Genomic DNA, 115,343 nt, shown 5'->3' on the forward strand with positions numbered 1-115,343 from the left:
ACTTTCGACTGCTCCCAAACCGGCAAGCGTCAATCCCTTCAGCATGTGATATTCCTCCTCACTGTTGTTTGAAAAAAATCTCCATCCCATTGCAATCTGCCTGAGCAGCCCGGCGCTCTATGAACCACTCGTTCCCTGGACCGGCGTCAGCCCAAGCTTCGGATTGGCCAAGTCGAGCTTATACATGACCTGATTGTAGTTATAACGCGGCGTCGGGACATGATTGGTGAACGTATTCGTATACGTGCCCTCGAAGTAGATGATCCGGCCGCCCTCCTTATTGAAAAACTTATGCTGGGCCACATTATAAAAAGTATAGTTGTTATGCGTGACGATCTTTTTAGCCGTGGTCCAAGGACCTTGAGGCGCGGGCGCTTCCGCGTACCAGATTTCTCCGAGCACGGAGGACTTGCCTTGCATCTGCTGCCCGATCATCACGTAACGCTGCCGGTAATCGTTCCATTCGATTGAGCTTGAAGCCATTTGGACCTCTTCGCCGGTATCGGCGTCTTTTAATTGAAAGTAGGTTGGATCGTCCGCCTGGATCAGTCCGGCATCGATCAATTCCTTCTCTTGAACCTGGGTGAGCGGCGGGGTGTTCTTTTTCCAGCCCCATACGAGCTTGCCGTCCGCGCCGCGTTCAAGGGATGTTTGGGCCCCGTTGTAAGTCGTTCCCGGCGTCAGGCACGTAAACGACTCATATTGGGTATAGTCGGTGATGGCATCATAGCTTGCCGCTACGCGCAGGTTCGGCATCCGGTGTTCGGTAAAGAGCCAGTAGCCCTTGCCGTCCTCCTCGTAATAAGCCGCCTGGCCCCCCGGATGGCGCCAATCGTCTTTGGAAGGGAACTGAACGACCTGCTCGAACTCCTTCTTCTCGTCGTTAAAGGCAAGAATGCCGAAGGCGCTGAGCTCGGGATTGTGCGTGCTGTAACCGGCGAGCAGGCGTTCCTGCCCGCTGCCGTCCTTGGCGGTCATCAAGCCGAACACCCAGGCGATGCCGGCACCGTCAGACAGCTGGGGAACCAGGCTTTTAACGAAACCGTCCTCTTTCGTAAAGTAATCCAAATCGATGCCGGTATCGGGATCGAGACCGCCTTTTTCCGGCAGCTTCGATGTGGCACCCGTCACACGGAAGTTCCCGAGGGGATAAGCGGGTCTGTCCGTATCACCCCAGAACCAGTACAGCCGATTGCGGTACTTTATCGTTTGGACGGAGTCCTGACCCATCACGAGCCCATTCAGGAGCGGCTCCTTGACCGGCGGCTTCTGGCCAAGCAGGACGCTGTCCCGGTAGATACCCTGACCGGTGACCCGGTATAACCGCTCAGCAATGTTGACCCTTTCCATTTTCAGCGTTACGCTTCCGCCGGGCGTCACTTCAACAGCCTGGCCGCGGTAACCGAACATGTCTGTCGGCACCTCATAGCCGTCGCTCGACATATGGAAAAAGACCGTTTGATCCATCAAGCCCGGCTCATTGAAAGCCACAACACCGGCGCTGTCCGTATAGTACAAAATATTGTTCGTCGTCTTCAGCTCGACCAGCGGAATCCCCCGACCCGTCTCGGCATCCACGACTTTGATCATAAACGGCTTCTGAACCACTTTCTTAGCGCTGCTTACATCCGGCATGGCGCTATTCCCTTCCGCCTGAGCCGCCATCGCGGCGCCCGGCGCCGTCATGACCGTCAGCATGACACAGGTCCAGATGCCCGCGCTTTTCCAAGGCTTCCATTTCATTTCGTTTACCTCCTGGGCGGAGTGCTCTATTGGGATCGGCGAATAATGTCCGCTTCCGCATCAGCCGTCACTTGCGGTTCTGAACTGGCTCAAGACCAAGCCGCGGATCGTCAAGATTCAGCTTGTACATGACCTGGTTGTAGTTGTAGCGCGGTGTTGGAGTATGGTCTGTATACGTATTGGTATAGGTCGCCTCGAAGTAAATGACGCGTCCGCCGTCTTTGAAGAAGAACTTGTGCTGGGCCGGGTTATAGAAGGTATAGTTGTTATGCGTAATGATCTTCTTCGCCGTCGTCCAGGGGCCTTGGGGCGAGTCTGCTTCCGCGTACCACATTTCCCCGAGAACCGACGTTTTGCCCATCACCTGCTGTCCGATCATCACGTAGCGCTGCCGGTAATCATTCCATTCGACGGAGCTTTGGGCCAGCGATACTTCTTCGCCGGTATCGGCATCTTTCAGCTGATAGTAGCGCGGGTCGTCCGCCTTGATCAGGCCTAACCCGATTAATTCTTTTTCTTGATCCTGGGTCAGCACCGGGGTGTTCTTCTTCCAGCCCCATACCAGCTTACCGTTCTGGTCGCGCTCGAGGGACGTATTCGCGCCGTCGTAAGCCGCTCCCGGCGTCAGGCACGTAAACGACTCGTATTGGGTATAGTCGGTGATGGCATCATAGCTGGCGGCCACACGTAAGTTCGGAATCCGGTGCTCGGTAAACAGCCAGTAGCCCTTGCCGTTCTCCTCGTAATAGGTTGCCTGACCGCCCGGATGGCGCCAATCGTCCTTGGAAGGGAACTGTACGGCCTGTTCGAACTGCTCCGTCTGATCGTTGAAGACCAGGATGCCGCGCGCAACGATGTCAGGATTTAGCGTCGTGTAACCTGTAAGCAGACGCTCTTTTCCCGTGCTGTCCTTTGCCGTCATCAGACCGAAAATCCAAGCCATATTCCCCCCGTCGGGAAGCGTCGGCACCATGCTTTTGGCAAATCCGTCCTGTTTGGTAAAATACTTCAGGTTCACGCCGACATCCGGATCAAGTCCGCCGTTTTGCGGCAGCTCCGACGTCGCACCCGTCGTGCGGAAATTTCCCAGCGGGTAGGCCGGTCTGTCCGTATCTCCCCAGAACCAGTACAGTTTCCCGTTGTATTCGATCGTCTGCACGGAATCCTGGCCCATAATCAGACCGTTGATGACCGGCTGTTGAATCGGCGTATTCAAACCGAGCAGCAGACTGTCACGGTAAATGCCCTGGCCGGTCACCCGGTACAGCCGCTCGGCGATGTTGACCCGGTTCATCTGCAGCGTAACGCTGCCGCCAGGCGTAACCTCGACTGCCTGCCCGCGGTTGCCGAACATGTCGGCGGGAATTTCGTAGCCGTCGCTGGCCATATGGAAGAAGACCGTCGTATCCATCAACCCCGGTTCGTCGAATGCCACGACGCCCGCGCTGTCCGTATAATACAAAATGTTATTCGTCGTCTTCAGCTCCACCAGCGGAATGCCCCGGCCCGTCGCGGCATCCACGACCTTGATCATGAACGGCTCCTGTACCTTTTTTAACGCACTGCCTGCTTTTTGCTCGGCGCTACTTCCTGCAGCCTGGACCGGCGTAACGCCCGGTGCCATCGTGACTAACAGCAGCGCGGCGCAGGTCCATGCACCCGCCTGCTTCCACATTTTCATCTTCAATACCATCTCGGCTTCCTCCCGACTTCTTGTCGATTTGTCATTGGTGGAATGGTCTCGATGCTGTTGGTTAAGGCGTTTTGGACAGGACTCTTTGGGCCGCATCGTTGTAAATCTTCAACACTTTGTCGATATCGCCCATTTTTTTAACCTGATCGATAAATTTCGGCCAGTTGTCAAAGCTCTGCTTCCCGGCGACAAACTTCGCCTGCTCTTCCGTAACGAACGTTTTGATCGGGTTCATGATCTCGGATATTTCCTGGCTTTCGTCCGGTGTGAACTGGATGGCCGGTTCGCTGTACCACGACGGAACATAATCGTTGTTCGGCATTGGCAGACTTGTCAGATAAGGCGACTTTTCAAGCGGGACTTCCTCATACTTGCCGTTAAATACGGTATAATCCGTTGCGGCAAAATCTACGAATGCTCTGGCATCGTTGACCATTTGCAAACCCGGGTTATAATTTTTGCTTGCCCGGATCCCGTACTTATCCCCTTCCAGCCATGGATCCTTCGCCGTTTTAAACGAATCCATAAAGGTCGGATTGCCGTCTTCTCCGATTTTGTAGGTCGTTCCTTCGATTCCCCAAGTCACGAGCCTGATGTTTTCGTCGGAATATTGTAAATCGATCAGCTTGATTAATTCTTCCGGATTTTTGGCTTTGGAGCTGATGCAGAACGTGGCCCAGCCCAGGTCCGGGGTATTTCCGTTCGTCGCTTCCTGCCATGCCTTTCCGTACTTCGGATTGTCCGGGTACAGCGAAACCGCAAATATTTTGCCGTCATCCGCGTTTCTTGTGTAATCTCCCGGCTCCGTAAACCACTGGGTCAGCCACATGAAAGTATCGCCATTCATCGCCTTCTTCCGGATCGTGTCGTCCGTATCGATCGTGTACTCGGGATCCAGCAGCTGTTCCGAATACAGCTTGTTCGCGAACTGAAGGGCGTCTTTATATCCTTCATTAAAAATGCCGTACACGTATTTGCTGCCATCCCAGTAAATGTCGTCCTTGATGTGATTCGCCGAGAAGAGCGATCTTAAACTGTTCCACTTCGTGTCCACCGGGTACTTATCGGGATACAGCTGTTTCAGCTTTTTGGCCGCGTCATAAAATTCATCCAGCGTTTCCGGAATTTTGATGTTGTTCGCTTTGAATACATCGTATCTGTAAGCGGATACGTTTTGAATCAGCAAGCCTTTATCCTCCGGAAATCTGGGCGTCGAGGTTTCTTTGAATGAGTACATTTTCCCTTCGGGATTGGTCACACGCGCCATGCCGTTCTTCACCTTGCTGAGATAGTTCATATAGTTGGGCATTAAATCCTTATATTGGCTGAGCTCAAGAATTTGGCCTTGTTCAGCCATGTCCGTGATGTCGTAAAATAATGGCGTGACGAAAAAATCCGTTAAATCGTCGCTCGCAATCATGAGCTTTACTTTTTCGTCATATTCCGAAGACGGAATATAATTAAACTTAATATTCAGTTTTTTGCCCAGCTTGGCTTCCATCTGCTTTTTCCATTCCTTGCCGATCATGCTGTTCTCGTTGTCCACCCCGCTCGAGGGAAGCGTTACGGAAAAAGATAACGTGTCGCCATCCGCAGAATCCTTGGAAGTCTCGTCGGACTTGGAGCAGGCCGTTACGGAAAAGGCCAGCATGCAAGCCAGGATCAGGCTGAGCATTTTTGCTTTTTTAACCATCCCAATTCCTCCTTGAAATTTGATTATTTTAATATGGCGTAAAAGAATTTTCTCTCTTACATCCATGTTGAACATATGTTGTCAGCCCTTAATCGCTCCCACCAATACGCCCTTCGTAAAGTGCTTTTGAAAGAATGGGTAAATCGCCATAATAGGGAACATCGTAATAATGATGACGCTCATTCGGATCGCCTTCGGATCAAGTGAGGATCCCGATGAATTGATGGCCACGTTACCGGCTCCTACCCTGCCTTGGATCGCGTTGGTATCCAGCGCAAACAAATAGTTTCGCAGAATCATCTGCAGCGGATACTTATCTTGATCCTTAAGATAGATTAGCGCTTCAAACCAGCTGTTCCAGCTTCCTACCAAACCAAACAAGGCAAATGTCGCAAGTAATGCCTTCGACAACGGCAGGACGATCCGGAACAGGACGACGACATCGTTGGCTCCATCCATGACCGCCGATTCTTTCAGCTCTGCCGGCACATTCGAAAAGAAGGTCCGGAACAAAAACACATTGTAAGCTCCAACCGCGCCGGGAAGGATCATGACCCAAACGGTGTCAAGCAGATGCAGACTGCGCATGAGCAGGTAAGTAGGAATTAAGCCCCCGCTGAAAAACATCGTGATCATCAGAAAGATGGTGATAAATTTCTTTCCCGCAAATCCGGGAATGGTCAGCGGATAAGCCAGCAGCGAGGTAAACAGCAGCATAATACCGGTAGAACCTACCGCGTAAAGGATGGAATTCAGATACCCCTTATAAATGAGCGAGTCTTTAAATACGTCTGCGTAAGCCTGTACGGTAAAGCCTTTCGGCCAAATCGTAACGCTTCCCGAGGCGATGTACTTCCCGCTGCTGAAGGAGGTAGCGATAATATTCAGAATGGGGTACAACACAACGACAAGGATCAACAGCATGATGAAAATATTAAAGGCGTCAAACACTCTGGAACCGAAGCTGATTTTTCTCAAGATTCTCCCCCCTAAAACAAACTCGTCTCCGAGACTTTGCGGCTGACCCAATTGGAAATGTACAAAATGACAAAGGAGATGACCGACATAAATAATCCGATGGCCGTTGTGTACTCGTATCTTGCGCCGAGGATCCCCTGACGGTATACATACGATCCAATGACGTCAGCCACGCTGTAAGTTTCAGGCGAATACAGCAGAATAATTTTCTGAAAATCGGATCCCAGAATTCCGCCCAAGGCGAAAATAAGCAGGATGATCGTTGTTGGTTTGATCGAGGGCCAGGTAATGTGCACGATTTTTTTCCACCGGCTCGCTCCGTCCACTTCCGCCACATCGTAATAGGTCGGGTCGATCCCGCTCAAAGCGGCAAGGTAGATGATCGTTCCAAAGCCAACCCCCTGCCATATGCCGGAAGAGATGAAGATCGTTCGGAAATAACCCGGCTCCAGCAGAAACATGATCGGGGTGCCGCCGAAGTATGTAATGATTTGGTTGAAAAGGCCGTCTCTCGCCGTAAAGTCCTTCAGCATCCCCGCAACGATAACCACCGAAATAAAATGAGGAAAGTACGAAACCGTCTGGACGAATTTTTTAAAATGCTTGTTTCTCAGCTCGTTAAATAACAAGGCGAGGATAATCGGAGCAGGAAATGACCACAGCAGCGTATACAGACCAAGAAGCAGCGTGTTTTTTAACACACGGAAAGCCATCGGGTCATGAAAAAACGTGGTGAAATATTTAAAGCCGACCCAAGGGCTTCCCATGATCCCCTTTGATGCGTTGTAATCCTTGAAGGCGATGGTGATTCCATACATCGGAAAGTAGCTGAAGACCAGTATTGTGATCATACCGGGCAACACCATCAGGTACAGATATCGGTGTTTCCACAGTTTGGACCATCGCTTTTTATTGGTTGCCGCCAACATAAACACCCCTTTTCTAGTTACTTCAAGTCATCGTTTGAACTCCGGCCGTTCTTCACCGAAAAACCACATCGGATACATTCGCCTTTGAAAGCGCATTCAATTCATGCTGTTAAATACCTTCTCCCCGAGATCGAAACGCTTTCAAACAGGCGTGCAAGCTTGAATCTCTGCAATGGTTAAGACGGTTAGACAAAACTTAAACGTAAACATCACGCAGGTAAAACCGTATGCATTTTCCCCGGAGTTGTTATGCTAAGCGAAGGATAACACATACTAATTTGGCCGTCAATATATAGATTTATGATTTTAATACAACGTCGTTAGTATACTATCCATACGCACCAGTACAAATCTGATATTTCCGGATAAAATCAACAATTTTCAAGATATATCGCATAGACAACCTATCTGCTCAACCAGGATTTATACAATAAAGTTGAGTTAGTCCGAACCACTTGGTATACTATTTAACAAACAACGCGTTATAAGTAAGTATATGTCCATATAAGAGGTGACCCTGCATGTGCAAGAACGATACAACATTGCCCAAGTACCAGCTGGTGAAAGATTATGTACTGTCGCAAATCGAGAATAACGAGCTTGGCAAGGATGACCGGATTCCGAGCGAATCGGAGTTCTCCAAGCTGCTGGACGTCAGCTCCATTACGGTAAGGAAAGCATTAGCGGAGCTCGTCAATGAAGGCGTTATCTACCGGATCAGGGGAAAAGGCAGCTTTGTCGCCAATCCGGCGGAACCAGTCAACCAAACGTCCAATTACGTGACCTTTATCATTTCCGGCAATGATATGTACGACAGTTCGTATATGAAAATTATCAAAGGCGTGCAATCCTTTCTGAACCAGCAGGGATGCAAACTTATCATTGAATTTGTGGAAAATGATGTCGAACAGGAGCGGGAGCTGATCCTGAAGCTGATTCAGTCCGAGAACCGCGGGCTGCTGATTTATTCCGCCAATCCTGACGCGGCAAGGGAGTACCTCAACGAAATCCGGAAGAAGTCGATCCCGTTCGTCATGCTCGACCGCTTTCCTGCCGGTTATCCAGTCAACTGCATTACATGCAATAATCATGACGGCGCTTATGAGGCTGTTGCGTATTTAATCGCCCAGGGCCACCGGAAGATCGGTTTCGCCGCATATGATTTTCATCTGAGCACCGAGGTCGAACGGTACAACGGATACCGCCATGCCATGGCAGACACCTCGCTCGGGCCGGATGACGATGTCTTGTTTCTTCAGCGGGAATTAGATTATGCGAAGCTGCTGCGGCAAATTCAAAGAGGCGAGCTCACCGCCCTGTTTTGCGTCAACGACAGACGCGCGCTCGAAGTGATCGGGCAGCTTACGCAGCAAGGGGTCAGCATTCCGGAGCAAATATCGATCATGGGATTCGATGACGTAGAAAGCTCGAAATATGCCAAAGTATCTTTGAGCACCGTCAATCAGCCTTTCGAGATGCTGGGCTACGAAGGGGCAAAACTGCTGTTTGAGAGCAGCAAAGACACCTCCGGCGGATCCAAAAAAATATTGCTGTCCACGGAGCTCGTCATCCGCGAGTCGATCCGGTCCAACGTAGAGCCCTGACGCTCTGCTTTTCTATTATGAATTTTTCACATAATGAATTGAGCTAACTACAAATCAAAAAGGGAACGGCCGCCTAAGGCCGTTCCCTTTTCCCTTTCAGGAGATGATGTTCCTGCTCTATATGATAAGTTCATGTCATGCTGCTCTTTCTTGCAGGAATTAACTTTGTTCGCTTTAACCCAGCTTTGCCTGATCCGCCAGCGTAACGGACGGCTGCCGCGTACCGTGCAGCTCGAACAGTATGATTTCGTTCCGGCCTTCGCGCAGCAGCGGTGCCGGGATATACAGCGTGGACTGCGGTCCAACCTCCCAGTACCGGCCGAGGTTAAACCCGTTGATATAAGCGACGCCTTTTGTCCAGCCTGTGACGTCCAAGAAGGTATCGGCGGTTCCGCTTACCTCAAAAGCCCCTCTGTAAAATGTCGGGGTATTCTGGCTCGCAGCATCCAAGCCGGCGGCATCTTCTTGCTTCAGATGCGGAACAAACGCCAGCTGGTCCAGGTTGTTCAGCGGAAGCGTGTGGATCGTCCATCCGAACAAAAACTGGTTGCCTAACCGGACCCCTTCGGTAATCCCTTTCGGGTCGTGCATGTACGGCCCGTAATTAACTCTTCCAAGGTTCTCCACCAAAATTTGCAGCTTCGCGCCGCCGGCCGGAATCGTCAGCTTCAGGCTGCGCTGCTCATCCCAGCGCTGCACGACGCCCCGGTACTCCCCGTCGACAAAAATGAGTGCACGGTCCCGCACCTCCTGCAGGATCAGGTCGGCTTCGCCGCGCGGCCCAGAGACGAAGGTCGTGTACAGGATAAAGCCGTAGTCCTGATCCAGCTGCTCCATCGTTTCCGACACAGCCCGCTCCACCGCGTCAGACAGGTCAGACAGCGAGTCGAATAAGCCGACCCGGTCGGTCAGGCGGACCTCGCCGTAGCTCTTTCGCTCAATCGGATCGGGAAGCTGCAGTTCCGGCAGGTCCACGTATTTGGCCAGAACGTCCCGGACCGCATAAAACTTCTCTGTCGGCTCTCCCCATTCATTCAGCGGGGAATCGTAATCATAGCTGGTGACGGTCGGCGCGTACCCTTCTTCCCCGCAGTTCGCCCCGTTGTAAAAGCCGAAGTTCGTCCCGCCGTGAAACATATAGAAGTTGACCGAAGCGCCGGCCGCCAGCATGTCCTCGAACACGCGCGCAGCATCCGCCGCATCGCGGGTATGATGCGGCTTGCCCCAATGGTCAAACCATCCGTTCCAGAACTCCATGCACATATCCGGCTTGTCCGGCTGATAGACTTCCAGTTCCTGAAAGGCTTCAACCGCACGGGACCCGAAGTTGACCGTCTCCAGCACGCCCTCCACCATGCCGCCCTGCAGCATAAAATCTCCCGGCCCGTCTGAGGTGAACAGCAGCACGTCCACGCCGCGGGATGTAAGCCCTTTCTTCAAATGGTTCAGGTACGCCTTGTCATTGCCATAGCTGCCGTATTCGTTCTCGATCTGCATCGCGATGATCGGCCCGCCGTTCGTGCTGAGCAGCGGAACCAGCTTCGGAATCAGCACGTCATAATAAGCATCGACGTGGCCCAAATACCGGTGGTCATTGCAGCGCAGCCGGATGCCCGGTTCCTTGAGCAGCCAGGCGGGCAGACCGCCGAATTCCCATTCGGCGCAAATATACGGGCTGGGTCTTACGATGACATGCAGGCCGAGTTCACCGGCCGTTTCGACGAAGCGGACGAGATCCGCCCCGTGATCGAACACGAACTCCCCTTTTCTGGGCTCATGGATATTCCAGGCCACATAGGTCTCCACCGTGTTAAAGCCGCAAGCCTTCAGCTTCGTTAACCGGTCCCGCCAATACTCGGGAACGACCCGAAAATAATGGATCGCCCCGGAAACCAGGCGGATGGGCTCGCCGTCCCACACAAACTGCTTGCCTTGAACGCTTAGTACACTCATCGTTTCGCCTCTCTCATGAATGGGATTTGGAGGTTACTTTCTTTCCATTTTTTTATGATAAGCCTCTGTCATCTCATCCGCAACCTGTTTCAGCGTCGGATCGCTGCGGAGCTGCTCGATGAGCCTGTCGTAGTTTTCAATCGTATCCTTGCCGATGATCACTTTGGTTCGCATATCGCTCACTTTTTTCGAAATTTCCGGATAGTATTTATTGTAAGCTTCGGAGTACAGCTCGTTGCCAGGGTTCGGTGTCTTGATTTGTTTGCGCTCATTGACGATTTCCACATTACGGTTGTATACGTCGTCCGGCATGCCGACCGCTCCGATCGACATATCGTCGCTGATGAGATGGATCAGGTTGTTCATGTTGCCGTCGCCCACCTGGTCCTTGGCTGCCTGCGGCGTCGGGATTTTGCGGCCGTTCTCGACCGTGTAGTCGACGCCCTCAATGCCGTAAGTTGCCAGCTCATTGCCTTCCTTGTCGTACGCGTAATCGAAAAATTCAAGGATTTTCTTCACCTTGGCTTCCGGCACTTTTTTCGGGATCAGGTACACGCCGTAATACGGCGATCCGGATGGCGTATATTTCTCCCCTTCCGCGTTTTGCAGGTAGGTAATCGGCATGTAATCGGCCGTCGGCACCACTTCCCTGATTTTGGAGCCCGTCACCCAGGCGTGGTTCATCGACTGTGATGTGCCGCCCGATTTGCCGCCCCGGATCAGGTCGACCGTCTGGGAGTACTTCAGGATCGCGAAATCTTTCGGGAACAGTCCGGCGTCATACGCTTTTTTGATCCAGAGGAGCGCATCCCGCGACGCGTCTTCCGTAATCGTCGGCACCAGCTTGTCGTCCTTCAGCTTCCAGGCACCCTGCACGCCGTTGAACACTCCATACACAAAGCCCATCGTATCGCTGTTGGCGGCATACGGAATTTCGTCCGCCTGGCCGTTTCCGTTCGGGTCTTTCTCCTTGAACGCCTTCAGCACGTCGAAAAATTGGTCCATGGTGGTCGGGGTCTGCAGTCCCAGCTTGTCCATCCAGTCCTTGCGCAGAATCGGGAACGCCCCTCCTCCATAGCTCGGGTAATAGCGGGGAATGCTGTAATTTTTGCCGTCGACCTTCGAATCCGTCCACATTTCGGCGAGCGCGGGCTGGCTCAGATTCGGGTAATCCTTGATGAACGGGGTCAGATCCCAGAACACGCCTTGGCCAATCATTTTTTGCAGCTGTGGATTCAGCAGCGATTCCACGAACGTCACCTCCGGCAGATCGCCGGATGCCAGCATGACATTGATCTTCTCCTCGGACGTTGTCGGTGACAGCCAGGTAATATCCAGCTGCGTGTTCGTGCGCTTCTCAAATTCCTTCCAGATCGGATTCGTATTGTCGATAAACTCCGTCGCGTAATTCAGCGTTTGCATCTGTATCTTGGTCGGGGCCGAAGAATCCGCCGAGCCGCTTTTACCCCCGCCGCCGCAGGCGGACAGCAGCAGACTGGTGCCCACCGCCACAACGAACGTTTTGATGAACCATTGCCTTGCACTTTGTTCTGCTTGTTTTTTCATAGAGAATAACCTCCCTTGGATTTACCCTGTTATATATCTTCATTCCTTGACCGAGCCCACCATCGCCCCTTTGGCGAAGTGCTTCTGGAGGAACGGATATACGAGCATAATCGGAACCGTCGCAATGACCACCGCGGCCATTTTGAGCGTCTCCGTCGGCATCTGCCGGTTCATGGTAACGCTGATATTGGCGTTCTCGCCGCCGCCCATCGTCGTCGGATCGACGAGCATATTTTGCAGGAGCACCTGCAGCGGCCATTTGTTCTGCTCATTAATGAACATGATCGCGTTGAAATAGGTATTCCAGTACCCCACCGCAAAAAACAGCCCGAAAGCGACCACCGCCGGCAGCGACAACGGAATGATAATCCGCCAGAACACGCTGATTTCGGTGCAGCCGTCGATCCGCGCGGCCTCTTCCAGGCTGTCCGGGATGCTGTCGAAAAAGCCTTTCATCAGCAGCACGTACCAGCCGCTCGTCAGCGACGGCAAAATCAGCGACCAGACGCTGTCGATCAGGCCGAGGTTTCGGACTACCATGTACAGCGGCACAAGTCCCGGCGTAAACAAAAACGTAATCAGGATCATGACCATCATCGTCTTGCGGAACCGGAGCCGGCGGACCGAGATGGCATAGGCCAGTCCCCCGGTCACCAGCAAGCTCAGCAGCGTGCCCACAGTCGCCAGAAACAGGCTGATCAGCACCGAATTGACGAACAAGCCGTTGCCGAGCAGATATCGGTACGCGTCCAGCGACCAGTGATGCGGCCACAAAATCAAATCCCTCGTATAATACTCTGTCGGATCCGTAAACGAAAGCACAATCGTATAATAAATCGGAAACACCATGGCCAGGCTGAACAGGATCAGCAGCCCTCCGTTGGACAGGCTGAACAGGCGGTCTTTCCAGGTCAGGGACAGTTCCATCCGCTGCAACTCTCCTTTCGAAGTTTTACCTTAATACAAGCTGTCTTGACCCAGGCGTTTAGCCGCCTTGTTCGCAAGGACGACCAGGACGACGCCGACGACCGATTTGAACAGGCCGATGGCCGTGCTGTAGCTGAACTCGCCTTGGCGAATGCCGACCCGGTATACATAGGTATCGAACACTTCAGCCACCTCCGTTACCGCCGCGTTCATCATCAGATACACCTGCTCGAAGCCGGTGTCCATTATCGTGCCGAGGCGCAAAATGAACAGGATCATAATGACATTGCGCATCGCGGGCAGCGTAATATGCCACATCCGGCGGAACCGCCCGGCACCGTCCATGACAGCTGCTTCATACTGCTGGGGATCGACGCCCGCGATCGCCGCGAGGAAGATGATCGTACCCCACCCTACTTCCTTCCAAATGGACTGAACCGTCAGCATGCCCCAGAAATAATGCGGATTCGATAAAATATCGACGGTGCTCTTCCCGCTTGCCTCCAGCAGCTTGTTGATCAGCCCTTCTGACTGGGAGAACATCAAATACGTCAGCCCGTAGATCAGCACCCAGGACAGAAAATGCGGAATATAGATCAGCGACTGAACCGACCGCTTCATGATCTGATTTCTCACTTCGTTCATCATCAGCGCCAAAATAATCGGAGCCGGGAAGAAGAACACCAGATTCATCAGACTGATGCCCAGCGTATTGCGGAGCAGCATCCAGAAATCGGGGTTGGAGAAAAAGCGGACAAAGTGCTCGAATCCGACCCACTTGCTGCCCATGATCCCCAGGTAAGGGGAATAATCCTGGAAGCCAATGACCAGATTCGTAATGGGGATGTACTTAAAAATAATGAAAAACAGCAGCCCCGGCATGGCCAGTAAATACAAATACTTGTCGCGCCGAAGATCAGGCCACAGCCTCCGCTTCTTCAGCGTGATCTCCCTTAGCGGGGCAGATTTCCCCGGGGCGGATCGCTGCTCGGACTGCCCGCCCATCGATGTTTCGCTCATCGCGCTCCCTCTCTTTCGTCAAAAATGTCGGTTCCCAGCTTGCCGGTCCGCGGCAATCGGGATGGCTGGCTGCTGCCCGGGTTGATATCCATCCGGAGGTTGTGAGCCTGCCGCCCCTGTGGCCGCTTATGTGAATCATGTTAGAGAGCGGCCGGATTTCCGGCAATTCGATTTTCTTTCCCGCTAGAACAGGCGCCACCACCCATGGTCATGCCCTATTCTTTAATCGAAGCGGCCGAGGCCACTTTCGATCAATCATTTCCGCGTGTCCGTTTCTGGGGATTGCACTTTTTTGACTGGCGGAAATTCATGGGTTACAGGTCTATTCAACCCCGCTGCCGTTCGTTATGATAGACATACTATCGTCATAATCAAGATTCAGGGCGGAAGCAAACGAGCGGGAGTGGATACCATGTTGAGAGACTACTTGGCGAAAAGGTTCGCATCGAAAGGGACCGTATACTGGAGAAGCATCGCGCTTGCGATCCTGCTGACCTGTATTCCGATCACGATCGTCAGCTGCATTGGCGGGTATGTCGGCAACCGGTACCTGATCCAACAGTATCAGCAAAATAACGAGATCATGCTGCGGGAATCGGTGCGCAGAATCGACGGCCAGTTCGCCCAGCTGGTACAGTACGCCCTGCACATGATGGCCAACCCCATCTTTAAGCCTGCGATCGCTGACATGAACTATGTCGATGAGTTCGAAAAGACCCAGGAGCTGCTGGACACGATGTCGCTGATCGAAAACGGGGAATCGCTGATCGATCAGGCTTATTTGTACATACCGAAGCAGAATGTGCTGCTGCAGCCCGTCCTCGGCCTGCGCACGCTGGACGATCCGGCGGATCGTGCCGTTTGGAACAGTCTCATGAACGGGGATAAGGGCATTTTCTGGACGAATCATCTCACCCGGCCGTTTGGGCGCAGCGGCTCCAAGCATGCAATCGTCATGAAGCTGCCTTTTAACGGCCAAACCTCTTACGGGGCGCTCGTCCTCTACGTCAACCCGGCCATGCTCCAATTGAACGTGACCCCCGACCAGGCCGCCTATGTTCTCGATGGTAGCGACGTGGTCATTGGACAGTCGGATGCCGCCAAATCGTATCCCGAGCTGCTGCCGCGGATCATGGAACAGCTCGGCTCGACCAAGCGCACGTATGACAGCCAGTCGCGCTTTCAAATCCGTGCGGATCATGAGCAGTTCCTCATGAATGCGGTTTCTTTTGAAAAAATGAACCGGATCTGGACCTTTGTGACGGGTACCCCGTCATCCAAAGTCACCGCGCCCAACAGTGCCTATACGCATGTGGTGGTCGTCTATTGGATCGTGTCTCTCATCGCCGCGCTCGGGCTGAGCTGGTTTGCGTCCAACCGCTTCTACCAGCCGTTCCGTAAAGTCATGGATCTGTTCAGGGACGGCAAAGCGGATGAAGATGCCGATCCGTCCGACGAAATGGCTTACATTGAGACAAAATGGCAGCAGTACCGGTTTGCCAACGAGACGCTGCAGAGCCGGCTGGATCAATCCACTCCCAAAGTCAGGGAAGCGCTGATCAACCAGTTTGTGCTGGGACAAGCCGCCCATTTATCGGAGACGGAAATGACCGAAAAGCTTCGCGCCCTGCAGCTCGACGTGACAGGCTGCCTGTTTTCGGTCGCGGTCTGCCAGCTGCACGGACTTGACGGTCACAAGGCACCCCTGACGGAAAAGGACAGCCAGCTCATCACCTACGCGGCCATCAACATCGTCGGCGAAATGTCGGAGGCGTCGGCCGCCTATGTGCATACGCTCGATTTGCTCGACGGTTCGATTGCCGCGGTGCTGATATTTCCGGAAACCTCCACCATGGACGATGCGCGGGATGAACTGCTCCGGCTTGGCGGGGATATGCTCCGCACGCTAGAGCACGTGCTGCGCATGCCGTCGACGATCGTCGTGAACGGCCCGGCGTCGCTGTGGATGGACATTCCTTACCTGCTGGAACAGTCGCGCAAAGCGCTCAGCTACCGCACGTTTACGTCGGAGAGCCAGCTGCTGGATGCAACCGCCGTGTTGGAGCAGGCGAATCCCGAGGTCGATTTTCCGTACGATCTGGAGCAGGAATTTACGCACACGCTGAACCTCGGGCTGGAACGCGAGGCGGCCGACATCCTGGAGCGGTTCGTGACCGCTCTGAAAAATGAAGGCGCACCGGAATGGGTCGTCCACCAGGGACTGATGCGCCTGAAGAGCAGCCTGTACCGGTCCATGCTGCAGTCGGGACATAACCCGTACGCCCTCTTTGACGGCGTCCAGCTGGAAGAGGAGCTGAGGACGCTAAGGGACTCCGAGGCATGTATCCAGTGGTTCGGCAAACGGGTAATTCGTCCGTACATCGACATGCTGTCCAAGAGCTACCAACATGCCATGAAGGATATCGTGGACCAGGTGCTGGCAACCATTCACGACAATTACATGTGCGATATCTCCCTCGAGACGTTCGCCATGGAAGCCGGAGTCAGCGTGTCGCATCTCAGCAAGGCGTTCCGCCAAATGACCGGCTCGAATTACATTGATTATTTAACGGCGCTCAAAATCGGCCGCTGCAAAAAGCTCCTGCTGACGACCGACCTCAAAATGAACGAAATCGCTAAATCGGTAGGCTATCAGCCGCCATATTTCAACCGGATGTTTAAAAAGCTTGAGGGAATGACGCCAGGGCAGTACCGTCTTCAATTTAGCGAAACGAAGCTGGGAAAGGCTGAATAAGAGTGGTTGACCTGGTCTCCGGGCATGCAAAAAGGCTCCCTTCCGGAACTTGAAGTGTTCCAGAGGGAGCCTTCTCTATCGGGCAAATGATTCCAGTTCGTAGTGCTTTTTCATGAGTCCATTCAACTTGATCGCCTTACGTCAGGCTGGTCTACTTACGTCAGACCCACCCAGTCCCGCGGGGCCACTTCCTTCCAGCGCGCCCGGATCTCCTGGTACTTATCATGGCTCAGGCTCGTGCTTGCAAGCATCTCAGCGTTCTGCGACCAGCGCCCGGGCTTGTTCGTTCCCACGATCGCGGTATCCACCCCGGGCGTATCCAGCGTAAAATGAAGGGCATCCGCCACCGCCTGCTCGTTGTCCCGCAGAAAGTCATACTGCAGCTCCTTCAGCCGCTGCCAGTATTTATACGGGTAGGCGTTCTCGGGAAGCTTGTCGTAAGTCCAGGCTACGTTGGCGATCGGCCGCTTGGCGATGATCCCCATTCCCCGCTTGCGCGCTTCGGGCAGCGTCAGGTCGATCACTTCCTGGTCGGCGATGTTGAGCGACACCATCAAGCTGTCAAACACGCCGGTTTGCACCGCATACAATGCGTCAATCGAATCGCCGCTGTATCCGATAAACCGCGCCTTTCCCTGCTGCTTGGCCTTTTGCAGCACCTCGATCACCGCACCCTGTCTCAGCACATCCTCCGAGCAGCTGTGCAGATGGATGCAGTCGACATAATCGGTCTGCAGCCGCTTCAGGCTGCGGTCGATGCTTTTCTCCAGCAGCTCAGGGTCCCAATCTTTATAATCAAAGCCGGAGGCATGTCCGCACTTGGTGAATAAATAATATTCGCTGCGGCGGTTCGCCATCGTTTTGCCGATCAGCTCCTCGCTGTCGCCGTAGCACTCCGCCGTATCGATCATGTTCAGTCCCGCATCAAGCGCGCTGCCAAGCAGCTGCTCGACTTTGGAAAGGTCCGTTTCCTTGCCGATCTCCGCGCCGCCAAAGCCCAAAATACTCACTTCCATGCCTGTATTGCCGAATGCCCGTCTTTCCATAATGAAATCCTCCCTGGTTTCATAATTGGATGCGTTCATAGATACGAAGTGACTTTTACGCAGTATATGAGATGTTTACCCGAAGCGGAGGATTGCTAAACCGCTGGCATTGACGATTCTTCCTCCCCGGCCCGTTCCGGTTCAAGAAATGCTCGATTTCCCTGCCAACGTGAGCCTATGTATTTAGCTCCATCTATAAACTGCTAAAATATTGGCTGATATTGCCATACTGCGGGTGAACCTTCTCCGAATACCGCTCGTTCGTGTAGCTGCCGATCACTTTCCGCCAGAAGGCCTGGGCCGGCAGATTGTTTTTGATCTGGGTCACTTTCCATCTGCCCTTGAACCGATCGAACAGCGCCTGCGCTGCCCAGGTTCCCATGCCGGTGCGGCGGTATTTTTGCATAATAAAAAACTCCGTCATGTAAAAGTCGCCTTCGATCGGGTCGTACAACCGGTCCACCAGCGCAAAACCGGCCGGCACTTTGTCGTAAGAAATCAAAAAAGCATGCTTGCCGGTTCCCCTGCGCCAGTACTCGTCGATTCCCGGGTATTCGGGAAATTTGCCGTTATCATCCACCACGATATCCTGGTAGCGGGAAAAATCGTACATATACAGCTGCATCAAATTGTAGATCACTTGCCTGCGCTTGTGCGGAACCAGGTCCAGCCTGAACTCCATAACTTCACCTTCCTATTTTCCTGTTCACGATCCTGACTTCATTTCCACTATATAACTTTGTCAAAGGACGGGCAAGGTTATACGCGGACGGATTCCCTGACATATACATAATTGAAGCGGACATCTGTTCGCCCATTGTGTTAATATAAAAAGATACGAAGAAAAGGAAAGATGAGGGATGACGATGAACGTTCAAAAGGAACAAGACCGGAAAAAGCTCGACGACAAAGTGCTGACCATGCCTTGGTACGTCCAGCAATTTATCGATTACAAGCTGCCTGATCTGTCGCCGTCCACTTTGCTTGAATATATCCGGGATTACGAAACGTTCTTCAACTGGCTTCGGGCCGAAGGATTGTCCGCTGCGCCGGACAACGGCAAGGTAACGCTGGAAGAGCTGGAGGTGCTGCGGATGGAAGACGTGGTCAGCTACCGCTTGTATTTAACGACCCGCCGGGAGAGCGCCAACTCCAAAATTACCGTCTCCCGCAAGCTTTCTTCCATGCGCTCCCTGTTTCATTACTTAAGCCAAATTGCCGAGGATGACAACTTTTATCCGCTTCTGAAGCGCAACATTATGGCGAAGGTGGAGATCAAACGGATCCACAAACCGAAAGACACGGCCGCCAAGCTGAAAGGGAAGATCCTCGAGGAAGACGAGCTGCTGGAGTTTATCGGCTATATTATGGACGGCTACGCAAAAGATGTCGTCAATAACAAGCAGGCGCTCCACGCCCATGAGCTGAATAAGGAACGCGACGCCTGCATTGCCAGCCTGATTTTGAATTCGGGGCTTCGGGTGTCCGAGGTCGTTAACCTGGATGTCGATGATCTGGACATGAACAACAAGATGCTGTATGTGTACCGGAAGGGCAATAACGACGAGACGTTCAAGACCCCGGTCTATTTCCGTGAGCAGGCCAAGGATGATTTGGCCCAGTACCTTACCCTTCGTCAGTCCAGATACAAGGTACCAAAGCGGGAAAAAGCGCTGTTTGCAGCGCTTCCGAACGGGCATCAGGAAGGCGGACGCATGACCAAACGGGCGATCCAGGCGATGATCATCAAGTATGCCAAGCGCTTCGGCAAGCCTTATCTCACCGTACATAAGCTCCGGCATTCCTTCGCCACCGACTATTATTTGCAGAACGATATTTACAAAACGAAGGAGCAGCTCGGCCACGCCTCAACCGAAACGACGGAGGTTTACGCCCATCTCACGGACAAAACGATGTCCGAGGCGATTGAGCGGAGGCTGGAACCGTAACGGCTTTAGGTGCGGTCACAATAAAAAACAGCCTGCGGCATCCGGTACATCAGGATGGGCATGCTGTTTTTTTATTGCAAACGGTTAGTTTCCGTTCATTCCTTTGTACCGTGCTTACTATGGTGAAGCAGCCATTCTGTGATCCGGCCGGTGTCATTGACGCCAAATACCGGAACGGAACCCGGATGCACTTCCATGTTCCCCTTCACCTTGTCATCGGTAAGCCAGGAGACGATCGCATTCACGGATGTTAATTCGGAAACGAGCGAATGATCTTCCTGGCTGCGGACCATCACGAGTTTGGGGTACTCCGCCTGCTTGAAGCCCTCCACCAATATCATATCGTATGCGGAAAACCGCCCGATGAGCTCGTCCAGCCCGGTTTCCGCTTCCTCGATCACGGCCGTACGCCGCGAGGACACTAGGGCGACTGCACCTGCCCCCGATTTCCGGTGCCGGTACGAGTCTGTTCCCGGATGATCGATGTCGAAATCGTGAGCGTCATGCTTAATCACTGCTGTCCGTATGCCTTTGGCTGCAAGCCTCTCGACGAGACTGCAGACGAGCGTCGTCTTGCCGCTGTTCTTATATCCGACGATTTGCCAGACGGGCGGTTTCACATCTTGCCGGCTCATCTCGATCCCTCTTTAAGCAGCAAAATTTGCACCTTGAATCCGGCCGGTGTGACTGCCTTGGCGGGCGGAATGACAATCAGGCAGTCGCTGTCCTTGATCGTCACCATGACGCTCGATTCGTCCACCGCTGCCGGAACGGCATACACCAATCCATCGCGGACTTCCATTCTTCCGCGAACGTAACGGGTGAAGGCGTTCACCTTCGTATAGTCGACGTCCAGGACGGCTGTCCACTCCTTAAGGTAGGCATTCTTTCTTCCCATCATGCCCTGAATGGTCGGCCGGACGAACAGCTCAAAGCCGACGAAGCAGGCGCCGGGATTGCCGGACAGCGCAAAGAGCAGCTTGCCGTCCTTCACGGCCGCCGTCGTGACGCTGCCGGGACGCATGGCGATTTTGTTATACAGCATCTCCACTCCGCCGCTGCGGACGAGATCGCCCATAATGTCATAGTCGCCGACCGACACACCGCCGCTGGTCACGACTGCATCGTATTTCTGCAGCGCCTCCTCGACCCGTGCTTGTGCCAGCTGCAAATCGTCCATAATGGCTTCCAGAATCAAGGGCTCGCCCCCCGCTTCCCGCACCTGGGCCGCGAGCATGTACGTGTTGCTGTTGCGGATTTTACCCGGCTGCAGCGGCTCTTCGACGGACAGCAGCTCCGACCCCGTCGAGAAAATCGCGATCCGCGGCTTGCGGTACACCGGGACACGGTGAATGCCGAACGTCGCCAGCACCGAGATTTCCCCGGCCGAAATCCGGGTCCCCGGGCTAAGCAGCAGCTGTCCTTCCTGAACCTCCAGGCCGATCGGGGTTATGTTTTGCCCCTCCTGGATTTTTCGCTTCAGTCCAACCCGGGCACGCCCGTCCTTTTCCTGCTGCTCCGTCATCTCCAGCATGACGACAGCGTCCGCGCCGTCTGGCACTTCCGCGCCTGTCATAATCCGCGCAGCCGTCCCCGGCCGGATCACTTGACTGGACACGCTGCCGCAAGGAATCTCGTCGATGACTTCCAGCCAGACCGGATCGTCCGAGCTGCAAGAAGCGGTGTCGGCGGAACATATCGCGTACCCGTCCATTCCGGAGCGGCGGAACCGCGGAAAAGGATGCGGGGCGGTAACGGGCTCGGCCAAAAAGCGCCCGACGCTCTCCGCCAGCGGTACCGTTTCTACAGCGCCTGCCTCGACATACCCGGCGATCAACCTTTGGGCATCCTTGACCTGCATCGGTTTCCGGTGAAATTTATCGTAATCGGTTCGTGTCTGAGCCATTATGTATCATCCTTCCGTAGCTGAATATCTCCACTGTCTATCATGACACAAAAAAACGCACGAATCCATGCTTCGTGCGTTTTCGTCTGCCGTGAACACGGCATCAGGATATTCGCTTGCGGCCAGCCGTCACCTGCGCCTTGTGATCTTGCCTGACCCGACGCGGGTTTTCGGCTTCGTATACGACCGCTTCGGTGCATCAAACAGGCCGGAGCCGCTGCTGCCGCCCCTTGAAATGCTGCCCCTGCTCGGAGTCTTGGTATCTTTCTTCCGGTCAAAAATGCTGCCTCCGGAACCGACGCTCGGATTCGTGTCGCTGTTTTTGCCGCGGCGGAGAATCGAGCCCTTCTTCTCAACCGTCAGCGGCGGCGCCACTTTTTTATCGTTGGTCGTCGGCTTGTGGTACGTTCCCTGCTTCGGCTGATAAATGTCTCTGCTCGTATACCCCCGGTAAGAGCCTCCTCCGCCGAACGAATCAAAGAGTTGTCCGATGAGCGCGGCCGTCAGATATCCCTGAAGAAAGCTTGAATCGTAATTCCGCTGCACGTATTGCTGCGAGTCGATTTCGATCAGCGTATCGCTTGGCTTGGCGGTATCTTTCTGCAGATGGTACCACTCGTTACCGTACACCAGGAACATCCGGTCGGCATCTTCCGGCGACATCTGGTCGGGCTTCTTCTCGTCCGTCAGCTCCTTCGCAACCTCGGGAACCGTCTTGTCCGCGGCCCGGTACACATACGACGTAGCGTTACCGTCGCGGTTCACCGACTCCAGCGGATATGTCTCCTTGACGTTTGGCGAGCCGATGCCGCATCCGGTCAGCAGAGACAGCACAAGGCTGGCGACAAGCAGAAGCTTCAGGCCGAGAAACCTGCTTCTCTTCTTACCCATCATGTGCCCCACCTCTAATTGGCCCGGATGACTTTCACATCACCTGGGATTACTTTCTCTCCTTCATACAGCATAAAGCGTCCGTTCTGCCACTCGATCCGCAGCAGATGATAATCGTCGGATTGGTACTGCCATACGTGCTGCTCTCCCCCTTGCGTAAACGGGGTTTTGCCTTGAATCAACACATGACCGATGTATTCTTCTTCCATATAGTAAACCCGGTCGTCCAGTTCGATTTCGGTTGGTACTTCGGCAGGGTTGTCAAGCCGGCCGTCGATGGGAGCGTACAATTCATACTCCAAAGTCTCGCGCTCTTCAATATTAAGGTAAGCGATCGTGTTCCCGTCCCGGAGTGTGAGCAGAACGGCGTTTCTTCCGCGGTTGTGCACGCGTCCGATGACTTCGTATGTGACCAGCGATACCTCGCAAATATCTCCCGGCATCAGCGCCAGCATGCTTTTCTCCGGTTTCGGCGGTTCCGGCTTGGCAAACAGGTTGCCGATTCTTTTAAATACACTCATATGCTATAACTCCTTAGGTAATCAAACTTTAATATATATTGGGGTCGTGCTACAGGCAGGCGGTAATGATGAGGGCGCCCACCAAATGGATCGTACCGGCAAACAGGCCATAACCCACTTTGCCTTGCTGTGTACCTGTATCCAGGTCAAGCTTTGCCCACCATCTCATCAAGACGCGCACGATCGCTTCCAGCACGAGTAAGATCAAGAAGGAGACGATCGATACGACAAGCGCTTCCAGCAGGTTATTCGAAGTCCGAATCGAAACGGACAGAATGTAACCCTGGGACAGCAGCTTGATGACCAGGCGCGAGGTGACCGCCATGTTGCCCGCCTTCACTTCTTCAAAATCTTTGTACTTGGTAAACAGCGAATCCACAAACATCAAAATAAAGAGCAGGATCGCCCCGGAACCTGTCCATACCAGAATCCCTTTAATGATATTAAAATCCATCCACCTTAGCCTCCACATCTTATCAACGTCTCACTCATACATAATAAAAGCGAAGGAGAAATATGACAAATGTTCCCCTTCGCTATTCATCATACCCGGTTTATGGCAGATTATTTGTTATCGTACTGCTTCATGAGCGCTGCCAGCTCATCTTCAACCTCTTTATCCTTGCCGAGCTGTTCGAACTCGTCGTCGAGCGATTTGCCTTTGGCGGACATTTCGTTGCTGGCTTCGGCTTGCGCCTCCATCTGCAGCATCTTCTCTTCCATCCGCTTCATGCCGTTCGTCGCAGAATCGGTGCTGAAGCCGTTCATCGCCTTGTTGATTTCGGTTTGCGCTTTGGCCGCATTATAGCGGGCTACCAGCGTCTCTCTTTTGTTCTTCATTTCGGTGAGCTGCTTGCGCATTTCCTCAAGCTTGGCACGGAGATTGTCGGCGGAAGCCTTGTTCTGGTCGTAGCTTGCTTTGTATTCGTTCATTTTCTGCTCAGCCGATTTTTTCTCTTCCAGCGCACGGCGGGCCAGCTCAACGTTCTGTGCCTGGGCTGCGGTGTGTGCCTGCTGGGTACGCTTCTCAACGAGCGCCTGCTGCTCTTCGTACAGCTGCTTGAATTTTTTCTCGATAGCGATTTGAGCGGCTACAGCCTTTTCCGCGTCTTCCAAATCTTCGGTCATATCGCGGATATATTGGTCCGTCATCTTGATCGGGTCTTCTGCCTTATCGATAATCGCATTAATATTGGACATTGTTAAATCGCGCAGTCTTTTGAAAATAGCCATGGTTTCTTGTTCCTCCTGAAAGGTTAATGTGTTCTTCTTGATACTCTTTTACGCAGCAGTTTTAGGACCGTTTCAAAAATCGCCAAAATTTTTTTCGGGTTTGTTCATCTTCCATAATATAGCAGCAATGAGCATTCATTCAAGGCTATGTTTACCGTTTAAAAAAACGCTGGAGCCGATCCAACCGATCTGACTCCAGCGTTTTGTTGTGAATGCTTGATTAGCTTTATCTCCGTAGTGTCTCGTTAAAATGCGCGCAAGTACTGTTTCGGGATCTTCTGTTCTGCATTCAGCTCTTGAGCCGCATGGAGCGCCCAGTAAGGCTCCTTCAGCATGCCTCTGCCGACTGCGACCAGATCTGCCTTTCCTTCCAGCACCACCTGCTGCGCTTCCTCGTAATTTTCCAAGCGGCCGACAGCGATTACCGGCACATTTAGCTTTGCCTTCATTTGTTCCGCCAATTCCACCTGGTACCCCGAGCCAGCCTTCGGTCCGCCGTTCGATCCGATATGACCTTCACCGCCAGAGGAAATATGAAATACGTCCACGCCCGCATCCCGGTATCGTTGGCAGATTTCCGCGCAGTAATCGACGTCATAACCGCCGTCTACGTACTCCTTGGCTGACACTCTCATCAGAACAGGCATGTCTTCAGGGACCGCCTTCTTGACGGCTTTAACAACTTCTTCTCCGAACAAAGCCAGGTCTTTTCCATACGCATCGTCTCTTCGGTTGGTCAGCGGAGAATGGAACTGATGAATTAAATAGCCGTGAGCGCCGTGTATCTCCACCGTATCAAAGCCGGCCTCCACCGCGCGCCGGGCCGCTTCCCCATAGGCGGTAACCAGACTCTGGACCTCTTCGGTGGACAAAGCTCTCGGAATTTTATATTTCTCGTCAAAACGGATAGCCGATGGGGCTACGGGCGGGTTCGCGTCCTCCGCCTTGCGGCCGGCATGACCCAGCTGGATGCCGATCCTTGCGCCATGGGCGTGCACTTCGTCGACGATTTTGCGGTAAGCAGGGATCTGCCCGTCATCCCATATTCCCGTATCCCGGTTCGTAATCCGTCCGTCGGGATGAACCCCCGTCATCTCTACGATAATTAATCCGGCTCCGCCGACTGCGCGGGATACATAATGGACATAATGCCAATTGTTAGGGATCCCGTCCTCAGCCTGTACCGAATATTGGCACATCGGAGGCATAACAATCCGGTTTTTCAGAGATAATCCTTTAAGTACATAAGGTGTAAATAGATCTGCCATTGCTTCGTGTCTCCTTTATGTTGTATGTGATTAAACCTATATGACAACAGGGTTATATGATTGCAGCGCCGCCGTTCATCGTCCATACCTCGCGGTTACGGCCAACGTGCAGCGACCATAATCCATCAGTTCTATTATACACGCTTTGCCGAACGATATGAAAATGTGGCCCAGCATCTGATTTAAAGCAACATAATTGCATCAACTTATGGACATAACAAGGATAATCATGTTTTCGCTGTTTGTCCGCGGTGGAAAGGAGTCGAGACGGATGAAAAAGAAGCTGTTATGCACATTGCTGTCTTCCCTGCTGATCTTGTTGTTGATCTGTCCTTGGCAGTCCGGGTGGCCGGCAGCCGCCGCTCAAGGCGGTGAACCCCCGGAACATCCGTCAGGTTCCGAACCTGCACGGGAAACCAGCAGCCGGGAGGCGAAAGAAAAGCGGAAGGAACAGCAGATCCTTACGCTCGGCCAGCTGATCAAAAAATATCCCGAAACGTTCAAAATTCACGGTCCGCGCGTCAAAGAGGTGGCCCTAACCTTTGATGACGTGCCGGATCCCAGGTTTACTCCTCAGATCCTGGATGTTCTCAAAGCCCATCATATTAAAGCCACCTTTTTTGTGATGGGCAGCCGGGCGAAGAAGCATCCCGAGCTGGTCGAGCGCATCGTCCGTGAAGGACATGTGATCGGAAACCACTCCTATAATCATCCCGTGTTTCACAAATTGGAGATGGAGGAATATGTAGCCGAGATTAAGCGGACGGAGAACACGCTTTACGGCATCGTCGGCTATAAGCCCAAGCTGATCAGGCCGCCTTATGGAGACATCACGGAACGCCAACTTCGCTGGGCCAAGCAGCAGGGCTACAAAATCGTAAACTGGAACGTCGATTCGCTGGATTGGAAAGGAATCGGCAAGGAGGCGGTCAAGCGCAACGTGCTGTCCACCGTTGGGCAAGGCTCGATCATTCTTCAGCATGCGGGAGGCGGAACCACGTCCAATCTCAGCGGTACAATCGATGCCCTTCCGGACATTATTCGGACCTTGAAAAATAAAGGCTATTCATTCGTCACGCTGCCGAGGTTACTTCACGTTCCAAAAGACAAGTAATGCGCTGAGCGTACAAAAAAACCGGCTTGAGTACAAAAGCCGGTTTTTCCGTGTTGTTATGAATAGCATTGACTATTTAATGAAGTACAGCTCAACGTCCTGGAACCCGAAGGCACTGACGCTTTCCGGGCTGCCCGGCACGAAAATGTCGATGCGTTTCCCCTTAATCGCGCTGCCGGTATCCTTAGCTGTCGCTACGAAGGCTTTCTTCGGAAGGCCCGGGAAGCTGTGACCGGTAACCAGCACTTTCGTTCCCAATGGAATAACGGACGGGTCAACCGCGATCGTTCCCAGCTTCAGCGGATTGCCGAAGTAATCCACTGCGCCCCACTTGCCGTTTTCGCTAGCTGCGGAAGAGTATGCCGTAGCTTGGACGTCCAGCGTTTTGGAGTAATCGAAGGTTTTACCCCATGCTTCCACGACTTTGTCATCGCCGTTGACGTTCAGGGAAGCAGCCGTGATGATGGAGCCGCTGTCCTCTGCGGCAAATGCCTTGGCTGTGCTTGCTCCGGGAACGTTTAATTTCAGGCCCGGATAAATATTGGTTGCTTGTACATTCGGATTTGCATTCATCAGTTGATTCAAATTAACGCCATATTGTTTAGATAGTGTATAGAAGGTGTCTCCATCCTTCGCTACATGGACCGAGTCCGCAAACGTGGGTACCGTCTGTACCGCCAGAGAAATGCCGATGATGGCTGCAAGTGTCTTGATTCCTTTAAATCTTTTCATGGTTCCTCCTTAAGTCGTGATGCCTGCGAAGTTAGCTGTCGGATTCGGATTGAGGAGACAACCCTACGCCCTGTTGGTGCGATTCACCCCAAGCGTACTATGTACACAAATTACATCCCCCGCACTTTACCTTAAAAGTTTCGGCTCAACAAATATATCACAATTTTGTAACCTGTGCGCATGAAAATGTTACCAATACAAAAGCCTCGAAATATCAGGCTTTATATAGAGTTGTTAGCTGACTTAAGCAAGAGAGCAACGGCTCAATTCCTTTCAAAAAAGTTACAACATCTTCATTCATTTTAACGATTTATTCATGAAAAGGTACAAAAAAAGCCCTGGATGAGTAATATTCTCGTCCATGGCTTTATCATTTTTAGATGAGGTTCTTTGTCAAAGGACCTTGCTCAGAAAATCTTTCGTGCGGCTGTTTTGCGGGTTACCGAACACTTCTGCAGGCGTCCCCTGCTCGACAATTTGTCCGCCGTCCATAAAGACGATCCGGTCGCCGACTTCCCGGGCAAATCCCATTTCATGGGTTACGATGACCATCGTCATGCCGCCCTCTGCGAGCTTCTTCATGACCTCCAGCACTTCGCCGACCATTTCCGGGTCCAGCGCCGAAGTCGGCTCGTCAAAGAGCATGACGTGAGGCTGCATGGCCAGCGCCCGCGCGATGGCGATCCGCTGCTTCTGCCCGCCTGACAGCTGGGACGGATACGCATCCTTCTTGTCGGATAATCCGACCGTGCGCAGCAGGTCGAGGGCAATGCGTTCCGCCTCGGCCGGCGGCTGCTTTTTCACCTTAACCGGGGCCAGCATGAGGTTCTGCAGCACCGATTTATGCGGGAACAGGTTGAAATGCTGGAACACCATGCCCATTTTTTCGCGTGTGGCATTGATGTTGTGGCGTTTGTCCGTAATCGGCTCACCTTCAAACGTAATCTGCCCCCCAGAAGGCGTTTCGAGCAGATTCAAACAGCGGAGAAAGGTACTTTTCCCCGAGCCGCTGGGGCCGATCACGACGACGACCTCGCCTTTGGCGATGTCGATGTCGATCCCTTTCAGAATCTCCAGCTTGCCGAACGATTTGCGCAAATCTTTAACGCTGATCATCGGTATTCAGCCTCCTTTCAAATGCCCCCAGCAGCTTGGACAAGGTAAACGTCATAATAAAGTAGATGGCTGCAATGACCAGCAGCGGACTGAGGTAATCATACGTAATCCCTTGGATAGCCCCCGACTGGTACATCAAGTCGGTGACGCCGATAAACGATACGATGGATGATTCCTTGATAATCGTAATAAACTCGTTACCGATGGCCGGCAGCACGCTTTTTACAGCTTGGGGCAGCACGATGTACCGCATCGTCATGCTGCGCGTCATTCCCAGGGAACGGGCCGCTTCCGACTGGCCTCGGTCCACCCCCTGGATTCCGGCACGGAACACTTCCGCAAGGTATGCGGAGCTGTTAATGGACAACGTAATTGCACCGGACTCGATCGGCGTAAATTTGACCCCGAAGGCCACGAGGCCGTAGTGAATAATAAACAGCTGAACAACCATCGGGGTACCGCGGAGAACTTCCACCCACACCGAACCGATCATCTTCGGCAGCCAAAAGCGGGACATCCGCATCAAGGATATAATAATGCCCAGCACGAAGCCGCATATGACGCCGATGGCCGCCAGGAGCAGTGTATACTGGATACCTGTCGCAAAATACGTCCGGTAATCCCAAAAAACGGAGAACATATTCATAAAGACCCAAGAACCTCCTTTGTCATCATACCTGCCTGTCCCATCCTTTCCCTGTATACAACAGATCGGGACATATTTGAAACAAGGTACCCATCATTGAACAGAAAAAATAGCGAATTCGCTTCGCTATTTTTTCCGATGTATAAAATGAGAACAGACAGCTTAACCTCTATTTCTGTGCAGCCAAATCGCTCGCTTCGGCAACGTACTTCTCAATCTTGTTTTCGGATTTCAGACGGTCCAGCGTTTTGTTGATTTGGTTCACGAGCTCAGTGTTACCTTTTTTGATCCCGATCGCGTAGCCGTCTTCCTTATAATCAGGAACCGCATCCGCAATTACCAGACCTTTGACGTTCTTGATGTATGCTTCGGCTACCGGCTTCTCCATGATGGAGGCATCCACGCGGCTCGAATTCAGCTGCAGCACGATGTCGGAAATTTTGCCCAGACCGGTGATCTTCGCGCCCGGAATCGTCTTGGCGATGTCCTCCTGGATCGAACCCTTCTGAATGCCGAGCGAAGCTCCTTCCAGAGCTTTCATCGTGCTGTATTTGTCTTTGTCAGCCTCTCTGACGACAACGGCCTGCTCCGCCTTATAGTAGTTGTTCGAAAAATCGATTTGTTTCTTGCGTTCTTCGTTTGGTGTAAGGCCCGAAATGACAAAATCTACGCGGCCGGTGGACAGCTCGCCGAGAAGCGCATCAAAGCTCATGTCCTTGACTTCAAGCTGCGCCCCCATGTCTTTGGCGATTTCCTTGGCGATTTCGATATCGAAGCCGACGATTTGGTCCTTGCCGTTCACCATTTTATGAAATTCGTACGGCGGGAAGTCCGCGCTTGTTCCAAGCACGATTGTCTTGCCGCTGGCCGGCTGTTCGCCCGCTGCCGTGCCGCCTTCAGTCGAAGGTTTGCTACCACATCCGGCAAGCAGGGAGCCTGCCAGCAGAATGCATGCCGTTAGAATACCCCATTTTTTCATATCTATCTCTCCTGTCCATTTCAATGATACTTATTGTTGTTCAAAGGCATGATCCGTATCCGGCGAAAAACCACGGTTCTAATCATACAATAAAAATGCATGATTATGCAATGACATTTTCATACAGTGGTCAATACATTTCAAAATAGCCAGGATAAGGCGAATTATAGCTTTTTAATTCCATTTATTCCTAGTTCTATTGTTTCTTTTAGTCACCTCCCCTCTTTTTCGGAATAAATATGTATTTACCGTTTCAAAGCCCGTCTCCTTCCTAATATCGATGCATAAATCCCTTCAAAAACCTGCACCCTTTGAAAGAAAAACTTCTTATTATGTAATTACACGCAATGGGGACTCCTACGCAAAAAGTTCACCGAAACGTCAGATTAAGGCGGCAGCCATGGTTCATCATTCCGGGAATGAGGTATTAAATAGCTAGATATTTAGTGGAGGTGTAGTCATGCTGCTGGAAGCTTTATACCATGTCCCCCGGGACAAATGGGCCTATGCATACGATCCGAAGACGATACATCTGCGTGTCCGCACCAAACGAAACGACGTGGATACGGTGGTTGCGATGACCGGAGACAAATACGACTGGGATTCGACCTATTTTGAAATTACGATGGAAAAAGCCGCGACCGACGATATGTTCGATTATTGGGAAGCTGCCGTGCTGCCTAAATACAAGCGTCTTAGCTATGCGTTCCGGATCACTTCCGGCAAGGAAACGATTTACATGCTCGACAACGGGCTGTACCGAAATTGTCCGGCGCCGACGGGCGGCTATTACGAATTTTCTTACATACATGAGATCGACGTGTTTAAGGTGCCGGATTGGGCAAAAGATGCTATTTTTTACCAAATTATGCCCGAACGTTTTGCGAACGGGGATCCAAGCAATGATCCGAAAGGGACACAGCCTTGGGGAGGACAGCCGACAACGGACAATTTCTTCGGCGGCGACCTGCAGGGCGTCCTGGATCATCTGGACGACCTACTCGATCTGGGCATTAATGCGATATATTTCACACCTTTGTTCACGTCGCCGTCGAACCATAAATACGACATCGTCGATTATAAGCAGGTTGATCCGCATTTTGGGGATAACGAGCTGCTCAAGCAGGTCGTGGAAGCCTGTCACAGCAAAGGGATCCGGGTCATGCTCGATGCCGTGTTCAACCACTGCAGCGAACAGTTTCCACCGTTCCAGGACGTCCTCAAGCATGGGGAAAAGTCCAAATACGCCGATTGGTTTCATATCAACCAGTTTCCGGCTCGGGTTGAGAACGGGATCGCCACGTATGACACGTTCGGCTTCTTCGGCAATATGCCGAAGTTCAACACGGCCAATCCCGAGGTGAAGCAGTATTTGCTGGACGTTGCCGAGTACTGGATCAAGGAAATCAAGCTGGACGGCTGGAGGCTGGACGTGGCGAACGAGGTCGACCACCATTTTTGGCGGGACTTCCGCATGGTCGTCAAAAACGCCAATCCGGACGCATATATCGTCGGAGAAGTGTGGAGCGATTCCCTGGCCTGGCTGGTGGGCGACCAGTTCGACTCTGTCATGAACTACCCTTTTGCCGACAAGGTGCTGGAGTTTTTCAACGGAGGCATGGACGGATTGACGTTCGCCAACAAAATGGGCACCATCCTAATGCGCTATCCGCAGCAGACGAACGAAGTGGTGTTCAACATGCTGTGCAGCCATGATACGCCGCGGCTCTTGACGCGAGTCGGCAACGACAAGCGCCGGATGAAGCTGGCGGTCGTCTTCCTGTTCACGTTCATGGGGACGCCATGCATCTTCTACGGCGACGAGGTGGGCCTCACCGGAGGCGGCGATCCGGACTGCCGTAAATGCATGGAGTGGGATCCGAAGAAGCAGGACCGCGAGCTGTACGATTTCTACAAGCTGCTCATCGGTCTGCGCAAAAAAAACAAAGCGCTTCGCGAAGGCCGCTTCCGCTTTTTGAAGGCGGAACCGGGCAATCCCAACATTATTTACGAGCGCATGGACAGCCGGGTTCATTTCACGATCTGGATGAACAACACCGACAATCCGCAAGTGCTGTCCCACCCGATGGTTACGAACGACTGGAAGGACGCCTTATCGGGCGACAAGGTGCCTACCCAGAACGGAACGATGAACGTCAGTCTGGACCCTTACGGGTACCGGATTTTGTACCGAAATCTCACCAAATAAATCGGTTTCTTCATAACGAAAAGCCTTCCGGAGTTCCGGAAGGCTTTTTCCAAATGGATTCTTAGCCGCTGTGGATATTACCACGGAGCCGGCCTGGACCAGCTCCGTTTGCTCAAACGGTGACGCGATCATAAATGTCCATATATTCCTTGGCGGACATGCTCCAGCTGTAATCCCCGGCAAAGGCGTTCTTCACGATTTTGCTCCAATGCTCCGGCTGTTGATAAAACGAAGCCGCACGGTGGATCGTATGCATCATGTCGTGGGCGTTGAACGCCGTGAAGCTGAAACCGTTACCCTCGCCCGTAAACTCGTTGTAAGACTGCACGGTGTCGTTCAGCCCCCCGGTCTCGCGAACGATCGGGATGCTGCCGTACCGCAGCGCCAGCAGCTGGCTGATGCCGCATGGCTCGAACTTCGACGGCATGAGGAACATGTCGCTGCCTGCATATATTTTGCGTGACAAGGCGTCGCTGAACGTAATCTGCGCCGACATGTTGTCCGGATGCCGCCCTGCCGCTTCGCGGAACCAATGCTCGTAGGCGGAGTCGCCCGTGCCGAGCAAGACGAACTGGAAGTCGTCGTGATCCAGCATTTCGTCCAGCACCCGCGTCACGAGATCCAGTCCCTTGGACTCCACCAGCCGGGTCACCATTGCGATGAGCGGCACGTCCGGGTTAACCGGCAGACCAAGCTCCTGCTGGAGTCCCGCTTTGTTTTCCCTCTTTTTTGCCAGGTTCGACCGGTATTTTACGTAGAGGCTCGCATCGTTAGCGGGATTGTAGCTCTTCGTATCCACTCCGTTTACGATCCCGCTAAGCCGGTCACCGAGCGAATACAACAGCCCTTCCAACCCGTATCCGTAGTGGGCCGTCTGAATCTCCCTGGCGTAGGTCGGACTCACCGTCGTCACGTGATCGGCGTAGACGATCCCGCCTTTCATAAAGTTGACGTTTCCGTAAAACTCAAGGCCTTCTGGTGTAAAATATTGGTGTCCCAGCTCCAGCAGTTCGCCAAGTACCTCGTAAGGATAAATTCCCTGGTACAGCAAATTATGTATCGTAAACACGGTACGGATGTGCTGGTAGTACTCGTTATGGCGGTAGTGTGCCTGCAGCAACACCGGAATAAGCGCCGTATGCCAGTCATGGCAGTGGAGCACGTCCGGCTCGGAACCGATCAGCGGAAGCACTTCAAGCACGGCCCGGTTAAAAAAGGCGAAGCGTTCGCCGTCGTCCATGTATCCGTACACGCTGTCCCGTCCGAAATAGTATTCGTTATCGAGAAAATATACCGGAATGCCGTCGTACACGAGCTTTTCGATGCCGCAGTATTGATTTCTCCAGCCGACCGGCACTTTTATTTCCGTGAGATGCTGCATTTCATCCCTAAATTGCTGTGGTATCCCTTTATGTTTGGGCATAATGACCTGCACATCCGCGCCGCTTCGTTTGAGCGCTTTGGGCAGGGCGCCGATGACATCGGCAAGTCCCCCTGTTTTAATAAACGGTGTCGATTCCGCTGCTGCAAATATGACTTTCATCTCTCCTGCCTCCTATTCATTGATCCGCGGACCGTCTTCCGTCACCGGTTTCCTTCCGGTGCCTCTGCCCGATCTTTTCTTTGTCTCTGCAGTAGGCATTTCTAACCCTTCCTTGGCTTTGGACGCCGACACCCGAGTGGTTTCACCGGATTTGCCGGGCTTTGCCGCAGCACTCCGCTTGCTTGGTTTACTCTCATTACCCGGGACCGCCTTTTTCGTACGGGGCTGCTCCCTTTTATATATCAGCATACTGAGCGGCGGCAGCGTTAATTCCAGACTGCACGTTTGTTCATGCCAAGGGATCTTCTCCGTCTGCACGGGTTCGGCGCTAAACTCGCCGCTTCCGCCATATTGGGAATCCTCGCTGAAGAACACGGGCACGTACGTGCCGGCCTTGGCAATCCCGATCCGGTAATGCTCGCGCCGCACCGGTTGAAAATTAATAATGACGACAAGGGTGTCACCAGCTTTCTTCCCTTTTCTGAGGTACGAAATGACGCTTTGCGTGTTGTCATGCGGCGTGATCCATTGGTATCCTTCAAGCTCATGATCCCGCTCCCACAGCGCCGGTTCGTTCAGATACAGCCGGTTTAATTCCGCGGTATACCGCTGCAAACTGCGGTGGCTCTCATAATCCAGCAGCAGCCAGTCGAGCTGCTCCTGGTCTTTCCATTCGATAAACTGGCCAAACTCCCCGCCCATGAACAACAGCTTTTTCCCTGGATGGGTCATCTGGTACCCAAGCAGCAGCCGAAGCCCGGCGAACTTCTGCCCGTAATCCCCAGGCATTTTGCTGAGCAGCGATTTTTTGCCGTGAACAACTTCATCATGGGATAAAGGCAACGCATAATTCTCAGAATAAGCATAAGCAATCGGGAATGTCAGCAGATGATGCCGCCCGGGCCGCTGTTCAAACGGCGTTTCCACATAATCCAGCGTGTCGTTCATCCAGCCCATGTTCCATTTGTAATTAAAGCCAAGCCCGCCTTCGTGTACGGGTGCGGTAACCCCGGGCCAAGCGCTGGATTCTTCGGCCATCATCAGCGTATTTGGGAAATAGCTGAACACCACGGTGTTCAGCTGCTGCAGGAAAGCGATCGCCTCGGTGTTCTCGAGGCCACCGTTCTCGTTGCGCTGGAACTGTCCTTCCTGCTTCTCGAAATCAAGCCGCAGCATGCTGGTGACCGCGTCAACCCGGAGCCCGTCAATGTGGAACACATCCAGCCAGAACAACGCGTTGGAAATCAGAAACGAGCGGACCTCCGGTTTGCCGAAGTCGAAGCTGAGCGTACCCCAGCCGGGTTTTTCAGCCTTATACGCATCGCTGTATTCAAACAGCGGCGTCCCGTCAAACCGGCGGAGTCCGTGGGCGTCCTTAGCGAAATGGGATGGCACCCAGTCCAGGATGACGCCGATATCGGCCTGGTGCAGGGCGTCCACCAAATACATAAAGTCATGCGGCGTCCCATAGCGGCTCGTCACGGCGAAATAGCCGGTTCCCTGATATCCCCAAGATAAATCGTATGGATGCTCTGCAAGCGGCATAAACTCGACATGGGTATAGTGCATTTCCTTCAAATAAGGAATAAGAAGATCAGCCATTTCCCGGTATGTATAAAAAGTCCCGTCCTCTTTCTGCCGCCACGTGCCGAAATGGATCTCATATATATTCAGCGGCTTGCGGTAAGGTGCTTTTCTCTTTCTACGCCAGGGGCCGTCATTCCATACATATCCGCCAAGATCCGTGACCACCGATGCGGTGGCCGGGCGAAGCTCCGACTGAAATGCATAAGGATCGGCCTTCAGGAACCGTTCTCCGCCAGGTCCGGTCATGTCATATTTGTAAAAAGTACCTGAACGGATTCCGGGGAAAAAGCGAGTCCAAAAACCTGAATCGGGTATCTTATATAACGAATCCTTTTCTCCGTTCCAGTTGTTCCAGTCTGCCGCCAAGCCTACAGCCTGGGCATGGGGCGCCCAGACGGTGAACCGGACGCCTTCCTCGCCTTCTTCCACAGCAGGATGAGCGCCCAACATCCTGTGACTGTGATAGGAGGTCCCTTCATGAAACAAATAGATGTCTTCCGCAGACAGCGGCTGACCCGGCGCCTTATTCATGTTCTCCAAATGATCACCTGCTTTAGGAATATAGTGCATGTAAACCATTACCCCATTGTAGCCAAAATGAAAATAAAAATGACCGCTGAAAAATAAAATTGTAATTTTTCAGTGATATTTCAATATAATCGTTTCAGATGGGCGATAGTCGTTTATTTATGTACTACATTGACAATTTTGAATGGGAGGAAACGACATGAAGAGAAAAGAATGCATCGCCATGTTGCTTGCCGGAGGTGAAGGGCGCAGATTATCACCTCTGACATCGAAACTGGCAAAGCCCGCTGTTCCGTTCGGCGGTCGTTACCGTATTATCGATTTTCCTCTCAGTAACTGCGTAAACTCAGGCATTGACACCATCGGTGTGCTGACGCAGTACGAGGCAGAATCGCTTCATCTGCATATCGGGGAAGGCGAACCATGGGGCCTCCAAAAAAATGGAGAGGACGGAATCACCCTGCTGCCTTCTTACAACACTGGATCCTCGGAATACTTGGGAACTGCTGATGCCATTTATAAAAATATCGAATATATTGACCGTCACCAGCCGGAGCATGTACTGGTTTTGTCCGGTGACCATATTTACCACATGGATTATAATCAAATGCTTCAATTTCATCAAAAGAACGGCGCCAAAGCCACCATCTCTGTCATGGAGGTGCCTTGGGAGGAAGCCAGCCGTTTCGGGGTCATGAGCGTGGACGAATCGCTGCGCATCTCGGACTTTGCCGAGAAACCGGCCGAACCCGAAAGTAACCTGGCATCCATGGGCATCTATTTGTTTGAATGGGAGTACCTCCGCAGACATTTGATGGAGGACGCCGCGAATGATGCCTCAAGCCATGACTTCGGCAAGGATATTATTCCGAAGATGCTGGCGGATCAAGATGAACTGTTCGCCTATCGCTTTGACGGGTATTGGAGAGATGTCGGCACTGTTGCCAGCCTTTGGGAAGCACACATGGACCTCTTGTCCGACGATATGGACTGGAAGCTGCATAACAGTGAATGGCCAATGTACACCCGTCCATGGCGTACGAAGCTCGGATCGACACGGAACCGCAGCGTGATGGCGACCAACTGCCTGATCTCGGAAACGTGCACGTTGGACGGCATAGCACATCAATCCGTGATGTTCTGTGGTGTCGAAGTCGGAAAAATGTCCGAGATTAAGGACAGCGTCGTGATGCCGAACGTCCGGATCGGACGCAACGTGCAGATCGAGCATGCCATTATTGGCGAAGGAGCGATCATTAAAGACGGCGCGGTCATCAAAGGAACGCCGGGTCAGGTAACGGTAGTCGGCCCTTACGAAACCGTTATGCCGAAACCAAGCATTCGTACCCAGCCTTCCCGACTCCTGCAGGATGTATACGAGAAAACCGGACGCCTGCGTGCCGAAGGCTTATCCTCTTAATACAATATGTGTGAATATACAAAGAGCGAACTCCTTTTTTCCGGGAGTTCGCTCTTTGATGTGTATGAACTTCATGAAAGCTTCTCGTCTGCGGGAGGCAGCTCGGGTGCACCGTCCGTTTGAGCGGTATTCTCCGGCAGCCGAGGCAGGGACACGACGATCGTCGTCCCCTCCCCCAACGTGCTCTGAATGAGCAAAATTCCTTTATGAAGCTCAACCAGCTGCTGGGAGATGGCAAGCCCAAGACCAGTGCCGCCGTTGAGCGGATCCACCTGAAAGAACCGGTCGCGCACTTTGACCAAGTGATCCTCGCTGATCCCAATACCCGTATCCCTTACTTCGGTTACGACATTGTCGCCTTCATAGTACACGACCAGATCGATTGCCGAATGCTCATGCGAAAATTTGATCGCATTGTCCACCAGATTCAGGAACACCTGCTTCAAGCGGTTCGCGTCCCCGGCCACGAGCGGTCTGTCCTCGGACTTCAGCCGGAGCTCGATTTGCCTGCTCTCCGCCTTCGTCCACAGGTTCAGCATGATTTCCTGGAGCAGCTCTTTGATGTCGACCCGGCCAATCGCAATCTTCATCTCATTCTGCTGCAGCTTGGAGAAGTCGAGGATTTCCTCAACGAGGCCGATCAGGCGCTCGGTCTCCTTCGTAATGATCTCCATGCCGATCCGGGTCTCTTCGGGGTCATAGCCTCCCGAATTGATCGTTTCGCTCCACCCTTTAATGCTCGTCAGCGGCGTCCGCAGCTCGTGCGAAATCGACGAAATGAAATCGTCCTTGACCTGATTGCTCCGGACGATCTCCTGGGCCATATAGTTCAGCGTGGATGCCAGCTCGCCAAGCTCGTACTTGTAGTCGCCCTTGATCCGCTGGTTGAACTTGCCGCGGGCCATCTCGGCGGAGACGGCCGTAATCGTGTTCAGCGGCTGCACGATTGAGTTGGCAAGGCCCATACTGAATACGAGCACGATGGCAAGTACAGCCGCTCCTACGCCCGTGGCCAGCATGGTTAGATTAAACAATTTATCGTTGACCGTTTCCAGCGAGGTGACATAACGGACGATATAGCCATCCTGCCCGCTGCTCTGCTCCAGCTTCGACACGGCCATGACATTCTCGCCGGTGCTGGCCTGACGCCCGACCCAACGGCCGACGTTGCCGGACAGCGCCTGGGAAATATCGGCCGTCTTCACAGACATATCGGGCTGAAACTCGGAAGAGTTGATCAGCACGTTACCCTGGGTATCCAGAATTTGCACGTTGGCAGAGTTCAGATCGTAGTAGGTCAGCATGGAAGCCAGGTCGCGGTTCCCGTCAAGTCCCGGGTTGATCCGCTGGTAATAATAATCCTCCACATTGTCGATATGGTTTTTAATATGACTATAAATGCTGTCATAGTAATACGTTCTTATGGCTAATAAAAAAATGACTTCCGCCAGCAGAAGCGCCGAGAACACTACGATAAAGTAGTGCAGGACAATCTGCCTGCGTATGCCTTTCTTGATCATTGTCCCTGACCCTTCCATTTATAACCGTGGCCCCATACGGTCTGTAAAAATTCGGGGTCCGACGGATTCTCCTCGATTTTTTGGCGGAGACGGCGGATATTCACGTCCACGATCTTAGGATCACCCATATATTCTTTGCCCCATACATGATCGAGCAGTACGTCCCTGCTGAGAGGCGTATTTTCTTTTTCGAGGAAAAATTGGATCAGCGAAAATTCCGTCGGCGTCAGTTCGATCGCATGCCCGTTCTTCTTGAACTGCTTGGAGATCAGGTCCAGGCTGAACGGACCGGAGTGAAAGCTGACCTTCGCCGTCGTTTCGCGGTGAACGTTCACCCGGCGCAGCAGCGATTGAATCCGAGCGATTAATTCGGTCGGACTGAACGGCTTGCTCACATGGTCGTCCGCGCCGACGGACAGAGCGTACACCTTGTCCTGCTCCTGCACTTTCGCTGTCAAAAAGATAATACCGATCCGTTCATTCGTTTCCCGGATACGGCGGCATACCTCAAAACCGTCGATCCCCGGAACCATAACGTCCAGCAGTGCGATATCGATATCGGGATTAGACGTCAGTTTATCGAGCGCCTCGTTCCCGTTTGCCGCCTCCAGCACATCGAAGCCGTTGCGTTTCAAGTTGATTACAATAAAACTGCGGATGGAATCCTCGTCTTCCAAAATTAAAACTTTACTCACTGATCTTTTCCTTCCTTTCAATCGGGGGTACCTCGTTCTTCAGCTGCTTTCGGCTGTTATCGATATCAAAGTCCCCGTATTTCTTGTAGCCGATCACCTTGTCGTTCGTCCGGTACAGGTACTTCCATTCATCATGCTGTTTATCCCACTCGGCCAGGGTGAAAAATTTGATCTCGGCCACCGTTTTGCCGGTATCGACCATCACAAATCGCAAATACTGGTTCTTTATGGACTTGGTGTCCACCGTCACCTTGTTATGCCACTCCGGCGGGAAGAAGCCCAGCTCGAAGCCGTTCTGTAAATCACGATATTGCTCGGCGACGAATTTTAGTCCTTGTTTGCCGTCCCACTGCGAATATACGAAGAAGTTCGGAATTTCATCCGGCTTGAAATAGTTCCAGCCGATCGGCGGCTCTACGGATCCGATTTCGATGATCCCGTCATTGTTCACGTCGCCGCTCTTGACCGGCAGATCCTTGAATGTGGTGTCCTGATTGCCTCCGAACACGGACTTCAGCTTCCCGTCCTCCATCACGATGATGTTGGAATAAGAGGCGTCTCCTCCGCCGATCGAGGTGTCGATCACAATGCCTTCCTTGGATCTACCTTCTGGATCCTTATAGACATTACCTGCGACAATATTGTAATAATTCGAAACGTATGGATCCATATCCAACTTGTCAATTTCGACATAGCTGCCTTCTTCATACTGGTATGTTGCCACAAACGCCTGATCATTCTGCTTCAGGCTAATAATCGTCAGGTCGTTCTTTTTGTCCCCGTTCAGGTCCATAATGACGAAATTGGTGTAATCCTGCATCAGGTCTTTCTTGATGCTGCCCTCCGTGTACGTATAGACGTACAAACGGTTCACAGGGTTTTCGTCCCTTCTGGAATATCCGGCGATAATATCCGGTTTGCCGTCATTGTTCAGGTCCTTGAACTGAAGAGATTCCAGTACCCTGCCCTCTCCGTCGAAAGATGTTACCTTCGTCCACGTTCCGTTGACCAGCTTGAAAATCATGCAGTGGATGACCACCTGCTGATCCGGTGTTTCGTAGAATACGACCGCTTCGTTGACCTTGTCTCCGTCCAGATCGACGAAATGGATCAGGTTGGTGTCGGTTTCTTCCCTCGAGCGGATGAGATCCGCTCCATCAGGAAGCTGCGCGTGGATGATCGAGCTCAGCGTCTCTTTATCCGCAGACAGCATCGGCGTCTTCATCAAGCTGACCGGGTCGCTGATAAACGTGCAGCCGCCCAGCACAAACGTCAGCAGGACCGCAGCTGCAGCACGTATCCAGTTTGTCTTCAACAAATGCATTGCATCACTCTTTTCTATACCAAGCCCGCAAGCGGGCGCAAAGTCTAAATCATATTCTTTTCCCTCATCGTCAGACGGCGGCCGCGGATGTCGAATGCAACCTCCCCGCCAGACAGCCCGACGATTCGGGTGGCAAATTTCTCGGCGAGCTCAATCGGAAGCACGGAAATAACGGTGACGCGCTCCTCCTCGCACAGATTTTTCAGCGTTTCCATTACGCTTTCCGCCGATTTCGGGTCCAGCCCGACCACCGGCTCATCGGCGAGAATAACCTTGGCCCCATGAACCAAAGCTCTTGCGATGGCGATGCGCTGCTTTTCACCGCCGCTCAGCGTGCCCGCCTTCATACGGGCTTTATCCAAGAGACCCATCTGCTCGATGACGTCCATCGCGCCCATATAATCGTCCGAGCTGACCATCCCCGTCACCATGCGCCAAAGCGGCGTCTGACTGGCTTGGCCGATCAGCACGTTCTTCAGTCCGGTCCGGTTCGGATAGAGCTGGGGATTCTGCTCTAAGTATGCCCATTCGCGTCTAATTTTTCGTTTTCCGCCGAGAGGTTCCTTCAGCACATCCTGGCCGTCGATGACAAACGTCCCTCCGTCCCATTTTTCCTTCAGCGCCAGGCACCGCAGCAGCATGCTCTTGCCGCTTCCACTGGCACCGACAACGGCGATAAGCTCGCCCTTCTGGATATCGAGGGATACCCCTTTGAGTATCGGAATTCTGTCCACACCGACTGACTTGGTTAAATGCTGAATTCGTATCATGACATTTCTCCTCTTGTCCTGTGATCTCTATCTCTTCTTGGGTTTGAACAATACGTTTCTATTATATCGATTATATAGAGTTTTCGCACATTATTGAACCTTTTGGGAAAAACTATTCTATAGCGGCTCCTGACTGCGTCCACCCGAAGTCCGAAAGGCGGTGCCGACGGCGCCGAATAAGGCGAAGGCGAGGCCCATCACGACGAACACGCCTCCGTTCCACCCATACTGCATCAGGGTCCCCCCGATGTTCGGCCCGGCGATGCTGCCTATATTAAAATGAAAGGATGCGACGACATTCGCTGCGGGAAGCAGCGCCTTCGGGAGAATATCCGCCGCGTAGGCCAGGCCCAGCGAAAAAAACGAGCCGACCATGCCTCCCGCCAAGCACAGGAGCAGAACGAGCCAGCCTGTTGCTGTTCCTGCCAGCGGCACGGCCATAAAAGCTGCGCCGCCGATGAGGCCGCAGGCGATAAGCACGTTTTTGCGGCCGAAGCGGTCGCTCAGCATGCCGAGCGGCAGCTGCAGAATCAATCCGCCGATGCCGATGAACGGAAGCAGGAACGCGATCTGGGACTCGCCAATCCCTGTTCTTAGCCCGTAGACCGGAAAGTTGCTGTTAATCCCGGCTTCCATGTACCCGTAAAGCAATGCGGGTAGAAGGGCGTACCAGGCGAGTGCATAGCTTCGGCGGAAGCGCCGCGGAGGCTGCGCCTCCCCTTCCGTCCGCTCCGGGCGGAAATCGGGCAGCTTCGCCCAGACCAGCACAAGCACGAGCAGCATCAGCAGCGCCAGCACGATGAAGGGCACTGCATTTCCATACTTCAGGAGCTGGATACCCAGCGGCCCGAAGCTGAAGCCCAGGCCATACGACATGCCGTACAGCGAAAGGTTTCGGCCCCGGTATTCGGCCGGCGTGACCATCAGCACCCATAATTGGGCAGCATAATGAACGGCACTGTCTCCGATGCCGACGAGCAGCCTTAAGACAAACCACACTTTCACGCTCGGCACAAGCGGAAACAATATGACGGAGACGAGCACGAGCACGAGGCCGGCGCTCACCAGCTTCTTAAAGCCAAGCGCACCCAGCGTCCGCTCGGCGACAAGCGTCATGGCGAACGATCCGACGTACAGGGCGGCTGCGTTTAATCCGTTGACGGAAGACGATACGCCCATTTGCTCCAAAAATATGGACAGGACCGGCAGCAGCAGCCCTTGACTGAGACCTGCCGCAACGATCACGGTGATCAGAATGAGGTAATGAATAGATAATCCGCGATTGCTGTCGTTCTGTGTTGACAATGAAAATATCCTCCTTGAGTGCAAATCCGTTCAAACTCCCTGAACATTATAGTGGACAACCCTGCTATCAACAAGCCATAATGGAATGAGCGCACAGATTTCATAGGAGGTTATTGGTTTCATGAACTATGAAGTAAAGGTTGACGTTTCACCGATTTACGAGCTGCTCAGCAGCTTTATGGTGTACATTTCGAAGAAATGGATTCGCAACCTCGACATCGGGCCCGAATGGATCGGTGAAGTGAGCGGCAAGCTTCCACCTGAAGTGACGTCCGCCCTAGGCCCGGCCGCAGCTTGGCCATTCGACGATTACGACGTGCTGTATGCCTGGGCGATTCACCGCGCAAACGGCGATACCGTCCGCGCCTTTTTGGATTGTCTGCATGAAACGCCGGCAGAGGTGCTGTACGAAGCCGCCTCCCCTTACCTGCCTTCTTTAACCGTAAAGGAAGCTGAACGAATTCGTGATTCATATACACCGCTGCTCGAGTTATGGTATGAGCATTATTTCAAGCATGAGGAACCCGCCATTATCCCGCTGATCGAAGAGGATGCGGAGGAGAAGTGCATGCTGCTGACCAAGATGGAGCCCCATAGCCTGGTGGAGTACGCTTCCGGCGGGCTCGTGGTTGAAGACGTTCCCGGGCTGGAAACCATCGTGTTATTCCCGACCGTGCACAACCGCCCGATCAACGTTTACTGCTTTTACCGGAAAATGATGCTGATCCAGTATCCTGTCGACGTCCCTGAAGAACAGGAGGATGAGCCGCCGACCTGCCTGCTGCGCATGACGCATGCGCTGGCTGATCCGCAGCGGCTGCGCCTTCTGCGGTATGCGGCGGAGAAGCCGCGTTCCCTTGACGATATGATGCGGGATCTGAACCAGACCCAGGAGCTGCTTAAGCACCATTTGATGATCCTCAGGGTAGCCGGTCTGCTGCGCATCCATTTGGGTTCCTACAACACCGAGAAATTCAGCATTCGTCCGGACGGAGCGGCGGAGCTTCAGATGTTTCTGGAGTCCTACATCCGTCTTTAAGGAGTGACCTAACGTGAAAGCACCTGAGCAGCATATTCTGTTCGATTTGGATGACACGCTGATCCACTGCAACAAGTATTTCGGCATCGTCCTCGGGGAGTTTTTTGAATGGGTACAACAATGGTTTAAGCCCCACCAGATCAAGACAGAAGAGATTCGCAGCAAGCAAATCGAAATCGACGTCGCGGCCGTCAGCCAAGCTGGCTTCAGCAGCGGCATCTTCCCCAAATCGCTGATCGAGACATACCGCTTCTTCAGCCGCAAGTTTAACCGCCCCGTTCAGCCGGACGAAGAACAACAGCTGATGGAGCTCGGCTTGAGCGTGTACGAGCAGGAAGTGGAGCCCTATCCGGGCATGGTGGAGACGCTGGAGTCGCTGAAATCGAAGGGACATCACCTGTACTTGTATACCGGCGGGGAAACGGCGATACAACAGCGGAAGATTGACCAGATGAAGCTGAGCCAGTACTTCGACGACCGGATCTACATTACGCAGCACAAAAACGAAGCGACGCTGGAGAACATCCTGAAGCAGGGCGGCTTCTACCGCCCTTCCACCTGGATGATCGGCAACTCCCTGCGCACCGATGTGATGCCGGCATTATCGGCAGGAATCCACAGCATCTATATCAAACAGCAGAACGAATGGATTTATAACATGGTGGAGCTGCAGAAGAAGCCGGACAGCTCCCTGTACACGGTCACAAGCATCGAGGAAGTTCCCGAGGTTATTCACAGCAAGAGCATCGTAACTTCCGCGAACGCCTTGAGACAGTGAATGTGCCGCCTCTATAAAAAAGGCAAAAAAAGAGCGGGCCCGCCAGGGTCCGTTCTTTTTGGTTTGATTTATGTCGAACGCTCGAGGCTCAGCTTACCGGAACTTCGATCCTGCAGCACGATCCGCGCTTTATACGATTCGCCGTTTCCGCTGAAGGACAGCAGCTGCGTACGGCCGGAAGCCAGCAGCGATTTCAGCATGTTGGCGCTGATTTTTTTGCCAGAGAACTCCTTCCAGATCACAAAGCCGCAGCCGTCTTTGAACGCGGTACAGCCGTAACCCTTTTTGCCTTCGATAATCTGGCCGTGGCAGCCCGGCCGCGGACATGGACCGTGTGTCAGCCGTTCCCCCGGCGGTGCGGGGGCCGCGGCAGCAGCGGCCGTTTCCGTGCGGGCCGTTCGCGAAGCGGTCCCTGTACCCCGCCTGCCCTTCCCTGCTGCCGACCTTGAGCGCGACTTCCCCCGACCTTGTTCCTGATCCGTACCGAAGAGCGAAGATGGCGCCGCCTGCTGGACACCAACCTTCTCGATGATGGAGACCGTAAATTTGCGGACATTGTCCATAAATTTAACCGAGGCTGCCTCGCCCTTGGATATTTGATGCAGACGCCGCTCCCACTGCCCGGTCATCTCGGGAGAAGTCAATAGCTCAACGCCTGCCTGGCGAATGAGCTCGACCGCCGTCCGGCCCTTCTGGGTAATCGTGATCTTTTTGCCCTGCATAGCGATATACCCGACCTTCTTCAGCCGTTCGATCGTCGCCGCCCGGGTGGCCGGCGTGCCGAGACCGCTGTCCTTCATCGCGTCACGCAGCTCGTCGTTTTCAATCGTCCGGCCCGCGCTTTCCATCGCCTTCAGAAGGGTGCCCTCCGTATAGCTCTTTGGCGGCTGCGTGGCTTTCTCTTTGGCTTCGCTCTTGCCGCATTTCACCGGCTTCTCGGGATCCAGATCGAAAGCCCGGTCATTCCACTCCAGATTTTCTTCCTCTTCCTCCTGCTTTGCGGATTTCGTTTTCTTCCCGCTCTTATCGGTGCTCGGCATCAGCACCTTCCATCCCAGCGACAGCAGCTCCTTCACGTTCGTTTTGAACAGGTCCCCCTCGACTTCGGTCAGGACGGTATGCTGCTTGTACAAGGCGGGCGGATAGAACTGGGACAAAAACCGCAGGATGATCAGGTCGTACAGCTGCTGTTCCTCCTTGCCCAGCTGGCCGGGCCGCTTAAGCGTCGGCAGGATGGCATGGTGATCCTCAACCTTCTCCGGATTGCAGATCGCCTTGTTGTTCTTGTGCACCAGGGATGCGTTGGCCCCTTCAGCCTGTTCCTGATATGAAGTGGATTTCAGCATATGCAGCGCCTTATGCATCCCTTCAATATTTTGCTCATTGACGTAATTCGAGTTGGTCCGCGGATATGAAATCACCTTATGCCGTTCATACAATGCCTGCGCGATGTCCAGCGTCTTCTTGGCGGAGAAACCGAACTTGGCGTTTGCGTCCCGCTGCAGCAGCGTCAGGTCGTACAGCTTAAAAGGATACTCCTTCGTATCTTTCACTTCGTATTTGGCGATTTTGCCTTCCTTCCCTTTGACCCTCGCGGCAATCGCCTCAGCCTTCTCCTTGGAGGTCAGCCGGTCTCCCTGCCACGTTCCCGTGTACTCCAGCGCCTCTTGGCGAAAATGAGCCTTAACCTCGTAATACGTCAGAGATTCAAACGACTCGATTTCCTTCTGCCGGTCATAAATGAGCGCCAGCACGGGCGTCTGAACCCGCCCGACGGACAGCAGGGTGTTATGCTTGGTTGTAAACGCCCGGGTCGCGTTCATGCCGATAAGCCAGTCGGCCTCGCTGCGGGCCCTGGCGGCCTGCGTCAAATTTTCGAACTCCTCGGCGGCGCGCAGCTCCCTGAAGCCCTGGGCGATGCTCTCCGCGGTCAGGTCCGAAATCCACAGCCGCCGGACGGGCTGCTTCAGCTTCAGCTGCTGCTGAATCAGTGCAAAGATGTACTGCCCCTCCCGTCCCGCATCGCAGGCATTCACGATCCGGTCGCAGCGTTTTGCCAGCTCCCCGATCGTTTTCAGCTGGTCTTTCGTTTTATAATGCGGCACGATTTTGAATTGGTCGGGCATGATCGGCAGATCACGAAAGTTCCATTTCTTGTACCGGTCATCATAGGCATCCGGCTCTGCCAAACCGACGAGATGTCCGATGGCCCAGGTAATAATATACTGCTCCCCCTCCAGATAGGAACGGGCATTCTTCGCCCTCGGCTCAATGACTGCGGCAATGTTGCGCCCCATATCCGGTTTTTCTGCTATGACTAGAGTTTTCAACAATCATTCGCTCCCCGCATGGAAAAAGGCCGAGAATAGCTGCTCCCGGCCGGTTTATTCATGGATAACTTCCACGTTCTGATAGAATTGACTCTAAATTATGATAGCATACGAGAGGCCCGTTTTTCAATGCAAGCGGGAAAGCCTTTAGAGAGTCATCTCTTGGCGGCGGGGCCTCCCGCTCCATAGATCGGGGAGGGTTACAATCAAAGCAGTGCCAGTCCCTGACGAAGTTTTCTTTGGTTTCGGTCACTTGCTTTTTTTGCGGTAAAGCTGAAATGCAAGCGGCATAAACACGGCAATGATACATCCCAAGCTTATCAGCGTGGTTGTCATGGCAGCCGTACCCGCCGTACCGTGTATCAATGCCCGGGCGGATGCGGAAGCCAGGCTGACGGGATTGTAAGCAACGACCGGACCCAGCCAATCCGGCATGGTGGACGTATCGGCAAACACGTTGCTCGTAAACATGAGCGGATACAGCACGAGATAGGACATCGTCGTGAGCGATTCGGTTTTCCGCACGGTCAACCCCAGGCAAGCAAAAATCCAGCTGAAACTGAAAGCATAAAGCATGACGAGCAGCATGGACAACAGCACTCCAGACCATCCCGCTTCCGGACGGAATCCTAGCAGCATTCCGAGCCCTAACGTCGTAATGAGCCCCACGGCGAAGGAAACGAGGTTGATGGCCATCGTGCCGATGATCGCAGCGGGCTGCCATAACGGCAGCGTTCGAAATCGGTTGAAGACACCGCGTTCGATATCTGTTTTGAGATTGATGCCGATGTACACCGTCATGGTGGTGACGGTATACACCATCATGCCCGGCAGCAGATACTGCAGGTAATTTCCCGTTGATCCGGAGATGGCGCCGCCGAACAAATACGTAAAGATCAGCAGAAAGACCGCCGGGAAAATAATCGAATCGATCGCTAAATAAGCCGCGTTGCCGCTCGTTTTCCGCCATGATCGCCAAATAAAGGTCAATACCGCCTGCGGCGCACTCGGCCGCGGCGGGCGCTCCCTCAAGTTCAGGGCGGCCAGCATTTTGGACTGTGGTTCGCTCATTGGTTCTCCTCCTTCAAAGTTTCTGCTCGAGCGCTCCTGCCGGTCAGCGTGAGAAAAACCTCATCAAGACTAGGCTCTCCAAGCGAATATTGGTGCGTATAAATGCCTGCCTCACTGAGTTCCGTCAGCGCCAGCGCAGCCTGCCGCGGATCGGAGACTTGAGCCGATAGTTCGGCGGGGTTCGCATGAAGCCTGGCTTCTGTTCGAAGCACGCGCCGCAGGACCTGCTCGGCTTCCCCCCGCTGCTTCGGATCGGCCAGCCGGATTTGAATCGAGCCTGAACCGATGGAAGCCTTTAGTTCGGCGGGCGTTCCTTCGGCGATGACGGAGCCCCCGCCGATCACTGCCACGCGGTCCGCAAGCTGGTCCGCTTCCTCCAGATACTGGGTCGTCAACACCACGGTTGTGCCATGGTCTACCAAAGCGCGCACGATATCCCACACTTCGCTGCGGCTCCGCGGATCTAGACCGGTCGTCGGTTCGTCCAAAAACAGAAGGTCCGGGGCGACGAGCATCGCCGCCGCAATATCCAGCCTCCTCCGCATGCCCCCGGAATACTTTCCGGCCGAACGCCCGGCCGCATCGGTCAGGCCAAATGCATCCAACAGCTGTTCGGCCCGCACTTTGGCTGTTTTGGCGGAATAACCCGCCAGCCTGCCGAAGAGGACCAGATTATCGCGGCCGCTCATCCCCTCGTCCACCGCGGCGAATTGCCCGGTGAGCCCGATCCTTCGGCGCACGGCATCGGCATCCCGCACGACGTCGAGTCCAAAGATCCGGACCGAACCGGAATCCGGTGCGAGCAGCGTGGACAAAATGCCGATCAGCGTCGTCTTACCTGCCCCGTTGGGGCCGAGTACGCCGTACACGGTTCCCTGCTCAACCCGCAGGTCCAATCCCTTCAGAACATCCTCCTTGCCGTAAGCTTTTCTTAACCCGCGCACGTCAACGGCTGCTTCTTGTTTCATGTTCTACCTCCTACCTAGCGCTTGAAATTCAACTTACACCCAAATTTTATAACACTCATGCAAATGGGAAAGCTGGCTTAAATTTTCACTGGAATTCACAGTAACCCTGTAACGGAACATTATCATTTCACTTAAAGCTTTTTGTGCAGTGTTTTCCGGCATGTTATCCTTGGGGGGAGTGAAAATCGTCCAAGCGCAAAAGGAGGAAAGGGAAATGCGTTATTATAAGCCGATCGAAATCGCCAGGGAATTGTATATCAGCACAAGCGCCCTGCGCCACTATGAATCTTGGGGGGTAGTCCCCGAGCCGGAGCGGTCGGATAACGGCTACCGCCTGTACACCCAGCTGCACCTGGCTTATTTCCGCTGCCTGCGGGCTATGTTTTCAGGATTCGGCGTCGGGATTACCTCTGAAGTGCTTCGCTTGATTCAACAGCGTGACATGGACGGAGCCTTCTGGCTCGTCAATCAGGAGCAGGCTCGTCTGCAGCATGAAAAAACGGTTGCCGAACAGACCCTGGCTTTGCTCCAGAATCCCGAACTGCCGCTTGTCTCGGGCAAACGATTGAAGGGCCGCATGACGATCGGCGAAGCAGCTGAGCTTACGGATGTGCAGCCCTCGGCGATCCGGCATTGGGAAAAAGAAGGGCTGATCCAGCCGGAACGGGATCCCGAAAACGGGTACAGGCTGTTTACCCCCACGCATGTCCGGCAAATTTTGCTGATTCGTACATTAAGGAAGACGGTTTATGTGCTGGAAAACATGAAAGAAATTGTGCATGGCGTCGAGCAGCACAGCGTTGAGAAAGCGAAGAAAGTGACGTTGGAGGCGTTATCGAGTATCCATGACCGAAACCGGCGGCAGTTCTTCGGGGTTCACTTGCTGGTCGAGCTGTGCATCGAAGAAGGACTGATCGATCCGGTAGAATACATTAAAGGCTTGTGGTTTGATTATTTCCAGAAAGCCAAAGCGGAAAAAGCACCCGGCGAAGCTCCATGAAAAGGGAGCCCTCGCTTCGGATGCATTTTTTAACTTAACTCTGTATCAGCAGCTCCCCATTGGATAATCCCAGACCTTGGGAGAGCATGATGTTTTTAAAGAGGCAGGTTGATAGCCTGCCCATTTCACCGTTTCAGCTCCAAATGCAGGAGCGGGAACGGCCGTCCGGAGCCATCCAGCTCGGACCTTCCCGTCCGTACAAATCCATACCGCTGATAAAATGCGTATGCCCCGTCGTTCTGCTCGTTGACGTCGACCCGCAGCCGGCTTCCCTTCAGCTGCTCCGCATACCGGAGTAAACGGGTGCCGATGCCTTGTCCATGCCGGTCGGGATCGACGAACAGCATTTCCACCATACTGCCGTCCAGCCCGATGAAGCCCAAGGGGACGCCGCTGTCATCCTTTTCCACCCACACCTCCACATGCTTCAGCGCCTGCTCGTCTACAATCCGGCGGTAAAACGCGATATCTGTCTCGGTTAAAAAGGCATGTGTCTCACGAACCGCCCGGTACCACAACTCTACCAAATAATCATGATCCTCTTCCCGATAAGCCGTTATTTGTCCCATCGATTTCTGCCTCCTTACATGGTATTTGACCTGATACAGAAAAAACAGCAGCCCCGCCAACAATGCGGAGCTGCTGTCCTATCAAACCCGGGTCATGAGCCGACGATCTTATACCAGCACTGTCGAGCCCATCAAATATTTGTCCACTTCACGGGCAGCTTCGCGGCCTTCGTTGATGGCCCATACGACCAAGCTTTGGCCGCGGCGCATGTCGCCGGCTGCGAAAACTTTGTCCACGTTTGTGTTGTATTTACCCTTCCGCGCTTTTACATTCGAGCGGCGGTCCGTTTCAAGGCCGAGCTGTTCGGTAATCGTCTGCTCCGGTCCGTCGAAGCCGATGGCGATCAGCGCCATTTGCGCTTTGAATACCCGCTCCGTTCCCGGAATCGGCTGGTAGATTTTACGCCCGGTTTCGTCCACCATCCGCTGAATTTGAACGGTGTGCAGCTCTTGGAGGTTTCCTTCGTCATCACCCACAAATTTGGTGGTCATGATGGAAAATTCGCGCGGATCGCTGCCGAAGACCGCTTTCGCCTCTTCCTGGGCGTAATCCAGCGTGTATACGTTCGGGAACTGCGGCCAAGGGTTGTTGATCGGATCGCGCTCCAGCGGCGCCTTCTCATGCGTACCAAACTGCGTTATGCTTGCACAGCCATGACGGAGTGCTGTTGCAACGCAGTCCGAACCGGTGTCGCCGCCGCCGATCACGATGACGTCTTTCCCTTCTGCGGAGATGTAGTTCCCGTCGGCAAGACCCGAGTCCAGAAAGCTCTTGATCGTACCGTTCAAGTACGTCATGGCATAATGAACCCCGTTCAGATCGCTGCCTTCAATGTTGAATTCGCGCGGTTTGGTGGCTCCGCCGCACAACACGACTGCATCATAGTCGTCAACGAGCTGCTGTGCAGGAATGTCCTTGCCGATTTCGGTATTCGTAATAAACTGGATGCCTTCTGCTGCGAGCAGGTCCACACGGCGCTGAACAACGGATTTGTCGAGCTTCATCGACGGGATGCCGTACATCAGCAGGCCGCCGATGCGGTCCGCACGCTCGTACACCGTCACGCTGTGGCCCGCTTTGTTCAGCTGTGCCGCCGCGGCCAGTCCTGCCGGGCCCGAGCCCACGACCGCCACGCGTTTGCCTGTACGTTTCTCCGGTGGGTTTGGCACAACCCATCCTTCTTCAAATCCTTTATCAATAATGGCCTGCTCGATCGTCTTGATCGTTACCGGCTGGCCGATCAGGCCGACGGTACAAGAGCCTTCGCATGGAGCAGGACAAATCCGGCCGGTGAACTCCGGAAAGTTGTTCGTTTTATGCAGGCGCTCCAGCGCTTCTCTCCACAAGCCGCGGTAGATGAGGTTGTTCCATTCCGGAATCAAATTGTTGACCGGGCAGCCCGAGGTGCCTCCAGCCATATCGATTCCCGTATGACAGTAAGGTGTTCCGCAATCCATACAGCGTGCGCCCTGGGTGCGCAGTTCTTCTTCGGACATATGTTTATGGAACTCTTCCCAATCCTTAATCCGCTCTGCAGGATCGCGATCCGCCGGAAGCTGGCGGCTGTACTCCATAAAGCCTGTTGGTGTTGACATGACGCATTTTCCCCCATCCGTTCTTTTCTATCTTGTTGAAAGTTACTTCCTATCTATCACATTAACGACACGTAGATAGATTGAACCCGAGCCTGTGCATGTATTATCCCCTTACCACGGCGCAGCTTTCGTGTTAGAGCATGATACGCTCAAGTTCATTCTACATAGATATTTCAATTATAGTATCATTTGAAACTTTGAATATTAAATGGATTATCCGCATAATTATTTGTACTATTTCACATCGAGATCACATGTCATGATAACATGAATTTCGGTTAACTTTTGCGGATATAGGTGCAGAAACGGTAGGAATACGGGTTTTTCTCATCCGTGATCCCTTCGATCTCTTCTTGCAGAATCCAGTCCCCGAAGTCAACTTCAGGGAAGTAGGTGTCGCCTTCAAACGTCTCGTCGATCCGGGTGACGATCAGGCAGTCCGCTACCGGAAGAAGCTTATAGTAAATCTCCGCTCCTCCGATCACCATGATCTCTTTATTCTTGCCGAGCGCAACCGCTTCTTCTATCGTATGAATGATCTGGGCTCCCGGTGCCTCGTAATCCGGATCGCGGGTCAGGACAACATTATCGCGTCCAGGCAGCGGCTTACCGCCGAAGGATTCCCACGTTTTGCGGCCCATGAGCACCGTTTTGCCCATCGTCTTTTCCTTGAAAAAAGCCATATCCCGCGGAAGCCGCCAAGGAAGCTTGTTGTCCCGCCCTATTACTCCGTTTGAGCCCATGGCCCAGATAAACGTCATTGTCATGGTCAAAAAGCTCCCTTCAACATAAAATGAAAGCCGGCTAGATGGCGACCGGCGCCTTAATGCCTGGATGATGCAGATAATTCACGAACTCGAAATCCTCGAACTTATAGTCGAAAATCGATTCCGGCTTCCGTTTGATCACAAGCTGAGGCAGCTCAAATGGCTCGCGCTCCAGCTGGGTTTTGACCTGTTCCAAATGGTTTGAATAAATATGCACATCGCCGCCGGACCAAATGAATTCGCCGACTTCGAGCCCGCATTGCTGGGCTACCATGTGCGTTAGCAGCGCGTAGCTGGCAATATTAAACGGCAGTCCGAGGAACGTGTCGACCGAACGCATCGTCAGCATGCAGGACAATTTGCCCCCGGCCACATAGAATTGGAATACGAAATGGCAAGGAGGAAGCTTCATGTTCTCAATCTCCGCCACGTTCCATGCGCTCACGATATGTCTGCGGGAATCCGGATTCCGCTTGATCGATTCGATCACATTCGCAATCTGGTCGATATGGGTGCCGTCCGGTGCTTCCCAGTTCCGCCACTGAGAGCCGTACACCGGTCCCAAATCCCCGTTCTCGTCAGCCCACTCGTCCCATATGGAAACGCCGTTTTCTTTCAGGTACCGGATATTTGTATCGCCGCTCAAAAACCACAGCAGCTCATGGACGACCGATTTCAAATGGATGCGCTTCGTCGTCACGAGCGGGAAGCCCTGGGACAGATCGAACCGCAGCTGTCGTCCGAAGACGGAAATCGTGCCGGTTCCGGTCCGGTCCTCCTTGGGGGTACCGTGTTCCAGTATGTCCTGCAGCAGCTCCAAATAGTTTCGCACTTTGTATCCATCCTCTCAATGCCGAATGTCTATATATCTGTTGATTGTGTATATTCTAGTTTACCATGTGGGGGCATGGTTGATAAACACCTAAAAAAGTCCATCCCAAGGGACCAGAATCCGCCCGCTTGCCGCATACCGGGAACTAACTGCAAAAAAACGGTTCCGGGGTCTTCCCCCAAGAACCGTCCCATGCCAAAGCCTTGTTGCCGTTACATCATCTCGAGATTTTTCATATGACAGACGCAGCGTTACCCTTTAACGGCTCCAATCGCCACGCTCCCGATGATCTGCTTGGAAAAGACCGCAAACACGATGATGATCGGCACGATGGAAATCGCCACACCCAGGTACAACAGGCCGTAGTCCATCCCGTAATAACCCTGCACGAGCGCGACCAGAACCGGCAGCGGATATTTGCTCTGCGAGAAGAACAGAACGAGCGGGCCGAGGAAGTTGTTCCAGGAGCCGATGAACGTAAAGATGCCGAGTGCGGAAACTGCAGGACCCAGAATCGGCAGGATGATCTGGTTGAACGTCCGGAACTCGCCGGCACCGTCGACCCGCGACGATTCGATGATTTCGTCCGGAATGCTTCCGTCGATAAACTGCTTGATGAAAAAGACGTTAAAGGCGTTCGCCGCCGCCGGCAGAATGATAGCCGCGTAGCTGTCGAGCAGGCCGAATGTGCTGAACAGCCGGTATACCCCGATCAGGGCCAGCTGCCCGGGCACCATCATCGTGGCCAGCAGGGCGAAGAACAGCTGCTTGTTGCCTTTAAACCGGAATTTGGCGAAGCCGTAGGCCGTCAGCGCCCCGATGTACAGTGACAGCACCGTCGTGGACCCAGCAATGAAGAAGCTGTTCATGAATCCCCGCCAAATGTTGATTTTTGCAGCCATGTTGCTGTAATTCGCCCACAGATCCTTCCCCGGCAGAAAAATGAACGATGAGGCGATGTCGGCATTGCTGTGGCTGGAGTAGATCAGCATGAGATAAAACGGGATGATACAGATGATGGCAAACCCGATCAGAAAAATATACAGCAGCACCATGCCGGCGGACAGGCGGCGTTTGGGCTTGGCGGCAACGGGAAGTTCCCGCCGGATCGGTCTAATCGCTTCCATGTTATCGACTCCTTCCTCAAGCCTTCTTCCGGTTCGTCAGCACAAACGAAAGGACGGAGAACAGAATGATAATGATGAACAGGCAAAACGCGATGGCGGCTCCGTAGCCAAACCGCGTGCTCTGAAACGCGACGTTGTACAGGTACATGATGCTGGTCATGGATGCGCGGTCCGGCGCTCCCGTGCCATTGGTGAGGGTAAAGGGCTGATCGAAGATCTGCATCCCGCCGATGATCGAGGTGATGACCTGGAACAAAATGATCGGTTTCAGCATCGGAACCGTGATGTGCAGGAAAATGTGCTTTTTCGTAGCCCCGTCGATTTGGGCGGCCTCGGTCAGCGAAGGATCGATTCCCTGCAGTCCGGCCAAATAAATGATCATGGAGTAGCCGAAGTATTGAAAGAACAAAATCGAGGACACGATCAGTCGCATGAACCAGGCGTTGTTCTTCCAGTTGATCGGATCGTGGATGAAACCGCTCTCGACGAGAAAGTGGTTCAGCCCGCCCGACTGCCAGTCGAAGATCAGACTTACTAGCAGCCCCAGCGAAGCGGCGGTGACGATATGCGGGAAGAAGTAGACGGCACGGAATATGTTTCTTCCCTTGACGAACTTCTCGTTTAAAATAAAGGCAAGCACAAGCGAAACGGTCAGCTGAGGGATGACGGACACGCCCCAAATAAACAGCGTGTTGAGAAAAGTTTTGTAAAATATCGGGTCGTGGAATACCGCAATGTAGTTACCCAGCCCCACGAATTCCGGCGTCCGGATCCCGTCCCAGTTCGTAAAGCTGATATACAGCGAGTATAAAATCGGATACAATCCGAACAGCAGAAAGATGATAAAGAACGGTGCAATGAAAAAATAACCGTAATGGTCCTTCCGTATCGATTTGGCAAACATGGACGCACCTCCTGGTATAGGTTGTTCCAACGTTGTCGCAGCCGAATAATCAACCGCTAAGCGTCAATCCACCTCCAGCTCGGGGTACCTGAGCTTGACGTCCCGTTTAATTCTTTGGATGGCTTCTTCTTTCGTCTTCATCTTGTTGTTCAGGTACAGCTGCAGCACGTTTTTGTAAATGTCATTGTTGATCACCGTATCAAAAGGCGTCCGCTGATAGCTCGGCACGTTTTTCGCTTCCTCGGAAAAGAACTCGAAGTGCTTCTGGTTCCCCAGGTAAGCGGAAGTCAGCGTCGGAGCCAACTGGTCGTCCACGACCCGATTGCTCGTAAAGTAGTCCTGGTCATGGGCCAGCTCGGTCAAAAACTCGTGGTCGAAGTTGTAGAAGTGGATAAATTTCCACGCCAGATCCTTGTTTTTGCTTTTGCTGTACATAGCGATATACGTTCCACCGGAGCTGAATGAGGCCGGACCGTGCGCAAGTCCCCATTTACCCGACGTATCCGGTGCATTCGCCTTGAACGTGTACTGCAGCGCCCAGCTTGCGCCCGGATAGAACATCACCTCGCCCTTTTGCATGGAAGCGGCATATCCGGCGCTCCCGTCGTCAAATTCGGCCAGCACATGCCGCTGCCGCGCTTCCCTCACCATATCGAGCACCTTCAGGTAAGCGTCGTTAATGACAAGCTTGTTGTCCTTGACCCATGGAATGCCTTCGTATGAGACGGAAATGGCGTTCCAATTCGCCAGGGCGTGCACTTTGCCCCCGCTTTCTTTGGCAACCCTTTCGCCGATGTCGAAAATTTTGTCCCAAGAGTCAATCTGCTTGCTGACTTCTTCCGGATCGTCTGTGCCCAAATATTGTTTAGCCAGGTCCCGGCGGTAATAAATGCCTCCAGGTGTCGCCTGGTAACCCAGCGCTTTGACGTTCCCTTCAGAGTCCTTTTCGTTGGCTTGCACGAAGGGATACTGCTCAGGAATGAGCTTGTTTGCATCGTACGGAGCCGCAGAGAGGTTCTCCAGGTAGGGAACGTCAATCAGCTCACGGATGTTCCCGTTTTCGAGCATGAACACGTCCGGTGCCTTGGAAGCCGTCTGCAAGGCGGATTTCAGCTTGGTGATGTAAAAGTTGCCGGGGATGTTGACGAAGTTCACCTTGACCCCGGGGTACTTCTTCTCAAACTTATCAATGGCGTAATTCGCCTCATCGGTAAAGCTCCATACGGTAATTTCCTGGCTTGAGCCCGTTCCTTTGCCCGAGACCGTACACCCGGCCAGCAGGATGGACAAGCCCAGCAGACTCAGCATAAAGGTATATCCCCAATGATTTCTTCTCATGAGCACCCGTCCTTTGCTTTTCGCTTGATGTTGGTCAATCCCAGGATAACAACTAGTCCCCCCTCATCCACGATTAAAAAGGAAACGCTTACATATAAGTTTGTTATCATTTTATGGGATTTTTGCCGGCCGGGCTCATCGGATATTGGCCTGGATTGTTCATTTATTGCGCAGTCCTGCCGCTTCGCTTGCGAAATTCGGAAGGCGTGCAGCCATTGTACTTTTTAAAAATGCGGTTAAACGAGTTCAGATTGTTAAATCCGTTCCGCACAGCGATCTGCAGAATGGATTCAGAACCGCCAAGCAGCTCCCATTTCGCCTGTGCAATCCGGTATTGATTCAAGTAATCCATTACCGTCATGCCGCGGGCTTCCTTAAACAGCTTGCATAAATAAAATTTGTTAAAGTTCGTATGGTCGGCAATGTCATCCAGCTTCAGCGGCTGGTCGTAGTGCCTTTCCAGGTACTCGCACACCGCCTCAATAAAGGCGAATTTCTTGCTCTCGGAGCAGGCGCCCCCTGGACAATCATCCTCCATTTGCCCCGGCTTGAGCCGGATCAAGCGAACGATCAGGTCGTACAGCCTTGCTTTCATGGACCATTTATAGCCGGGCTGCCTACCCGATTCTTCTTCAGCAATCGCTTTCATCATCAGCGCCAAATTGGCCTTCTGCACTTGATGTGCCGGAATGACGGTATTGTGCGAAACGAGCGACTTTAAGCTTTGCTCATCCGGGCCGCATGGGTTCGTTCCTGTTAAAAAGTGCATGCGAAATACGATAATCAGCAGCTTGCCGGTGCCGGGCAGAAAAGAATGGACTTCACCCGGCTTGATCATCAAAATCTCCCCTTTCTTCAGCTCACATAAGTGATGGTTCAGTTCGATGCGCGCATTGCTTTCGGCCACATATACAATTTCGACTTCTTCATGCCAATGCGGCGCAAAAAGAAACGTTTCTTCTGTCTGAACCACACGAATCGGAAAATCTTCGTCCATCAGTCCTCTTTCCAGAAATGAGGTCATCGTTCCCATAACTTCCCCCACCTTCCCTAGAATGAAACGTTCTGCTCTTTCCATTGTAGCAAAATCCTCAACCGGTCAGCATCATCACCCAAATCATCCCAATAATTAGAAAAACAACATCCCCTCTTATTATGATATGGGTGGATTGCAAAACAGCCCCTTCTAGGATGGTTATTTCAGCCGTTAATGGATCCGGCTCTTTTGACGCTAACGCCTGAAATGACGAAGTCCCTTCAACAACAAAAAAAGAAAGAGCCGCATGAGGCGGCTCTTTCTTTGAGTTTCTTCTATATATGATGATAACTTAGCGGCGTGGTGCGATCACGTGAATCGGATTGCCCAGCGCAAGCTCGGCGGTTTCCATCACGATTTCGCCCAGCGTTGGATGCGCATGGATCGTCAAAGCGATATCTTCCAGCGTAGCGCCCATTTCGATAGCGAGGCCCAGCTCAGCGATCAGGTTGGAAGCTTCCACCCCGGCGATGTGGCATCCCAGCACGAGCTGAGTTTCCTCGTCAAACACCAGCTTCACGAAGCCGTCCGCAGCATTGAGGGACAAGGCGCGTCCGTTGCCCGCAAACGGGAACTTCGCTGCTTTTGCTTTGTAGCCTTTTTCTTTTGCTTCTTTTTCGGTGTAGCCTACGCTCGCGCATTCAGGATCGACAAATGCTACGGCAGGGACGACTTTATAGTCAACGACGGAAGGATGTCCGGCGATGGCTTCAGCCGCTACTTTACCTTCGTAGGAAGCTTTGTGTGCCAGCGCAGGGCCTTTAACGATGTCGCCGATTGCAAAGATATGCGGCTTGTTCGTACGTCCTTGATGATCGACTTTGATCAGACCGCGGTCATCCAATTCGATACCGATCAGGTCGAGTCCGAGCTCTCCGTCGGTGTTTGGACGGCGGCCAACCGTAACGAGCAGGTAGTCGGCAGTCACTTCTTTCGTTTCGCCGTTCACGGAGTATTTCACCGTAACTTCGCTGTCGGTTTGAGTCGCGCTTTCCGCTTTGGCGTTTGTGATGATTTCCACGCCGGTTTTGGTCATGCTCTTCACAACGAGCTTCGTCATGTCCGGATCGAAACCGTTCAGGATGGAATCCAGTCCTTCGATGATCGTTACTTTTGTTCCGAATTTGGAGTACATTTGGCCAAGCTCGGCACCGATGTATCCGCCGCCGATGACAACCATGCTCTTCGGAATTTCAGGCAGGCTCAGCGCTTCTGTCGAAGACAGGATGCGGCCGCCGAACGGGAACGCTTTGAGCTCGATCGGACGGGAGCCGGTAGCAATGATGCAGTTTTTGAAACGGTAGCGAGGGGACTCGTGTTCGTTGAACACGCGCGCCTCGTTTTCGTTGATGAACATGCACTCGCCGTTGAAAATTTCAACCTTGTTGCCTTTGAGCAGGCCGGCAACGCCGCCGGTCAGCTTTTTCACAACGCCGTTTTTGAATTCCTGGGTTTTGCCAAAGTCCACTTTTACATTTTCAGCAGTTACGCCGAAAGATTCGCCGTGAACGGCAGACTCATATTGATGAGCCGCCGCAATCAGGGCTTTGGAAGGGATACATCCGCGGTTCAAGCACACGCCGCCCACTTCGGATTTATCCACAATCAGAACCTTTTGTCCTAGCTGTGCAGCACGGATGGCTGCCACGTAACCGCCGGGACCAGCACCAATCACTAATGTATCGATATCGAGAGAAGCGTCACCTACTACCATATCTTACACCTCCATAACCAGCAGCTCAGGGTTGCTGAGCAGTGATTTAATATAGTTCATAAAGTTTTGGGCTGTAGCACCATCGATGATGCGGTGGTCAAAGCTCAGGGACAGGGCCATAACTGGAGCTGCCACGATTTCGCCGTTCTTCACGACAGGTTTTTCAGTAATGCGTCCGGTACCCAGGATCGCCACTTCAGGGAAGTTGATGATTGGAGTAAAGAACATTCCGCCGGCGGAACCGATATTGGTGATGGAGATCGTGCTGCCTTTCATTTCTGCCGGAGCCAGTTTGCCGTCACGGCCGCGTGCTGCGAGGTCGCGGATCGCGTCAGCGATCATCCAGATGCTCTTACGGTCGGCATCTTTGATGACCGGTACGATCAGACCGTTATCCGTATCGGTTGCGATACCGATGTTATAGTACTTCTTGTAGACGATTTCGTTGTTTTCTTCGTCGATCGTCGCGTTCAAAGCAGGGAATTGACGGCTGGCCGCCACAAGCGCTTTGACGATGAACGGCAGATAAGTGACCTTCGTGCCTTTCTTCTCCGCGATCGGTTTCATGCGGGTACGGAATGCCACCAGCTCGGTTACGTCCACTTCGTCCATGATCGTAACGTGCGGAGCTGTATACGCCGATTTCACCATGGCGTTAGCGATCGCTTTACGGATTCCTTTGAACGGTACGCGCTCTTCTTCAGCACGCGGATCCGCAGCTGCTGCTGCCGCTGCAGGTGCTGCTGCCTTGTCTTCAGCCTTAGCTGCTGCAGGTGCTGCTGCTTGACCGCCGCCGTTCTTGAAGGCTTCAACGTCTTCTTTAGTCACTTTACCGTTGTTGCCCGTTCCGCTCACTTGCGTAATGTCAACGCCTTGCTCACGCGCAAACTTGCGCACGCTTGGCGTAGCCAGCACTTCTTTGTTCGGAGCTGCAGGAGCCGGAGCTTGGTCAGCGCCGCCTTCTTTGGCATCAGCAGGGCTGCTTGCCGCAGGGGAAGAAGTTGTATCCGCACTGCCTTTCGCTGCGTCTGCTTCTTGGGCGCCGTGATCACCGGCAGGAGCTTCCTGCTCAGGCACTTCGCCTTCCGCATCGATAATGGCGACTACTTCGCCCACACGGCACACCTGTCCGTCCTTCGTGAATACTTCCTGTACTGTGCCGTTAACCGGACAAGGCACTTCTACAACCGCCTTGTCGTTCTGCACTTCCATAATGATGTCGTCGTCTGTTACTTTATCGCCGGGCTTGATATGCATTTTGATAATTTCGCCTTCATGCAAGCCCTCTCCCAGTTCGGGGAACCGATATTCAAATTTTGCCACGTTACTACCTCCCTATTGAATGACTGCGATTCTTAGAATTCCATGACTTTGTTGACTGCAGCGATGATTCGAGCCGGTGTAGGAAGCCATGTATCTTCGATTTGGGCAAAAGGATATACCGTGTCAGGTCCAGTTACGCGCAGTACTGGAGCTTCCAGGTGAAGAATCGCTTTTTCGTTGATTTGAGCAATGACCTCAGCCGCAACGCCGGAAGTTTTTTGAGCTTCCTGTACGACGATGGCACGGTTAGTTTTCTTGATCGATGTAACGATCGTATCGATATCCAAAGGATTCAGCGTACGCAGGTCGATAATTTCGGCTTTGATGCCTTTCGTTTTCTCAAGCTCTTCCGCTGCTTTCGTAGCGGTATGAACCATCATGCCGTAGGCGATGATCGTCACGTCGGAACCTTCGCGGACCACGTTAGCCTTACCCAGCTCAACGACGTAATCCTCTTCAGGAACTTCGGCGCGGAACGCGTGGTACAGGTTCAAGTGCTCCATGAAGAACACCGGATCGTTGTCGCGGATCGCCGCAATCATCAGGCCTTTGGCGTCGTAAGGGTTCGACGGCACTACCACTTTAATACCCGGTGTTTGAACGGCCAAACCTTCCAGGGAATCGGTGTGAAGCTCAGCCGCTTTAACCCCGCCGCCAAACGGTGTGCGGAATACGATCGGCGCGTTGTAGCGTCCGCCGGAACGGAAACGCATGCGGGCAGCCTGTACAAACATTTGGTCGAGCGCTTCAAAGATAAAGCCGACAAACTGGATTTCGGCTACCGGACGGAAGCCTTGGATCCCGAGGCCTACAGCTAGGCCGCCGATCGCGGATTCAGCCAGAGGCGTGTCAAAGACGCGTTCCTCTCCGAATTCTTTTTGCAGCCCTTCCGTCGCACGGAATACGCCGCCGACATTACCTACGTCTTCACCAAACACAATCACGTTCGGGTCACGCTTGAGTTCCACGCGCAGCGCATCGCGGATTGCTTCCTTCATATTCATTTGTGCCATTGCTTCATTTCCTCCTTAAACATTCGTTAAACTACGCAAAACGGATCAAACGATTTATTGGAAATCGGCCTTTTGTTCTTCCAAATGTTTCGGTGTTTGTTCGAACATGCTGTCGATCAGGCCGGGAACGGTCATTTTTTGCGTCTGTTCCGCTTTTTTGATCTCTTCGTTTACTTTCGCTTTGGCTTCCTCTTTCACGCGGGCCGTGTCTTCATCCGACCACAGGCCTTTCTTCTCCAGGTACTTGCCGAGGCGCGTAATCGGATCCTTCGCGTTCCATTCGCCTTCTTCGTCCTTCGTGCGGTATTTGGTTGCATCGTCAGACAAGGAGTGCGGACGGTACCGGTAAGTTACGCCTTCAATCAAAGTTGCGCCTTCGCTGTTTCGAGCGAGCTCAGCAGCTTCTTGAACAGCACTAATAACGGCAAGCACGTCCATACCGTCGACTTTTACGCCGCGGATACCGGCTGCAACCGCTTTGTGCGCGATCGACAAGGATGCCGTTTGTTTTGCGAAAGGAGTCGTAATGGCGTAGCCGTTGTTTTGTACGAAGAAAATGACAGGAAGTTTGAAGCGTCCGGCATAGTTCAGGCCTTCGTAGAAGTCGCCCTCGGAAGATCCGCCGTCACCTGTGTACGTAATGACCACTTGCTTCTGCTTCTTCAGCTTGTAGCCCATGGCAATACCCATCGCGTGCAAAATTTGCGCACCGATAATAATTTGTGGCATCAAGACGTTAACGCCCTCAGGAATGCGGCCGCCTTCTTGATGTCCGCGGGAGTACAGGAATGCTTGGTATAGCGGAAGTCCATGCCATACGATCTGCGGCATGTCGCGGTAGCCCGGGCAGATAAAGTCATCTTTCTCCAGCGCGAATTCACTGCCGACCATCGTCGCTTCCTGGCCGGAAACCGGTGCGTAGAAGCCGAGACGGCCCTGACGTCCAAGGTTAACAGCACGGTCATCCCAAGTACGTGTAAATACCATACGGTACATAATTTCTTTTAACTGATCATCAGTAAGTTTAGGCATTTTCGCTTCATTAACAATTTCACCGTCCGGAGAAAGCACGGAAAGCGCTTCGACTTCCTCGGTGTACACTTCATAAGGAACCTTGCTCATTCTCTTCACCTCAACAAAAAAATTTGAATATCAAGTTCCGCTGTTATAGAATTATTATACACCTGTTTTATTCGTTTCGTCAAAGCTATTGCGGATTAAATTTCAAAATATTTGCGCTTTGTATGTATAACAGGCGAATGCGTTTTGTATAACAGACAGACTGCTTTGACTGAAACAGGTACAAAATCGGCAAACATGGGTTATAGTAACTTATTGTTTTCCCGATTGCAAAAATTAACCGCACGAAAGGTGATCATGAATGACGGATTCAAAATACTTGAAACGAACCATTCACAAGGAACAACTGGAGAGCCGCTTTTTGAATGAAAGCCGTAACCTGCGCGTATATCTGCCGCCCGGCTACCACGAGGTCGTCAGCTATCCGGTCGTCTACTGCCAGGATGGCGAGGAATTTTTTAATTTCGGCCGGATCGCGACCATCGCCAATCAGCTGATTCTGGACGATCTCGCCGAACCCTTCATCGTCGTAGGCGTCGAGGTCGACACCTCCGTGCGAACCGAAGAATATGCGCCGTTCGGCAGCCGGTTCGAGGCCTACACCCGGTGCTTTGCCGAAGAAATTATTCCCTTCATCGAGCAAAAATATCCCGTGCGGCAAGACCCCGGGCAGCGCGTGCTGGCCGGCGACTCGCTGGGAGGATGCGTTTCGCTCCACCTGGCTATGAACTATCCGGAGATGTTTCACCGGATTATCAGCTTGTCCGGCGCTTACTATACGGACACCCAGGAAATCGTAGCCGAAAACGATGACTTGTCCTGGCTCGATGTCTACATGATCGTCGGCCTGCAGGAAACCCATTTTGAGAGCGACCTTGGAGTCTACAACTTCGTCGAGATTAACCGAAGCATGAAAGAACTGCTGTTGGACCGCGGTGCAACCGTTCGGTATACCGAGAAAGACGGCAAGCATATTTGGGGCTTCTGGCAAAAAGAACTGCCGGATGCACTGCTCTATTTTCTTCGCGCCTGACCCATTACCCTCTATTGAACAGCACAAAGGTGAACATGTTCCGGTATGAATGCTAATGCAGCAGCCACAGCTCAGCCGACGTTCACCTTTTTTTATCCCCGCAAGTGGTTACGCTTTCAATTCCAGCCTGAAAAAACGGCAGAGCGCCTGCCGCTTTCCTTTTTTGATCATTGCCTCGTTCGGGCGTGTCTTTTCTATTATAGCTTTTCTTGGCATATTTTGTCCAAAAGTACCTGGCAGCCCGCGTCCATCAATTCGTAAACCTGCTCGAAATTCCCCGTATAATAAGGGTCCGGCACTTCGCGAAGCTCATGATCCGGCAGCAGATCCATGAACTTCAGGACGGTCGCCTGTTCTCCCCCCGGAAGCTTGCGCAGGTTCGCCGCGTTGCTGTCATCCATGCAGACGATGTAGTCGAAGGTTTCGAAATCGCTGCTCGCGACCTGCCTCGCCTTCATTCCCGCATAACTGATCTTGTACTGATCCAGCATCCGCCGGGTTCCTTCATGCGGAATCTTGCCGAGGTGCCAGTCTCCCGTGCCTGCGGAATCCACGTTGATCTTTCCTTCCAGCCCTGCCTCGCCCACTTTATGTCTCAAGATCGCCTCAGCCATCGGTGAGCGGCAAATGTTGCCCAAACAAACAAATAAAACGGAAATCATGTAAGTCTCGTCCTCCTAGCTTTATGCTGATTCCTTGTGCCGCTCGTCGCGGATGACGGGCTGTATGGCAGATGGCTGCAGCGAACGCCGCGGGAGCTTCCATTTATAAAAAACAGACAGCATCCGGAACACCACCACCGCCGCAAACAAAACGATCACTTCCAGTGTAGTCTGGATCCAATGCAGTCCGATGGCTACCCCGGCCAGCATCGCCCACACGGCATATATTTCATCTCGAAGGACAAGCGGCTTCCTTCCGGCGAGCAGGTCCCGGATAATTCCTCCCCCAATGCCCGTCAACACGGCGGCAACAACGACCGCGCTGAGCGGATGATGCATGTTGGCTGCATACAATGCGCCTTGGATCGCGAAGGCTGACAATCCCACCGCATCCAGCAGCGCCTCCGCCCTCTTCCAATGCCTGATCCAGTTTACAGGCAGCAGGAAAGCGACGATCACCGCCACGATCGCCAATTTGATCAGCAGTCCCTGGCTCCAGAGCGTCGTCACCGGCACACCGATCAGCACATTGCGGATGACCCCGCCCCCGAAGGCAGTCACCAGGCCGAGAACCAAAATTCCCAAAATGTCGTACTCTTCCTCCATGGCTACGAGCGCACCGGACATGGCGAAAGCGATGGTGCCGATCATGCTGAATAGTTCAAAAACGTGCATGTCCACTTTATTTCTGACCTCTCCCTAACATATGCTGTCATCCATTGTAGCCGCTGCCGGCCGAATTGTGCAACCATCTATTCTGATTTATACTAGAATAACTTCCAAGCCCTTTCGATAAACAGCGAATTAAAGGGCTTGCCAAGAGCCGTCAATGCGACAATCGGAGGTAAATAGGATGGAACAGAAACGGGTATTGATCTTTTCCGGAGGCGATCTGCACAAGCAGTACTTGAAGGAAATCAGGCCTTCCGACTTTTTGATCGGTGCCGACCGGGGAGCGTTATTTTTAATAGAAAACAATTATAAGCCTGATCTGGCTGTGGGCGATTTTGACTCCATATCTCCGGCCGATTTGCAAAAGGTTAGAAGCGGCAGCAAGCAGCTCATCGATTGCGATCCCATCGACAAGGATTTGACCGATACAGAGCTTGCGCTGGACCTCGCCATCAAAGAACAGCCGGATATCATTCTGCTGATGGGGGTGACAGGATCCAGGCTCGACCACACGTTAGCCAATATTCAGATGATGAACCGGGTATTGCAGCACCACATCTCCTGCGCCCTGCTGGACCGTAACAATTATATGACACTCACCGGCTCTTCCATTGAGGTCCAGGACAGAGGGTACAAGTATGTTTCCCTGCTGCCCATGACCCCCGAAGTGACCGGAATTACATTAACAGGATTCCAATACCCCTTGGACAACGCCACGCTTAAAATGGGAGAATCCCTCGGCATCAGCAACCAATTAACCGATTCCCAAGGCACAATCACCGTGGAAGGCGGACTCCTGCTGGTCATCCAAAGCAATGATTAAATTAGCAGCAGCTTTTGTTTGACAACAATTTTGTAACCTAAATGAAATGTTGCAAAAAACAATGAAAACCCTTGATTTATCAAGGGTTTTTTTATTTGCTTCAAGGATGGATAAATGTATTTCTTAATTTTTTGTAACTTTTAATCGTTTTTTAATAAAAGCCCATTTCTCTTACAGCCACAACGTTTTGTTACACATCATCCAGAATTTAGGTTGTTTCAAAGCTGTTATACTCGGAGACGAGCTTGAGAGAAAACGAAATTTGGAGGTAATACAACATGAACAAACAACTGATCCAAAAAGTAGTAACCGTAGGGTTATGTGCATCTATAGGTTTTGGTGGAATGATCGCAACGAGCGCACAGGTAACGGAAGCCTCTGCAGCTAATACTCAAGTTGCAACGACATCGACAACGACTGGACAAAAAGTCGTAAATTACGGAAAACAATATATGGGTACTCCATACAAGTTCGGCGCTTCGACCAGCACAACAAGAAATTTTGACTGCTCTTCTTTTATGAAGCATATCTTTAAGAAGTACGGCGTAAACTTGCCGCGTACTTCTGTGGCGCAATCCAAAGTCGGAAAAGCCGTATCGAAAGCAAACCTGAAGCCCGGAGATCTTGTGTTCTTCTCCAGCGGCAGCAGAGCCAACGGACATAACGTAACTCACGTAGCGGTGTATGCCGGCAACGGTAAAATTCTGCACACGTACGGTTCTCCCGGCGTAACGATTTCCGATCTGAACTCCGGCAACTGGAAGAGAACTTATCTGAAAGCACGCCGCGTACTGTAGGTTATAATAGACATCAACATGGAAGGCCGGTAGTCCTGTAGGACTATTGGCCTTCTTTTATTATATAACCCACTCCGCGCACGGTGTGAATCAGTTTTTGCTTAAATCCGCGGTCAACCTTTTTCCTCAAATGCCGGATATATACATCCACGACATTGGTCACCATATGAAATTCGAATTCCCATACATACTTCAAGATGTCCTCACGGCTGCACACTTGGTTCACGTGCCTGGCCAGGTACAGCAGCAGGTCATATTCTTTTGCGGTCAGTTCAATGGGGATACCACCGCGCGCTACCGTTCGGCTCTTTGGTTCGATGTCCAGGTCGGCAATCGTGACCGTCTGTCCGTACTGTTCTTCGATCAGCCCGAACAGCGACAGCAAATTGCGGATCCGGGCCAGCAGTTCGTCGGTGTCGGCAGGCTTTTTCAGCACGTCGTTTGCGCCTGCACGGAAAAGCCTGGACACAGGCAGGTCCATATCGGACGGCGTCAAAACGACGGCGGGGAAGCGCCGGCCCTTCTGCTCACGCTGGACGGTGCGAATGAGCCGGGTCAAAGGCACAGCGGAATCGGTCAAATCCATGAGCAGCAGGTCGACCGGATGGCTGCGCGAGTATTGAGCAGCTTCTTCTTCGTCCACAGCAATATATAGTTCGAACCGCTCTTCCAAAAGAGCGTCTACGACCTCACTGTCCCTCGCCAGTCCCATAGCCAGGATGCTTTCGTGCATGTCAGCCCACCGACTTTTTTAGTATTGATAATGTGCGGTCAGAACCGCTTGCTCCGGCGAGCACGCCGGTTGTTTCCCTTTAGGGTGGCCACAAAATAAAAAACCATTCCGGAGTACGGAATGGTCTGATTTTGAAAATGATGCCTTTTACCCAAAATACCGATGATACAGCGACCTGGCCTCGGGAATATCCTTCGTACCGTGCACCAGCACCCTCCCGTCGGCAAAGATGACCATCCGCTTCGATTCCAATTGAAACGAGACCAGAAAAGGGTTGGCGTCGACGATACCCTCTCCGAGCTTGGCCAGCCGGTCGGCCGTTTCCGCCAAATCGAGGGACCGCTTGCTTCCTGGACGGATCTGAACGGTATCGCGCCCGCAGAGCACGTCGGTTTTCTCCAGATTTGAGGCTGACAGGTAGGGGTATGTCCGCCGATGACCACAGGTCGGGCAATCCTCCATTTTTGCATGGTCTACGCCGATTGTGATCCACTCGTTGCGCCATAGGTCAAAGGACACGAGTTTGTTCGATAGCGCCTCGGGATGCCCGCTTAATAGCTTCATAGCCTCCGTAGTCTGGTGGGCTGTCACCATCTGCACGGCCTGTGGAATGATGCCCGCTGTGTCGCAGGTGTCTCCACCGAGCGGGACTGTGCCCAGCAAGCAGTTCAGACAGGGCGTCTTGCCCGGAAGAATGGTATAGGTGATGCCATAGCTGCCGACGCAGCCCCCATATATCCAGGGAAGGTCATGCTTGTGGGCGAGATCGTTGATCAGTAGACGGGTATCGAAATTATCGGTACCGTCCATGATCAGATCCACTCCGCGGACCAGCTCCTCCAGCTCATCGACGCGCACGTCCATAATGTGGCTGTCGATGACAATTTCCGAATTGATCGCCTCGAGGCGCTGCTTGGCCGCTACCGCCTTCGGCAGCCGCCGCTGGGCGTCTTCCTCGGAAAACAGCTGCTGCCGCTGAAGATTGCTCCATTCCACGTAATCCCTGTCGGCGATCGTGAGATGGCCCACCCCGGAACGGGCTAGCGTCTCGGCAATCGAAGTGCCAAGCGCCCCCGCGCCGATAATGAGAACGTGGCTGCCCGCCAGCCTCTGCTGGCCTTCCCTGCCCAAGGGGGCAAACCGCTCCTGCCGGGAGTAACGGTCTCCTGTATGTTGCATCGCTCATCGTTCCTTTCATAAAAAGCCGCCATCCCGAAGGAAAGCGGCTATGATATGCTTTTGGTTATTGTTTGTTGCGAGTGCTCGATATTTACAAGGCAGTTAAGCCCGCTGTGCGGACCACTCTTCTACGTTCCAAATTTTGGTGACCCAATCCTCATAAAAATCCGGTTCGTGGGAAACGAGCAGCACCGTCCCCTTAAATTCCTGCAGGGCGCGCTTCAGCTCGGCTTTGGCCACGACGTCAAGATGGTTTGTCGGCTCGTCAAAAAGGATCCAGTTCGCTTCACGCATCATCAGCTTGCACAACCGGACCTTTGCCTGCTCGCCGCCGCTGAGCATATTGAGCGGACGCGTAATGTGCTCGTTCTTCAGGCCGCAGCGGGCCAAGTGAGCACGCACTTCGTGCTGGTTCAAAGACGAGAACTCATTCCATACGTCGTCAATCGGCGTGATGTTGCCGGGGCGGACCTCCTGCTCAAAGTAGGCCGGATACAGAAAATCACCAAGGTACGTTTTGCCGCTGATCGGCGGGATTTTACCCATGATCGTCTTCAGGAGCGTCGATTTGCCGACGCCGTTGCAGCCGACGATAGCGATTTTTTCTCCGCGTTCAATCGTCATGCTCATTTTTGGAAGCAGGGCGTGGGTATAACCGATCTCGAAATCGATCCCTTCAAACACCGTCTTGCCGCTGGCCCGTGCCTCTTTAAAGTTAAACACCGGCTTGGCCGCTTCTTCAGGACGATCGATCCGCTCAATGCGCTCCAGCTGCTTCTCACGGCTCTTCGCCCGGCCGGAGGTCGAATAACGCGCCTTATTCCGCTGGATAAAGTCTTCCTGCTTCTTGATAAATTCCTGCTGCTTCTCATAGGCGTCGATATGCTGATTCTTTGAAATATCCGCCATTTCCAAAAACTTCTCGTAATTGGCCGAATACCGGGTCAGTTTAGCGAATTCCAGATGATAAATGACATCGACGACCTGGTTCATGAATTCCGTATCATGGGAGATCAAGATAAAGGCATGCGGATAATCTTTCAGATACTGGGTCAGCCACTCGATATGCTCCACGTCCAAATAGTTGGTTGGCTCGTCGAGAAGAAGAACGGTCGGTTTCTCGAGCAGCAGCTTGGCCAGCAGCACCTTGGTGCGCTGACCACCGCTGAGGGCGGCCACGTCCCGGTCCAGCCCAATCGCATTAAGGCCAAGACCGTTTGCCATCTCTTCCACTTTGACGTCGAGCATGTAGAAATCGCCGATATCCAACTGTTCCTGAATATCGCCCATCTGCTCAAGCAGCAGCTCCAGCTCTTCGGGAGACGCATCGGCCATTTTCTCGGTGATCTCCATCATCTCTTTTTCCAGCTCCAGCAGCGGCAGGAAGGCATCCTTAAGCACATCACGGATCGTCTTGCCCGGCGTCAGCTTCGTATGCTGGTCCAGATAGCCGTAGCGGACCTTAGGCGTCCATTCCACCTTGCCGTTGTCCTTCAGCAGTTGTCCCGTCAAAATATTCATCAATGTTGACTTTCCGACACCGTTGGCACCGACGAGTCCTACATGTTCGCCGGCCAGGAGGCGGAAGGATACGTTTTTAAACAACGTGCGATCCCCGAAATTGTGGGAGACGTTTTCGACTGTCAATAAGCTCATAGCTGAATTTTGCGCTCCTATCTATGATAAAAATTCATTTTTAGTATCAAGTCATTGAAATGACATTCAAGTCATCATTTTATCATAAGAAGGAGCAGGCCGTAAAACAGAAATCCACGAAATCTTTGTTTCTTAATTGAAGAAATCATTGCGACTCGAAAGCCCGTGTGCACGGTTTCTCAAAATAGCCGTTTGCAGCCGCTTCTTTGGCGCTCGTGAAGGTCTCCGCTGCGTCCAAATCATCGGCACAATCACCTCTGGAATAATAACGGATACCTGTTCGGTGATCCACCCCCGCCTTGATAACGGTGGACTTGACCAATCTCCCGCTGCCCAGCGCGTAATTGTTCAATGCTTGCTCGCCGATAGGGATGCCTTGGATAAACGCCAAGATGCCAATATCGTCGATCGAGTTATTCCACTCCTCCTGTGAAATGAGCGGAAGCGTAAACACGTAGGACGCGCCGTTTCGGGCTGCCTTTTCATTATGCCTGTTAATGACATTGGCCAGGTCGTCCTCGACCGCCTGAACGATGGTCGTTCTTCTTACCTGCTCATACCGGACCCCATCTTGCAGCAAAGGAATGGAAGAAGTCGGTCCGAGCTCCCTTTGAAGTCCCCTGATCCAAGTGCCCGAGCCGGCTTGATAAGCTTCTACGACATTATCGAGCGTAAAATGGACCAGATTGCCTGCCCGGTCGCTGTAACTATACGGCTTTTTCGGAAGCCATAGATGCTTGGCATATGCCATGCCGTCAGCTCCCTTATATTCCTCCTCCGCGTACACCCAGTATCCGTCGTAATCGATCACAACTACGGCCGGAATGTAACGGTCCAGCACCTGCTGGGCAGCCGCGTCTTCTTCGATCCCCAAATTGGCATACAGTGTGTAGTAAAACGTATCAAGGGCCAGCTCCTTATCCGCTTTAAAAAATTTCGCCGAGCCGTAGCCTGACTCAAACTCCTGCCGCTCATTGACGTTCAGCATGCTCCCCGCGTCCTGAACGGCTGTTCTCAAGGCTGTAACGTACTTCAGCTCGGTAAAACGAACATTCCGCTGATCCTGAACATGGTAACCCACGATCAAAAAGACCGGAAAGAATATGACGATGAATACGAGGCAAAAATCAGTAATCTTCATTAAGTACCATGCCTCCATACGGAAAAGCGATCACTGCGGCCTCACCGGTCAATGCCCCTGTAACGAAATCGAACATCACCGTTCCTGCCGTCCGGTTCACATTTTTGACCGTAACTTTAAAAAAGTCTCCGGCCGTGAGCTTGTAGACTCTCGATTCATCGTCTTTGGGAACCGTAGTGTTGGGAAATATATGATCCATAATGTCAGAGGTATAATATCCGTCATAAACGGTGCTGAACTTGTTTTGAAACGTACCCGGGTTAGCCGCGTCAGTATATTCCGGTTGATATTTCTTGTGAAGATGCTCCATCTGCACGTCGAACTCGTTGCCCGTCGCCTGAATTTCTTCGAGAAATTGCTCATACATCACTGGACTGATATAGCCCTTGTTCCTTACGGCATCCACGAACTGCGTCACTGCATTATAGACGACGATGCGGGACAGGTCGTCCTGCCTCTGCGAAGCTTCCGCTGCCGGATAAATATACATGACGACCACGGCCAGCAGCACCGCCGCAAACTTCGAGATGGCGTTACTCATGGCTTGTCTTCTCCCTATTCTCCGACTTCGCAAAATGGATGCCGGTCAAGACGCCGGAGTCGCCCCACTCATAAGCAACGGAGTACAGCGCGCCGGTCTCGATCATTGAGAAATCAAACCCATCCTCCCTTGGACCTCCGGGAACAATTGCACCGTCTACCGAAATCCGGACACCCGGATCGTTAAGCCCCATCATACTGAACACAACTTGAGATCCGCTTACCCAATCCTCATGCGATGCTTCCAAAACGGGCTGTACGCTTCTCAACTGTCCCTGGGCGGCGCTCCCTGCCCCGTTCACGGCACGGTTCAGTTCCCCGGTTAAGCCTAGAGCGAAGATGCAGGCGCTGATAAACAAAATGAAGGCTATACTGACGGAAATCATGCTTTCTGCATGCTGATTCATAACCTAAGTCACTCCTTCACCGTCCCTGCCTACTGCTCAAATATAAGTCCCCGTACTACATTGGAGCTGTCCTTCACGATGCTTGCCTTAAACTTTCCGCTTGGATTGACATACTCATTGCTGGACTCGTTGGCGGTTTCCGTCAAGTTTCCTACACGCTGCCCTGTATTGATCACCGAACCGTAATTGTCGCTCGCAATATCGGCGCTGATGTTGAGCTGATTGCCGTACCACTGCCCCTGTCTGTTTTTGCCCGTTTTCACCAAAATGCCGAATTGGTCCTTATCCTTGAACTTTCGCAGTGCATTCGTCACCTGGGAACCGCTGATGCTTGTTCCGTCATAAACCGTAAACGAAGCCTGGGACAGCTCGGTCTGGATGTCCGAGAAATTGTTCTGCGCGGTTTTTGTAGCTTCCTGCGCCGATATAAACAGAATGACAACAATCGTAATGAGGGCGATCGTGAGAAAAATGCCTGCGGCTACTTTTAATGCACTGGACGCGTTGTTCATAAGTTTACATCTCCTTATATTTTTTGAATTTGCTCGTAATAGATGTTCATCTGCATGAAGCTCATCGCAATCAGCGGGATGACTAAATAGATGAAAATCAAGGAGTACATGGGCGCAAAGCCGATCAGCCTGCCAAGACCCGCTTTTGTATCAATGATCCGCTCATAATCCTGTTTTCGCTGCTCAAAATAAAAGGACATTTCGCCTTCCAAATCGTCGAAAGCCTGGCTGATCGGTATTTTTTCCACGGAAAGGAGCAGCTTGTCCACGATTCTTTGAAACTCGGTGAACCGCACCTCCTCCTTCAATTGCTGGAGAGCCATTTCCCCTCCGTGGTCATAATGGATGAGACACTTCTGAATCGGAATTTTGAATATGACGGCAAAACGGTCCATCCACTCCAAAATTTCCTCCACCGAAATCCGGTCCATCTCCCTCAGCATCGAAATGACGGTCTGGTACTGATAGACTTCATGCCGCATGTCCATATAGCGGAGCTTTCTCTGGAACAGAAGCAGCCAGAAAGGCCATTCGTATCCAAGCATGCCGGCGAAGAGGCACAGCACAAGCTCCCACCATTTAAAATACTCGTTGTGATAAGCCTGAAGCTTGCCGAGGATCCGGTTAGCCGAGTCTACAAGCTCGTCTTTGCCGAGACCTTTGCTTTCAGCCTGCTGCAGCTGTTCGGCAATCTCCGCATAGGTAGCTTCCGCCGACATGTTCACCCTTCTCATGACCTCTAGATCCCGGCTGCTGAGACGCTTGCCTTCCTCTTGCTGGGTGATGGTCGTCTGCCCGAAGAAGCTGTCCTGAACCACCGGATCGTACATGATGTGATGCCTGGACATCTGATGAAGATACAATGTCATCGTCAGCGTAACCGCAAACACAATGAGGCTGTAGACGACTCGCCGGATGTAAAACCATTCATAGGTCAGCTCGGTTCCGGTTTCCTTCATCAAGCGGACCACTTTGGAATAATCAGCGCTTCCCGGATGGGGGGCGGCCCATGCGGCCATTACCCGGAATAACGGAACACGCGATATTGCTTTCTCCCATGGGCGGCTGTTCCTTCCCGCCCGGTATGTAGTTTCATCATTCTGTTGAAGCTTTTGCAGCAAAACAAACGACAGGATAATCACGATATAAATGAGAATTTTGGCCGCATACCCAAGCTTGCTCATATAAAACTCATCCATCGCCGGAAAGCTGCTTCTGGCCCATCGCTCGATCGGCTTGGTAAAAAACAGGGGAACTAACGCGATCACGTTGAGGCCTTTTAACAGATAATCGAGCTTGCTTCGCCGCAAAATTTCCAGATGGATTTCCTTCGTCAGCCCGCTAAGCCCCTGCAAATAAATGGAGCCCTGCTCCTTCACCTTGTCGCCAAACTCCATGATCATGTAAGAAATACCGGCAAATGCTTTTAAAAAACGGTTGGGTGCAGCTTCATAGTACTTCTCCAATTCTTCGGAAGGGTTGCTGCTGATCAGCGCCTCGGCAATTTTTCGGGTATGAAGGCCTGCCTCGTCCTCTACCGATTCAGCCGCCTCCTGCAGCGCTTCATCCACCATCCCGTGCTGATGATACCGGTGGCGGATATCCGAAAACAGATCGAGCATTTGGACGAGCAGCCGCCGCTCCAGCCGGTTAACCACCATGTCGATCAACAGGCTGTTGATCACCACCGCAGTAAGCAGAACCAGCAGAAGGAAACTTAAGCTGGGGTTCAGCAGAAACAGCACCGCAACTGAAATGCCCAGTGTCCCCAGTATGGAAAGTGTAACCTTCATGACCTCTTGGCGGAGATAAAATTCCTCATACGCATGAACGCCGCTTACCCGTTTCCTTACTTTTCGGATATAGGCTGAAAGGAGCGGAACAGAACAACCTACGATATAAGCGGTTTGAAGAAATTGCTGCCATCGTTTGCGCAGCATCAATTCATCCTTCGGACGCGCAGGATCGCTCAGCAGCTCCAGCCGTTTCCGCCGCGACCTGTTATTCAGCCACATCATGACGGCATAGACTACCGCAAACAACGCCAGAGAAATGATCAGGATCAGGAACAGCAGACGCCTAACTCCCATATCCATTCCCCCAGTTCGTCTGAGCAAAATCCTTGAACATGACAGCATCTTCCACGCTCATCTGCTCGGCCATTTCCCTGAAATTCCTCTCGGAAATGGGTTCTGCGGCCACATATCCTCCATCGCGAAACTCGATGATGTTCCGGGAGGAAAAGGAGCTCTGGTCATGAACGCGGCGGTAATATTCCGCCTGCAGTTGCATGAAGTGGCCTAGCATCTTCCTGACACTCGCGTGGGTGCCCCCTTCAATCATGCCCAGCGGCTCCTTCTCCTTGGGGATGCATTCGGTAATCCGTTCGATGTACCGTTTGCCGGCAGCATCCCGTTTCAAATGAATGTCAAAGTTGATGACTTGAACCACCTGCTGTTCAGCAACGGCTTCATGGTGAAACACGCCGCTCTTCAGCAGAGAATTCCGCAGGGAGAAGATCAAATCGCGAAACGTCTTGGCGTGATGCGTAAATACGGTAAACAAGCTGGCGACCTGGGACATTTGGATCATCCAGGAGGAAACCCCGTCGCTGGCCACCTCGCCCAATATATTGACCGTGCCGTCCGTCTTTTTCTGAAGGTCCAATCCTTCCTGTCCGGTAATGCGATCTGTCTCCCGGAACGATAAAATGTTTCTGCGGCTGTAGATCTTCCGGAGGTGGAGCTCGAACGCCATTTCCTGCACCCGCAGTGTATAGGTCGGGTAGATATGCTCGATCATCGCCATCAGAAGCGTCGTTTTACCCGAGCCCTGGGCCCCCGTGATGGCTGTAATTCGGCTCCCTTTCATGAGATAGCGCAGCATTTGGATCGGAAGCTGGGCGTTGTCCCCGGTGACCAGCTGCTCCAGCGTCGCGCTGCGGATGTCAAACTTACGGACGAAAAAAGCCCATGACTCCGAAAACGGCGGCCTGACCACCACGACGCGCGACCCGTCCTTCATTTCGTTTACTTTGTAGCCGTTAGCTTCCGACAGCTGACCGGGGTGATTGTATTTATAAATGTTCTGGCAGACACGCTTCAGCTCAAGCTCGGTCCCGAAAGACAGACAGGCCATATGAATCGTTTTGCCCCTGTAAAATATCCACACGCTTTCGGTCATTCTGGCTTTACGATCTGGCTGAACCGAAGCTTGCAGCATACGCAGCGGGTCCAGTCCATAGGAGGCGGCGAATGACTCGTCAGCCAAAATACCGCTCACACCGCCGCTGACCCCGTCAATCCGCTGATCCCTGAGCTCATCGATGACCGAAAACCCTTTAAACTGCTGGTAAATACGCTGAACGACAATCTCCAGCTTCTCCGAAAACGTCAGGCTTCGGGATTCATTGGCATACATTTGTTCCACATCGCTGGCGGTTACAGCATAAACTGGCTCATCGCCATAACCAGGAAGCACGCGCAGTTCGGCTAAACCGTTCAGTTCGAGCATCATCGACAGCGCGTCCTGGCCATACTGCAGTTTGTATAAATAAAAGATGATTTCGAATTGATCCTGTACGTTCAAAAGCCGTGGATCCGCAAACGGAATCGCCTGGTCTATGTTGCCCTCCGTCACGCCATAACTTTTGACCAGCAAATCGGCCATAAACTGCTTCACGTATTGCTTTTCATGAACATCTCCGGAAATGCAGTTCTTAAGCGCTTTGCGCAGCTCACTGCGCTGATTCAGCCTGCGTTTGTATTCTTCTTCATGCAGTCCCAGGTCGGTTAGTTGACTGTGGGTCAGCTCATGAAGGGTCTGTTTGACGAAGGCTGTCATCGCTTCGATCGTAAATTCAACGCCGGTTGTCCTGGATACAGGGGGCCGTTTGCGCAGATCAAGCCATCTCAAGTAAATGAAAAGAGCTGCAAATAATAGAATGATTGCCATAAACAAAATGTTGAACAGCGGTCCGGAAAACATTCAAGCTCCCCTTCCCACCATCTTCAAAGCGGGTATTTCAAGCATATTCATCAGGTCTTTGGCCAGCTGCCTTATGCTGCCGTAGAAGTGTGCCGATGGGTGCCGCTCATTTAGATTGCGGCTGCGCTGCATATAGTTCATGACACCATGCATGTTCCACGCATCCATGAAATCCGTATTGTAAGGAACACCATGAAGAATGCCCTTATACCCGAATCTGCGTTTAATGTTGTGAAGCGTGCAGTGGGATTTTTTGTCGTAGCGCCCAAGGACAAGGATAACCGGCTTATCCTTTAACTGGTCGGGATAGTGTATCCCGCTGAAAAAGTGTTCCAATCCCTGAACACTCTGCGTCAGGCTGACGACGATCAAATCCGCCTGCTCCAGCATCGCCCCGTCCCCCGGATCCCCGGCTGCCCCCATCCCGGACCCGGCATCCAGCAGCACCAGATCATAACATTGGTTGGCGATCGTTACGATGGACTGCACCGATTGCGCGCGATAACCCGGCAGCGTTCCTCCCCGACGGTCATTTCCCTGGACGAAGTCGAGACGCTCAGGCAGCACAGGGATCGTGTAATCCCGGAAATTGTCCCTGAATAAACGCCGGTTAACCGCAAGCCTTTCCAGCGCGTCCATACCGTGATCGTGAAACGACACGAGGGAATGGTCGAGCACCAGCCTGCTGCTTCGGAACGCCCCTTCCACACGTTCCCCCGCCGTACCACCGTGACCGAGAAGGATGCGCAGGCGATATTCCAAACCGAGGCAAGCCGCAGCCGCTGCTGCGTGCGCCGAACTTCCGCTCCCTCCCTCTAACGGGCTCCAAAATGCTACTGTACTCATACTTTGCTCCTTTCTGCGCTCCGTAAGGCGCGATGGATTGTTTTCGGTTCCATATCTGTCAGAAGTCTCATCAGCAGGCATAGATTTTTTTTATATATTCGGCTTAGGCGTCTGATCCGTACCTTCCGGGTATGATCGTTCTGCAGCTTCAAGGCATAATCCGTCTCGACCCACGGGATGACGACAGATGCTTCCTTCCATAGCACAGGGAGGCTGCCGAAATATCCTTCCGCGTACCCTTCGTCAAAAAAATCATCCACTGCCCGGACGTACACTTTATAGAATTCCTGCTGCGTACTGCCGAGATGCCCGTGTAACAGGTCTTCCAACCAATCCCTTCCCTGCTCCAGCGTCCAAATCTCATAATCGCTGACCCATACCAACGCAGCGGCGCTTTCCCAGGAATCACGGGGACAAAATTCCGCCTGCTCCATATCAAACACAACTACGTCGTATTGCTCTATCGATGTCCCGACTAAGGCTAGATGTTCCCTCAGTTCGGATTCATCCGCAAAACCCGAAGCGACATCAAAGCCGGAAAATTCCGTTACAGACAGTGGTTTGTCCAGCTGTCCGATATACAGCGGATATTTGTGCTTCTCGGTCGCATCCACCAGCAATACCTTTTGCCCTGCCGCACGAAGCAGCATGCACACATAGAGCAGAAGCTCGCTCTTGTCGCATATTCCGGCAAAGATCCACGTCTTCACCTCATCACCCCTGGCTTGTCGATTTCTTCAAAGATCCACGCATCGTGTTGCTTTGCATACATACAGCTCCGGCTATCTTAACTATGGTTGATCCGTTGAACTCCCACCCTCTTTCACTGCCTGTTCCAGCAGCTTGTTCTGCTGCGGTTGGTCCAACGTAAACGAGTCCTCTGACTCCCCGGCAGGGGTTGAACCGTCCGTCTGGAACGAGCTTGGCGTGCTAGAGGAAGATCCTGAGGCCTGACCATACCCTGAAGAATATTCCGACGCCGAAAATGAGCCGTTCCCTGGAGATTGTGCATCCGCGCGGGCAAGGTCGCTCTCCAGCGCTGTGCGCACGGCCTCAGCCAGCGTCTGCTCCGCTTTGTTTACGATGTTAGGGTCGCTCGCAATCAGTTTCATCACGGCTTTATTTACCGGATAGGTCGGGACCGCCCTGCTCTGCATTTCCGGTTCAACGTAAGTGAGCGCATATAATGCGGCATCATGCAAATAGGCATCCACCATGGCGCTCGACAAAGACAAGATCTCCTGCTCGTTCATCTTGATCCACATCGTTGGCGAAGCAAGCTTATCTATCTTTTTCTTGGACAGCACGATGTAGTCCTGACCGGAAGGAAACTGGATCCGTACGTCGACGGAATCTCCTTGCCTCAGGTTGGAGGGCAGTGAGACCGCCTTCATCTCCCGGTTTCTTAAATCCGGCGCTGTCGGCTGGCCATCATACAGCATCGCTTCGGTTAGCGGCGTACCTTTGCCAAGCTCGATCTTGGCAGTCCTTCCCGCAGCTCCGTCCTTGTCCGTGATCAGGTTGCCAGGGGCAGCCTCGAGCGGAAGCTTGATCTGAATCAGATCGCCCTGCTTGATCGTCTCTCCGGGAGCAACATCGCGGGAGATGGTCCACCCGGATGCCATCGACTTCTGCGACTGGAGCTGAGCCTTCTCCAAATCGGCGATTTGCCGCTGGTAGTGGCGCTCTATCACTCCCTCCCGTTTGTTGTGCTCCATCGCGTTCCAGACCGCATAGCCTGCAAACAGCAGCCCCATCGCCGAAGCGCCTGCCAGGCCTGCATAAATCAAGTGTTTCGTTCGCTGCCTTAACTTTGACATACTTCCCGATTACTCCCTCCTTCATAGTCGCATCTCAGCTTAAGCCAAACCTGAACTTTCGTCTGCGCTCCGCGACCGGCAGCAGCCCTTGGAATATCCGGACAAATGCCCGGTCCATCTCATCACATTGGTCAAAAGGATCCACCTGTAGCGGGATGGAAAATACCCGGGACGTGCCCAGCGTACGCCGCAGCCGGTGTACAGCGTCCTGCGGTGCGAGCGGAAGAAAGTACATCCACTTATGCTGCGGATGACTGGACAATTGCTGGACCAGCCCGACCAAATCCTGGTGCTTCCACTCCGCTCCCGATCCGACAATAATGGGAATATCCGCACGCAGAAATTCCTCCAGCCGGTCATTACCGAAATAAGCTCCCAGATCCATCACCACAAAGCTGTAGCTTCCACCAAGCAGGGAGATCACGTCTGCCCTCCCGGTTTGCCGCCAGTAATCCACGCCCTGCACCTCAAACTTGCGCTCACCCGTTTGCGCGCTATCTGTCCTGCCGGCAGCGATTCTCTGAATCCGGCCGAACGCCGGCGATTGCAGATTCATCTCGACAAGGGCTACTTTGCCGTAGCTTCGGGCTAAATAATGCGCGACGGCAATCGCCGTATGGGTTGTCCCCGTGCCGCTGCCGGCCCCCATGACCGCGATCACCAGCGTTCCCGGAAATCCCGGCTTCCTCCCCGCTTTCAGTCCCACCGGTCCTGTACCCAGCATCCCGATGGAATCCAGGACCGAGCGTACCTCCTTGGCCGATTGGTACCTGTCTTCGGGTTCAATGCTCAGCAAGCGGCGGATAATAGGGATCATGCCTTTCGGAATATCAGGGCGGATCAGTTCCTGTACCCCTTCCTTCCATTCGCTGCATTTGCCGCCTGTGGACAAATACAGCATCAAGGCGCCCAAGCCGTACAAGTCCGACCTTGCGTCGCTTTGCCCCAATCCATACTGCTCCGGGGCCGCAAATCCGACCGTACCGAGCTTAACGGTGTCCTGATATTGATCCTGCTTGTAATTTCTGGCGATCCCAAAATCGATCAATCGGACTTCCAGCTGGCGGGCAAGCATGATGTTGGATGGCTTCAGGTCGCGAAAAATGACCGCGGGTTCATGCTCATGCAGATACTCCAGCACTTCCAGCAGCTGATTCGCGATCTGCAGAATAGTTCCAGCCGGGAGCCTGTATTGGTTCTCCTTAAAATACTTCTCGAGCGTGACACCCTGAATGAAGTCCATGACCAAATAAGTGAACCCTTCTTCATCCGATGCAAAAAAATCGACGATTCGAGGGAGACGGGGATGGTTCAATGAGATGAGAAGCTCAGCCTCATCCTGCAAGCCCTGAAGCAGCTCGGGCCTCGACGGTGTCTCCTTGACGGCCCACTGCTTGCCTGGAAGCTTCAGGTCCGCTGCCAGGTATACCCGGCTCATACCCCCTTCCCCAATGCTGGCGATTACTTCATACCTCCCTCCAATCCTTTGTCCGGGACGCAGCCTGGAAGGATGACTCATCGTATACACAACCTTTCTGAACGACAAAAAAGGAAAGCACCCTCTGGATGACGACGTGGCTTGGGCCACGATCGTACTCCGGGATGCTTTCCCTATATTATCGTTTGGTTAATTTTGGTACTAGTATAAAATAAATTGTCGGATCTCGCAAGAAATATTTTCCAAACCCATTCACTTCGTCAATTCAGGCAAATGGGCACAAAATTTTAATGGACTTAATATTTAATCATATAAAGTGTGATCTCGTCCCGATTGTGAAACAGCTGCTTGGCTCTCTGAACCTGCATCTCAGCCTGCTCAAACGACGAAATGACATCATCAATTAATGCCATCGGTTTCTTATGCATCAGCTTCACCGTTACAACCGCCGTTCCTCCCGCAGCCAGGCTTGGCAGCAGCTCCTTCACCAGCTTCACCATCTGTTTCGGACTCCAGCTCATATCACATACAAGAAGATCAAATTCCTCATCCTTGAATTGTACCTCTGAGGCATTTTTCCGGAGGATCCGCAGCGCGGGATGCCCTTGCAGCGACTCATGCATGACCGCCGGGTCCACGGCCGTAACCTGTAAACCGCGCTCCAGCAAAAAGGACGTCCAGCCTCCAGGCGCCGCTCCGATGTCAAGCGCCTTATGAAAAGCGGTGAAATCGATGCCAAAGCTGTGCTCGGCTTCGAGCAGCTTGAATTTGGCCCTGGAGATCTGTCCTTCCTCACGCTGAAAGCGGATTGCTCCGCCGCTCCAGTCCGACAAGTTGTCGGATGGCCGTGAAACCCCGGCGTACAGCATGCTTCCGGCGGCAAAAATAGAAATGATCCACTCCGGATCCTGCACGACGAAATCCGCCCCGAGGTCGCTCAGCATCTCGGCCAGCGTTTCGCGCAGTTTGCCCGCGCTGTCCTGCCATAGGCTGTCGTCGGATTTCCGAACCTGAAGCGACACGGCTGCGCCATGAAGCTCCCTTCGGTTCCGAAGGAAGGCGCTGACCTCACGGACCGCCTGATCCATGTCGTCTGCATTTTGCTCCAGCTGCACAGGCTGGATGTGACGCAGAAAGATCGGCGGGCTGCTGATAATCATGTCTACGGCCCGGCCGGCTTCTTCATTTAGCGTTAACAGGAACACCTCTCCCGACACGAGCACGCGGCTTTTCAGGCTGCCGAATTTGCGGCGCAGCTCTTCCTGGGCATAAGGAGCGAAGCCATGGTTTGCCGTGCATATAAATCTTGAGATGGAATCTGCCGATTCCTCGCTGTTTTCATTATTCGATAAGTTATGATCAGTCAAAATGGGTTTACCCTCCAGAAATCACTTTAATCCATGGACGTCCTTCATCCCATTCCAGTTTGGCAGGAATGTCGTAAGTCCGCTTGATCAATTCGTTAGTCAGCACCTCTTGCTTTGGACCGGAACCGGCGATTTTGCCGTCACGGATGAGCGCCACATGGGTGAATAGAGGCACGATCTCTTCCACATGGTGGGTCACATACACCACGGTCATATTCCGCTGGCGAAGCCGGTCGACTTCGGCCAGCATCTTTTCCCGCTCATATAAGTCCAGGCCCGCACATGGCTCGTCCATGATCAGCAGCTTGGGGTCTGCCATCAAGCAGCGTGCCAACAGTACCTTTTTCCGTTCGCCCTGAGAGAGCGTGCCGAAGGGATGCTCCGCATGTCCTCCCAAGTGCATATCCTTCAGCAGACTATAAGCCTTCTCTTTTACGTCCGCCGGAATCTCCTGATAAAACCGCAAAAAAGCGTACGCTCCTGTCGCCACTACTTCCCAAACCGGGTCGCTGAGCGACAGCCTTTCGATCAGCGAAGGGCTGATATAGCCGATTTCTTTGCGCACTTCCCGGACATCGCACTCGCCATATACATTACCCAGTACTTCAATTGTACCCGAGCTGGGAAAAAGATAACCCGTCATCATTTCCAGCATCGTCGTTTTACCCGAGCCGTTTCTCCCGAGAATCGCCCAATGCTCCCCCGGTTTTATTTCGAGAGACACATGGTCAAGAATGAGGTTGTCCTCTCTTCTCAGCGTCACGTCCTTCATCGAAATCATGAAATCACTCCCCTAATTTCCTGCAGCAGGTCCTCCACGGAGCCCATGCTGTACCGGATAGACGGCTTGGCGCTGCGGTTCGCGTCGGTGACGAGGAGCGCAGGCACGCTGCGGATCTGATACTGCTGAACGACCTGCGGCAGCATGTTCACGTCCGCATCCGCCACAATGCCCTCCGGCAGCAAATGCTCCGCCACTTCAAGCATTCGTCTGGCTGCTTTACACGTGCCGCAGAAAGGAGTATACAAAAAGACGGCCAGCGGCTGCCCCTTGGTCCAAAGCTCCTTCAGCAGCTCCTGCTCGCTTAGATGCCTCATTGCGTTTCCCCTCCCGCAACCCGCTCAAGCACATCCGGAGGCATTGGGCCATTATGAAGCACGACATGCTCTGGCTTATGATGATAGAGCAGCTCATACATTTCCTTTTTCCCCCACATACTCGACGTATGCAAATAAATCTCCTGCGGGAATAAGGCGTCCGTAATCATATGCTTGACCACGTCCTTGCCGGTCATTTCACCGGGTCCCAAGTCAAAATCTAGCGATAATATGCCAACCTCGCACTCCTTAAGTATCAGAAGGCATTCCTCCGCATTGCGAGCGAGGGTAAAGCCTTGTGGACAGCGGCGATAGTCATCCAAAAACAGATGGATCACGCTCGGGTCCCTCCTTCCCTAAAAAAACAAAACGAAACGGCTAATCGATCGGCCAGCTTTTCACCTTGGCGATATCGCCGCGGTGCGTACCGTCTTCGCCTGCATCCGTCTCCAGTACGAGCGCCTTGCCATGGAATTCCGGATATGACAGCAGCGCCTTAAAGGCTTCCTCGCCAATATACCCCTGACCGATCCGCTCATGGCGGTCTTTTCCCGACCCGAGCGGGTATTTCGAATCGTTCAGGTGGACTGCGGCCAGATCGCTCCAGTATCCAAGCTCTCTGCCCCGCTCAACGAGGGCATCGGTCGTACGCGGATCCCACACGCCTGATGCGTATGCATGGCAAGTATCCAGGCAAAAGCCGATTTTCTCCGGGTAATCGCTCAGCCGCCTGATGTTTACCAGCTCATCAAGCGTAATGCCCATTGAGCCCGGGGTGCCGGCCTGGTTTTCCAGCAAAATCTTCGCGCTGCCCTGCCAGCCTGACAGCGTCTCGTTTAAACATTGTATTATATTTTTGTAGCCTTGTAATGCATCGCGTCCTTTGAAATGTCCGAAGTGGACCACGATGCCGACCGTGCCGCAAGCTTCGGCGATGATCAGATCGTTCTGCAGCGACTTGACGGTCAGCTCGTACAGCTCCCGGCCCCGGCTGTCGCCGATTGCGATGTTGATCGGATACGGAGTGTGGGCGATGCTTGGCATGCCGTGCTCCCGGCAAAAGGTAAGGCAGTCCGCCGCAGCAGATGCATCCAGCGTTTTGATCGACATGCTGCGGGGATTTTTCGGAAAATATTGAAACGATCTCGCTCCGATCTCCCATGCCCGCCGGGCAGCTCTCCCATAACCGCCGCGCGTGCTGACATGGCAGCCGATGAGCAGCTGGTTACTGCTCATGCTGGCAGGACGGACAATAAAAAACCTTCCGCCCGTTTAATTCGGATTTGTTGATGGTACCGCCGCAGCGGTAGCATGCTTCCCCTTCACGGTCATACACTTTGCACTGATCGTCATAGCCGCCGGTTAACTGGTCTCCCACCATAAACGGAGTATCCATATAGCCCCCGCCTTCAAGGGCTTCCCGCAGCACTTTCTGCATGGCATCATACAGCCTCGCAACCGATGCTTCCGTCAAGTCCTGAACCTTCACCGAAGGCAGAAGACCGGCTTCATACGCGATTTCATCCGCATAGCAGTTCCCGATGCCGGCAATGACATGCTGGTTGACCAGCAGCGATTTTAAAGATCCACGCCGCCCCTGCAATATTCCTGCAAACTTTTCCGGGGTCATCCGGCGGTCCAGCGGTTCCGGTCCAAGGGGAGCGAACAGCTCATCGACTTCTTTTGCCGAATGCAGATGAAGATGGCCTAGCCGAAGGCCGATAAAATACAGCGTCCGGTCTCCAAACGAAATTTCAATCTGGGTTGAACGTTTCGGGCGATCCTCTTCGGTTCCGTAATATATCAAGCCGCCCAGCATCAGATGCAGAAGCAGCCTGCGGCCGTTGTTCAGGTGGAAAATAAGATGCTTTCCGCGCCGCTCCACAAAAATCGTTCTCGTGCCAAGCAGCTCCTCCTTGAAGCTTTCAACGGGAACATTAATGGATTTCTCCCGGTTGACGACCACGTTCGTAATCGGAGCATTGATAATCAGTTCTGACAGCAATCTTCGGTAATTTCCCATTTCCGGCAGTTCCGGCATCTTGTTCATCTATCCTTTCAAAATCCATCACGGATGTTCATGTAAATGTATATAAAACGGTCCCTGAAGGTGTCAAGGACACAACAGCTGAGTCAGCTCGGTCAGATCACGGCAAATGATGTCCGGAGAGATGCCGGCTGCATCGACGTGCATCTGCAAGTTGCTCTCCGTCGTCAGCCCCGTCAGGACCAAAATCGTCTGACATCCCGCGGCAGCACCAGCCGCAATGTCCGTACGCATATTATCACCGATCACAGTGGCTTCGGTCGGGGACAGCTGCAGCCGATCCGTAGCATATTTCATCAAGTGGCTCGAAGGCTTCCCGATAATCACCGGTTTGACACCGGAAGCCGCTTCAATTGCTGCTCCAAGCGATCCGGCCCCTGGGACAAGCCCGTGATCGGAAGGAAGCAGAAGGTCGGGATTGGTCAGCACAGAGCGGGCACCTTCACGGATCCAGCGAACGGCCTGGGCGAGTGTATCGTAAGTAAAAGAGCGGTCGATGCCTTGCACGACAAATTCAGGCGCATCGTCGACGAGCTTGAGCCCTTCCTCAATCAAAGCCTGCCGAAGCCCATCTTCCCCTAGCATAGCCACTCTGGCCCCAGGAGATTCTTCAGCGATATACCGCGCGGCGGCCAGTGACGAGGTGCAAACCTTCTCTTTGTCGGCTGGAACACCCATCTCGTTCAAATGAGCAGCCACCATTTCCGGCGTTTTCGAAGAATTGTTCGTCACGAATAAATAAGGGATTTCCCGCGATTGCAGCGTTCGAATCAGAATGTCCGCTCCGGGTATCATATGTTTCCCATGATATAACGTTCCGTCCAGGTCAATCAGCAGACCGCGGGTAGTTCTCAGCGTGTTCAATGGACATACCTCGTTTCATCTAGTAAAACTTATGGCTGCGAAAAGCCTGGCTCCCGCTGCAGCGGTCGATTTCCAGGCTTCCTGTAACCCAGCTTGTTCCATTGTAAAAGAAAACGGAGGAATGTGGCAACCGAAAGCACGACGACAAGGACGTTTATCTCCATTATTTCGTCAAGCGTTACCCCTGAAACCTATCACGGGAAGTCCAATTGTGCAAAGTTGTGTCATTTCCTGCGCTTTCCCGGAAAATAATGATTATCCGGGCAATGAAACGCTGCAGTAAGAAAAACGTCTATCGACGTACCTTCAAAGAAGACAGACCGCGTTTAGCTGAAGTTTTTCTTGCGATTATAGAATGGTTCAGCTTCGCTGAAATTTATAAATTCTATAATCTTAAAGAAAAAAGGCTCGCCCGGAGCCTTCATTCCATTATCGCCTGCCCTATGTCTTCCCTATTCTTCGTGGCGGGTCACCGGAAACAGCACTAATTCTTCGGCAAGCAGCGTTTTTGGAAAGAGTGACCTGGCTTCCGCCAATAGAGGCTGCAGGTGCTCAATATCCTTGTAACGTGAGCTGAAGTGCGTAATAATGAGCTCCTTGGCCCCCGCGTCGCGGGCAGCTTCTGCGGCTTGAAGGGCCGTGCTGTGATGATAGTTGTGTGCGGTCTCATGAAGCTCATGCAGAAACGTGGCCTCATGAACGAGCAGATCCGCCTGTTCGGCCAGCGGCAGCACGTTGGCACAAGGGCGCGTATCGCCCAAGATCGTAACGACGCGCCCCTTCTTCGGCGCACCAAGCACGTCTGCCGGTGTCAGCACCCGGCCATCTTCCAGGTCGATGCTCTCCCCGCGCTTCAAACGGCCGTAAATCGGGCCCGGTTTTAACCCGTACTCGGCCATCCGTTTCAAGTCCAAGCTGCCTGGCTTGTCTTTTTCCAGGATCCGGTATCCATAGCTGTCAATGCGGTGCTCCAGCAGACGGGATTCAACCCGGACCTCCCCGTCTTCAAAAATGACTCCCCCCGTATGCTCAATCACCTCAAGTTCAAACTCGATTCGCGACTGGCTGAGGGTAAGCGACGTGTCTATGTATTGTTTGATCCCCGGCGGTCCGTATAGCTGCAAGGCCGTGGTGCCGCCCTGGTTGGATCTGCTGGAGAGCAGCCCGGGAAGACCGAATATATGATCACCGTGCAGGTGGGTAATGAAAATTTTCTCCAGCTTGCTCAGCTTTAATGAAGACCGCAGAATTTGATGCTGCGTGCCTTCGCCGCAATCGAACATCCAGAAGCTGCGCCGCTCCTCGTACATCCGAAGCGCCATCGATGTCACGTTCCGCTGCAGGGAAGGAACCCCCGCATTGGTACCCAAAAACTCCAGTTCCATAACGCTTTACCTTCTTTCCAAGAATGCGCCAGCAAAAAACCCCCGAACAATCGGAGGGTTTTGCTGACATTTGCTTCGGTTCGGCTATGAACCGAACATATATTATTTTACCTTGTCGACATTAAAATACCGTGCTTCCGGATGGGCAAACACCATCGCCGACACCGAAGCTTCAGGCTCCATCATAAAGCCTTCGGTCAGATGTACGCCGATATCCTCCGGCTGCATCAGCTTGAAGAGCGGCTCCTGATCCTCCAGATCCGGACATGCCGGATATCCGAAGGAGACGCGGATACCTTGATACCGAGCCCCGTGACGCTGCTTCATCGTCATATCGGCCGGGTCAGGGAAGCCCCACGTATCGCGCATCATATGGTGAACGCGCTCGGCCAGCGCTTCGGCGGTCTCAAGCGCCACCGATTGCAGGACATGCGACTTCAGATAGTCCCCTTTATCCTTCCACTCCGAAGACAGCTTCGAAATGCCTTGTCCCGCGGTGACGACCAGGAAGCCGACATAATCCATCTTGCCGCTGTCGACCGATTTCAGGAAATCGGCGAGGCAGAGGAACGGTGCCACGTTCTGGCGCGGGAACGTAAACGTATGCAGCACCTTGGCGTGGTCCTCCGGATCATAGATGACAATGTCGTTGCCCCTCGACTGCGCAGGGAAGAATCGGTACATCGCATGCGCCTTGATAATCCCCTCGCGGGCGGCCTGATCCAGTACGTCATCGACGGTTGCTTTCAAATCCAGCGCTTTTTCGTCACCTTTCTCCAGCAGCTGCTCGACCTGACCACGCAACCCCAAATGATGGCCAAGCAGCATCTGCATGTTCATGTATGGGATGATGTGGCTGATCGGATAGTTGCGGATGATGTGCCGCTCCAAATCGGGCGGGTTAAAGACCGGGACATCCGTCGACACGTTGGACTTGGCCGCACGGGTCAGTTCCGGCAGTTCAACCGGCTTTTCAGCTTCCGCCAAAAGCGCTTCGAGCTCCGCGTCCATTTCAGCCTGCATCAGACTGCGCTGCTCGGGATCCATCAGCTTGTTTGCCAGGTCAAGCCCGTCCATGGCGTCCTTCGCGTACACCACCATGCCTTCATACTCCGGCCGGATCCGCGTTTTGGTGAACCTGCGGGTCAATGCCGCTCCGCCAACCATAATCGGCACTTTCACACCGGCATTTTTCAAGTCCTGCGCGGTCACGACCATTTGCTGTGCGGATTTCACCAGCAGACCGGATAGTCCAATCAAATCGGCCTGCTCCTTCCGGTAAGCCTCGATGATCGTCTCCGGTGGTACTTTTATACCCAAATTGACGATTTGGTAACCATTGTTCGAGAGGATAATCTCGACCAGGTTTTTACCGATGTCATGCACGTCGCCTTTAACGGTGGCCAGCAGCATCTTCCCTTTGACGGACGTTTCGTTCTTTTCCATAAAAGGCTCCAGATAGGACACGGACGCTTTCATCACCTCGGCGCTCTGCAGCACCTCCGCCACGATCAGCTCGTTGTTGTTGAACAGACGACCGACTTCGGACATGCCGGCCATGAGCGGCCCGTTGATGATCTCCAAAGCACCGTACTTCTGCAGCGCAGCATCCAGGTCGGGAATCAGCCCTTCCTTGGTGCCTTCTACAATATAGGTAGCCAGCCGTTCTTCCAGCGACAAGTTCGAAATTTTCTCTTTCTTCTCGATCTTTTTATTCCGGAACGCCGCCACAAACGCGGCCAGCGTCTCATCGTTCGTATTGTAAATCAGCTCTTCGGCCAGCTTCCGATCCGCTTCTGGAATCGAGGCATAGCGCTCCAGCTTCTCGGTATTCACGATGGCATAGTCCAGGCCCGCTTTCGTACACTCGTACAGGAAGACGGAGTTCAATACTTCGCGGCCCGCTTCCGGCAAACCGAACGAGACGTTGCTGATGCCGAGGATCGTATGGCACTCCGGCATCGCTTCCTTGATCAAACGGATCCCTTCAATCGTTTCCTTGGCGGAACCGATGTACTGCTCATCACCGGTACCAACCGGGAACACAAGCGTGTCGAAAATCAGGTCCTCAGCAGGAATGCCGTATTTATGAACGAGCAGATCGTAGGATCGCTTGGCCACATTCAGCTTGTCGTTTCGGTCAATGGCCTGTCCGCTCTCATCGATGGTCCCCACCACGACGGCAGCCCCGTATTTGTGGATGAGCGGAGCCACATGTTCGAACTTTTCTTCACCGTCTTCAAGGTTAATGGAGTTAATAATCGCTTTGCCCTGGGAATATTTGAGCGCAAGGTCGATGACCTTTGGATCGGTCGTGTCGATCATGAGCGGCACTTTGACCTTTTTCACCACCAGCTCCAGGAACTGTTTGATATCTTCCGCTTCATCCCGGTCCGGATCCTGCACGCACACGTCGATGACATGAGCTCCGTTTTTGACCTGGGCCCGGGCGATCTCCGAAGCTTCCTCGTACTTCCCTTCCACGATCAGACGCTTGAATTTGCGGGAGCCGAGTACGTTGGTCCGCTCTCCCACCATATAAGGCCGGTTGTCCGACTCAATGTACACGGGCTCAATCCCGGACAGCGCCGGTGGATGGCTACCTTCCATTTGACGCGGCTGGTAACCCTTCATGACCTCGTTCAGCAACCGGATATGATCCGGGGTCGTTCCGCAGCAGCCGCCGGCAATATTGAGCCAGCCCTGCTCCGCAAAGTCTTCCATCTTCCGGGCCAGCGACTCCGGAGATTCATGGTAATGCCCGTTCTCATCCGGAAGGCCGGCATTCGGATAGCAGCTGACCGCCGTTTTGGCCATGGAGGCGAGCGAACGGATGTGATCGCGCATGAATTCCGGACCTGTCGCACAGTTAAGGCCGACTGAAATCGGATTCAGGTGCTCCAGCGAAATGTAGAACGCTTCAATGTTTTGCCCGGCAAGGGTCGTCCCCATCGGTTCGATCGTACCGGAAATCATGATCGGCAGCGTGATCCCAGTGCTTGCAAAGGCATTCCGGATTCCGATGCTGCCAGCCTTAACATTCAGTGTATCCTGGCTCGTTTCAAGCAAGAGGGCGTCGACCTTGCCCTCGATCAGGGCAACCGCCTGCTCCTCATAGCTGCTCACGAGCTCTTCAAAAGTTACGCCCCTGGTCACCGACAGCGTCTTCGTCGTCGGGCCGATCGCGCCGATCACGTACCTAGGCTTGTCCGGCGTGCTGAATTTATCCGCCGCTTTGCGGGCAATTTCCGCAGCAAGCAGATTAATCTCCCGCGCCTTCTCGGGAATGTCGTATTCAGACAATACGACCGAGGTAGCGCCGAACGTATTCGTCTCTATGAGATCCGCCCCGGCTTCCAGATACTTCTCGTGGATCTGTTCGATCACATCGGGACGGGTAATGACCAGCATTTCATTACAGCCTTCCAGCTCTTCTCCACCAAAATCCTGAGGGCCAAGGTCGACCTGCTGGATCATGGTACCCATGGCACCGTCCAATATCAATATTCGTTCTTTCATTAATTCCTTCAAGTCAGGTCTGTTCACTGTATGTCCCCCCTGCCAAACGTTAAATCTTAGTTTATCAGAATAGCCCTTATTAGAAAAGTGCAAGAAATGCCTTAAGGCAGGGTTTTGCTCCTGATTTTCGTGTAATATATAATCGACAACAAAAGTATGGTTCGTTATAATATGAATTAATCCAAGTGGAAAAGAGGGTTTAGAGATGGCTGAAATCGTGATTCGCAATACGAACGAACGGATTACCGGCGACGATAATGTTCGTGAGTTCCTCAACAATCAAAACGTTCTTTATGAAAAATGGGATGCTTCCAAGCTGCCTCTGGAGCTTCAAACCAATTTTCAACTGAACGACGAGCAGAAAAAGCAAATCCTGGACACCTACGATGAGGAGATCCGTGATCTGGCTGCCCGCCGCGGCTACAAGATCTGGGACGTCATCACGCTGTCCGACGCTACGCCGAACCTGGAAGACCTGCTGAATAAATTCGAAGAGGTTCATACCCACACCGAAGACGAAATCCGGGCGATCGTGGGCGGCAAAGGAATTTTCGTAATCAAGGGCGCAGGCGACATCGGCTACTTCAATGTAGAGCTCGAAGCCGGTGATGTCATCTCCGTTCCGGAAAATACAAACCACTTCTTTACGCTGATGGACAATCGTAAAATTATCGCCGTCCGCCTCTTTATCGAGGAAAACGGCTGGGTCGCCCATCCGGTTCAGGACCCAAGCTTTCAGTCCTAATCCACTAATATAGCGATATACGCAGCAACCCCCGCCTTCGCCAGGAAGGACGGGGGTTGCTTGTCGTTATCAAACGAATCAAGATGCTGATTATTCCGTCACGGTCAGCTTTTTCGTCGGCATCGTATGCTGTGGTCCTACCGTAACATGTGACGTGATGCTGTAGGTGCCCGCCTGCTCAAAGGTTTTATCGAGCGTATACTTCCCTCCGCCGGCATTCTGGGCGGCCACCTTTTCATGGCTGCTGCTGTCGCCTTCCTTCGAGATTTCAATCATAACCTCATCGGCCTTATCGACTGGTTTATCCTTTTGCGTTACGTTCACCTCGATGGTAACTTGGTTACCTACCTTGGCCTGCTCAGGCGTCCAGCTAAGATCCACCTGCACCGGATCCATCATGCTCTCGCTCATGTCCATGCCCGCATGACCACCGCCGCCACTGCCGCAGCCTGCTATGCTCCATACCGCCAGCAGCAGCAGAGCAACAAAACCGTACTTTCTCAAGCGAAGTCACTCCCTATACGTCTATCTATGTATGCTGTTTGTCCATATTCTTCATCATTATACATAATTATCGCCTCACCCAAACAATCCATCTGTTAACAAAATGGAACAAATTGACCGGAAAGCGGTCAAGCTTGCTCAGCAAACGGGGCATTCATATGCACAAGGTATAATAAAAGCCTGCCGGACAAAGGGATTCCCCTCTGGGCAGGCTAACGTATAAAACCAGCTTAAGACCGTTCGGCAATGATGCGATGCAGTTCGGACAGATGCTTGATTTCGTAATCAGGCTCAATGGACGGATCTTTAACTTTTCCGGTGCGGTTGATCCATACCGTGGTCAGTCCGGCGCTGTTTCCGCCTTTGATGTCGGTTGTCTGCTTGTCGCCGACCATGAGCGTCTGTTCCGGTGTTAATCCAAGTAAAGAAAGCGCATGTTCGAAGATGGTCGGATCCGGTTTGCCTTTGCCGTATGTGCCGGAAATGACGATCTCGTCAAAATATGGAGCAAGCTCAGGAACGCCGGCGATCTTCTCCTGCTGGAGCGCAGGACAGCCGTTCGTCAGAAGAAGCAGCTTCTTGTTTCCTTTCAATTCGTCCAGCACTTGGAAGGTCTCTTCATATACATGAGGGCGGGAGCGACGCTCGGTGGCAAATTGCTCGGCCAATTCTCCGGCCAGCTGTTCATCGTCAACCGCAAGCTTCAACAGCCCGCGCCGCCATGATTCCTTGCGATATCCTGGAGCGAGCTCCTCAAGTCTGCGAAATTCAGGTTGTTCGCCTGCGCTGAAGTTGGCCCAGAGCCCTTCAAACGGGTTAATTCCAATCATTTGGGTAAAGGCAAACGTGTCGTAGGATTGATATAACGCCCTTGCCTCATTGCGGACCGCTTCCTCCAGCTCCTTGGCGTCAATGCCCTTCGCCTTGGCAGCCGTCTCGCATACCGCTTCAAAGGATTCCTTCACGCTGCGCTCATCCCACAACAGCGTATCGTCCAAATCGAAAAAAACAGCTTGTACCGGCATCCTCTTCCATCCTCTCCATCAGCTATCTCTTATATTTGTTTATTTTTCCAAAGGGATATTGTGGGTCTGTGCAAAATGCTCCAGACGTTCCCCTATGGCATCGGTGTCGTAGCGGTTGATCAGGCGCGTGAACACCCAATTGCCGCCTTTGCCCTTCGGCTCAATCACGACAGAGCCTTTGGCCAGCTTGATCTTGGCGATATTGTCTGCGGTCAGTCGCCGATCCCGGTTGAACTTGATCGTCGATACGGCGTTTTTCTCCACACGCAGGAAAGGCCTGCGCAAAAAGATCATCAAGCCCAGGAACACGTACATGGCCATAATGATCCAGGTCATGCTGCTGTTTCCCGCCGTACCCTCCTGTCCGAGCATTCCGAGCAGGAAGTAGACCGCAGCAAGAGCGACCATCGTAATCGGAAGCACATAGTTTCTTCCTTTATAAACGTCAGCTGAAGGCCCCCCCGCGCTGTAGATGGAAGGCTTCCCCTCTTTCTTTCTCTGCTTGTTTAGCTGCGCTGAATTTTTCCTTACCTGTCTTTCCCATGAACGGGCCATTCACGAACCTCCTCAAAATGCTTTCGGCTATATCGTTTGAACGAAAGTTTTGCATTTACTTCCTAATATATAACGGCCCAATACTGCTTACAGCATTTATTCCTGTAGTTTCACATTCTATATAATAGAAAACAAACGAAGGAAACCTGGTGCGCTTACAACTGAAGCATTCTGTTATCGGTAGTGAGCCATACAAAACTTGAGTCATTCTATACCATGATCGAATGTATGAGTCTAATCCAGCGGCTGGTGTTATTTCTTCTCTTCATCCACCCATTCAATCGAGTCCATCTGCTGTCTGAAATTTCTGCGGACATTCTGAAGGTATCTCTCACGAAGCTTGGCCCGTTCTTCGATCTCCTCTTCGGTTAAACCGGATTCCTTTTGCTTGCGCGCAAGCTCATTAATTCTCTCCACAACGCTGTCGATATCCATACAATTACTCCTCCAATATTCAAGTCATACCTAACTTTGCCATGATAAAAAGAGCTTGTCAAGGTTCACACCTTTCCAAGCTCTTGATCATTTATCTTCTATTAATATTGTGGGAGTGCCAATACTTCTCCGGCTTGAATTTCGCTGCTGGTTAAATCGTTATACTTCTTCACCGCCATAATATATGCGCGGATATCCATGTCTTCCGGCTTATGGGCAGAAGCGATTCCCCACAACGTATCGCCTTGCTGAACGATGACATTTTTCTCTAACCGAACATCATCCGAGGTTCCCGCGAATGCGCGAACGACACCTGTGCATCCGACCAAAATAATCAGGGTCGCCAGGATCAGTTTGATCAAGGCAGGGCCAGGCACGAAGGACTGGACTTTCTTCAACCAAGGAGTTGCTATAGCTTCATTGATGGATGGGTTAACGGATGGGTTATTATAAATACTTTGGTATGTAGTGTGTTTCAGCATAAATATTACGCCTCCAAACGTTTGTTCTTGTTTTATGAGAACAATATAACACGAACATTTGTTTTGTTCAATACTTTTTTCGAACAATTGTTCCTATGTTTTTAGAGGCGTGTTTCCTTCATTCAGAAGCCGCAAAAATCCCGCTCCATCAAAGTAAAATCATTTAGAACTTATGTTTGTACGAACGGCAGTTCTATGTTATAATTTTACCAAACGTTACTAAATGGGGTTGATGGGGAATGTCAAAGATATCTAGCCGGCAGCAAGCGATATTGGAATTTATCAGAAATGAAGTCCGCGCCAAGGGTTATCCTCCATCCGTCCGAGAGATCGGTGAGGCGGTAGGGTTGGCTTCCAGCTCGACCGTACACGGCCATTTGGACCGTCTGGAGAAGAAAGGCTTGATCCGTAGAGACCCTACGAAGCCTCGTGCCATTGAACTGTTGGGACAAGAAGAATCCGAGAGCAGCAATCTGTTCACGCATACGATCGCCAGAGTTCCCGTAGTAGGCAAGGTCACAGCGGGGGTGCCGATCACGGCAACGGAGAACATTGAAGATTACTTCCCTCTGCCGCAGCACTATGTCGGAGATGAGAAAGTATTTATGCTTTCCGTCGTTGGGGACAGTATGATCGAGGCGGGCATTCATAACGGTGACTACGTCATCGTGAGACAGCAGCAGACTGCCGATAACGGGGACATCGTCGTTGCCATGACGGATGAGGATGAAGCAACCGTGAAGACGTTTTACAAGGAGAAAGACCATATCCGGCTTCAACCGGAGAACCCGGCTTACGAACCTTTGCGTCTGAACCATGTCACCATTCTGGGCAAAGTCGTCGGGCTGTTCCGCGATATTCACTAGCAGATGATGCTGGACAAGCAGCAATAGAGCCCTTGCTCTTCCTTACTCAGGAAGGTCAAGGGCTCTTTTCGGCGTTGGGATCAAGGCAGGATGATTCAGGTGGGACACGCCTCACGGGAATCCGCCGTTTGTTCCAGACGGTACTCCGTCGGGGTTTTTCCCGTTTTTTTGCGAAACACCTGGGTAAAATGCTTGACGTCCACATATCCGACTTTGTCCGAAATGTCGGCCAGCTTCAAATGCGTTTGAAGCAGCAGCTTGCAGGCTTGTTCGATCCGCAGATTGGTGACGTATTCCTTGAAGCCGCTTCCCGTCTTCTGCTTAAACAGCTGGCTGAAGTAGACCGGATTCAGGAACACGACCGAAGCTACCTTTTCCAGGGACAGATCCGTATGATAGTGCGCTTTGATGTATTGCACCGCAACCTCGATCGCTCGGTTACCGCCCGGGTTGTTGTATTCGTACTCCAGCGATGCCGATTCCTGGCGCATCCGCCGCACTTCCTCCGGCACCCGGTGAATGTCCGTGATGAGTTCCGTCGACTGAATCTGGAAAGGCACCTTGACGCATCGTTTCAAGTTAGCGCGCAGCTCATCCGTCAGGCGTTTCATGCCTCCCTCTTCCCCCAGCGAGACAAGGCCGATCAGGCTCGTTTCGTCCATGCTTGTCACAAATCCGCAGCCATGCGCTTCAATCAGCTCACCAAGCACATTTTCAATAATAAAATGCTCCAGATGCACTGGAGCGTCGCTCTCCATCTTAACCATCACCAGTTGGAAAGCGGGGTAGCTCTCAATTATAGACGCGACGTCAAGGCGCCCGGTATCGAGTCCGCTCGCCCAGCGTTGAAATACAGCCTCGCGCAAATACTTCAGGTTAGACTTCAGCAGCTCCGCCTCGCGCACGATTTCGTTCTCCCGATCCATCTCCTGAGCAAGTCCGGATATCATGGAGAGCAGCAGCTCTTTCCCGATCGGCTTGAGCATATAGTCCTTAGCCCCAAGCTTGACGGCTTCCTGGGCGTAGGAAAACTCGGAATAAGCCGAAATGATGACCCATTTGATATGCGGATAACTGCCTTGACACAGCTGCATCAATTCAAGGCCCGTCATTCCCGGCATGAGGATATCGGTCAGCACCAGGTCAATCCGGTGTCTGCGCAGCTGCTGAACCGCTTCCTCCGGATTCGCCGCCAGGTGAACATAATGCTGCGGATAGGCCCGGTGGATGGTGCGCTTAATTCCGTCACGGATCACATGCTCATCGTCCACGACTAAAATGTTCATCTTCCATTCCTCCTTGGTGCCGGATTGGTAAACGGATGGTTACCGTCGTTCCTTCCCCTTCTTGACTGTCCAAGTATAAACCGTACGGACTGCCGAACATCATTCGGATTCGCTCATGCACATTGCTCAAACCGATGCCACGGCGAAGCACGGGGCCGTCTCTGTCCTCCGCTTTGGGCGACGTTCGGTTCCCGCCCTCCAGCAAGCTTCTGACCCGCATCAGCGTGTCTTCGTTCATTCCCTTCCCGTTATCCCGAACGACGACATGGAGATCGCCCATGACCTGCTCCGCCGTAACGAGCAGCATGCCCTGCCGATCCAGCGGCTCCAGTCCGTATTTTACAGCGTTTTCAATAATCGGCTGAATCGTCATTTTCGGCAGAGTGACGTCCATCCACTGCGGATCCACATCGATTTTCGGTACAAGCCTGTCTTCCAGCCGGTTCTCGATGATCGTCAAATAATGCCGGATCTGTTCCAATTCCTGACGCAGCGTCGTCCTGGAGGCCTCCTCCCAGTTGCTGCTGTAACGGAACATTTGCGACAGCGACAGAATGACCCTGCTGAGGCGTTCATTCCCTTTTTCATCCAGCATCCAGTAAATCATGTCCAGCGTGTTGTACAAAAAATGCGGATTCACCTGGGACTGCAGCGCCTGCAGCTGCGCGTTTTTCTCGCTGACGGTCGTGACCTTGATCGTCTCGATCAGCTCATCCATCCGGTGCACCATCCGGTTGAAGGAAGACACCAGGCTGTTGATTTCATCAAACGAGTCGACATTAACCGAACCGCTGAAATTGCCCATCTCCACCTTTTTCATTTCCCGGATCAGCAACTTCAGCGGGGAAGCAATGTTGCGCGATACCAGCGTGGCCAGAACCGTCGAGACGATAATCAGCACGATTAGAACGATAACGAGGTATTGGGTCGTCTGGTTCACTTCCGCCTGAATGTCATGCTTCGGGGTAAAACCGTAGATCGTCCAGCCCGCCATAGGCGTATTGGCAGCGACTACCAGCTGGCTTGAGCTGTCGTCCACCAGAATACCGTCCTCGGCACCCGGCTTCGGAATGCTGGCAAAGTCCGGCGCCTCCGTCCCTTTTTTACCGGTCGAAGCGATGATGTTGTTGTTCTGATCGATCAGGTACACGCGGCTGCCCGGGCTGATCGTCACATTGGACATCGCCTCCATGATGGACGAAGGATTCGCTTCGATGACCATGATGCCAAGCTGCTTGTGCGTGTTCAGATCGTACAGCTTCCTTCCGAACACAAAGACGTTCTCTTTCTGCTGCAGCGTGTTGATCGGCGATCCCGGCATCATCCCGAGCCAGACCATATTGCCCGACGAGGCGTTCAGCTCGTTGTACCAGGACGTCTGGGCGTAATTGTTGTCGATGACCCCGGCGAACTGGCGCTCATAGCTGTACACTTTGCCCCTGTCGGTCAGAATATGGATGCCTGTAATATCGTTCCTTGAATAGTAAGCCGCCCCGATAATATTCGTAATCGTTCGTTCGTTTTCGATGGCGACGGTCTCTTTCACATGGGTCTCCTGGAGCAGCCGGGTCAGCTCGTAGTTGCTGTTGAGCGACTTGGAGAGACTGTTGTACCCTTGAAGCAGCGAGTTGAACAGTCCGGCGGTCTGCGAAATGTTCTTCTCGGCGATATCATTCACCTTGGTATGAATAATGGAAATCGTGCGGTAATAATACACGACGCTGATCAATATCAATATGCCGGTCATACAGCATAGAAACAGCAGAAAAAGACGGCTGTGAATCGAACGAAAATGTCGCCCCACAGATACATTCCCCTTTCGTATCCGGTCATCCATTTGTCATTCTATCACAGAAGCCGTCTTTGCCCTACTAACCTTTTACTGCACCTGCTACCATACCTTGGGTGATCTTGTCGGCCAGCAGGAAGTAGATAATGATGACCGGAAGCGCGCCCAGCACAAGAAACGCGCCGATGGCCCCATAGTTGACCGAGTATTGGCTGACGAAGCTGTTGACGCCGAACGGCAGTGTTTTCAGCTTTTCTGATGAGATAAACGTCGCAGCCAAAATATATTCGTTCCAGATGTTGATGAATGTCAGGATGCACACCGTCATTACCGGCGGAACCGAGATCGGCAGGATGATGCTCGAGAATATGCGTCCGATCCCCGCTCCGTCCACCACCGCGGATTCTTCGATTTCATGCGGAATGGTTTTCATGAACCCGCTCAGAATAAAGATGGCGATCGGCATGGAAAATGCCACATACGGAAGAATGATCGACAGATGCGTATTCAGGATATGCATGTTTTTGAAAATGATCATGAGCGGCAGCAGCGTCGCCTGCATCGGGATCATCATTCCGATCAAGAATACGACCATGACCGCCCCGCCAAAGCGCCACCGGAAACGGCTGATCGCATAGGCGCACAGGGAGCTGAGAATAATGACGGCAATCATCGTCACGGATGTGACAAAGATGCTGTTCAACAAATAGCGGAAATAGTTGCCCTCCAGCGCAGCACTGTAATTGGCCCACTGCGGCGAATGCGGAAGGGCGAAGAAGCTGCCCGACAAAATTTCTTCATTGGATTTCAAGGAATACAGGAGCAGCCACAACAGTGGATACACCTGGGTTACAAACAGAATGCCCAGCACCAGAAATACGATGGCCTTCGTAACGGAAAACCGTTTGCGTCCGGTTGCGGCCACCTGCTTGTTCAAAGCGACGGCAGTGCTTGTGTTCATTGGCGGTTTCCTCCTTTACGAGTATCGTTTCTCCAGTTTGTTGAAAATGAAGTTGATGCAGAACGTGGCGGCCAGACAGAGCACCACCAGGAATGCGGCGATCGAGCTTCCGTAACCGTATTTCATGGACGTGAACGACATATTGTACATGTGCGTGGAAATGACGTCCGTGGCATGCGCCGGTCCGCCGCCCGTCATGACCATGATCATGTCGAAAGCCTGCAGCGAGCCGATGAAGGCCAGCACAATGGAAATTTTGAAAATCGGGACAATCAGCGGAAACGTAATGTGCCAATCCGCTTTAAAGCCTTCGGCACCGTCGATACGGGCCGCTTCGTACACATCGTCCGGGACATTCGAAATGCCTGTAAATTGAATGAGTGTGTGGTAACCCAGGTACTGCCACAGGGCGACGAAATACAGTGAGTACATGGCGACCGAAGGATCGGTAAGCCAGGCTTTGCCCCAGGAATGCAGTCCGACTGCATCCAGGATTTGATTCAGCATACCGCCCATCGAAGCCGGATTATAGATCGTTTTCCACAGCTGGCCGACGACGACGACGGACAAAATGACCGGTAAAAAGTAGCTGGAAACCAAAAAATTCGGTTTTCGCACGTAACGCTTCAGCAGTATGGCTACAAGCAGTGCGATCGGAATCTCGGCCATAGAGAACACCGCAAACATCAGCGTTCTCCGCACCGACGGCCAAAATACCGAGTCGTGGAACAGCAGCTTTTTGAAATTGGCCAGACCCACGAACGTCGATTCGCCGATCCCGTTCCAGTCCAGCATACCGCTGTACATGGATACGAGGATGGGGACAAACACAATACCGATATAGATGATTAAGCAAGGAAGCACAAACGCGGCAATCGTCCAGCGGGAGACCTTCAGCACGTTCACGACTTACCTCTCCTCCTTCTCCTTCTTGGCTGCAATATTCTCATGGGAATTGAAGGGAACGGCATCCGAAATGCGTTCCCTTCATGTTTAAATCCCTGTTCTCTCTATAACTAGCTGTATCCGTTGTTTATTGATTGTTATCTTCGAACCCGGCTTGATGCTCTTTCGCCACGTCCGCCGAGTTTTTCTTCTGGGCGAACAGGTTCTGAATGCTGGAGAGGTGAACCTGGGCCGTGCCCGGATTCATCGTGTTGTCAAACGCAAGATCTCCGCCTTTGACTTCCTTGAACATGTTCAGCACGTCCATTGCCATGTCGGAATATCCTGCAGCCTTGAAGTCACCGTCCACTTTCTGGCCGATTCCGACCGCGCCTTTAGCTTCAAAGGCTTCTTTCGGGAAGTTCAGCATGAAGTAATTGAGAAACTCCTTCGTTTCTGCAAGATGCTTGCTGTCTGCTGCAATCGCGAACGCGCTGCCCGGTGCCAGCATGAATTCGTCAGGGTTGCCCTTGCCGCCGATCGTCGGGAATTTGAAGACGCCGACTTTGCCGTTTACGGAAGACGATTCAATGCCGCCGGTGGCCCAGGTTCCCATGTAGTACATTGCTGCTTTACCGGTTTTGAACAGGTTCTCGCCGGCGTTGTAATCGAAGGAGGTTGCGCCTTCCTGGAAAGCTCCGGCTTGCACGAGGTTTTGGAATGCGTCAACCGCCTCAACGAAGGCCGGATCTTCAAACGTCTTTTTCTTGTCGAGGACGTCCTTCAGGAATCCAGGGCCGTTGTTCGTGCGAAGCAGCATGTTCATGAACAGGAACGAACCCGTCCAGGTGTCTTTCTCGCCGATTGCCATCGGCTGGATGCCTTTGGATTTCAGCGTTTTGACGACGTCGACCATTTCCTCAAACGTGCTTGGAACCTTCACGCCGCCTTTTTCAAACAGTTCTTTATTGTAGAAGACCACGCCGATGTTGTTGCCGTCCGGTACCGCATAAGTACTGCCGTCAAAGCTGTACCAGTCAAGCAGCCCGTCCTGGAACGTGTCCTTCAGACCGTTCTCGGCCAGCATGTCATCAAGCGGAGCCAGCAGTTTGGCATCGACAAAAGGCTGCATTTGCGCCGCAGGGTTCACGACCGTAATGTCCGGAATTTCCTTGGAGGCCGCCTGCGTTTTCAGCTTCAGCTTCTGCTGGTCGGTGTTAAGCGAATCCAGTTCGATTTTGATATTCGGATGATCCTTCTCATACTGATCCACGATCTTGTTCATGATCTTGTTCTTCGGGTCCGTCGGGTCCGGATAGATGTTTTGGAATGTAATCGTAATGTTCTTGTCCTTCGATGTGTCGGATGTGCTGCTGTTGGATCCGGCCGCGCCCGATGCGCTGCTGCCAGAATCCTCCTTGTTACCGCTTCCACAAGCCGTAAGACTAAGCGCCAAGGTGCCTGTAAGCACGATGCTTAATAATTTCGACATCTTTGCCATCTTGTTATCCCCTTTTTGTTTGGTATGGGTTCATTATGCCGCGATTCGACTCGAAAAGGGAGGTGAGAAATTCAGGAAATAGGTTTAATTTCTAAAGGTCCCCTTAAATGATCGCCCCAGACAATGCAATATTATAAACGAGGCATTGCTGAACAATCGACAAAAAAAGGAACCCTGTAAGGGTCCCCTGAGAATCCTTTCATGCTCATTTATAGCGTGTACATCCCTCAATCCATCCAATCGGTGCAGGTGTCGGCGAGCTGCTGCAGTTCTTGCAGAAACATTCCGGCATGGTACCCGTCACAGACGGCATGATGCACCTGCAGCGAAACCGGGAGCAGAACGTGCTTCCCTTCCCGAAAATACTTGCCCCCCGTGATGATCGGCAGCAGATAGCTTCCGCCATGATCCAGATTCAGGTTAAAGCCGGTAAAACTGACCCATGGAATCATGGATACGGAGAAAGTATGAGGCGGCATGTCTTTTTTCGTAAACAGCCCCATGCTCTCCCCATAGCGGAGCTGATCCTCCCGGTAAAGTTCCATAAAGCTCCGGCAGCTGCTGCTGTACTCAGTCCAGATCGCGGAGAAGGTATGGTTTTCCGGGTGAAAAATCGTATAACAAGGACTCATTTGCTCCCAGTAGCCAACCTGCTCCTCCCGAATATCCATCCGAAACTCCACATGCGCATTTACGATTCTGGACAGCATGTACAAAAAGGCGGGGTACAGCTTCATCCCCCTCTTCTTCAGCTCGCCCAGCAGCAAGGTGATCTCGATGTTGGCTGTCATGCTGAAGGTGCACCGGTTCTGTTGGAAATAGTGGTCAAAATATGGCTGTCTGTCCCACTGCCCGATTTGGATCGGAATAAATTTCATGTATGAACCCTCCTAAAATGTGTATTTCGCGATTTTAGGAGGGTAAATCAACGGATTTCACCACGACACTCACTCCATGTACAGGATTGGTTACTATGCCATTGTATCCAATTTCGCTGGATAACAAAACAATTTTATAGAGTTATAGACTCCTGCTTTTCCTTTCAACCGCTCTATTGCATAAGTTAGAGCAACGAGAGAGGAAAGGAGAAATCCGTTTATGAACATTTCCAAATCGCTGTGCGACCGGTTAGCCGCCATTCTCGGAGGCAAGGGCACGTCGGACGGAAAGAGCTGCTCCATCATGATCGAAAGAAAGCTGAATGCCAAAATTCTCGGCAGAAACTATGAAACCGAGCACGAAATCACGATTCAATCTTTGAAAAACGGCACAACGCTCAACACAGCTGAAATCACGCTGCTTCAGTCGGAAGGCCAGCGCTTTACCAGTGCCGCCCGCAAGCAGGGTTTTAAAGTGACCGCTATCCACAATCACTGGCTCTTTGAAAAGCCGAGACTGATGTACCTTCATTTGGAAACGGTCGAGAACCCCGTTACGTTTGCCAGAAAATTAAGAGCGGCTTTAAATGTGCTGAAAAAGTAATTTGTGTGCACCACAGATACGATTATGCCGATCCCGACAAGAAAAGCCCGTCGGCATCTGCCGACGGGCTTTCAGCTCCTTTATTTTAGTAAATAAAGGCTCTTGTGATGATAACCAGCAGGATGAAGAGAACCAGGATTGCTCCTACGCCTCCGCCCCACAGACCACCATAACCGTATCCTACTCCAACGCCTCCAACAACGCCATCGCTCATGTGATAACCTCCTTGATTTATAAGGTACACCATATTCATATGGCAAAAAGCATAAAGAGGTATAGGCTAAATGGTAAGAAAGGTGAGATTGGGTTTCCGCCGGGCTGCCGAAAAAAATCCCCCGCACCGGTCAGGTGCAGGGGATTGTCCACTCTTAGTACAGCGTGATGTATTGATCGCGCTCCCATTGATGAACTTGCGTTCTATACATATCCCATTCGATTTCCTTCAGCTCGTAGAAGTGAGCCAGGGCATGCTCGCCGAGCGCGTCGATGATGACTTCGTCGCGGATGAGTTCGCCGAGGGCTTCCTTCAGGTCAGCCGGCAGGCTTGGGATGCCTTCTTCAATGCGCTCTTCTTCGGACATCACGTAGATGTTGCGGTCGATCGGCGCCGGCAGCTTCAGCTCGCTGCTGATGCCGTCAAGGCCGGCTCTCAGCATAACGGCAAGCGCCAGGTACGGGTTCGCTGCAGGATCCGGGTTACGAACTTCAACGCGTGTGCTCAAACCGCGGGAAGCCGGAATCCGGATCATCGGGCTGCGGTTGCTGCCGGACCAAGCCACGTAGCACGGAGCTTCATAACCTGGAACGAGGCGCTTGTAAGAGTTGACCGTCGGGTTCGTGATGGCTGCCATGGCGCGGGCATGCTTCAGCACACCTGCCATGTAATAGCGGGCGGTCGCGCTCAGGCCCAGCTCGTCAGACTCATCGTAGAAGGCGTTCTCGTTGCCTTTGAACAGCGACTGGTGGCAGTGCATACCGGAACCGTTCACGCCGAACAGCGGCTTCGGCATAAAGGTCGCATGCAGGCCATGCTGACGGGCAATTGTTTTAACGACCAGTTTGAACGTTTGGATCTGGTCCGCTGCCTTCACGGCGTTCTCGTATTTAAAGTCGATCTCGTGCTGTCCCGGCGCCACTTCGTGGTGGGAAGCCTCGATTTCAAATCCCATTTCTTCCAGCGTCAATACGATCTCGCGGCGGCAGTTCTCGCCGAGGTCTGTCGGAGCCAGGTCAAAATATCCGCCCTGGTCGTTCAGTTCCGTCGTCGGATTGCCTTTCTCGTCGGTCTTGAACAGAAAAAATTCCGGCTCCGGACCTACGTTCATGGACGTGTAGCCCATCGCTTCCGCTTCTTTCAGGTTGCGTTTCAGAATACCGCGAGGGTCTCCGGCAAACGGAGTGCCATCCGGCATATAAATGTCACAGATGAGACGCGCAACGCGGTCTTCCGTCACCCAAGGGAAAATGACCCAAGTGTCCAAATCCGGATACAGGTACATATCGGATTCCTCGATGCGCACATACCCTTCGATGGAAGATCCATCGAACATCATTTTATTGTCGAGCGCCTTCTTCAGCTGGCTGACGGGAATCTCCACATTTTTGATCGTTCCCAGCAAGTCGGTGAATTGAAGACGGATAAAACGGACGTTCTCTTCCTCCGCAATACGCAGAATATCCTCTTTAGTATAACTCACGATATCCTCTCCCTTTCTCACATGTGATTCCTGTTATTTTTTATTAAAAAACCGGGACAGCTCGCCTTGAATCAATGAGACCTGACCCGGTCTCTTACCAGATACCAGCTGCTGCTTCAGCAATCGGTGCAGCTGAGATTCCGACAGTTCTCTGCGCTTTACCTCGGTGTCGGCATTAAGGACAGTGGCTTCCTCAGACTCTTTGGACACAGGATTCATGACCTGCTTGATTCCCGCGATGTTGACGCCCTTCTCAATGAGCGCCTTAATCTCCAGCAATCTCTCCACATCGTTAAACGAGAACAACCGCTGGTTGCCGGAGGTGCGCGCAGGCACGATCAAATTGTGCTGTTCGTAATACCGGATCTGCCGCGCGGACAAATCGGTCAGCTTCATGACGATACCTATCGGGAATAATGCCATGTTTCTGCGAATTTCATCACCCATGACTCATCTCAACCTTCCACATGAACTATTTCTCATGTTCCATTGTACATTTCATGATATCACACGTCAATAACGTGTCAGATAAACTTACAATAATTTTCGATTTTTCATCGTCTGTAACGCCATCATTACGCCATATTTGACGTGTGAATAGGTGAGTCCGCCCTGCATGTATCCGATATAAGGCTCCCGGATCGGCGCGTCTGCAGACAGCTCCAGGCTTCCCCCTTGAATGAACGTCCCGGCAGCCATAATGACCGGATGCTCGTAGCCGGGCATGTCCCACGGCTCGGGAACGACGTGGCTGTCGACCGCTGCCGCGCGCTGGATCCCCTGAACGAAAGCGATCAAATGATCCGGTCCGGTAAAGGAAATGGCCTGGATCAGGTCGGTGCGCTTCTCGTTCCATGCCGGCTTGCTCTCGAACCCCGCCTGCTCAAACATCGCGGCTGCGAAAATGCTGCCCTTGACCGCTTGTCCCACAAGCGTCGGCGCAAGGAAGAGCCCCTGGTAAATCCCTCGGGTCGCTCCCAGCATCGCTCCCACCTCACCGCCAATGCCCGGTGCGGTCAGCCGATAGGCTGCAAGATCGACGAGGGCTTGTCTGCCGCAAATATAGCCGCCGGTTTCGGCTATGCCCCCACCGGGGTTTTTGATCAGCGAGCCCGCCATCAGATCTACTCCGACCTGCGTCGGCTCTATTTCCTCCGTAAATTCGCCGTAGCAGTTGTCCACGAACACGATCACATCCGGCTTGATTTGCTTCACGCGCCGAACCATTTCGCCAATCTGCTCCACCGTGAACGAGGAACGCCAGTCATAGCCGCGCGACCGCTGGATGCCGATCACCTTCGTTGAGCCAGAAATGCCGGCTTCTACAGCCACCCAGTCTACGTCTCCTGACGCAGTCAAGGCAGCTTCGCGGTAAGTAATCCCGAAATCGGCCAGGGAGCCCGTACCATCCCCTTTGCGGCCGATCACCTTATGTAATGTATCGTACGGCCGTCCGGTAATGTAGAACAGCTCGTCCCCAGGACGAAGCACCCCGAACAAGGCCGTTGAAATCGTATGGGTCCCGGAAGCAAAATGCGGGCGTACCAGAGCTGCTTCGGCTCCGAATACGTCCGCATACACCAAGTCAAGCACTTCTCTTCCTCGGTCGTTATAGGCATAACCGGTTGAGCCGGCGAAATGAAAATCGCTCACCTGATGGCGCTGGAACGCTTCGATGACCTTCCACTGATTATGGTCCACGATTCCGTCCACCGTCCGGAGCTGATCTTCGATCCGCCGCTCGGCTGTATCTTTCCACTGTATAAGTTCGTCTGCAAATGTTACCATGTTCCCGGTTTCTCCTCACTTCTCATTGGTCAGAAGGTCTGACCTGTTCTTTATAGCTCTCTACGATGTAACCGTACTTCTCATAGTCAGGCTTGTGCACCTGCACCGTATAAATCATATCATCATTGTCGGCATCCTGGCCAATCACTTCGCCGACCCGGTGCAGCTGGGACAATATATCACCGCGTCCGGCAGGTACGCGGAAGGTTAATGTATCTCCCGTCAGCCTCGTCTGTACTGCTTCGCGAACGGCCAGCAGATCTCCTTCCGAAAAAGCGCTGATTTTTAAATAACCCGTCCCGGACGGCAGCATCTCCAGCTGCTCCGGTGTGCAGGCGTCTTTTTTGTTAAAAAGGATCAGCTGCGGCTTGTCAGCCGCCCCCAGCTCTTCCAGAATGGAATCCACCACCCGCATTTGTTCGTCCCGCATCTCCGATGATGCGTCAACGACGTGCAGCACGAGATCAGCTTCATTCACTTCCTCCAGCGTGGCGCGGAACGCGGCGACGAGGTCATGCGGGAGGTTCTGTATGAAGCCGACCGTGTCGGTCAGGATCACTTCACTTCCGCCTGGCAGCTTCATGATGCGCGAGGTCGGATCCAGCGTCGCAAACAGCTGGTTTTCGATATAGACGTCAGCGTTGGTCAGCTGTTTGAGCAGCGTTGATTTGCCCGCGTTCGTGTAGCCCACCAGCGCGACCTGGACCACCCCGCTCTTCTGCCGGCGGCCGCGGTGCAGCTTCCGGTGCTTGGTAACCTCTTCAAGCTGGCGCTTCAGGTCGCCGATCCGACCGCGGATGTGCCGGCGGTCGGTCTCCAGCTTGCTTTCCCCCGGTCCCCGCGTCCCGATTCCCCCGCCGAGACGGGAAAGGTTTTTGCCGTGTCCGGACAGCCGTGGCAGCAGGTACGTCAGCTGAGCCAGCTCCACCTGGATAATCCCTTCGCGCGTTTTGGCGCGCTGGGCGAAAATATCCAGGATAAGCTGGGTGCGGTCGATGATTTTGGCATCGAGAGCCTCCTCCAGGTTCCGGACCTGGGCGCCGGAGAGCTCCTGATCAAAGATGGCCGTATTGCCGCCATGCATTTCCAGAATCTGCTTCAGCTCTTCCACCTTGCCCTTGCCGATAAACCATCTCGCATCCGGTACATCCCGGTTCTGCACTAGCATTTCCAGCACTTCCACGCCGGCCGTCTCGGCCAGCCGGACGAGCTCTTGAAGCGAGTGCTCCGTATTCATGCCGGATCTCTTCACCTCGTCGGTCACCAGGCTGACCAGTACGGCCCGGTCCGGAATTTCATGATTCGTGTCATACGTTTGGTTTGCCATGATGATCTGCTCCTTTTCGCTTCAGCGTCCAATGCTGCAAAATAAAGATCAGTTCAAACTGCCGGGCGCGCCTTTGGCTTCCAGCTTAAAATCCTCGGTCCGGAGCGTCATAAGCTCCAGCTTACCCGGGTTGCTGTGCGCATAATGATTCAGCAGCCGCACAGCCTGATTCCGTATTGACTTCTCGATCGTGTTGCGAACGTACCTCGCATTGCTGAAGGCGTGCTCGCTTTCGCCTTTCTCCTGAATCAAGTGCTGCCTCAATTTTAGTATCGCCTGCGGCATCAGGATGTAGTCCCGCTCCTTGGCCATCAGCTCGGAGATCTGGATCAGCTGATCGATCGTATAATCTGGGAAATCGACCTGAATCGGAAAACGCGACGGAAGCCCCGGATTCGTTTGCAGAAAAAAGTCAATCTCCTCGGAATATCCGGCAAGAATCAGAATGAACTGATTTTTGTGGTCTTCCATCGCCTTGACCAGCGTATCGATCGCCTCTTTGCCGAAATCCTTCTCGCCGCCTCTGGCCAGACTGTACGCTTCATCGATAAAAAGAATACCGCCAAGCGCCTTCTTGACCAAGTCCCTGGTTTTCTGCGCGGTATGTCCAATATACTCACCGACGAGGTCGGCGCGTTCCACTTCGATCAGGTGGCCTTTGCTCAGCACACCCATTTTTTGAAACAGCTTGGCGATGATTCGTGCTACTGTGGTTTTACCCGTGCCGGGGTTCCCTTTAAACACCATATGATATACATGTCCGCCGCTGGCCAGCCCCGCTTCCTGACGCATATGGGCGATTTGGAGCATGGCGTAAATTTCAAACACGAAATCCTTGATGCTGTCCAGCCCAACCAGCTGATCCAGCTCTTTTTGAATTTCCTGATACAGGCTGTGCTGAGCTGTATTCTTCTGGGCAAGGACCGATTCCTTCTCCGGAACGGCGCTGCTGACGACAGGAGGCTCCTGGCTGCGCAAAATCACATTGATTTGTCTGGATGGCCTGCCCTCCGGCCGGCCGTTCGCGGCCGCTATACGCCCGTTCATGCATCCATCACCTCATTTATCTACAGAGATGTATTCTCTATTCAATGTATTCTACTTGCCCAGGCGTTATTAGCAGTTTCCCATCTATTTCAGGCCTGTCAGCAGCAGCAGCTCATCCAGCTTCCATTTGGTGTAGGCCAGCACTTCCCGCGGCTTGTGATACTTCATCTGCAGCGTTCTGGACTCTGTTAAACCAAGGGCCGGTCGGGTGTAGTCCAAAAATTTCGCAATGTCCAATGAGCGCATGCCATGGTATTGATGCGTAACGATGACGGCGCTTTGCCATCCCCGCTCTCTCATAATCTCCCGGCTGAACAGCAAATTTTCATAGGTACTCGTCGCCTTGTTTTCCAGAATGATAGCCGATGCCGGCACGCCGTGGTCCACCAGGTAATTCCGCATGCCTTCGGCTTCGGTATACTTGTAATCCGCCCGGTCCAGGCCGCCGGTGACGATAATATATGGAAACTTGCCTTCCTGATAGAGGCGGAGCCCTTCGTCCAAGCGTTCCCGGAGACCGGGGCTCGGGGAGTCCCCCCACATCGATGCGCCGAGTATAATGCCTACATCGCTTGCCGATGCCGGTACGGAGCTGTGGGCCCCGTTCATGAGCCGCCATGCATACCCGATCCACAGCAGTCCGAGCAGGACCAGAACGGCGAAGGTAATCAGCAGCTTCCGAAACACGGACATTTTCTTACGCTTGGTTACGGCCACCGGCCCCCCACTGCGGGCGTTCATGACTTCCTCCGGAATTCACCGTTGTCAAATAGTCGCTTCCGGTCCTCAAGGGACATGAGGAAGTACGGAAACTGATGCGCATCAATGGCTTTCATCACATTCTTCGCCGTTGAGATTGCCAATTGGTAGTCTTCCTTGGTGATATCCCCACGGGTCAGCGCATCATCCAGTTCGTCCTCATCCAGCAGGAACACCTCTCCGTTTCGAAGGACGACCACATCCAGATACAAATCGTCAAACCAAGGCACGCCTTGTTCCGTGACCCCCTGCGTTTTGCAGGTGTCGATGTACCATTGGATAATTTCGCTCCGTTCGTCGAACATCGCCGTGACAATATAATGGCTGTTATGGGGAAAGTACTGCAGCCACGAGTATCCTTTATCCGCGATGCGGTAGGTGTGATTTCCGTAGTTTTTCCAGAGCGGTTCTTTCAGGTTGTAAATCGTGTACAACGTAATATAGCCTGTGAATGCGTCGCTCTCAAAATAACGGCAGGCGAAGCGGCGGCGGGAAATCCGGCGCCAGTTCGCTCGATCTCCAAATTTTCGTTTCATGGAAAATTCCCTCTCCAATATGGTGTCTTCAGCTTATCACATTTGGGAATCACACTCAAAATATTGCCTGACAGAAGGCGGACAGCAAAAAAAAGACCCCCAATTGAAAGGGGTCTAAAACAAAACTTATTCTATTCGGTTACGGAGTGGTCACGGTTCCTGTGCTGCCGGAACTGGAATCACCCGGGTTTTGGAAGGTCGTTCCGTCGGTGCTTCCGGTTCCGTCACTGCTGCCATTGTCGGTCGTTCCGCCGTTCTCAGGCGGGGTTATCGTACCTGTGCCGCTATCGCCGGTTGTATCCCCGCTAGATCCGTCGCTGCCGTTATTGGCGCCGCCTCCATGGCCACTGCCGTTGTTGCCATTGGAACCGCCGTTCCCGTTGCCGTTCCCATTGCCGCTATTGCCCGGGCCGCCGTCATTCCAATTTCCATTATTGCCGTTATCGTTCCCATTTCCGTTACCCATATCCCCGTTGTCACCGCCCTGGCCGTTGTCGGTATTGCCGTTATCCGGATTACCGTTTCCGTCCTGACCGTTATCTCCGTTGTTCTGATCAGGCGGGGTTTGTTCGTCAGGCGGTGTATCGATCGTGATCTGCACCGTATTGGACGGATCCGACTCGGTACCCGAATCCGGGAAATATGCCGTGACATAGTATTCGTACGTCATACCCGGCAGTGCCCCCATATCCTGGGCCGTCGTACTGGTAACGCCATCCAAAATCAGCGAGTAGTTCGCTTCAGACGATTCTTTACGGTAGATACGATACTGGGCGTTACCGGATTCCACGCCGTTCCAGCCCAGCGTGACCGTCTGGGTGTCGATGTTGTAATCGGCGCTCAAGCCGCTTACGTGGCCCTGGTTCTGATCCTGCTCCGGTTCCTTCACCGGCTCCTGATCTTTGACTTTGTCCGGAACCGGGAACTCCTTCTGAGGGAAGTCCTTCACGACCTGGTCCATGACCTTGCCCCAGAAAGCCGCCGCCAGCGGACTGCTGTTGTGCAGCAGATGCGTTTTGTCCGGCTTGTCATAGCCCATCCAAACCGCAGCGGTCAGCTCCGGCGTGTAGCCGACGAACCATACGTCGCGGTTCGATTTGACACCGGTATAACCGCTTTGCGTTGTGCCTGTCTTACCCGCTACCGGACGGTCGATTCTAGCTTTCCGGCCCGTACCGTCCTCAACGACCTTTTTCATCATTTCGGTCATTTGGTATGCGGTATTTTCGCTCATGACTTTCTTGGCGCTGTCTTTATGCTCATAAACCGGCTTTTCGTCGCTGTCGACGATCTTCTTGATCGCGTACGCCTCGTTCATCTTGCCGCCGTTGGCAAAGGCGCTGTACGCCTGGGCCATTTCCAGCGTGTTCGTTCCCTTGCTGATACCGCCGAGCGCCATCGCCAGGTTCTTGTCATCTTCGGTCAGCTGAATGCCGAGGGATTCCGCGAATTTGAAGCCGGTATTTACCCCGATTTGGTTCAGCAGCCATACAGCCGGAATGTTCTCGGATTTCTGGATCGCTTCGGCCATGCCGATCGTATCCGAGTATCCGTGCAGGTTGCCTGGGCAGTAGCTGCCGAAGCACTGCTTCTTGTTGCTGAGCGACGAGTACATATCGAACTTGCCGCTTTCCAGCGCAGGCGCGTACGATACGATCGGCTTAAAGGCCGACCCCGGCTGCCTGCGGCTGTTCGTGACGCGGCTGTAGCCGCCGCGCGTATAATCCCGTCCGCCTAGCAGGGCGACGAGCGCGCCAGACTCCTGGTTCATGATGACCATGGAGCCCTGCACCGGCTGGTCATCCGGGCTTTTCTCGAAGTTCGATTCGTCCGCAAATTCTTTCTCCAGCACTTTCTGGGCGTTCGAATCCATCGTCGTATAAATTTTGTATCCGCCGATGTTCAGATCGTCTTCGCTGAGCCCGGTAACGTCTTCCGCCTCATTCATGACGTAGTCCATGAAGTTCTGGTACTGCAGCTGTTTTTTCGGCGGTTTATACGTATATTCGACTTTTTTCGCGGCGTCGGCCTCTTCCTGCGTGATGTACCCTTCCTGGGCCATCAGGTTCAGCACGACGGCGCGGCGCTCCTTGGACAAGTCCGGATTGCGCACCGGATTGTATTTCGATGGACCCTTCGGCATTGCCGCTAAGGTAGCCATTTGCCATACCTTCAACTGATTCAAATCGCTTACGCCGAAATAATACTTCGACGCTTCCTTGATTCCGTAGATTTGCCCGCCGAAATTGATCCGGTTCAAGTACATCGTAATGATGTCGTCCTTGTTCATGTTCCGTTCCAGCGCCATGGCGATGGACACTTCAGTCGCCTTCCGGAAGAACGTTTTGTCCCGGGTCAGAAAAATGTTTTTGGCGAGCTGCTGCGTAATGGTACTCCCGCCTTCGACCTTGGATCTGGCGATGACGTCCTTGACGGCCGCCCGGCCGATCGACCACAGGTCGACGCCGCTGTGCTCATAGAAGCGTTTGTCCTCTGTCGCCACAAAAGCTTCCTTCAGCAGCTTCGGAATATCCTCGCTCTGGACCGGATCGCTCTTCTGCAGGGACAGCTCGCCCATCAGATTGCCATTGCGGTCGAATACCTTAGATGTTTCGTGAACGGTCAGCTTATCCTTGTTCGCCTGCAGCAGGCGCTCCCCGTTGACCGTAATATACAAATATCCGGCAAGCGCACAGAAGATAGCAAATGCACAGGTGAAAAATAACGTCCAAAACACGCGCTTTCCGGATATTTTTTTCTTCTTATTCTTGGTTGTCTTTTTCATTGTCTTGGGCTGTTCTTTGTTTCTATCAGACCTCGACAGCTTGTTGTTGTCCATGGTACCCTCCTGACTCCCTTTTGATTTCTAAGCTCGGAATGAAAAGAACAACCCTTGCAGGTTGCTCCGCTCCATTTCCTATGCTTACAGAATGAACGTCTATAACGGATTTACCCGCATCCCCGCCATTCTATACTCTTTAACGAAAGTCATTTGAAAAAGTTTCAGCTATGAGGCTTGTCCTGTTAAATTATACCTCGTTCTGGGTTTCCTGCATCAGGGATACATTGCGTTGAGGCGTAACCGTTGAAATCGCATGCTTGAACAGCATTTGCTGCTTGCCGTCCGTATCCACCACGACGGTGAAGTTGTCAAACGCCTTGATTAAGCCTCTGATTTGAAATCCGTTCACAAGAAAAATGGTGACAGGGATGTTTTCTTTGCGAAGCTGGTTTAAAAATGTATCTTGGATATTGATGGATTTGTTCATTAGCCGTACCCCCAACGATTCAATTAGATTGTTTTGAAGTATATTCAAGATTTAAGAGAAACTTTCCTGCTATTATATCACGGATTGCGGCGAAATTCGCGAGAAAATTTCCCGTGTCCGTGACGTCCACCCACTGGATTTCCTTCATGTGGCGGAACCAGGACAGCTGGCGTTTGGCAAACCTGCGCGTATCTCTCTTCAAAATTGCAACAGCCTCTTCCAGGGTAGCT

Annotated in this window: 104 protein-coding genes, 1 pseudogene and 1 riboswitch (2 of these 106 only partly in view); of the genes and pseudogenes, 15 read left to right on the forward strand and 90 right to left on the reverse strand. The window is 52.8% G+C overall.

Annotated elements, in window-relative coordinates:
- The 6 genes from GCU45_RS03570 to GCU45_RS03595 all read right to left on the reverse strand — a co-directional run.
- A protein-coding gene (locus tag GCU45_RS03570) for a sugar phosphate isomerase/epimerase family protein (RefSeq protein ID WP_152398095.1) crosses the window boundary here: on the reverse strand, nucleotides 1-45 show its beginning. It extends 807 nt beyond the left edge of the window; the window shows 45 of its 852 coding nt (coding positions 1-45); it begins with the start codon at nucleotides 43-45; its stop codon lies beyond the left edge, outside the window.
- Nucleotides 46-117: 72 nt separating this feature from the next.
- The gene (locus GCU45_RS03575) at nucleotides 118-1,743 is read right to left on the reverse strand and encodes a hypothetical protein (RefSeq protein ID WP_152398096.1); all 1,626 of its coding nucleotides are present in this window, start codon (nucleotides 1,741-1,743) and stop codon (nucleotides 118-120) included.
- Nucleotides 1,744-1,810: 67 nt separating this feature from the next.
- Nucleotides 1,811-3,436 (reverse strand): DUF4185 domain-containing protein, encoded by a 1,626-nt coding sequence (locus GCU45_RS03580; RefSeq protein WP_244364420.1) that lies wholly within the window; start codon nucleotides 3,434-3,436, stop codon nucleotides 1,811-1,813.
- Nucleotides 3,437-3,497: 61 nt separating this feature from the next.
- Nucleotides 3,498-5,129 (reverse strand): type 2 periplasmic-binding domain-containing protein, encoded by a 1,632-nt coding sequence (locus GCU45_RS03585; RefSeq protein WP_152398097.1) that lies wholly within the window; start codon nucleotides 5,127-5,129, stop codon nucleotides 3,498-3,500.
- Between the two features lie 81 nt (nucleotides 5,130-5,210).
- Nucleotides 5,211-6,107, reverse strand: coding sequence for a carbohydrate ABC transporter permease (locus tag GCU45_RS03590; protein WP_089547852.1), 897 nt, complete (start codon nucleotides 6,105-6,107; stop codon nucleotides 5,211-5,213).
- Between the two features lie 11 nt (nucleotides 6,108-6,118).
- Nucleotides 6,119-7,036, reverse strand: coding sequence for an ABC transporter permease (locus GCU45_RS03595; protein ID WP_425281258.1), 918 nt, complete (start codon nucleotides 7,034-7,036; stop codon nucleotides 6,119-6,121).
- Nucleotides 7,037-7,557: 521 nt separating this feature from the next.
- On the opposite strand from GCU45_RS03595, the gene GCU45_RS03600 reads away from it, so the two are divergent.
- Nucleotides 7,558-8,640, forward strand: a complete 1,083-nt coding sequence (locus GCU45_RS03600) for a GntR family transcriptional regulator (protein ID WP_152398098.1) — start codon at nucleotides 7,558-7,560, stop codon at nucleotides 8,638-8,640.
- A gap of 174 nt (nucleotides 8,641-8,814) precedes the next feature.
- Here GCU45_RS03600 and GCU45_RS03605 read toward each other — a convergent pair whose 3' ends face one another.
- The 4 genes from GCU45_RS03605 to GCU45_RS03620 are packed head-to-tail and all read right to left on the reverse strand — an operon-like array spanning nucleotide 8,815 to nucleotide 14,106.
- Nucleotides 8,815-10,593: a glycoside hydrolase family 35 protein gene (locus GCU45_RS03605; protein ID WP_152398099.1), complete on the reverse strand. Its 1,779-nt coding sequence runs from the start codon at nucleotides 10,591-10,593 to the stop codon at nucleotides 8,815-8,817.
- Between the two features lie 33 nt (nucleotides 10,594-10,626).
- On the reverse strand, nucleotides 10,627-12,159 hold the full coding sequence (locus GCU45_RS03610; RefSeq protein WP_152398100.1) for an extracellular solute-binding protein: 1,533 nt from the start codon (nucleotides 12,157-12,159) through the stop codon (nucleotides 10,627-10,629).
- A gap of 39 nt (nucleotides 12,160-12,198) precedes the next feature.
- On the reverse strand, nucleotides 12,199-13,086 hold the full coding sequence (locus tag GCU45_RS03615; RefSeq protein WP_152398101.1) for a carbohydrate ABC transporter permease: 888 nt from the start codon (nucleotides 13,084-13,086) through the stop codon (nucleotides 12,199-12,201).
- A gap of 30 nt (nucleotides 13,087-13,116) precedes the next feature.
- Nucleotides 13,117-14,106 (reverse strand): ABC transporter permease, encoded by a 990-nt coding sequence (locus GCU45_RS03620; RefSeq protein WP_244364424.1) that lies wholly within the window; start codon nucleotides 14,104-14,106, stop codon nucleotides 13,117-13,119.
- Between the two features lie 412 nt (nucleotides 14,107-14,518).
- On the opposite strand from GCU45_RS03620, the gene GCU45_RS03625 reads away from it, so the two are divergent.
- Complete coding sequence (locus GCU45_RS03625; RefSeq protein ID WP_152398102.1) at nucleotides 14,519-16,861, forward strand: helix-turn-helix transcriptional regulator; 2,343 nt, start codon at nucleotides 14,519-14,521, stop codon at nucleotides 16,859-16,861.
- 155 nt (nucleotides 16,862-17,016) lie between these two features.
- Here GCU45_RS03625 and GCU45_RS03630 read toward each other — a convergent pair whose 3' ends face one another.
- Nucleotides 17,017-17,907 carry an aldo/keto reductase gene (locus tag GCU45_RS03630; RefSeq protein WP_152398103.1) on the reverse strand — a complete coding sequence of 297 codons (891 nt, stop codon included), beginning with the start codon at nucleotides 17,905-17,907 and terminating at the stop codon, nucleotides 17,017-17,019.
- 193 nt (nucleotides 17,908-18,100) lie between these two features.
- Nucleotides 18,101-18,589: a GNAT family N-acetyltransferase gene (locus GCU45_RS03635; protein WP_152398104.1), complete on the reverse strand. Its 489-nt coding sequence runs from the start codon at nucleotides 18,587-18,589 to the stop codon at nucleotides 18,101-18,103.
- A gap of 184 nt (nucleotides 18,590-18,773) precedes the next feature.
- Here GCU45_RS03635 and xerS point away from each other — a divergent pair, with 184 nt between their 5' ends.
- The gene (gene xerS / locus GCU45_RS03640) at nucleotides 18,774-19,856 is read left to right on the forward strand and encodes a tyrosine recombinase XerS (RefSeq protein ID WP_152398105.1); all 1,083 of its coding nucleotides are present in this window, start codon (nucleotides 18,774-18,776) and stop codon (nucleotides 19,854-19,856) included.
- Between the two features lie 95 nt (nucleotides 19,857-19,951).
- Here xerS and mobB read toward each other — a convergent pair whose 3' ends face one another.
- The 7 genes from mobB to GCU45_RS03675 form a co-directional block, all read right to left on the reverse strand.
- Nucleotides 19,952-20,491, reverse strand: coding sequence for a molybdopterin-guanine dinucleotide biosynthesis protein B (mobB, locus tag GCU45_RS03645; RefSeq protein ID WP_152398106.1), 540 nt, complete (start codon nucleotides 20,489-20,491; stop codon nucleotides 19,952-19,954).
- A complete protein-coding gene (gene glp, locus GCU45_RS03650) occupies nucleotides 20,488-21,762 on the reverse strand; it encodes a molybdopterin molybdotransferase MoeA (protein ID WP_152398107.1) in 1,275 nt (424 codons plus the stop codon). Before glp ends, mobB begins: the two co-directional genes overlap by 4 nt.
- A 129-nt stretch (nucleotides 21,763-21,891) precedes the next feature.
- On the reverse strand, nucleotides 21,892-22,653 hold the full coding sequence (locus tag GCU45_RS03655; protein WP_076171407.1) for a DUF4247 domain-containing protein: 762 nt from the start codon (nucleotides 22,651-22,653) through the stop codon (nucleotides 21,892-21,894).
- A gap of 14 nt (nucleotides 22,654-22,667) precedes the next feature.
- Nucleotides 22,668-23,174, reverse strand: a complete 507-nt coding sequence (locus GCU45_RS03660) for a DUF4178 domain-containing protein (RefSeq protein ID WP_152398108.1) — start codon at nucleotides 23,172-23,174, stop codon at nucleotides 22,668-22,670.
- A gap of 49 nt (nucleotides 23,175-23,223) precedes the next feature.
- On the reverse strand, nucleotides 23,224-23,628 hold the full coding sequence (locus GCU45_RS03665; protein WP_076171403.1) for a DUF350 domain-containing protein: 405 nt from the start codon (nucleotides 23,626-23,628) through the stop codon (nucleotides 23,224-23,226).
- Nucleotides 23,629-23,738: 110 nt separating this feature from the next.
- A complete protein-coding gene (locus GCU45_RS03670) occupies nucleotides 23,739-24,407 on the reverse strand; it encodes a PspA/IM30 family protein (RefSeq protein ID WP_145158840.1) in 669 nt (222 codons plus the stop codon).
- Nucleotides 24,408-24,652: 245 nt separating this feature from the next.
- Nucleotides 24,653-25,675 carry an NADH:flavin oxidoreductase/NADH oxidase gene (locus GCU45_RS03675; protein ID WP_152398109.1) on the reverse strand — a complete coding sequence of 341 codons (1,023 nt, stop codon included), beginning with the start codon at nucleotides 25,673-25,675 and terminating at the stop codon, nucleotides 24,653-24,655.
- Nucleotides 25,676-25,946: 271 nt separating this feature from the next.
- Between GCU45_RS03675 and GCU45_RS03680 the strand changes: the two genes are divergently transcribed.
- Complete coding sequence (locus GCU45_RS03680; protein WP_152398110.1) at nucleotides 25,947-26,789, forward strand: polysaccharide deacetylase family protein; 843 nt, start codon at nucleotides 25,947-25,949, stop codon at nucleotides 26,787-26,789.
- Between the two features lie 72 nt (nucleotides 26,790-26,861).
- Here GCU45_RS03680 and GCU45_RS03685 read toward each other — a convergent pair whose 3' ends face one another.
- The 3 genes and pseudogenes from GCU45_RS03685 to GCU45_RS34535 form a co-directional block, all read right to left on the reverse strand.
- Nucleotides 26,862-27,521: a 3D domain-containing protein gene (locus GCU45_RS03685; RefSeq protein WP_152398111.1), complete on the reverse strand. Its 660-nt coding sequence runs from the start codon at nucleotides 27,519-27,521 to the stop codon at nucleotides 26,862-26,864.
- A gap of 3 nt (nucleotides 27,522-27,524) precedes the next feature.
- A riboswitch (cyclic di-AMP (ydaO/yuaA leader) is annotated at nucleotides 27,525-27,677 on the reverse strand.
- A 237-nt stretch (nucleotides 27,678-27,914) separates the two neighbouring features.
- Nucleotides 27,915-28,637: an amino acid ABC transporter ATP-binding protein gene (locus tag GCU45_RS03690; RefSeq protein WP_145158832.1), complete on the reverse strand. Its 723-nt coding sequence runs from the start codon at nucleotides 28,635-28,637 to the stop codon at nucleotides 27,915-27,917.
- A pseudogene (locus GCU45_RS34535) lies at nucleotides 28,624-30,262 on the reverse strand (ABC transporter permease subunit). The gene GCU45_RS03690 and the pseudogene GCU45_RS34535 overlap by 14 nt, the downstream one beginning before the upstream one ends.
- A 460-nt stretch (nucleotides 30,263-30,722) precedes the next feature.
- Here GCU45_RS34535 and GCU45_RS03705 point away from each other — a divergent pair.
- Nucleotides 30,723-32,471, forward strand: coding sequence for an alpha-glycosidase (locus GCU45_RS03705; RefSeq protein WP_152398113.1), 1,749 nt, complete (start codon nucleotides 30,723-30,725; stop codon nucleotides 32,469-32,471).
- Nucleotides 32,472-32,583: 112 nt separating this feature from the next.
- Here GCU45_RS03705 and glgA read toward each other — a convergent pair whose 3' ends face one another.
- Nucleotides 32,584-34,014 (reverse strand): glycogen synthase GlgA, encoded by a 1,431-nt coding sequence (glgA, locus tag GCU45_RS03710; protein WP_152398114.1) that lies wholly within the window; start codon nucleotides 34,012-34,014, stop codon nucleotides 32,584-32,586.
- Nucleotides 34,015-34,026: 12 nt separating this feature from the next.
- Complete coding sequence (gene glgB / locus GCU45_RS03715; RefSeq protein ID WP_152402769.1) at nucleotides 34,027-36,132, reverse strand: 1,4-alpha-glucan branching protein GlgB; 2,106 nt, start codon at nucleotides 36,130-36,132, stop codon at nucleotides 34,027-34,029.
- Between the two features lie 196 nt (nucleotides 36,133-36,328).
- Here glgB and GCU45_RS03720 point away from each other — a divergent pair, with 196 nt between their 5' ends.
- Nucleotides 36,329-37,549, forward strand: coding sequence for a glucose-1-phosphate adenylyltransferase (locus GCU45_RS03720; RefSeq protein ID WP_152398115.1), 1,221 nt, complete (start codon nucleotides 36,329-36,331; stop codon nucleotides 37,547-37,549).
- Nucleotides 37,550-37,620: 71 nt separating this feature from the next.
- Here the strand turns inward: GCU45_RS03720 and GCU45_RS03725 are convergent, their stop codons facing one another.
- The 5 genes from GCU45_RS03725 to GCU45_RS03745 all read right to left on the reverse strand — a co-directional run bounded on the left by GCU45_RS03725 (nucleotide 37,621) and on the right by GCU45_RS03745 (nucleotide 43,163).
- Complete coding sequence (locus tag GCU45_RS03725; RefSeq protein ID WP_152398116.1) at nucleotides 37,621-39,069, reverse strand: sensor histidine kinase; 1,449 nt, start codon at nucleotides 39,067-39,069, stop codon at nucleotides 37,621-37,623.
- The gene (locus GCU45_RS03730; RefSeq protein WP_076171376.1) at nucleotides 39,066-39,764 is read right to left on the reverse strand and encodes a response regulator transcription factor; all 699 of its coding nucleotides are present in this window, start codon (nucleotides 39,762-39,764) and stop codon (nucleotides 39,066-39,068) included. The genes GCU45_RS03725 and GCU45_RS03730 overlap by 4 nt, the downstream gene beginning before the upstream one ends.
- Nucleotides 39,757-41,088 carry an FG-GAP repeat domain-containing protein gene (locus GCU45_RS03735; protein WP_152398117.1) on the reverse strand — a complete coding sequence of 444 codons (1,332 nt, stop codon included), beginning with the start codon at nucleotides 41,086-41,088 and terminating at the stop codon, nucleotides 39,757-39,759. The genes GCU45_RS03730 and GCU45_RS03735 overlap by 8 nt, the downstream gene beginning before the upstream one ends.
- 44 nt (nucleotides 41,089-41,132) lie before the next feature.
- Nucleotides 41,133-41,858, reverse strand: coding sequence for a phosphonate ABC transporter ATP-binding protein (locus GCU45_RS03740; protein WP_152398118.1), 726 nt, complete (start codon nucleotides 41,856-41,858; stop codon nucleotides 41,133-41,135).
- 117 nt (nucleotides 41,859-41,975) lie between these two features.
- Nucleotides 41,976-43,163, reverse strand: a complete 1,188-nt coding sequence (locus tag GCU45_RS03745) for an MFS transporter (RefSeq protein ID WP_208837100.1) — start codon at nucleotides 43,161-43,163, stop codon at nucleotides 41,976-41,978.
- Between the two features lie 121 nt (nucleotides 43,164-43,284).
- Here GCU45_RS03745 and GCU45_RS03750 point away from each other — a divergent pair, with 121 nt between their 5' ends.
- Both GCU45_RS03750 and GCU45_RS03755 read left to right on the forward strand, forming a co-directional pair.
- Nucleotides 43,285-44,202: an ArsR/SmtB family transcription factor gene (locus GCU45_RS03750; RefSeq protein WP_145132321.1), complete on the forward strand. Its 918-nt coding sequence runs from the start codon at nucleotides 43,285-43,287 to the stop codon at nucleotides 44,200-44,202.
- Nucleotides 44,203-44,215: 13 nt separating this feature from the next.
- Nucleotides 44,216-44,980 (forward strand): HAD family hydrolase, encoded by a 765-nt coding sequence (locus GCU45_RS03755; protein WP_152398119.1) that lies wholly within the window; start codon nucleotides 44,216-44,218, stop codon nucleotides 44,978-44,980.
- A 68-nt stretch (nucleotides 44,981-45,048) separates the two neighbouring features.
- Here the strand turns inward: GCU45_RS03755 and GCU45_RS03760 are convergent, their stop codons facing one another.
- From GCU45_RS03760 to GCU45_RS03770, 3 genes are all read right to left on the reverse strand, one after another.
- Nucleotides 45,049-47,310: a type IA DNA topoisomerase gene (locus tag GCU45_RS03760; RefSeq protein ID WP_152398120.1), complete on the reverse strand. Its 2,262-nt coding sequence runs from the start codon at nucleotides 47,308-47,310 to the stop codon at nucleotides 45,049-45,051.
- A gap of 249 nt (nucleotides 47,311-47,559) precedes the next feature.
- Nucleotides 47,560-48,381, reverse strand: coding sequence for an ABC transporter permease (locus GCU45_RS03765; protein WP_152398121.1), 822 nt, complete (start codon nucleotides 48,379-48,381; stop codon nucleotides 47,560-47,562).
- Nucleotides 48,378-49,349, reverse strand: coding sequence for an ATP-binding cassette domain-containing protein (locus tag GCU45_RS03770; RefSeq protein WP_152398122.1), 972 nt, complete (start codon nucleotides 49,347-49,349; stop codon nucleotides 48,378-48,380). Before GCU45_RS03770 ends, GCU45_RS03765 begins: the two co-directional genes overlap by 4 nt.
- A gap of 214 nt (nucleotides 49,350-49,563) precedes the next feature.
- Here GCU45_RS03770 and GCU45_RS03775 point away from each other — a divergent pair, with 214 nt between their 5' ends.
- On the forward strand, nucleotides 49,564-50,349 hold the full coding sequence (locus GCU45_RS03775) for a TioE family transcriptional regulator (RefSeq protein WP_076171356.1): 786 nt from the start codon (nucleotides 49,564-49,566) through the stop codon (nucleotides 50,347-50,349).
- 125 nt (nucleotides 50,350-50,474) lie between these two features.
- On the opposite strand, the gene GCU45_RS03780 is transcribed toward GCU45_RS03775, so the two are convergent.
- From GCU45_RS03780 to pdhA, 12 genes are all read right to left on the reverse strand, one after another.
- Complete coding sequence (locus GCU45_RS03780; RefSeq protein WP_152398123.1) at nucleotides 50,475-50,918, reverse strand: GNAT family N-acetyltransferase; 444 nt, start codon at nucleotides 50,916-50,918, stop codon at nucleotides 50,475-50,477.
- Nucleotides 50,919-51,026: 108 nt separating this feature from the next.
- On the reverse strand, nucleotides 51,027-52,514 hold the full coding sequence (locus GCU45_RS03785; protein ID WP_152398124.1) for a glutamate synthase subunit beta: 1,488 nt from the start codon (nucleotides 52,512-52,514) through the stop codon (nucleotides 51,027-51,029).
- A gap of 278 nt (nucleotides 52,515-52,792) precedes the next feature.
- Complete coding sequence (locus tag GCU45_RS03790; RefSeq protein ID WP_152398125.1) at nucleotides 52,793-53,281, reverse strand: dihydrofolate reductase; 489 nt, start codon at nucleotides 53,279-53,281, stop codon at nucleotides 52,793-52,795.
- Nucleotides 53,282-53,318: 37 nt separating this feature from the next.
- Nucleotides 53,319-54,113, reverse strand: a complete 795-nt coding sequence (gene thyA, locus GCU45_RS03795; protein WP_152398126.1) for a thymidylate synthase — start codon at nucleotides 54,111-54,113, stop codon at nucleotides 53,319-53,321.
- Nucleotides 54,114-54,364: 251 nt separating this feature from the next.
- The gene (locus GCU45_RS03800; protein ID WP_152398127.1) at nucleotides 54,365-55,240 is read right to left on the reverse strand and encodes a carbohydrate ABC transporter permease; all 876 of its coding nucleotides are present in this window, start codon (nucleotides 55,238-55,240) and stop codon (nucleotides 54,365-54,367) included.
- A gap of 16 nt (nucleotides 55,241-55,256) precedes the next feature.
- The gene (locus tag GCU45_RS03805) at nucleotides 55,257-56,144 is read right to left on the reverse strand and encodes a carbohydrate ABC transporter permease (RefSeq protein WP_152398128.1); all 888 of its coding nucleotides are present in this window, start codon (nucleotides 56,142-56,144) and stop codon (nucleotides 55,257-55,259) included.
- A 63-nt stretch (nucleotides 56,145-56,207) separates the two neighbouring features.
- Nucleotides 56,208-57,482 carry an ABC transporter substrate-binding protein gene (locus GCU45_RS03810; protein ID WP_244364426.1) on the reverse strand — a complete coding sequence of 425 codons (1,275 nt, stop codon included), beginning with the start codon at nucleotides 57,480-57,482 and terminating at the stop codon, nucleotides 56,208-56,210.
- Nucleotides 57,483-57,645: 163 nt separating this feature from the next.
- On the reverse strand, nucleotides 57,646-58,515 hold the full coding sequence (locus GCU45_RS03815; protein ID WP_167527080.1) for an AraC family transcriptional regulator: 870 nt from the start codon (nucleotides 58,513-58,515) through the stop codon (nucleotides 57,646-57,648).
- A gap of 295 nt (nucleotides 58,516-58,810) precedes the next feature.
- On the reverse strand, nucleotides 58,811-60,232 hold the full coding sequence (gene lpdA / locus GCU45_RS03820) for a dihydrolipoyl dehydrogenase (RefSeq protein ID WP_145158806.1): 1,422 nt from the start codon (nucleotides 60,230-60,232) through the stop codon (nucleotides 58,811-58,813).
- Between the two features lie 3 nt (nucleotides 60,233-60,235).
- A complete protein-coding gene (locus tag GCU45_RS03825) occupies nucleotides 60,236-61,555 on the reverse strand; it encodes a dihydrolipoamide acetyltransferase family protein (protein ID WP_116229889.1) in 1,320 nt (439 codons plus the stop codon).
- A gap of 32 nt (nucleotides 61,556-61,587) precedes the next feature.
- Nucleotides 61,588-62,568, reverse strand: coding sequence for an alpha-ketoacid dehydrogenase subunit beta (locus tag GCU45_RS03830; RefSeq protein ID WP_152398130.1), 981 nt, complete (start codon nucleotides 62,566-62,568; stop codon nucleotides 61,588-61,590).
- 54 nt (nucleotides 62,569-62,622) lie between these two features.
- On the reverse strand, nucleotides 62,623-63,690 hold the full coding sequence (pdhA, locus tag GCU45_RS03835; RefSeq protein ID WP_152398131.1) for a pyruvate dehydrogenase (acetyl-transferring) E1 component subunit alpha: 1,068 nt from the start codon (nucleotides 63,688-63,690) through the stop codon (nucleotides 62,623-62,625).
- A 259-nt stretch (nucleotides 63,691-63,949) separates the two neighbouring features.
- On the opposite strand from pdhA, the gene GCU45_RS03840 reads away from it, so the two are divergent.
- Entirely contained in the window at nucleotides 63,950-64,681 is a 732-nt protein-coding gene (locus GCU45_RS03840) for an alpha/beta hydrolase (protein WP_089547883.1), read from the forward strand.
- A 197-nt stretch (nucleotides 64,682-64,878) separates the two neighbouring features.
- Here GCU45_RS03840 and GCU45_RS03845 read toward each other — a convergent pair whose 3' ends face one another.
- Complete coding sequence (locus GCU45_RS03845; RefSeq protein WP_152398132.1) at nucleotides 64,879-65,343, reverse strand: low molecular weight protein-tyrosine-phosphatase; 465 nt, start codon at nucleotides 65,341-65,343, stop codon at nucleotides 64,879-64,881.
- A gap of 21 nt (nucleotides 65,344-65,364) precedes the next feature.
- On the reverse strand, nucleotides 65,365-66,018 hold the full coding sequence (locus tag GCU45_RS03850; RefSeq protein ID WP_089550280.1) for a trimeric intracellular cation channel family protein: 654 nt from the start codon (nucleotides 66,016-66,018) through the stop codon (nucleotides 65,365-65,367).
- Nucleotides 66,019-66,196: 178 nt separating this feature from the next.
- On the opposite strand from GCU45_RS03850, the gene GCU45_RS03855 reads away from it, so the two are divergent.
- Together GCU45_RS03855 and GCU45_RS03860 are read left to right on the forward strand one after the other, a co-directional pair.
- Entirely contained in the window at nucleotides 66,197-66,838 is a 642-nt protein-coding gene (locus GCU45_RS03855; protein WP_145947771.1) for a thiamine diphosphokinase, read from the forward strand.
- Between the two features lie 278 nt (nucleotides 66,839-67,116).
- Entirely contained in the window at nucleotides 67,117-67,635 is a 519-nt protein-coding gene (locus GCU45_RS03860; RefSeq protein ID WP_105442249.1) for a C40 family peptidase, read from the forward strand.
- A 43-nt stretch (nucleotides 67,636-67,678) separates the two neighbouring features.
- Here the strand turns inward: GCU45_RS03860 and GCU45_RS03865 are convergent, their stop codons facing one another.
- The 22 genes from GCU45_RS03865 to metH form a co-directional block, all read right to left on the reverse strand.
- Entirely contained in the window at nucleotides 67,679-68,368 is a 690-nt protein-coding gene (locus GCU45_RS03865; protein WP_152398133.1) for a response regulator transcription factor, read from the reverse strand.
- Between the two features lie 147 nt (nucleotides 68,369-68,515).
- Nucleotides 68,516-69,547, reverse strand: coding sequence for a thiazole biosynthesis adenylyltransferase ThiF (locus GCU45_RS03870; RefSeq protein ID WP_152398134.1), 1,032 nt, complete (start codon nucleotides 69,545-69,547; stop codon nucleotides 68,516-68,518).
- Between the two features lie 102 nt (nucleotides 69,548-69,649).
- On the reverse strand, nucleotides 69,650-71,203 hold the full coding sequence (locus tag GCU45_RS03875) for an ABC-F family ATP-binding cassette domain-containing protein (RefSeq protein ID WP_105442246.1): 1,554 nt from the start codon (nucleotides 71,201-71,203) through the stop codon (nucleotides 69,650-69,652).
- Between the two features lie 145 nt (nucleotides 71,204-71,348).
- The gene (locus GCU45_RS03880) at nucleotides 71,349-72,344 is read right to left on the reverse strand and encodes a hypothetical protein (protein ID WP_152398135.1); all 996 of its coding nucleotides are present in this window, start codon (nucleotides 72,342-72,344) and stop codon (nucleotides 71,349-71,351) included.
- On the reverse strand, nucleotides 72,331-72,885 hold the full coding sequence (locus tag GCU45_RS03885) for a hypothetical protein (RefSeq protein WP_145947766.1): 555 nt from the start codon (nucleotides 72,883-72,885) through the stop codon (nucleotides 72,331-72,333). Before GCU45_RS03885 ends, GCU45_RS03880 begins: the two co-directional genes overlap by 14 nt.
- The gene (locus GCU45_RS03890) at nucleotides 72,878-73,291 is read right to left on the reverse strand and encodes a hypothetical protein (RefSeq protein ID WP_152398136.1); all 414 of its coding nucleotides are present in this window, start codon (nucleotides 73,289-73,291) and stop codon (nucleotides 72,878-72,880) included. Before GCU45_RS03890 ends, GCU45_RS03885 begins: the two co-directional genes overlap by 8 nt.
- A 29-nt stretch (nucleotides 73,292-73,320) precedes the next feature.
- Nucleotides 73,321-73,803 carry an ABC transporter permease gene (locus GCU45_RS03895; RefSeq protein WP_076171305.1) on the reverse strand — a complete coding sequence of 161 codons (483 nt, stop codon included), beginning with the start codon at nucleotides 73,801-73,803 and terminating at the stop codon, nucleotides 73,321-73,323.
- A gap of 14 nt (nucleotides 73,804-73,817) precedes the next feature.
- Nucleotides 73,818-75,893, reverse strand: coding sequence for a hypothetical protein (locus GCU45_RS03900; RefSeq protein ID WP_152398137.1), 2,076 nt, complete (start codon nucleotides 75,891-75,893; stop codon nucleotides 73,818-73,820).
- On the reverse strand, nucleotides 75,883-77,790 hold the full coding sequence (locus GCU45_RS03905; RefSeq protein ID WP_152398138.1) for an ATPase, T2SS/T4P/T4SS family: 1,908 nt from the start codon (nucleotides 77,788-77,790) through the stop codon (nucleotides 75,883-75,885). Before GCU45_RS03905 ends, GCU45_RS03900 begins: the two co-directional genes overlap by 11 nt.
- Nucleotides 77,791-78,636, reverse strand: coding sequence for a P-loop NTPase family protein (locus GCU45_RS03910; protein WP_152398139.1), 846 nt, complete (start codon nucleotides 78,634-78,636; stop codon nucleotides 77,791-77,793). It abuts the gene before it with no gap.
- Entirely contained in the window at nucleotides 78,633-79,346 is a 714-nt protein-coding gene (locus GCU45_RS03915) for a hypothetical protein (protein WP_152398140.1), read from the reverse strand. The genes GCU45_RS03910 and GCU45_RS03915 overlap by 4 nt, the downstream gene beginning before the upstream one ends.
- Before the next feature lie 81 nt (nucleotides 79,347-79,427).
- The gene (locus GCU45_RS03920) at nucleotides 79,428-80,456 is read right to left on the reverse strand and encodes an SAF domain-containing protein (protein ID WP_152398141.1); all 1,029 of its coding nucleotides are present in this window, start codon (nucleotides 80,454-80,456) and stop codon (nucleotides 79,428-79,430) included.
- Between the two features lie 34 nt (nucleotides 80,457-80,490).
- The gene (locus tag GCU45_RS03925) at nucleotides 80,491-81,975 is read right to left on the reverse strand and encodes a serine/threonine-protein kinase (RefSeq protein WP_152398142.1); all 1,485 of its coding nucleotides are present in this window, start codon (nucleotides 81,973-81,975) and stop codon (nucleotides 80,491-80,493) included.
- Nucleotides 81,976-82,190: 215 nt separating this feature from the next.
- On the reverse strand, nucleotides 82,191-83,261 hold the full coding sequence (locus tag GCU45_RS03930) for a 23S rRNA (cytidine(2498)-2'-O)-methyltransferase RlmM (RefSeq protein ID WP_152398143.1): 1,071 nt from the start codon (nucleotides 83,259-83,261) through the stop codon (nucleotides 82,191-82,193).
- A 7-nt stretch (nucleotides 83,262-83,268) separates the two neighbouring features.
- A complete protein-coding gene (locus GCU45_RS03935; RefSeq protein ID WP_145158771.1) occupies nucleotides 83,269-84,042 on the reverse strand; it encodes an ABC transporter ATP-binding protein in 774 nt (257 codons plus the stop codon).
- Entirely contained in the window at nucleotides 84,039-84,359 is a 321-nt protein-coding gene (locus tag GCU45_RS03940) for a thioredoxin family protein (RefSeq protein WP_105442235.1), read from the reverse strand. The genes GCU45_RS03935 and GCU45_RS03940 overlap by 4 nt, the downstream gene beginning before the upstream one ends.
- Complete coding sequence (locus GCU45_RS03945; RefSeq protein WP_152398144.1) at nucleotides 84,356-84,697, reverse strand: cyclic-phosphate processing receiver domain-containing protein; 342 nt, start codon at nucleotides 84,695-84,697, stop codon at nucleotides 84,356-84,358. The genes GCU45_RS03940 and GCU45_RS03945 overlap by 4 nt, the downstream gene beginning before the upstream one ends.
- Nucleotides 84,698-84,737: 40 nt before the next feature.
- Nucleotides 84,738-85,595, reverse strand: a complete 858-nt coding sequence (locus tag GCU45_RS03950) for a deoxyribonuclease IV (protein ID WP_152398145.1) — start codon at nucleotides 85,593-85,595, stop codon at nucleotides 84,738-84,740.
- Entirely contained in the window at nucleotides 85,585-86,400 is an 816-nt protein-coding gene (locus GCU45_RS03955) for an Fpg/Nei family DNA glycosylase (RefSeq protein ID WP_152398146.1), read from the reverse strand. Before GCU45_RS03955 ends, GCU45_RS03950 begins: the two co-directional genes overlap by 11 nt.
- Nucleotides 86,401-86,472: 72 nt before the next feature.
- The gene (locus tag GCU45_RS03960; protein WP_373318987.1) at nucleotides 86,473-87,270 is read right to left on the reverse strand and encodes a TIGR01457 family HAD-type hydrolase; all 798 of its coding nucleotides are present in this window, start codon (nucleotides 87,268-87,270) and stop codon (nucleotides 86,473-86,475) included.
- 452 nt (nucleotides 87,271-87,722) lie between these two features.
- Nucleotides 87,723-88,655, reverse strand: coding sequence for a ribonuclease Z (gene rnz / locus GCU45_RS03965; protein WP_152398147.1), 933 nt, complete (start codon nucleotides 88,653-88,655; stop codon nucleotides 87,723-87,725).
- Between the two features lie 102 nt (nucleotides 88,656-88,757).
- Nucleotides 88,758-92,174, reverse strand: a complete 3,417-nt coding sequence (metH, locus tag GCU45_RS03970) for a methionine synthase (RefSeq protein ID WP_425281286.1) — start codon at nucleotides 92,172-92,174, stop codon at nucleotides 88,758-88,760.
- 205 nt (nucleotides 92,175-92,379) lie between these two features.
- Here metH and GCU45_RS03975 point away from each other — a divergent pair, with 205 nt between their 5' ends.
- The gene (locus GCU45_RS03975; protein WP_076171258.1) at nucleotides 92,380-92,919 is read left to right on the forward strand and encodes a 1,2-dihydroxy-3-keto-5-methylthiopentene dioxygenase; all 540 of its coding nucleotides are present in this window, start codon (nucleotides 92,380-92,382) and stop codon (nucleotides 92,917-92,919) included.
- Between the two features lie 90 nt (nucleotides 92,920-93,009).
- Here the strand turns inward: GCU45_RS03975 and GCU45_RS03980 are convergent, their stop codons facing one another.
- From GCU45_RS03980 to GCU45_RS04000, 5 genes are all read right to left on the reverse strand, one after another.
- Complete coding sequence (locus GCU45_RS03980) at nucleotides 93,010-93,423, reverse strand: FixH family protein (RefSeq protein ID WP_152398149.1); 414 nt, start codon at nucleotides 93,421-93,423, stop codon at nucleotides 93,010-93,012.
- Nucleotides 93,424-93,653: 230 nt separating this feature from the next.
- Nucleotides 93,654-94,448: an HAD family hydrolase gene (locus GCU45_RS03985; protein ID WP_152398150.1), complete on the reverse strand. Its 795-nt coding sequence runs from the start codon at nucleotides 94,446-94,448 to the stop codon at nucleotides 93,654-93,656.
- 39 nt (nucleotides 94,449-94,487) lie between these two features.
- Entirely contained in the window at nucleotides 94,488-95,003 is a 516-nt protein-coding gene (locus GCU45_RS03990; RefSeq protein ID WP_152398151.1) for a hypothetical protein, read from the reverse strand.
- A 252-nt stretch (nucleotides 95,004-95,255) separates the two neighbouring features.
- On the reverse strand, nucleotides 95,256-95,438 hold the full coding sequence (locus tag GCU45_RS03995; protein WP_145158755.1) for a DUF896 domain-containing protein: 183 nt from the start codon (nucleotides 95,436-95,438) through the stop codon (nucleotides 95,256-95,258).
- Between the two features lie 101 nt (nucleotides 95,439-95,539).
- Nucleotides 95,540-95,920, reverse strand: a complete 381-nt coding sequence (locus tag GCU45_RS04000; RefSeq protein ID WP_152398152.1) for a LysM peptidoglycan-binding domain-containing protein — start codon at nucleotides 95,918-95,920, stop codon at nucleotides 95,540-95,542.
- Nucleotides 95,921-96,159: 239 nt separating this feature from the next.
- Here GCU45_RS04000 and lexA point away from each other — a divergent pair, with 239 nt between their 5' ends.
- Nucleotides 96,160-96,786, forward strand: coding sequence for a transcriptional repressor LexA (lexA, locus tag GCU45_RS04005; RefSeq protein ID WP_076171240.1), 627 nt, complete (start codon nucleotides 96,160-96,162; stop codon nucleotides 96,784-96,786).
- Nucleotides 96,787-96,881: 95 nt separating this feature from the next.
- On the opposite strand, the gene GCU45_RS04010 is transcribed toward lexA, so the two are convergent.
- The 6 genes from GCU45_RS04010 to catA all read right to left on the reverse strand — a co-directional run bounded on the left by GCU45_RS04010 (nucleotide 96,882) and on the right by catA (nucleotide 104,086).
- The gene (locus GCU45_RS04010; protein WP_152398153.1) at nucleotides 96,882-98,072 is read right to left on the reverse strand and encodes a response regulator transcription factor; all 1,191 of its coding nucleotides are present in this window, start codon (nucleotides 98,070-98,072) and stop codon (nucleotides 96,882-96,884) included.
- Nucleotides 98,047-99,876 carry a sensor histidine kinase gene (locus GCU45_RS04015; RefSeq protein ID WP_152398154.1) on the reverse strand — a complete coding sequence of 610 codons (1,830 nt, stop codon included), beginning with the start codon at nucleotides 99,874-99,876 and terminating at the stop codon, nucleotides 98,047-98,049. Before GCU45_RS04015 ends, GCU45_RS04010 begins: the two co-directional genes overlap by 26 nt.
- Nucleotides 99,877-99,943: 67 nt before the next feature.
- Nucleotides 99,944-100,822: a carbohydrate ABC transporter permease gene (locus GCU45_RS04020; RefSeq protein ID WP_105442227.1), complete on the reverse strand. Its 879-nt coding sequence runs from the start codon at nucleotides 100,820-100,822 to the stop codon at nucleotides 99,944-99,946.
- A gap of 15 nt (nucleotides 100,823-100,837) precedes the next feature.
- Entirely contained in the window at nucleotides 100,838-101,728 is an 891-nt protein-coding gene (locus GCU45_RS04025) for a carbohydrate ABC transporter permease (protein ID WP_076171233.1), read from the reverse strand.
- A gap of 127 nt (nucleotides 101,729-101,855) precedes the next feature.
- Nucleotides 101,856-103,208 (reverse strand): extracellular solute-binding protein, encoded by a 1,353-nt coding sequence (locus tag GCU45_RS04030; RefSeq protein ID WP_152398155.1) that lies wholly within the window; start codon nucleotides 103,206-103,208, stop codon nucleotides 101,856-101,858.
- A 227-nt stretch (nucleotides 103,209-103,435) separates the two neighbouring features.
- Nucleotides 103,436-104,086 carry a type A chloramphenicol O-acetyltransferase gene (catA, locus tag GCU45_RS04035; protein ID WP_152398156.1) on the reverse strand — a complete coding sequence of 217 codons (651 nt, stop codon included), beginning with the start codon at nucleotides 104,084-104,086 and terminating at the stop codon, nucleotides 103,436-103,438.
- A 220-nt stretch (nucleotides 104,087-104,306) separates the two neighbouring features.
- Between catA and GCU45_RS04040 the strand changes: the two genes are divergently transcribed.
- Nucleotides 104,307-104,690, forward strand: a complete 384-nt coding sequence (locus GCU45_RS04040; RefSeq protein ID WP_152398157.1) for a DUF1259 domain-containing protein — start codon at nucleotides 104,307-104,309, stop codon at nucleotides 104,688-104,690.
- A gap of 85 nt (nucleotides 104,691-104,775) precedes the next feature.
- Here the strand turns inward: GCU45_RS04040 and GCU45_RS04045 are convergent, their stop codons facing one another.
- The 11 genes from GCU45_RS04045 to miaA all read right to left on the reverse strand — a co-directional run.
- Nucleotides 104,776-104,904 carry a sporulation protein YjcZ gene (locus tag GCU45_RS04045; protein WP_152398158.1) on the reverse strand — a complete coding sequence of 43 codons (129 nt, stop codon included), beginning with the start codon at nucleotides 104,902-104,904 and terminating at the stop codon, nucleotides 104,776-104,778.
- 154 nt (nucleotides 104,905-105,058) lie between these two features.
- On the reverse strand, nucleotides 105,059-106,387 hold the full coding sequence (gene glnA / locus GCU45_RS04050) for a type I glutamate--ammonia ligase (protein WP_152398159.1): 1,329 nt from the start codon (nucleotides 106,385-106,387) through the stop codon (nucleotides 105,059-105,061).
- A 33-nt stretch (nucleotides 106,388-106,420) separates the two neighbouring features.
- Nucleotides 106,421-106,834 carry a MerR family transcriptional regulator gene (locus GCU45_RS04055; RefSeq protein WP_076171220.1) on the reverse strand — a complete coding sequence of 138 codons (414 nt, stop codon included), beginning with the start codon at nucleotides 106,832-106,834 and terminating at the stop codon, nucleotides 106,421-106,423.
- Nucleotides 106,835-106,921: 87 nt separating this feature from the next.
- Nucleotides 106,922-108,175, reverse strand: coding sequence for a methionine gamma-lyase family protein (locus tag GCU45_RS04060; protein WP_152398160.1), 1,254 nt, complete (start codon nucleotides 108,173-108,175; stop codon nucleotides 106,922-106,924).
- A 22-nt stretch (nucleotides 108,176-108,197) separates the two neighbouring features.
- Entirely contained in the window at nucleotides 108,198-109,502 is a 1,305-nt protein-coding gene (gene hflX / locus GCU45_RS04065; RefSeq protein ID WP_152398161.1) for a GTPase HflX, read from the reverse strand.
- Between the two features lie 48 nt (nucleotides 109,503-109,550).
- Nucleotides 109,551-110,549, reverse strand: a complete 999-nt coding sequence (locus GCU45_RS04070; protein WP_152398162.1) for an AAA family ATPase — start codon at nucleotides 110,547-110,549, stop codon at nucleotides 109,551-109,553.
- 84 nt (nucleotides 110,550-110,633) lie between these two features.
- The gene (locus GCU45_RS04075) at nucleotides 110,634-111,290 is read right to left on the reverse strand and encodes a YdcF family protein (RefSeq protein WP_152398163.1); all 657 of its coding nucleotides are present in this window, start codon (nucleotides 111,288-111,290) and stop codon (nucleotides 110,634-110,636) included.
- Entirely contained in the window at nucleotides 111,287-111,844 is a 558-nt protein-coding gene (locus GCU45_RS04080; protein ID WP_152398164.1) for a ribonuclease FAU-1 family protein, read from the reverse strand. Before GCU45_RS04080 ends, GCU45_RS04075 begins: the two co-directional genes overlap by 4 nt.
- Nucleotides 111,845-111,983: 139 nt before the next feature.
- Nucleotides 111,984-114,683 (reverse strand): penicillin-binding protein 1A, encoded by a 2,700-nt coding sequence (locus GCU45_RS04085; protein WP_152398165.1) that lies wholly within the window; start codon nucleotides 114,681-114,683, stop codon nucleotides 111,984-111,986.
- 190 nt (nucleotides 114,684-114,873) lie between these two features.
- The gene (gene hfq / locus GCU45_RS04090) at nucleotides 114,874-115,113 is read right to left on the reverse strand and encodes an RNA chaperone Hfq (protein WP_076171204.1); all 240 of its coding nucleotides are present in this window, start codon (nucleotides 115,111-115,113) and stop codon (nucleotides 114,874-114,876) included.
- Nucleotides 115,114-115,132: 19 nt separating this feature from the next.
- Nucleotides 115,133-115,343, reverse strand: partial view of a tRNA (adenosine(37)-N6)-dimethylallyltransferase MiaA gene (miaA, locus tag GCU45_RS04095; protein WP_076171764.1) — the end only. The gene runs 770 nt beyond the window's last position; only the last 211 of its 981 coding nucleotides appear in the window; its start codon lies beyond the right edge, outside the window; it ends in the stop codon at nucleotides 115,133-115,135.

Origin of the sequence: Paenibacillus cellulositrophicus (assembly GCF_009363095.1) — a bacterium.
In the GTDB taxonomy this organism is placed as follows: domain Bacteria; phylum Bacillota; class Bacilli; order Paenibacillales; family Paenibacillaceae; genus Paenibacillus_AQ; species Paenibacillus_AQ favisporus.

Bases quoted from the DNA above. Each gene is read 5' to 3' on its own strand.
- GCU45_RS04060 (WP_152398160.1), bottom strand. From the start codon at position 108,175: ATGGTAACATTTGCAGACGAACTTATACAGTGGAAAGATACAGCCGAG.
- GCU45_RS03680 (WP_152398110.1), top strand. From the start codon at position 25,947: ATGAAAAAGAAGCTGTTATGCACATTGCTGTCTTCCCTGCTGATCTTG.
- GCU45_RS03790 (WP_152398125.1), bottom strand. From the start codon at position 53,281: ATGACAATGACGTTTATCTGGGCCATGGGCTCAAACGGAGTAATAGGG.
- GCU45_RS03985 (WP_152398150.1), bottom strand. From the start codon at position 94,448: ATGCCGGTACAAGCTGTTTTTTTCGATTTGGACGATACGCTGTTGTGG.
- mobB (WP_152398106.1), bottom strand. From the start codon at position 20,491: ATGAGCCGGCAAGATGTGAAACCGCCCGTCTGGCAAATCGTCGGATAT.
- GCU45_RS03995 (WP_145158755.1), bottom strand. From the start codon at position 95,438: ATGGATATCGACAGCGTTGTGGAGAGAATTAATGAGCTTGCGCGCAAG.
- metH (WP_425281286.1), bottom strand. From the start codon at position 92,174: ATGAAAGAACGAATATTGATATTGGACGGTGCCATGGGTACCATGATC.
- GCU45_RS03785 (WP_152398124.1), bottom strand. From the start codon at position 52,514: ATGTCAACACCAACAGGCTTTATGGAGTACAGCCGCCAGCTTCCGGCG.
- GCU45_RS03865 (WP_152398133.1), bottom strand. From the start codon at position 68,368: ATGCACGAAAGCATCCTGGCTATGGGACTGGCGAGGGACAGTGAGGTC.
- GCU45_RS03705 (WP_152398113.1), top strand. From the start codon at position 30,723: ATGCTGCTGGAAGCTTTATACCATGTCCCCCGGGACAAATGGGCCTAT.
- GCU45_RS03605 (WP_152398099.1), bottom strand. From the start codon at position 10,593: ATGAGTGTACTAAGCGTTCAAGGCAAGCAGTTTGTGTGGGACGGCGAG.
- GCU45_RS04085 (WP_152398165.1), bottom strand. From the start codon at position 114,683: ATGGACAACAACAAGCTGTCGAGGTCTGATAGAAACAAAGAACAGCCC.
- GCU45_RS03675 (WP_152398109.1), bottom strand. From the start codon at position 25,675: ATGGCAGATCTATTTACACCTTATGTACTTAAAGGATTATCTCTGAAA.
- GCU45_RS03635 (WP_152398104.1), bottom strand. From the start codon at position 18,589: ATGGAGTTCAGGCTGGACCTGGTTCCGCACAAGCGCAGGCAAGTGATC.
- GCU45_RS03855 (WP_145947771.1), top strand. From the start codon at position 66,197: ATGGAACAGAAACGGGTATTGATCTTTTCCGGAGGCGATCTGCACAAG.
- xerS (WP_152398105.1), top strand. From the start codon at position 18,774: ATGAACGTTCAAAAGGAACAAGACCGGAAAAAGCTCGACGACAAAGTG.
- GCU45_RS03780 (WP_152398123.1), bottom strand. From the start codon at position 50,918: ATGGGACAAATAACGGCTTATCGGGAAGAGGATCATGATTATTTGGTA.
- hfq (WP_076171204.1), bottom strand. From the start codon at position 115,113: ATGAACAAATCCATCAATATCCAAGATACATTTTTAAACCAGCTTCGC.
- glgB (WP_152402769.1), bottom strand. From the start codon at position 36,132: ATGAATAAGGCGCCGGGTCAGCCGCTGTCTGCGGAAGACATCTATTTG.
- GCU45_RS03600 (WP_152398098.1), top strand. From the start codon at position 7,558: ATGTGCAAGAACGATACAACATTGCCCAAGTACCAGCTGGTGAAAGAT.
- GCU45_RS04075 (WP_152398163.1), bottom strand. From the start codon at position 111,290: ATGAACGCCCGCAGTGGGGGGCCGGTGGCCGTAACCAAGCGTAAGAAA.
- GCU45_RS03880 (WP_152398135.1), bottom strand. From the start codon at position 72,344: ATGAAGATTACTGATTTTTGCCTCGTATTCATCGTCATATTCTTTCCG.
- GCU45_RS03575 (WP_152398096.1), bottom strand. From the start codon at position 1,743: ATGAAATGGAAGCCTTGGAAAAGCGCGGGCATCTGGACCTGTGTCATG.
- GCU45_RS04000 (WP_152398152.1), bottom strand. From the start codon at position 95,920: ATGCTGAAACACACTACATACCAAAGTATTTATAATAACCCATCCGTT.
- GCU45_RS03775 (WP_076171356.1), top strand. From the start codon at position 49,564: ATGCGTTATTATAAGCCGATCGAAATCGCCAGGGAATTGTATATCAGC.
- GCU45_RS03720 (WP_152398115.1), top strand. From the start codon at position 36,329: ATGAAGAGAAAAGAATGCATCGCCATGTTGCTTGCCGGAGGTGAAGGG.
- GCU45_RS03955 (WP_152398146.1), bottom strand. From the start codon at position 86,400: ATGCCGGAACTGCCGGAAATGGGAAATTACCGAAGATTGCTGTCAGAA.
- GCU45_RS04040 (WP_152398157.1), top strand. From the start codon at position 104,307: ATGAACATTTCCAAATCGCTGTGCGACCGGTTAGCCGCCATTCTCGGA.
- GCU45_RS03805 (WP_152398128.1), bottom strand. From the start codon at position 56,144: ATGTTTGCCAAATCGATACGGAAGGACCATTACGGTTATTTTTTCATT.
- GCU45_RS03900 (WP_152398137.1), bottom strand. From the start codon at position 75,893: ATGGGAGTTAGGCGTCTGCTGTTCCTGATCCTGATCATTTCTCTGGCG.
- GCU45_RS03625 (WP_152398102.1), top strand. From the start codon at position 14,519: ATGTTGAGAGACTACTTGGCGAAAAGGTTCGCATCGAAAGGGACCGTA.
- GCU45_RS03690 (WP_145158832.1), bottom strand. From the start codon at position 28,637: ATGATCAGCGTTAAAGATTTGCGCAAATCGTTCGGCAAGCTGGAGATT.
- GCU45_RS03840 (WP_089547883.1), top strand. From the start codon at position 63,950: ATGACGGATTCAAAATACTTGAAACGAACCATTCACAAGGAACAACTG.
- GCU45_RS03610 (WP_152398100.1), bottom strand. From the start codon at position 12,159: ATGAAAAAACAAGCAGAACAAAGTGCAAGGCAATGGTTCATCAAAACG.
- GCU45_RS03595 (WP_425281258.1), bottom strand. From the start codon at position 7,036: ATGTTGGCGGCAACCAATAAAAAGCGATGGTCCAAACTGTGGAAACAC.
- GCU45_RS03750 (WP_145132321.1), top strand. From the start codon at position 43,285: ATGAACTATGAAGTAAAGGTTGACGTTTCACCGATTTACGAGCTGCTC.
- GCU45_RS03875 (WP_105442246.1), bottom strand. From the start codon at position 71,203: ATGAGCTTATTGACAGTCGAAAACGTCTCCCACAATTTCGGGGATCGC.
- GCU45_RS03655 (WP_076171407.1), bottom strand. From the start codon at position 22,653: ATGGGTAAGAAGAGAAGCAGGTTTCTCGGCCTGAAGCTTCTGCTTGTC.
- GCU45_RS03990 (WP_152398151.1), bottom strand. From the start codon at position 95,003: ATGGCCCGTTCATGGGAAAGACAGGTAAGGAAAAATTCAGCGCAGCTA.
- lexA (WP_076171240.1), top strand. From the start codon at position 96,160: ATGTCAAAGATATCTAGCCGGCAGCAAGCGATATTGGAATTTATCAGA.
- GCU45_RS03580 (WP_244364420.1), bottom strand. From the start codon at position 3,436: ATGGTATTGAAGATGAAAATGTGGAAGCAGGCGGGTGCATGGACCTGC.
- GCU45_RS03950 (WP_152398145.1), bottom strand. From the start codon at position 85,595: ATGAGCAGTAACCAGCTGCTCATCGGCTGCCATGTCAGCACGCGCGGC.
- GCU45_RS03735 (WP_152398117.1), bottom strand. From the start codon at position 41,088: ATGCATTTGTTGAAGACAAACTGGATACGTGCTGCAGCTGCGGTCCTG.
- GCU45_RS03850 (WP_089550280.1), bottom strand. From the start codon at position 66,018: ATGCACGTTTTTGAACTATTCAGCATGATCGGCACCATCGCTTTCGCC.
- GCU45_RS03585 (WP_152398097.1), bottom strand. From the start codon at position 5,129: ATGGTTAAAAAAGCAAAAATGCTCAGCCTGATCCTGGCTTGCATGCTG.
- GCU45_RS03765 (WP_152398121.1), bottom strand. From the start codon at position 48,381: ATGAGCGAACCACAGTCCAAAATGCTGGCCGCCCTGAACTTGAGGGAG.
- glp (WP_152398107.1), bottom strand. From the start codon at position 21,762: ATGGCTCAGACACGAACCGATTACGATAAATTTCACCGGAAACCGATG.
- GCU45_RS03885 (WP_145947766.1), bottom strand. From the start codon at position 72,885: ATGAGTAACGCCATCTCGAAGTTTGCGGCGGTGCTGCTGGCCGTGGTC.
- GCU45_RS04045 (WP_152398158.1), bottom strand. From the start codon at position 104,904: ATGAGCGATGGCGTTGTTGGAGGCGTTGGAGTAGGATACGGTTATGGT.
- GCU45_RS03895 (WP_076171305.1), bottom strand. From the start codon at position 73,803: ATGAACAACGCGTCCAGTGCATTAAAAGTAGCCGCAGGCATTTTTCTC.
- hflX (WP_152398161.1), bottom strand. From the start codon at position 109,502: ATGGCAAACCAAACGTATGACACGAATCATGAAATTCCGGACCGGGCC.
- pdhA (WP_152398131.1), bottom strand. From the start codon at position 63,690: ATGAGCAAGGTTCCTTATGAAGTGTACACCGAGGAAGTCGAAGCGCTT.
- GCU45_RS03845 (WP_152398132.1), bottom strand. From the start codon at position 65,343: ATGATTTCCGTTTTATTTGTTTGTTTGGGCAACATTTGCCGCTCACCG.
- GCU45_RS03660 (WP_152398108.1), bottom strand. From the start codon at position 23,174: ATGAGTGTATTTAAAAGAATCGGCAACCTGTTTGCCAAGCCGGAACCG.
- GCU45_RS03725 (WP_152398116.1), bottom strand. From the start codon at position 39,069: ATGATCAAGAAAGGCATACGCAGGCAGATTGTCCTGCACTACTTTATC.
- GCU45_RS04080 (WP_152398164.1), bottom strand. From the start codon at position 111,844: ATGAAACGAAAATTTGGAGATCGAGCGAACTGGCGCCGGATTTCCCGC.
- GCU45_RS03615 (WP_152398101.1), bottom strand. From the start codon at position 13,086: ATGGAACTGTCCCTGACCTGGAAAGACCGCCTGTTCAGCCTGTCCAAC.
- GCU45_RS03685 (WP_152398111.1), bottom strand. From the start codon at position 27,521: ATGAAAAGATTTAAAGGAATCAAGACACTTGCAGCCATCATCGGCATT.
- GCU45_RS03830 (WP_152398130.1), bottom strand. From the start codon at position 62,568: ATGGCACAAATGAATATGAAGGAAGCAATCCGCGATGCGCTGCGCGTG.
- GCU45_RS04030 (WP_152398155.1), bottom strand. From the start codon at position 103,208: ATGGCAAAGATGTCGAAATTATTAAGCATCGTGCTTACAGGCACCTTG.
- GCU45_RS03815 (WP_167527080.1), bottom strand. From the start codon at position 58,515: ATGGGAACGATGACCTCATTTCTGGAAAGAGGACTGATGGACGAAGAT.
- GCU45_RS03740 (WP_152398118.1), bottom strand. From the start codon at position 41,858: ATGATACGAATTCAGCATTTAACCAAGTCAGTCGGTGTGGACAGAATT.
- GCU45_RS03665 (WP_076171403.1), bottom strand. From the start codon at position 23,628: ATGGATTTTAATATCATTAAAGGGATTCTGGTATGGACAGGTTCCGGG.
- catA (WP_152398156.1), bottom strand. From the start codon at position 104,086: ATGAAATTTATTCCGATCCAAATCGGGCAGTGGGACAGACAGCCATAT.
- GCU45_RS04020 (WP_105442227.1), bottom strand. From the start codon at position 100,822: ATGAACACAAGCACTGCCGTCGCTTTGAACAAGCAGGTGGCCGCAACC.
- glgA (WP_152398114.1), bottom strand. From the start codon at position 34,014: ATGAAAGTCATATTTGCAGCAGCGGAATCGACACCGTTTATTAAAACA.
- GCU45_RS03905 (WP_152398138.1), bottom strand. From the start codon at position 77,790: ATGTTTTCCGGACCGCTGTTCAACATTTTGTTTATGGCAATCATTCTA.
- GCU45_RS03975 (WP_076171258.1), top strand. From the start codon at position 92,380: ATGGCTGAAATCGTGATTCGCAATACGAACGAACGGATTACCGGCGAC.
- GCU45_RS03940 (WP_105442235.1), bottom strand. From the start codon at position 84,359: ATGAGGCATCTAAGCGAGCAGGAGCTGCTGAAGGAGCTTTGGACCAAG.
- rnz (WP_152398147.1), bottom strand. From the start codon at position 88,655: ATGGAACTGGAGTTTTTGGGTACCAATGCGGGGGTTCCTTCCCTGCAG.
- GCU45_RS03620 (WP_244364424.1), bottom strand. From the start codon at position 14,106: ATGAGCGAAACATCGATGGGCGGGCAGTCCGAGCAGCGATCCGCCCCG.
- GCU45_RS04070 (WP_152398162.1), bottom strand. From the start codon at position 110,549: ATGAACGGGCGTATAGCGGCCGCGAACGGCCGGCCGGAGGGCAGGCCA.
- GCU45_RS03910 (WP_152398139.1), bottom strand. From the start codon at position 78,636: ATGAGTACAGTAGCATTTTGGAGCCCGTTAGAGGGAGGGAGCGGAAGT.
- GCU45_RS03935 (WP_145158771.1), bottom strand. From the start codon at position 84,042: ATGATTTCGATGAAGGACGTGACGCTGAGAAGAGAGGACAACCTCATT.
- GCU45_RS03670 (WP_145158840.1), bottom strand. From the start codon at position 24,407: ATGGCTATTTTCAAAAGACTGCGCGATTTAACAATGTCCAATATTAAT.
- GCU45_RS03920 (WP_152398141.1), bottom strand. From the start codon at position 80,456: ATGTCAAAGTTAAGGCAGCGAACGAAACACTTGATTTATGCAGGCCTG.
- GCU45_RS04010 (WP_152398153.1), bottom strand. From the start codon at position 98,072: ATGAACATTTTAGTCGTGGACGATGAGCATGTGATCCGTGACGGAATT.
- GCU45_RS03800 (WP_152398127.1), bottom strand. From the start codon at position 55,240: ATGGAAGCGATTAGACCGATCCGGCGGGAACTTCCCGTTGCCGCCAAG.
- GCU45_RS03810 (WP_244364426.1), bottom strand. From the start codon at position 57,482: ATGAGAAGAAATCATTGGGGATATACCTTTATGCTGAGTCTGCTGGGC.
- GCU45_RS03770 (WP_152398122.1), bottom strand. From the start codon at position 49,349: ATGAAACAAGAAGCAGCCGTTGACGTGCGCGGGTTAAGAAAAGCTTAC.
- GCU45_RS03630 (WP_152398103.1), bottom strand. From the start codon at position 17,907: ATGGAAAGACGGGCATTCGGCAATACAGGCATGGAAGTGAGTATTTTG.
- GCU45_RS03870 (WP_152398134.1), bottom strand. From the start codon at position 69,547: ATGCAACATACAGGAGACCGTTACTCCCGGCAGGAGCGGTTTGCCCCC.
- GCU45_RS03860 (WP_105442249.1), top strand. From the start codon at position 67,117: ATGAACAAACAACTGATCCAAAAAGTAGTAACCGTAGGGTTATGTGCA.
- GCU45_RS03890 (WP_152398136.1), bottom strand. From the start codon at position 73,291: ATGAATCAGCATGCAGAAAGCATGATTTCCGTCAGTATAGCCTTCATT.
- lpdA (WP_145158806.1), bottom strand. From the start codon at position 60,232: ATGGTAGTAGGTGACGCTTCTCTCGATATCGATACATTAGTGATTGGT.
- GCU45_RS04055 (WP_076171220.1), bottom strand. From the start codon at position 106,834: ATGGGTGATGAAATTCGCAGAAACATGGCATTATTCCCGATAGGTATC.
- GCU45_RS03925 (WP_152398142.1), bottom strand. From the start codon at position 81,975: ATGAGTCATCCTTCCAGGCTGCGTCCCGGACAAAGGATTGGAGGGAGG.